Consider the following 115,343-nt stretch of genomic DNA (forward strand, 5'->3'; position numbering starts at 1 on the left):
TCGCGGAGGAGGGCGAACGGCTCGCCGCCGGGGCCCCGGTGCTGCGGGTGCGGACGGCGGACGGCGACCGGGCCGTCCGCGCGGTCGCGGCGGGCCGGATCACCTCGCTGGCCGTGTCCATCGGCGCGGTGGTCACCGCCGGGGCCGAGGTCGCCCTGGTCGAACGGGTCGGGCGGGACGGCGAACCGCTCGTCGCGCTGCTGTACGTACCGGCGGACCGGGCCGCGGCCGTGACGGTCGGGGCGCGGGTGGAGGTGACGGTGGAGTCGGTGCCCGCGCGCAGGTACGGGAAGCTGGGCGGGGTGGTGCGCGAGGTGGGCCGGACCCCGCAGAGCGCCCGCCGGATCGGGGCGTTCCTCGGGGACGCGCGGCTCGGCGCCGAGTTCACCCGGCGGGGGCTGCCCGTCACGGTGGAGGTGCGGCTGGACCGGGACCCCGCGACGAGGTCGGGGTACCGCTGGTCGGCGCCGCCGGGACCCCCGTACCCGCCGGGGTCGATGACCCGCGCGAGCGGCGCCGTACGGCTCCCCGCCCAGCGCCCGATCGATTGGCTGCTGCCATGAGCAGGCACCGGACACGGAGCGGGTCCGGGGAAGCGTCCGCGCGGCACCGGGCCGCGGAGCGGGCGCCCCGGCGGCGGGCGCCGCGCGCGGTGCGCACCCCGACCGTGCTCCAGATGGAGGCGGTGGAGTGCGGCGCGGCGTGTCTGGCGATGGTGCTGGGGCACTTCGGGCGGCATGTGCCGCTGGAGGAGCTGCGGATCGCGTGCGGGGTGTCACGGGACGGGTCGCGGGCGAGCAATCTGCTCAAGGCGGCCCGTGGGCACGGGCTGACGGCCAAGGGCATGCAGATGGACACGGCCGCGCTGACCGGGGTCGCGGCCCCGGCGGTGCTGTTCTGGGAGTTCAACCACTATGTGGTGTACGACGGGACGCGGCGCGGTCCCGGCCGGGCGGGCGTGTACGTCAACGATCCGGCGCGGGGGCGGCGTTTCGTACCGATGGAGGAGTTCGACGCCGCGTTCACCGGGGTCGTGCTGGTGATGGAGCCCGGTCCGGGGTTCCGGCGGGGCGGGCGGCGGGCCGGGTGGGCGGGCGCGCTCCCGGCGCGGCTCGCGGGTACGTCGGCGACGACGACCGCGGTGGTGCTGGCGAGTCTGCTGCTGGTCGCGGTCGGCGCGGCGGTGCCCGCGCTGAGCCGGACGTACCTCGATCTGTTCCTGATCGGCGGGCGGACGGAGTCGCTGGGGGCGCTGCTGAGCGGGCTGGCGCTCGCGGTGCTGCTGACGGGGGTGCTGACGTGGACGCAGCAGGGGAATCTGCTGCGGGGCCGGCTGGTGTCGTCGACGCTGACCAGCGCCCGGTTCCTGCGGCATCTGCTGCGGCTGCCGGTGACGTTCTTCGCGCAGCGCGGACCGGCCGATCTGGTGCAGCGGCTCCAGTCGAACGACGCGGTCGCGGAGACCCTGGCCCGGGATCTGTCGGCGGCCGGGGTCGACGCGGTGGTGGTGCTCCTGTACGCGGCGCTGATGTGGTCGTACGATCCGCAGCTCACCCTGCTCGGGGTGGCGGTGGCCCTGCTGAACGTGGGCGCGCTGCGCTGGGCGGTGGCCGCGCGGGCGGACGGGACGCGCAAACTCCGGGCGGACGCGGCCCGGTTGATCAACACCTCGTACTCGGGGCTCCAGATGATCGAGACGATGAAGGCGACCGGCGGGGAGGACGGCTGGTTCCAGCGGTGGGCGGGGCAGCACGCGGTGACGCTGGAGGAACAGCAGCGGCTCGGGGTGCCCACGGCGTGGCTGGGGGTGGTGGCGCCGACCCTGGCGACGCTGAACAGCGCGCTGATCCTGTGGATCGGAGGGCTGCGGGCGGTCGACGGGCTGCTGACGGTGGGGCTGCTGGTGGCGTTCCAGGCGCTGGTGACCCGGTTCACCGCGCCGCTGGCCCGGCTGGGTTCGGTGGCGGGCCGTATCCAGGACTTCGCGGCGGACGTGGCACGGCTGCGGGACGTGGAGGGCTTCCCCGCCGAGGCGCGGCGTACGGGTGCGGACCGGGACGCGGCGGGGCCCCGGCGGCTGGCGGGCCATGTGGAGCTGAAGGACGTGACGTTCGGGTACAGCCCGCTGGACGCGCCGCTGCTGAAGGGGTTCTCGCTGGAGGTGGGGCCGGGGCGGCAGGTGGCGCTGGTGGGCGGTTCGGGCAGCGGCAAGTCGACGGTGTCACGGCTGATCTCGGGGCTGTACACACCGTGGGAGGGCACGGTCCGGATCGACGGTGAGCCGGTCGGGGAGCTGTCGCGCGGGACGCTCGCCGCCTCGGTGGCGTTCGTGGACCAGGACGTGTTCCTCTTCGAGGGCACGGTCCGCGACAACATCGCGCTGTGGGACCCGTCGGTGCCGGACGAGGCGGTGGTGGAGGCCCTGCGGGACGCGGAGCTGTACGACGTGGTGACGCGGCGGCCGGGCGGGCTGGACGCCCGGGTCGAGCAGGACGGCCGGAACTTCTCCGGCGGGCAGCGCCAGCGGCTGGAACTGGCGCGGGCGCTGGTGCGCCGGCCGAGCGTACTCGTGATGGACGAGGTGACCAGCGCGCTGGACAGCGGGACCGAACGCCTCGTGGTGGACAATCTGCGGCGGCGCGGCTGCGCCCGGGTGGTGATCGCGCACCGGCTGAGCACGGTCCGCGACAGCGACGAGATCCTGGTGCTGCGGCACGGCGAGGTGGTGGAGCGCGGCCGGCACGACGCGCTGCTGGCCGCCGGTGGTCCGTACGCCGAACTCGCCGCGGAGCGCTGAGATGACGGCGCCGCCCGTGACGGGCGCGGGGGCCGGGGACGCGGCCGTGGTGCTGGGCGCGTTCGGCGCGCTGGGAGTGCGGGTGCCGGACGCGGAGCCGCCGGATCTGGCGGCGGCGGGACCGCAGACGCTGTGGCTGGTGGAGGACGGGGCGGTGGACCTCTTCGCGGTGGACACCGCAGGTCCGGGGCACTGGCACTTCCTGGGGCGGCTGGGGCCGGGCACGCTGCTGCTGGGTCCGGCGGGCGGTCCCCGGCACACGCTGGTGGCGCGTCCGCTGCGGGGGTGCGCGCTGCGCCGCGTCGGCCTGCGGGAACTGCCCTGGCCGGTGGGCGGAGGATGGCCGGCGGCGGGGACGGGCACGGAGTACCCCGGGGCGCTGGAGTACGCGTTCGCGCTGGGGGTCGGCCGTGCGCTCGGCACCCTCTTCGCCGGTCCGCTCGGTGACGGCCCCGTGGCGGACGGCGGCGCGGCGGACGGCGGCGTGGCGGACGGCGGCGCCGGGGACGCCGTGCTGTGGCCGGAGGTCCCGCCGGGCGCGGTCGCGTACGGGCCGGACCCGGCCGGTGGCGCCGCGGGCGAACTGCTCGTCGACGCGGGGCTGTGGCGGCGGATGGTGGAGCAGCAGCGGCGGTTGCTGACCGCGCTGGACCGCTGGATCGAGGAGCTGGAGCGCGGCCACGAGGACCGGGCGGCGGCCGGGGTACGGGCGGGTGAGGCGGTCCGCGCGGAGGCGGACCGGACGCTGGTGGACGCGCTCGCCGACGGAGCCGCGCCGACCCGGGAGCGGCGCCGTCCCCGGGCTTCCGGCGGCACGGACGCCGCGTACGCGGCCGTACGGGCGGTGGGCGCGGCGGCCGGGATCGCCGTCGCGCGGCCCCGGCCGGGCACCGGCCCCGACGAGCGGACCGACCCGGTGGAGCGGATCGCGCGCGATTCGGGGGTGCGGACCCGCCGGGTGCGCCTCGACGGCCGGTGGTGGCGCCGTGACATGGGTCCGCTGGTGGGGTTCCGGTCGGCGGGCGGGACGCCGGTGGCGCTGCTGTGGCGGCGCGGCGGCTACGAGGCGGTCGGCGCGGGACCGGGCCGGGGGGTACGGGTCGGTGCGCGGGATGCCGGGGAGTTCGAGGACCGGGCGGTGATGCTGTACCGGCCGCTGCCCGACCGGCCGCTGGGTCCGCTCGGGCTGCTGCGGTTCTGCCTGCGGGGCAGCGGCGCGGATCTGCGGCGGCTGGCGCTGTGCGCGGTGGTGACCGTGGTGCTGGGCGCGCTGGTGCCGATCGCGACGGGCCATGTCCTCGGGGTACTGGTACCGGCCGGGGACCGGGCCGCGATCGGACGGCTGTGTCTCGCGGTGATCACGGGCGGGGTGGTGACTGCGGCGTTCCTGCTGACGCAGAACCTCACCGTGCTGCGGCTGGAGGGCCGGATCGAGAGCGTGCTCCAGCCCGCCGTGTGGGACCGGCTGCTGAGACTGCCCACCGGGTTCTTCACCCGGCGGGCCACCGGCGAACTGGCGGGCGCGGCGCTCGGCGTCGGCACCATCCGGCGGCTGCTGTCGGGGGTGGGCCCGGTACTCGTCCAGGCGGGCACCCTCGGCGCGGCGAACGTCGTACTGCTGTGGGTGTACGGGGGCCCGCTGGCGCCCGTCGCGCTGGGTGCGCTGGTGGTGATCGCGTGCTCGTTCCTCGGGCTGGGGCTGTGGCAACTGCGCTGGCAGCGCAGGCTGGTGACGCTCGGGAACAAGCTGGGCGACCGGGCGTACCAGACCCTCCGGGGGCTGCCCAAGCTGCGGGTCGCGGCGGCGGAGGACTACGCGTACGCGGCGTGGGCGCGGGAGTTCGCCCGCAGCCGGGAGCTCCAGCGGCGGGTGGGACGGATCAGGAATGTGTCGGCGGTGCTCGGGGCGCTGTATCTGCCGGTGTGCACGCTGGTGATGTTCGCGCTGCTCGCGGGTCCGGCCAGGGGGTCGATGCCGGCGGGTGACTTCCTGACGTTCAGCACCGCGCTGACCCTGACGCTGATGTCGGCGACCCAGCTCACCGGGGCGCTGGTGTCGGTGGCCGCCGCGTGGCCGGTGTTCGAGGAGATCCGGCCGGTGCTGGACGCCCGGCCCGAGGTGGGCACGGGCCGGGTCCGGCCGGGGGTGCTGGCGGGGGCGGTCGAGGCCCGGGACCTGTCGTTCCGGTACACCGACGAGGGTCCGCCGGTCCTGGACGGGGTGTCGTTCGCGGTCCGGCCGGGCGAGTTCGTGGCGGTGGTCGGCCCGAGCGGCTGCGGCAAGTCGACGCTGCTGCGGCTGCTCATCGGCTTCGACCGGCCGCTGTCCGGCTCGGTGCTGTACGACGGGCAGGACCTCGCCGCGCTGGACGCGGCGGCGGTGCGGCGGCAGTGCGGGGTGGTGCTCCAGGACGCGCAGCCGTTCACCGGGTCGGTCCTGGACTGTGTCCGGGGCACCGAGGCGTTCAGCGTGGAGGAGGCGTGGGAGGCGGCCACGATGGCGGGACTCGCGGACGACATCCGGCGGATGCCGATGGGTATGCACACGATGGTCGCGGGCCCGGGCACCGTCTCGGGCGGCCAGCGGCAACGGCTGATGATCGCCCGCGCGCTGATCCGCCGCCCCAGGGTGCTGTTCCTGGACGAGGCGACCAGCGCCCTCGACAACGCCACCCAGCGTGTCGTGATCGACAGCACCCGGGCCCTGAACGCCACCCGGCTGGTCATCGCGCACCGGCTGTCCACGGTGCTGGACGCGGACCGGGTGCTGGTGATGGACGGGGGCCGGATCGTGGCCGAGGGCCCGCCGTCGGTACTCCTCGCCGACACCGGCGGGCCGCTGCGGGAGCTGGTACGGGAGCAGTGGGGGGACGGGTGAGGCCCGTCCGGTCCGGGTGGGTCCGGTAGCCCGGCCCCCGTCCGGTCCCCCGATCCCCCGGTTCCGCGGTCCCCCGGTTCCGCGGTCCGTCCTCGGTCGCGCCGGTGTCCCCGCCGATCGCCCGGGGCGGGTCCGGGCCGTTCGGGGGGAGGGTCGCACCGGCCGAAGGCGGGGCAAATCCCTACGACCGGTACGGGTCTGTGTACCGGTCCTGAATCAAGCACAACCCCCGTGCGACCAACGGTGTCTGAACAGGCATCATCGTGAGCGGGCACGCCGGGGGGCGGCACAACACACCTCTTGCCACGTGCCGTTCCGGCGATCATCGCGACAACTGTTCTCACGGGGAGGGCATTTCATGCGCACCATCTCGCACCCCACCGGCCACCGACGGAGCCGCACGGCCCTGGCGGGGGTCGTCCTGGCCGGAGCCCTGACGGGCTCGGTGATGATCGCGGCGCCCGCCGCCGTCGCGGCGCCCGCGCCCAAGGTCGTCTATCTGACCTTCGACGACGGGCCGGGCGTCCACACCCCCAAGGTGCTCGACCTGCTCAAGCAGCACGGCGCCAAGGCGACGTTCTACCAGACCGGCGCGAATGTGACGGCGAACCCCGCGACGGCCAAGCGGGCGTACCGCGAGGGCCACAGCGTCCAGAACCACACCTGGTCGCACGTGGATCTGCGGACGGTCTCCTGGTCGAAGTTCAAGTCGGAGGTGACCCGTACGGACACCGCGATACGTACCCACACGGGCAAGACCCCGACCTGTCTCCGGCCGCCGTACGGCGCGGTGAACCAGACGGTCCGGGACCGGGCCGCGGCACTGCGCAAGGGGGTGCGGCTGTGGTCGGTGGACACCCGTGACTGGGCGCGGCCCGGCCGGGCGGCCATCGAGTCCCGGGTGCTGAACAACGTCCGCAACGGCTCGGTGGTCCTGCTCCACGACGGCGGCGGTGACCGCAGCCAGACGGTGGCGGCCCTGCCGAAGATCCTCAAGACGCTCAAGTCCAAGGGCTACACCTTCGGCAAGCAGACCTGCTGACGGTACGGCGACCCGGGCGGCGCCCCCGGCGCCGCCCACCCACCTGTCCGCCCGCCCGTCCGCCCGTCTGCCGCCGCTGTACGGTGCCGGATCAGCCGACGGGCAGCGGGGGCAGGGCGGCTCCGTGCACCCAGTCCGCGAAGACCTCGTCCAGCGGCCCGTCCGCGTACCGCGCGGCGTGCGCCTCGAACGTGGCGGTGGTGACCGAGCCGCCCCGGTGCTGGGCGGTCCAGCCGCGCAGCATCCGGAAGAACGCGTCGTCACCGAGGGCGCGGCGCAGGGCGTGCACGGCGAGGCCGCCGCGTTCGTAGACCCGGTCGTCGAACATATGGCGGCGGCCCGGGTCCGCGAGCCGCAGATCCAGCGGCAGTCCGGCGAGCATCCGGTGCGCGACGGAGGCCAGTTCGTCCGCGGTGCGCCCGCCGGAGCGTTCCGACCAGATCCACTCGGCGTACTTGGCGAGCCCTTCGTTGAGCCAGATGTGGCGCCAGTCCGCGATGCCGACGCTGTTGCCGAACCACTGGTGGGCCAGCTCATGGGCGATGAGCCGTTCCGAACCCCGGGCGCCGTCCACATGGTTGGTGCCGAACAGGGACATCCCCTGGGCCTCGACGGGGACGTCGAGTTCCTCGTCGGCGACGACCACGGTGTACTCACCGAACGGGTACGGGCCGAACAACTCCCCGAACAGCTCCATCATGCGGGGCTGGCGCGCGAAGTCCCGGGAGAACTCCGGCAGCAGATGCGACGGCAGATGGGCGGACTGCGGCACCCCGCCGAGCCCCGGGTCACCGAGCAGCACCGTCTGGAATTTGCCGATGGCGAGGCCGACGAGATAGCTGGAGGTGGGCGCGGCCTGCTCGTACAGCCAGGTGGTGGTGCTGGCCCGGGTGGTGCGGGTCAGCAGCCGTCCGCCGGCCACCACGCCGTACGCGGACGGGGTGGTGACGGCGAGCTGGTACGAGGCCTTGTCGGCGGGCCGGTCGTTGCAGGGGTACCAGGAGGGCGCGCCGACGGGCTGGCTCGCGACGAGGGCGCCGTCGGTGAGTTCCTCCCAGCCGAGACCGCCCCAGGGGCTGCTCACCGGCTTGGGGTTGCCGGACCAGTGGATCTCCACGGTGAACGCCGCCCCGGCCCGCAGGGGTTTCGTGGGCCACAGCCGCAGTTTGCCGCCCCGGTGGGTCCAGCGCGGCTGGCGGCCCTCGACCCGGACCCGGCCGATCCGGAAGTCGGCCAGGTTGAGCTGGAACTCGGTGAGCGGGGCGCGGCCCGCTATGGCGCCGAGCCGGGCGGTGCCCGCGAGGCGGTTGGGCCCCGGGCGGTAGTCGAGCGAGAGCTCGTAGCGGTGGACCCGGTAGCGGGCGTCGCCGTTCGCCGGGAAGTACGGGTCGGGGGCCGGGGGCCTTGGGCAGTTCACTCGTGTGTCCGCTCCCTGCGCTGTGCTCGGGCGGTGTGCCGCTGGCTCGCACGGCGCCCGGTGTGCTGGTGGCGGGCCGCCGGTCAGGACCGCCACGCCTCGATCGGGTTGCCCAGCCAGCGGGTCTCGGCGGGCACCGATTCCCCGGCCATGACCAGGGACGCGGGGCCCAGTGTGGAGCGGGCCCCGACCGTGCTGCCGGGCAGCACGATCCCGTTCGGGCCCAGGGTGGCGCCTTCGCGGAGGTCCACAGTATCCGTCCGCAAGATCCTGTCGTGGAAGAGGTGGGTCTGGAGGACGGAGCCGCGGTTGACGGTGGCGCCGGTGCCCAGGGTCACCAGGTCCGTCTCGGGCAGCCAGTGGCTCTCGCACCACACGCCGCGGCCGATCCGGGCGCCGAGGGCGCGCAGCCAGAGCGTGAGGAGCGGGGTGCCGGGCACGGACCCGGCGAACCACGGTACGGCCAGGACCTCGACGAAGGTGTCCGCGAGTTCGTTGCGCCAGACGAAGCCGCTCCACAGCGGGTGCTCGCCGGTGCGGTGGCGGCCCACCAGCAGCCATTTGGCGAGGACGGCGACGAGCGCGGCGGTGAGTCCCGCGGTCAGCAGCACCGCGCCGGAGAGCAGGGCGGCGGCCCCGGGTCCGAGGGTGCGCGCCAGGGCACTGAGGGCGAGGGCGGTGAGCACGGCGAGGGCGGTGGAGCAGAAGACGGGCACCAGACGGCACAGTTCCACCAGTCCGCGCGCCCACAGCAGCCGGGCGGGCGGTTCGTAGGTGCGGCTGTGGTCGGCGTCGGCGGCGGCGCGCGGCAGCCGTACGGGGGGCAGTCCGAGGTAGGAGCTGCCCTTCTTGGCCTTCTTCGGGGTGGCGGACAGCACTCCGACGAGACCGCCGTCGGGGACGCTGCGGCCGGGCGCGGTCATCCCGGAGTTGCCGAGGAAGGCGCGGCGGCCGATCTCGGCGCGGCCGATCCGCAGCCAGCCGCCGCCGAGCTCGAACGGCGCGGTGAGGGTGTCGTCGGCGAGGAACGCGCCGTCGCCGACGGTGGTGAGGCTGGGCAGCGCGAGGACGGTCGACACCTCGGCGCCGCGGCCGACGCGCATCCCGAGCAGCCGCAGCCAGACGGGGGTGATGAGTCCGGCGTACAGCGGGAAGAGGGTTTCCCGGGACAGGTCCATCAGCTGGGTGACGGTCCAGGCCTGCCAGCCGGTGCGGCTGTGGGCGGGGTGGGTGCCGGTGCGCAGTCCGAGGCTGAGCAGGCGTACGGCGGTCAGCAGCAGCAGCGCGTAGCCGAACCCGAAGGCGAGGGCCGCCGGGACGACGGCGACGAGGGCGCCGCGCAGCGCGTCGGCCGGTCCGGCGCCGGGGGCGACGAACACGGCGGCGACGAGGAGCGCGGGGACGGCGGCGAGCAGCGGGAGGGCGAGCAGGCCGAGGCCGGTGACCCCGTACATGGCGCGCCAGCCGGCGGAGCGGGGCGGGCGTTCGCCGGGCCAGTCGCGTTTGGCCTTGCCGAGTTTGACGGCGGGGGCGCCCGCCCAGCGCTGTCCGGTGGGGATCTGTCCGGTGACGGCGGAGCCGGGGGCGACCTCGGCGCGCTTGCCGACGCGGGCGCCGGGGAAGAGGAGGCTGCGGGTGCCGACGACGGCCCCGGCGCCGACCCTGACGGCGCCGATGTGCAGCCGGTCGCCGTCGAGCCAGTGGCCGGACAGATCGACCTCGGACTCGACGGCGCAGCCGCGGCCGAGTCTGAGCAGTCCGGTGACGGGCGGCAGCGAGTGGAGGTCGACGTCGGGGCCGATCCGGGCGCCCAGCGCCCGGGCGTAACGTTCCAGCCAGGCGCCGGTGAGGGCGGTCGCGCCGACGAGCTCGGCGAGCCGTTCGGCGGTCCACAGCCGCAGATGGACGGCTCCGCCGCGCGGGTAGCGGCCGGGGCCGACGCCGCGCAGCAGCAGCCGGGCGCCGCCCGCGGCGAGGGCGAGCCGGCCGGGCGGGCTGAAGAACACGGCGGCCCCGGCGGCGACCAGCCACCAGGACGCGGTGGGTGCCCACGGGTAGGCGCCGAAGAGGTGCAGGACGTTGCCGAGGGCGAGCACCCCGACGGTCCAGCGCAGTCCGGCCAGGGTGAACAGCGGGAGCAGCAGCAGGGTCTGGAGGGCCTGGGCGCGCCGGGGGACGGGGGTGACGGTCCGGGTGGTGGTGTCGTCCTGGGTGGACTTCTCCAGCCGTCGGGCGAGCTTGCGCAGCACGGGCTGCTGGTAGATGTCGAGGACGGCGGCGCCGGGGTGGCGGGCGCGCAGCCGGGTGGTGAGCTGGGCGGCGGCGAGGCTGTTGCCGCCGATGGCGAAGAAGTCGTCGTCGGCGCCGGTGACCGGCACGCCGAGGATCTCGCTCCATTGTTCGGCGAGCCATGCCTCGGTGCCGTAGAGCTGTTCGGCGGGGCCGCCGGTGGTGAGGCCGGGCAGGGGCCAGGGCAGGGCGTCGCGGTCGACCTTGCCGGAGGTGCGGGTGGGCAGTTCGGCGACGGGGGCGAGCAGCGGCACCAGGGCGGCGGGCAGCTCGGCGCGCAGCCGGGCGACGGCCGCCGGGTGGTCCCAGCCGTCCTGGGTGACGAGGTAGCCGACGAGGAGCTGGTTGCCGCCGCGTGCGGTGCGGACCGCGGCGGCGGCCCCGGCGACTCCGGGCAGCGCCTGGAGGGCGGCGTCGACCTCGCCGAGTTCGATCCGGCGTCCGCCGAGCTTGATCTGTTCGTCGGCGCGGCCGAGGAAGACCAGCCCTTCGGGTTCGGCCCGGACGAGGTCGCCGCTGCGGTAGGCGCGCGGCCAGCCGAGGGCGTCGAGCGGCGCGTACTTCTCGGCGTCCTTGACGGGGTCGAGGTAGCGGGCGAGTCCGGCGCCGCCGATGACGAGCTGCCCGGTGGCGCCCATCGGGACGGGGAGTCCGGCGTCGTCGACGACGGCGAGGTCCCAGCCGTTCAGCGGCAGGCCGATCCTGATGGGTTCGGCGCCGGTGAGCAGGGACGCGCAGGCGACGACGGTGGCCTCGGTGGGGCCGTAGGTGTTCCAGACCTCGCGTCCCTCGGTGACCAGCCGCTGGGCCAGCTCGGGCGGGCACGCCTCACCACCGAAGATCAGCAGCCGGACATCGGCGAGGGCGTCGGGCTCCCACAGCGCGGCGAGCGTCGGCACGGTCGACACGACGCTGATCTCCTGCTCGACGAGCCAGGGCCCGAGGTCGGCGCCGCTGCGGACCTGGGCACGCGGCACGGGCACCAGACAGGCACCGTGCCGCCAGGCGAGCCACATCTCCTCGCAGGAGGCGTCGAACGCGACGGAGAGCCCGGCCATGACGCGGTCGCCGGGGCCGATGGGGTCGTCGGTGAGGAACAGCGTGGCCTCGGCGTCCACGAAGGCGGCGGCACCACGGTGGGTGACGGCGACGCCCTTGGGGGTGCCGGTGGAGCCGGAGGTGAAGATGATCCAGGCGTCGTCGGCGGGGGTGGGGCGGGTGCCGCCGGGGTTGGGTACGGGACGGGTGCCGGGGGTGGGTGCGTCGGCGTGACCGTCGGGGGTGGCGGGGTTGCCGTGGGTGACGGACGGGCCGCGAGGGGTGGCGGCCCGGTCACCGGGGGTGCCGACCGGGCTGCCGGGGCCGGTGGCCGTGGCGGAGGCGTCGGTGGGGGTTCGCGCGGCCGAGCCGGTCCGGGCGGCGGTGGTGACGGTGGTGGTGGCAGTGGACGTGACAGCCGTGACGGCCGGAGCGGTGGCCGTGCGCGTCGGGGAGGGCTTGGAGGACTTGGCCGTGCGCGCGGCGGGCGGGGGGTCGATCCGGTGTCCGGCGCCGATCACCGCGTGGACGCCCGCCTCCCCGAAGACCAGCTCGGCCCGCTCGTCGGGGTCCTCCGCGTCCACGGGGACGTAGGCGGCTCCGGCGGCGAGGACCGCGAGGATCGCGACGTACAGGTCGTTGGTGCCGGAGGGGACGCGGACCCCGACCCGGGCGCCGGGGCGTACGCCGGAGTGCGCGAGGCGGCGCCGGAGCGTGTCGACCTCGGTGGCGAGCGCCCGGTAGGTCAGCCGGGTGGTGCCGTCGTCGAGGGCGGGCTCGCCGGGGTAGCGGCGTACGGAGGCGTCGAGGATGTCGACCAGGGTGCGGGGCGGGGCGGCGGGACCCGCGGTGAGGACCGCGGGGGCGGGGGGACCGGGGGCGGTGCCGGGCGGGGGCGGGGCGAGATCGTCGCCCTCCGGTGCGGTGGCGGGTGTCGTCGTGGCCATCGGGTCCTCGCGTCTCGTTCCCGGGATGTCCCGGGCGCTGGCGGGCCCTCAGCTCTGCCTGGGGTTGTTCCGGTCCAGCACCAAACAACCAGGCCCATACTAGTCCGGGGCGAATGATCCCTCTCTGTGCAAGGCGTCCGTACAGGGGTGTCGTTCACCACGCGTGATTTCCGTGTTCCGGAAGGCGGCGCGGGGCGCGGCGGGGGGAATACGGCAAGCGGGTGAGGAATCGTCTGCCGGGAAGTCGTGCGGAGTGCACCGGGAATTCGCCCGGATTTCCTCGCGGGCGCGCGTCGGACGGCACGGGAACACACGCGGGGCATAAGGGTGAACACGGAACGCGAGGTCGGACGCGGTGGCCGGACGACGCGTCGGGGCCAGGAACGGGGTGTCCCGGACGGTGCGCGGGTGATCCGTCAGAGATGTTCGGTGATCGCGTCCAGATGCGGCAGATCGTGGTCGAGGCGTTCACGCTTGGCGCGTTGATAGGCCAGGTTCTCCTCGCTCGGCGGGATCAGCAGCGGAACACGTTCGGCGACCTTGATGCCGTGCCGCAGCAGGGCTTCGCCCTTGCGGGGATTGTTGGACAGCAGACGTACGGAGCGCACTCCGAGATCGTGCAGCATGTCCGCCGCGACGGTGTAGTCACGGGCGTCGACGGGAAGTCCGAGGGCGATGTTCGCCTCGACGGTGTCCATTCCGTCGGCCTGGAGCCGCATCGCCTGGAGTTTGGCGAGCAGACCGATCCCGCGCCCCTCATGGCCGCGGAGATAGACGAGGACACCGGAGCCCTCGGAGGTGATCGCGCAGAGAGCCGCGTCGAGTTGTCCGCCGCATTCGCAGTGCCGGGAGCCGAAGGCGTCACCGGTCAGGCATTCCGAATGCAGCCGGGTGAGGACACGTTCCCCTTCGATGTCCCCGTGGACGAGGAGCATCTGTTCCTGGCCGAGGGCGTGGTCCCGGTAGCCGACGGCCAGGAACTCGCCGTGACCGGTGGACAGACGGACCCGCACGACACGCTCGACACCGTTGACCGGCACGACGGACCGGCCGCTCCCCGCGTCCGCCACGTCCCCCGTGAATTCTCCGGCGACGGCACCGCCGACGCCGCCGTTTTCCGTGATGGCTGCTGTCATGGGCAGACCATAGCCGTCAGCACCCCCCTCCTGGGGGCGGAAAACGTCGTAAAAAACATCATCAACCACCCATTTCCGGCTCCTGCCCCGGGAGTTGGGCGCGGCGCGTACGCTGCCCCTGCCGTGGCGCCCGCCGAGTCGCCGGCAAACGCCGTACGCCATGTCACCGCGCACCGCGACCGTCCGTCCGCCACACGGCCGTGCTGTGCGACGGACGGGACCCGAGGGACAGGAGAGAGATGAAAGAACCGGCGCCCGACCGCACCGCCGCCCTGCTCCTGCCGACGGAGACGACCACCGAGGTGTCCGCACGGGACGCGGATGTCGCCGTTCTCCCCATCGGCAGTTTCGAGCAGCACGGACCCTGTCTTCCCCTGGTGACGGACACCGTCGTCGCCTGTGCGCTGTCCCGCCGGATAGCGGCGGCGCATCGTGTGCTGTCACTTCCCCCGATCACCGTCTCGTGTTCCCATGAACACGCCGACTGGGCCGGTACGGTGAGCATTTCCGCCGCTACCCTGTACCACATGGTCCGGGACATCGCGGATTCCCTGCGGAGGTCCGGAATACGTTCCCTGGTACTGGTCAACGGACACGGCGGGAACTACGTCCTGCGCAATGTCGTCCAAGAATCCGCCGGATGGGGAATCCGCATGGCGCTTTTCCCGGAATCCGCCGACTGGAAGGCGGCGCGGGAGACCGCCGGGATATCGACCTCCGCGCACGACGACATGCACGCCGGGGAGATCGAGACCTCGATCCTGCTGCACACCCACCCCGAACTCCTGCGCCCCGGCCATGAATCCACCGACCGGTCCGCCGGGGACCGCAGACATCTGCTGACCCTCGGAATGCGGGAGTACACCACGACCGGTGTGCTGGGCAGACCCTCCCGGGCAACTGCGGAGAAGGGCGCGGCCCTGCTGGACTCACTCACGGAATCCTTCGGCGCGTACCACGCACTGCTCCGCGGACCCGGCGCCCAGGACGGGGACGGCTCATGAACCACCCTCTCTCCCCCACCCCGGGGAACGACCCCGCGGACACTCCCGGAAACGACGCAGGGCCCCTCGCCGACGGCCGTGCGCATTCCCCCTCCGCCGAGGCACCCGACACACGGTCACATACCCCGGAATCCCTTCCACCCGCAGCGGAGTTGTCCGGGGACGAGGCGTGGCGGCGGCTGCTCGGCGTGCGCGCGCCGGCGGACGCCCGTGCCGCCGGGCTCGTCGCCGGACCGGACGGCGGCTGGCGCTGGGCCGGGCCCGCGAGCGCCGAGGCGGCCGACCTCGCCGACCGCTACCTCCCGCTGTGCCTCGCGGGGCCCCGTGTCACGTTCGCCCAGCTGGGGCAGAGCCTCGACGGATTCATCGCGACCCGCACCGGGGACGCCGACTACGTCACCGGTGAGGAGGACCGCCGCCATCTGCACCGGCTGCGGGCGCTCGCCGACGCGGTCCTGGTCGGCGCGGGTACGGCCGTCGCGGACGATCCGCAGCTCACCGTCCGGGCCTGCGCGGGCGCCCATCCCGTCCGGGTGGTTCTGGACCCCCGGGGGCGCGTCCCGGCCGACCGCCGGGTGTTCACCGACGGATCAGCGCCCACCTTGTGGCTGGTGGGCCCCGGCAGCGGCCCCGGGCGGCCCGTCGCCGACGGGGTGACCGTGCTGCGGCTGCCGGACGACGACGCGTTCACGCCCCGCCGGCTGGTGGCCACGCTGGCGCACCGGGGGCTCGGCCGGGTGCTCGTCGAGGGCGGCGGGGTCACCGTCTCCCGCTTCCTGCACGGCGGCGCCCTGCGGCGGCTGTACGTCACGGTCGCGCCGGTGCTGCTCGGGGACGGGGTGCCCGGGCTGCGGTTCGACGGGCCTGACGTGATGCGCGAGGCACGGCGTCCCCCGCTGCGGCGCGCCCGCCTCGGCGAGGACACCCTCTTCGAGCTGGACCTCACGGACGCGTAGCGGGCGGCGCGGGGAGCGGCCCGGCCGTGCGCACCAGCGGGCCGCGAGGACCAGCGCACCGGGCAGGGCCGCGACGACGGCGAGCACCCCGTACAGCACCGAGACCGTGAGGCCCTGGGCGGCGCCGAGCCCGGCGGCGCCGAACGCCCAGGCGGTGACGCCCTCCCGGGGACCCCAGCCGCCGATGTTCAGCGGCACGGACATCGCGAGCAGCGCGAGGACCATCAGCGGCAGCAGCACGGCGAACGGGGCGGTGACCCCGGAGACCCGGGCGGCGAGCCAGAACAGGACGAGGTGCCCGGCGAGCACGGCGGCGGAGACGCCGAGGACGGCGGGGGCGGTACGGCGTCCGTACAGCGCACGGCGGTCCGCCCGGGCGGGGGTGGCGGGGGTAGCGGAGGCGGCCGAGGTGGCTCGGACGGTACCGGCGGGAGCGGCGGGAGCGGCGGGGCGGGCATCGGCCCCTGCGGCGGCACGGGCGCGTAGTGCGACGACGAGTGCCGTCGCCCCGCAGCCGACCGCCAGGACGGCCGCGGTCCACGGGCCGGTGAGCGCCCGCCGGGCGTGGTCGGCGACCGGGGACGGGAACGCGGTCAAAACCACGGCGGCCACCGCCAGGAGGACGAGCTGTCCGGCCGTGCGTTCCAGGACCACGGCCCGCACGCCCCGCCCCAGTTCCCCGTTGCCCCGGCCGTGCCGTACCGCGCGGTCCACGTCCCCGACGATCCCGCCGGGGAGGACCGAGTTCAGGAAGAGGGCCCCGTAATAGTCGGCGACGGCCCTGCCCAGCGGGAGGCCGAGGCCCAGCGCGCGGGCCACCAGGCGCCAGCGCCAGGCGCTGAGCACCGTGGTGAAGGCGCCGAGAGCCAGGGCGGCAAGGACCGCGGCCGGGGTGACGCGAGTCAGCCCTTCGGTGACGGCGGAGGTGCCGAGCCGGGACAGCAGCAGGGCCAGGATCGCCGCCCCGGCGAGCGGCGGCAGCCAGGTCCGGAGCCTGCCCGGCGGATCGCGTTTCGGGGTGTGGCCGGGCAGGGCGGGGTTGGGCGGGGCATTACCGGGTGGGGCGTTGCCGTCGGAGCCTTGTCCGGACTTGGCGTCGCCGTCGGAGCCATGACCGGGCGGGGTGTCCACGGGCGGGGTGCTGCCGCCGTGCGGGGACCGTGCCGTATCCGTACTGGCGTCGTCCGTACCCGTACCCGTACCCGTGTCCGTACCCGTACAGGTGCTCGCCGGACGGGCGGAAAGTGCGGGTGCGGGTGGGGGTGATGCCGGGGTGGTGCGGGGGTCAGGGGGTGGGGGCATGGGGGGTGCGGCTTCCTCGGGGGAGGGCGAGGACGTCGGCGTGGTGGACGGTCACCCGCAGGTCGCCCGTCGCGCAGGCGGCCAGCCGGCGGGCGCGGTAGGCGTCCAGCCGGGCGGCGAGGTCGGGGCGTTGATCCCGGGCGGCGCCGGTCCAGCCGCGCAGCCATTCGGCGGTGAGGGCCGCATGGGCGGGCCCCAGGCGCCAGGGGCTCTCGTGCACCCGGACCGTCATCCCGTGCCGGGTGAAGGCGGTGGTCGCCGCCTCGACGGCGCCGGGTCCGAGCAGCCCGGAGCGGCGCTGGTGGGCGTTGAAGGCACGGGCGACATCCGCGTCGAACGGGTCCGCGGGGGTGAGTTCCACCCGGCCGACGACGGAGAGGGCGAGCAGCGCCGGGCAGCCGGCACCCGCGCAGGCCGCCGCCAGCCTGTCGACGGTGTCCGAAGTAACGATGTCAAGAAAAGCAGACATCGTCATCAGTGAGGCACCGGCGAGGGCGGACGCCGTCAGCCGGGACACGTCCCCCCCGCGGGTGGCCACGGTCACCGGTGAACCGTCGGCGGCGGAGCGGGGTGTCCGCTCGGCGGCGAGCCGGGCCAGGTCCGGGTCGTGGTCGTGCAGCACCCAGTGCTGTGCCATGGGGAGCCGGGGCACCAGCCAGCGGGCCATGGACCCGGTGCCGCACCCCAGGTCGTGGACGACCAATGGAGTTCCGGACCGCGCGTGGGCGACCAGTCCGGGCCGCAGCGGTCCGAGGAGCGCGGCGGAGCGGGCCGCCGCGTCGGCGGGTTCGCGCAGGGCCAGCCAGTCGGGGGTGAACCTCGTGGGGTCGGCGGTCGCCGTCACACCGCGCTCCAGGTGTCGCGGCGGAGCTGTTCGAGGACCCCGGACAGACTGCGGGCGGTGGTGGCCCAGCCGTCGAGGGAGGTGCGGCGTGACCGGGCGGCCGCCTTGAGCCGCTGGCGTTCGTCGTGCTCGTCGAACCAGCGGCGGACGGCCGTGCCGAGGGCGGCCGGGTCGGTGTCCGGCAGCAGGACGCCGGGAACGCTGCCGTCGGGTGCGCGCCCCACCGCTTCGGGCAGCCCGCCGATCTCGGTGACCAGGACGGGGATGCCCCGGGCGAGGGCCTCCGTCACGGCCATGCCGTAGGTCTCGCTGTCCGAGGCCAGGACCATCAGATCGGCGCGGGCGTAGCTGGCGTTCAGCTCGGCGCCCACCTGGGGCCCGGCGATCCGTACCCGGCCGGTGAGCCCCAGTTCGTCGACGAGGGCGCGCAGCCGGGACACATAGCCGGGGTCCTGGTCGAGACCGCCGACCAGGACGCAGCTCCAGGGCAGGTCCGCGACCGTGGCCAGCGCGCGGACCAGCCGGTGCTGTCCCTTGCGCGGGGTGAGCGAGCCCACGCACAGCAGCCGGGAGATCCCGTCGGTGCCGGTCGCCAGGGGTGCGATGTCGGTGCCGGGGGCGGCGACATGGACCCGGCGGCTGGCCAGCCCGTGGTGGCTGACGAGCCGTTGGGCGGCCCAGTCGCTGGTCGCGACGACTGCGGCCGCGGCGCGCAGCGTGGTGCGTTCCAGGGCGTCGAGCTCCGCGGCGGTCGCCTCGTCGAGCCCGCTCTCGTCGGCGAGCGGGAGGTGCACCAGGACCGCCAGTCGCAGGCGTTCGGCCTCGGCGACGACGGTCTCGGGCGCCGGACAGGCCACGATGCCGTCGAGGAGCGCGACCGCGCCGTCCGGCAGTGCGGCGAGGGTGTGGGCGAGGCGGGCCGTGGCGACGGCGTCGGGGCGGGGCCAGTCGCCGTCCACGGTGTGCGCCCGGACGTCCCAGCCGAAGCCGGACAGGTCCAGACTCACCCGCCGGTCATAGGTGTTGCCGCCACTGGGCGCGGCCGGGTCGTCGACACCGCCGGGCATCACGAAGTGCATCGGCCGGGCGTCGGTCGGGACGATGCGGGAGGACGAGGAGACGGAGGTACCGGCGGAAGTCCCGGCGGACGTACGGGTACCCGTACCGGCGGACGAACTGGCGGACCTACCCGTACCCGTACCCGTACCCGTGCTCGTGTGTGCGGGTGTACCGGCCGAGGTGCCGGCAGTCGCACCGGCGCCGGGGCGGGCGGGACCCACGGGCGGGACGGCCTGGGACGTGGCTGCCTGGGATGTGACGGCGGCGGGTGTGTCCGTGCGGGTCACAGGGCACGCTCGTAACTCGCCCAGGCGATGTGCGACTCGTGGAGGGTGACGATGATCCCGGCGAGTCCGCGGGCGCCTTCCCCGAGCGCTCCGGAGGCGACCCGGTCCGCGAGCCGGTCGGCGATCACCTTGGCGAGGAACTCGGTGGAGGTGTTGACGCCGGTGAAGTCGGGCTCGTCGTCCAGGTTGCGGTACGTCAGCGCGGCGACGACCGTACCGAGTTCGCGGGTGGCCAGCCCGATGTCCACCACGATGTTGTCCGCGTCGAGTTCGGCGCGACGGAAGGTGGCGTCCACGAGGAACGTGGCCCCGTGCAGACGTTGCGCGGGCCCGAAGACCTCGCCGCGGAAGCTGTGGGCGACCATCAGATGGTCACGGACGGTGATGCTGAACAACGGTTGACCCTCCAGTACGGCATGTCGGTGCGCTGCCGGGGCTCCTGTCCTATACGGCTGCCGCCGGTGTCTCGTTCAGCGAAGTCACCTCCCGGAACCACGGATGTCGTACGGATGTCGTACGGATGTCGTACGGGTGGGCTACGCGGGTGCGCCGGTCAGCAGGGCTGGAGGTCACGGCCCGGGTCACGGCCCGGCCGCGGCGGCCGGAGTGGGCCGGGGTCACCGACCTGGCCCCGGCGCGGTCACAGCCAGGGGCACGGCCAGGATCGCGGCCCGGACAGCCTCTCCGGGCGCCGCTCCGGTCACGGGGCCCACCGCCCCTCGCTCCCGTAGACGACACGGTGGCAGAGTCCGGGCAGTTCCCCCGCCGCGATACGCGCCATGTCGCGAGGCAGGTCGTCGAAGGCGGACTCGCCGGTGATCAGCGCGTCGAGGGCGGGGTCGGCGAGCAGGTCGAGCGCGAGGGCGAGCCGGTCGCGGAAGTCCCGCCGGGAACGGCGGGCCGGTGACACCGCCCCGACCTGACTGGCGCGCACCACCAGCCGCCCCGAGTGGAACGCCTCCCCCAGCGGCAGCGACACCTTGCGGTCGCCGTACCAGCTCAGTTCCAGCACGGTGCCCTCCGGCGCGAGCAGTTCCAGGGACCGCGCCAGCCCGGCCTCGGTGGCGCTGGCGTGGACGACGAGGTCGCAGCCGCCGAGCGCGTCGTCGGGCGCCGCGAACCGCACCCCGAGCGCGTCGGCGATGGCGGCCTTGGCGGGGTCGGCGTCCACGAGTTGCACCCGTACGCCGGGGAAGCGGACGAGGAGGGCCGCCACACAGGCGCCGACCATTCCGGCCCCGACGACCGCGATCCGGTCACCGACCAGGGGCGCCGCGTCCCAGAGGGCGTTGACGGCGGTCTCCATCGTCCCGGCGAGGATCGCGCGGGCGGCGGGAACGGTGCCGGGGACCGGGGTGACGGCGGTGGCGGGGACGACGTAGCGGGTCTGGTGGGGGTACAGACAGAACACGGTCCGGCCGAGGAGCGCGGCGCAGCCGCCCTCCACCACACCGACGTTGAGATATCCGTACTTCACGGGCGCCGGGAAGTCTCCCTCCTGGAAGGGCGCGCGCATGGCAGTGTGCTGGCTGCGGGGTACCCCTCCGCGCAGCACCAGGGTCTCGGTGCCCCGGCTGACCCCGGAGTACAGGCTCCGCACGACGACATCACCGTCCCCCGGCTCGGGCAGGGGCACTTCGCGGATCTCCCCCTGACCGGGTGCGCGCAACCAGTAGGCACGGGCGGTACGAGCGCCCGCCGGACCGGTACCGGAACCCTGTCCGGTACCTGCGGGGTGAGGTGCGCTGAGGACCAAGGAACAGCTCCTGTCGCGGGCGTGGCGCGGATGGGGCGGGCGGGCCGGGACAGCACTGGTGGTGAACGGTCCCGGTCGGCCCCACGTACTGAGAGCAGAGACCGCGAGTACGGTACGCGGCGGGAATCAGCCCTGTCACCAGGGCGGAAGGTGCGCGATGGCCCTGAACCAGGCATCTGGCGAGGACGGAACGCGGCTGGCGCGGCATGACATCGCGGCGGGCGCGGTGGCGCAGGTGCTGCTGCTCGCGCTGCTGGCCGGGACCGTCGGGCTGGGCCCGGCGGGACGGCTGACGGGGCTCGTCTTCGCGGTGGGGACCTGGCTGCTCCTGATCCGCGCCCTGCGCCGGGCGCGGCCCGGCCCGTTCGGTCCGGCGAACCGGGTGACGCTGGCGCGGGCGACCCTGGTCGGCGGGGTGACGGCCCTGGTGGCGGACTCGCTCGACGGCCCGCCCCGGGTGACCCCGCTGGCGGCGCTGGCGGGGGTGGCCCTGGTCCTGGACGCCGTGGACGGCCTGGTGGCCCGCCGCACGGGGACGGTGTCGGAGTTGGGCGCCCGGTTCGACATGGAGGTGGACGCGTTCCTGATCCTGGTGCTCAGTGTGTACGTCTCCGCCCGGCTGGGGGTGTGGGTCCTGCTGATCGGGCTGATGCGGTACGGGTTCGTGGCCGCCGCGCGGGTACTGCCCTGGCTGAACGCCCCGTTGACGCCGAGCACGGCCCGCAAGGCGGTCGCCGCGTTCCAGGGCGTGGCCCTCCTCGCGGCGGCCACCTACCTCCCCCGGCCGCTGGCCCTGCCCGTGATCCTCCTCGCCCTCACCACCCTGACCTGGTCCTTCGGCCGCGACATCCACACCTTGCACCGAACCCGCCCCCTCCGGGACCCCACGCCCCGGGAGTCGGCGACGGTGGGCTGAGGGCGGGTCGAGACAGGTGCCGACGTGAACGACACGCACGTCAGAGCCGGTTGCTACCGTCAGCCAGGGCCCCAGGCAACGGCCGGAGGCACGGACGCAGCGGTCCGAAGGCGAGAGGGCGTTGTGACGTGGCAGGAATGGGAACAGCTCAAGGCGGATGCGGCGGCGCGCCTGGCCACAGGCACACGTCTCGTGCTGCTCCTGACCGCCGCGCTCCCCGCGTCGCTCAGCTACGTCGGCCTGCGCCGCGGGGCCTTGCCTCGCTGGTGGCTGATCCTGGCGATGGGCCTGCTGGCGATGGCGTGCGTGCGGTGGGGCTGCATTGTCCAGCGTTACCCGCAGTAGCGGGCCCGAGCCGGGTGCGGCAGCGATCCGGAGGTAGAGGTGTGGGCCGGCGAGGGGCTTCCTGGCCCTACGCGACGAGGCGTCCCGGGGTCGCGCCGGTAGGCGCCCACCCGACCCGGCAGAGGTCGCGACCACCGTCGGGAATACAGAAAAACCCCAGATCAACTGGGGTTCCTGCTGGTGTCCGAGGGGGGACTTGAACCCCCACGCCCGTTAAAGGGCACTAGCACCTCAAGCTAGCGCGTCTGCCATTCCGCCACCCGGACCGGTGTGGTGTTCGCGGGGGTGTTCCCCGCGGCGACATGGACAACAATACCAAGGTTTCGGAGTCGCTTTCACCTGTGTATTCGCAGGCCGGGAGGGTGGGTGGCGGAGCGTGCGCGGTTGGTCACCGGAGGTGTCGCGGCGCTCCCGTCCGGCGCCCCCGTGAGGGCAGGGGCGCCGGGCGGGAGGGGTGGGTCAGCAGGCTCGGAGGGCTGCCAGGTTGGTGTAGCCGGTGCGGGCGGAGTCCAGGGACTGGGTGGGGGCCGAGCTGCTGGGGGCGTTGTCCTGTTCGACCATCGGGTTGTGGTAGGTCTTCCGGCCGACGCGGGAGAAGAAGCGTTCGTAGTCGATGTCGCCCGTGCCGAAGGGCACCATGTCGTAGCCGTTGCCGCTGCTCTCGTTGACGGTGCCGTCCTTCGCGTGGAACAGCGGGTAGCGCGTGCCGTTGCGGGCGACGAGCTTCGCCGGGTCGAAGAGGCTGCGGCGCTGGGAGCCGTCGTGCGCGGTGTAGGTGTGGAACTTGTACCGGGCGACATGGGCCCAGAAGATGTCCAGCTCCAGCCAGACGTCGCGGGGGTCGGTCCGCTTCAGGAAGTACTCCAGCTTGCGGACGCCGGAGCTGCGGGTCGGGCGGCCCTGGGCGTCGGGGGGGCCGCCGTCCAGCAGGAAGTCGTACGCGCCGTCGTGGTTGTGGGTGTACAGCTTGATGCCCGCGCGGCGGGCCACGGCGCCGATCGCGTTCCAGTGGTCGGCGGCCTTGTCCCAGTCGGCGCGGTGCGAGGACCAGGTGGGGTCGCCGCCGGTGCCCATGTGGTCCATGCCGAGGATGTTGGCGATCTCCAGGGCCTGCTTGAAACGGTCGAGGTCCGGTGCGGTGAGGGTCGCGGGTATGAAGCCGTGGTTGCCCTGGGCCCGCAGCCCGTAGTCGTCGAGCCAGGAGCGCAGGAGCCGGGCGCCCTGGACGTTGTCGAGGTTCGCGCCGCCGGGGGCGTTCGCGTGCTGGCCGTATCCGGCGAACTCGACCTGCCGGTAGCCGTAGCGGGCGAGCTGCTTGAAGACCTCGCGGAAGCCGGACGGCAGCTCGCTCGCCAGCGGGTCGCGGGCGATCGCGTCCCGGACGGTGTAGAGGATGATGCCGCGCTTGTGGGCGGGGACGAGGGCACGCCGGTCATGGCCGTGGCCGTGCCCATGACCATGGCCGTGGCCCCGGCCGCGGCTGTCCGCGAGGGCCGGGGACGCGCCGAAGACGGGGGCCGCGACCGCGACCGCCCCGACGGCTGAGCAGGTGCTCAGGAAGCGGCGGCGGTCCACGCCCAGGACCCGGCGCAGGGACTCGTCCGGGGTGGCTCCGGAGGCGGGTGCGGAGGCGGGCTCGGAGTGCTGGTTCACGGTCTCTCGCTTTCGCTGGAGGGTTCGCTCGCGGCTTCACCGGAGGGTTCACGGGCGGGGTCGGTGAGACCGGCGAGGGTCAGGAGCAGGGACTTCACCTCGGTGGCCGCTACCCGGTCACCGAACGCGTGGGGGGTGGAGCACAGGAGGAGCGGACCGTCGTCGTCGCTCGCGGGAAGGCGGCCGTGGGTGCCGCGGACGGGTGACGGATCGAGGGGGACGACCGCCATCCGGTAACGCATACCGAGCTTCTTGCGGGCCAGCGCACCCGCCGCCTTGAGCCGTACGTACGGGTCCTCGGGGTCCATGAAGAGTTCCGCCGGGTCGTAGCCGGGTTTGCGGTGGATCTCCACGAGCTGCGCGAAGTCGGGGGCGCGGGCGTCGTCCAGCCAGTAGTAGTACGTGAACCAGGCGCCCGGTTCGGCGAGGGCGACGAGTTCACCCGAGCGCGGATGGTCGAGGCCGTGGGCCTTCTTGCCCTCGTCGTCCAGGAGCTGTTCGAGGCCCGGGAGCCCTTCGAGGGCGGCGCGGGTGGCGTCCAGGTCCTCGGGGCGGCGGACGTAGACATGGGCGATCTGATGGTCGGCGACCGCGAAGGCACGGGACGCCATCGGGTCGAGGTACTCCATACCGTCCTGGGTGTGGACCTCCAGGAGACCCGCGCGACGCAGGGCGCGGTTGATGTCGACGGGCCGGTCGGCGGGGGTGATGCCGTACTCGGAGAGGACGACGACGGTGCGGCCCTCGCGGCGGGCGTCGTCCAGCAGGGGCGCGACCGCCGTGTCGAGCGCGGTGGCGGCGGCATGGGAGCGGGGGTCGTCGGGGCCGAAGCGCTGGAGGTCGTAGTCCAGATGGGGAAGATAGGTGAGGGCGAGGTCGGGGCGGCGGGTGGCGAGGAGGTGCCGGGTCGCGTCGATGATCCACTGGCTGGAGACGAGGTCGGCGCCCGGTCCCCAGAAGTGGAACAGCGGGAACGTGCCCAGCCGGGAGACGAGTTCGTCGTGCAGGGCGGGCGGCCGGGTGTAGCAGTCGGGTTCCTTGCGGCCGTCGGCGTAGTAGACGGGACGCGGGGTGACGGTGAAGTCGGTGTCGGCGCCCATCGCGTACCACCAGCAGATGTTGGCGACGGTGTAGCCGGGGTGGGCGCGGCGGGCGGCGTCCCAGAGCTTGTCGCCCGCGACCAGGCCGTTGTGCTGGCGCCACAGCAGGACGTCGCCCAGTTCGCGGAAGTACCAGCCGTTGGCGACGATGCCGTGCTCGGCGGGCAGGGTGCCGGTGAGGAACGTGGACTGCGCGGCGCAGGTGACCGCGGGCAGTACCGTGCCGAGCGCCGCGCGGGAGCCGGTCCCGGCGAGGGCCCGCAGATGGGGCATACGGGCGAGGAGCCGGGGGGTGAGCCCGACGACGTCGAGCACGAGGAGGGGGGTGGGGGGCGGGGCGTCGGCAACCGCGTCGGCGGGAGCGTCGGCGGCGGGTGCCGTGGACCGGTTGGGCCCGGTGGACTCGTCGGGCGCGGTGGACTCCGGGGGCACGGGGGTCACGGGAGCTCCTTCAGGCCGAGGTCCGTCAGCAGGTCGCGGGCCAGGGTGAGTTCCGCGGCGATCCCGTCGGTGAGCTGGGCCCGGACCCGGGGCCGCAGTTCGGGCGGCAGGGCCTGCCAGGTGTACGTCTCGACCTCCAGGTGCCGGGTCAGCGGCCGGGGTCCGCCGACCAGCCGCCCCAGGGACGCGGTCAGCACGTCGAGCGTCGAGGTCAGCGGCGGGGCGGGCGCGGCGTGCAGCGGTACGTGGAAGTGGGCGCGCCAGGGGGCGCCGTCGGGCAGCGCCGTGCCGGAGACCGCGGGGCCGAGGTCGTCGGTGCCGCGCAGTCCGGCGGCGGTGGCGGTGCGGGTCTGGTGCAGGAACCGGGGTTCGTCGAAGGCGGCGAGGGCTTCGCGTACCTCGGGCAGATGGGGGTTCTCGGCGTGCAGCGCGGCGGAGAGCTGGGCCTTGACGACGGGTACGCCGGCGGCGGTGAGCGCGTCGAGGGCGGGGCCGGGGTCCTCGAAGGAGGTCGCCAGATGACACGTGTCGACACAGATCCCGATCCGCTCGTGTCCGACGGCGGTGAGCGGCGCGATGGCGTCCCGGGTCGTCTCCACGACACAGCCGGGCTCGGGTTCCAGGCCTACACGCACGGAACGGCCGGTGAGGTCGGCGAGTGCGTCGAGCCGGTGGCCGAGCGTGCGCAGGGCGTCGAGGGCGGCCGCGGCGCGCGGCGCGGGATGGTCGGTGCGCCAGGCGAGCGGGAGGGTGGAGATGGTGCCCTCGGTGATGTCGTCCGGGAGGAGCTGGACGAGCAGCCGGGCGAGTTCGGTGGTGTGGCCGAGGCGTTCGGGGTCGGCCCAGTCGGGTTTGTACACCCGGTACTTGACCTCCTCGGCGCCGAATCCCTGGTAGGGGAAGCCGTTGAGGGTGACGACCTCCAGGCCGCGCCGGTCGAGTTCGCCGCGCAGCGACCGGACGGCGGCGGGGTCGGCGGCGAGGGCGCGGGCGGCGTCCCTGGCGAGCCACAGTCCGATGCCGAGGCGGTCCCGGCCGAGGCGTTTGCGGACGGGTTCGCAATGGTCGCGCAGCTGGGCGAGGACCCCGTCGAGGGTTTCGGCGGGGTGGACGTTGGTGCAGTAGGCGAGGTGGACCGTGGAGCCGTCGGGGTGCCGGAAGCGCATCGGTCACGAACCTCCGCGCAGGATGGAGTTGCCCTCATGGGTCGCGCCGGTCCCGGCCCCGGGGACATCGAGGACTAGGCGCCCGCTGAGCCCGTAGAAGGCGACGGGGTTGCGCCACAGCACGAGGTCCACGTCGTCCTCGGTGAATCCGGAGACCAGCATCAGATCGGCGACCTCGCGGGTCTTCAGCGGGTCGCTGCGGCCCCAGTCGGCGGCGGAGTTGACGAGTACCTTCTCCGGCCCGTACTCGTTGAGGACGTCGACCATCCGCGCGGCGTCCATCTTGGTGTCGGGGTAGACGGAGAACCCGAGCCAGCAGCCCGCGTCCTTCGCCTCCTTGACGGTGGTCTCGTTGAGATGGTCGAGCAGGACCCGGTCGGCGGGCAGCGCGGACTCATGGACGGCGTCGAGGGTGCGGCGCAGTCCGGCGAGCTTGTCGCGGTGCGGGGTGTGGACGAGCGCGGGCAGTTCGTGGTCGGCGGCGAGCTGGAGCTGGGCGGCCAGCGCGTGGTCCTCGGCCGGGGTCATCGAGTCGTAGCCGATCTCCCCGACGGCGACGACCCCGTCCTTGTCGAGATAGCGCGGCAGTTCGTCGAGGACGGGCACACAGCGCGGGTCGCCCGCCTCCTTCGGGTTGAGGGCGAGGGCGCAGTGGTGGGCGATGCCGTACTGCGCGGCGCGGAAGGGTTCCCAGCCGAGGAGGGCGTCGAAGTAGTCGATGAACGAGGCGGGTGAGGTGCGGGGCTGGCCGAGCCAGAAGGAGGGTTCGACCACGGCACGGACCCCGGCGGTGTGCATGGCCTGGTAGTCGTCGGTGGTGCGGGAGGTCATATGGATGTGGGGATCGAAGATGCGCATCAGGACTCCTCGCCGGTGGCAGTGGCCGCCCTGGGGGCGGTGAGGGTCAGCGTGTACCGCAGGTCGTCGGGGACGGGGCGGCCCGCCGCGGTCCGTTCCCGGGCCTGGTCGTCGAGCATCCGGGCGAGCTCGGTGTCGCCGCGGGCGCGTTCCGCGAGTGCGGCGACGGCGGTCACCGGGACCCCGGTGAACAGGCACTTGAGCACGGCGTGCCGCCATTCGTGCGCGTCGAGGTGGACGGCCGCGTAGGGGCCGACGGCGGCGGCGACCAGCCGGGTGTCATTGGTGCGCAGCGCGTCCCGGACCAGCGGGAGGGCGGCGGGTCCGGGGACGAGGGCGGGCAGGGCGAGGAGCACCGCGCGGCGTTCGGCGGCGGTGCCCTGGCCGTAGAGCCGGGTGAGGGTGTCGGGACCGGCGTGCGCGGCGCGCAGCAGGAGTACGCGTACGGCGTCGGCGTGCTCGTGCCCGCAGCGGCGTCCGGCCTGCGCGAACAGCGCTTCCCAGCGGGCGGCACCCCGGGCGGCCCCGGACTGCCCGGGGCCGGGTACGGCTCCGGCCCTGTACGCGGACCCGACTCCCGAGACGGCTGCGGCTCCCGAGGCGGGTGCGGATGCGGCTCCCGGTACGGCTGCGGCTCCCGGGACGGGTGCGGCTGCGGCTGCGGCTGCGGCTCCCGAGAGGACGGGTGCGGCTGCGGCTCCGGCCCTGTACGCGGACCCGGCTCCCGGGATGGGTGCGGCTCCCGGGACGGGTGCGGACGCGGCTCCCGAGACGGCTGCGCTCCCACCGTTCACTGCCGCTCCGGCCTCGGCTGCCGGTCCCGCCCCGGCCCCGCTTTCGGCCCCGGACCCGGACCCGGACCCGGCCGCGGTTCCGACCTCCGTCTCCGCCTCGCCCCCCGCCTCGGTGAGGGCCCGGTCGAGCCAGGCGCGGGCGGCCTCGGACAGTGCGGCGCCGAGCTCCTCGCGGGTGGGGAGGTGGACGGGGGCCGTCATGACCGGCCCCCTTCGCCGGGGGTGGTGCGCCCAGTGGCGGGTACGCGGTCGCTTCCGCCGTGGGACGGCCGGGCCGTCGTACGCGGGGAAGCCGGGCGCCGCGCGCGGCGCGCCGTACCGTGTCCGGACGGGGGCGGGGCCACCGAGCGCAGGAACTCCAGCGAGGTGGCGGCGAGCCGGGGGCCCGCGTGGCTGTGCCGGGGCAGTTCCACGCAGGTCAGCCCCTGGTACCCGGTGGCGGCGAGCGCGTCGAGGACGGGCGGGACGTACAGCTCTCCCTCGCCGAAGGGCAGATGGTCGTGGACACCGCGCCGCATGTCCTCGATCTGGACGTGCCGCAGCCAGGGCCCGGCGGCCCGGACGCAGTCGGCGGGCGGCGCGGTCTCCGTCACCAGGCAGTGGCCGATGTCGAGGGTGAGCCCGAGGGCTTCGGGCGAGCCGAGCGCGGTGCGCAGCCGGTGGAACCCGTCGAGGGTGTCCAGCAGATGGCCGGGCTCAGGTTCCACGGCGAGTGGCACCCCGGCGGCAGTCGCGGCGGCGACGACGGGTTCCAGGGTCGCCGCGAGCCGGTCCCACGCCTGATCCTCGTCGACCCCGCCCGGCGCGGGGCCGCTGAAGCAGTGGACGGCGTGCGCGCCCAGTTCGGCGGCGACCCGGACGGCGGTGGTGAGGAGTCCGGTGCGCAGGGCCCGCCGGTCCGGGTCGGGGTCGAGCAGGGTGGGGCCGTGCTTGTGCCGGGGGTCCAGGACATAGCGGGCGCCGGTCTCGACGGTGACGGTGAGTCCGAGCCGGTCGAGCTGCCGGGCCACCGCGCGGGTGCGCTCCGCGAGGTCCGGTGCGCACGGGTCGAGGTGCATATGGTCGAGGGTCAGCCCGACGCCGTCGTACCCGAGGTCGGCGAGCAGGGTGAGGGCGTCGGTGAGCCGCAGATCGGTGAGACCGTTGGTGCCGTAGGCGAAACGGAGGGCGCTCATGTGATGCTCACCCGCCGGGCGAAGGTCCGGGCGGCGGGGACGAGGGCGGCGGTCAGCAGTGCGGTGACGGGCGCTCCGGCGCGGGCGCAGAGCGCGGCCTGGAACGGGATCATCGCCCGGATTCCGGCGCCCACGGCCCGCCGGGTGAGCGGTGGGGACGGGTTGAGTGCCGCGTGCCACAGCGGTACGGCGACGGTGGCGAGGTATCCGGCGGTGAGCGCGCCCTGGAGGCTGGTGCCCGGCAGGCCGAGGGGGGCTGCTCCCCGTCGGCCTGCCGGGGGCGGGTGGGCGCCGGCGGGGGGACGCGGTCCGAGCAGCGTCCGGGCCAGCGCGGTGGTGGTCGCGAGGGCGGTGAGCGGTACGGCGGTGGAGCCGCCGTACGCCTCGTGGCGGGACACGGCGGTCACCGCGAGGGTGTGCGTGCCGAGTGCCGCGGCGGCGGGCAGCGCCCGCCGGGCCCGGCCGCCGTTGGCGGTGGCGCCGAGGACGAGGTCCAGGGCGCGGGCCGTCCCCATGGCCACGGGGCCGAGCGGGGTGTGCTTGAGCCCGAGGTCGTACGCCCACACCGTGGCCGCCAGCGCGGCGGCGGTCGCGAGCGCGGGGCGTCCGGCCAGTGCGGCGCAGCCGATCCCGGCGGCGGTGAGGGCCGCCGCGCCGGTGAGGGCGGCGGCGGGGGCGATCCGCCCGGACGGCAGCGGCCGGTGCGGGCGTTCGACCGCGTCGACCTCCCGGTCGGCCCAGTCGTTGAGCGCCATGCCCGCCTGGTACAGACACACGGAGGCGCCGATGGCCAGCAGGGTACGGCGTCCGGGGCGGGAGGCGACGGTCGAGGCTCCGGCGAGGGCGTCACCGGGGACGGTGAACAGGGCGGGCAGGCGCAGGAGTTCGGCCCAGTCGGCGCGGGTTCCGGCGCGGATCGCGGGGCGTTGGGGGGCGGGGGCCGCCGACACCTGGACCGTGGACGTACCGGGCGCGGACGTACCAGGTACCGACCCACCAGGTACCGACGGACCGGCTACAGCCGGAGCGGGTCCGGGTGCCGTGTCGCGGGGGTCGTTCATCGTTCACCCGCCAGGAGCCTGCCGAACGCCAGCAGTTGCGCGTACTGCTCACCGAGCGCGGCCGGGGCGCCCGGGTCCGGGTCCTTGAAGTAGAAGGCGAGTTCCGGCCGGGGTCCGGCGAGACCGGTCTCGTGGGCGCGGGCCAGCAGCCGGGCCAGGTCGAGGACCAAGGGGGCGGCTAGGGCCGAGTCGCAGCCCTGCCAGGTGGTCTGGAGGGTCATCCGGGAGCCGAGGAAGCCGTCGAAGGCGATGTGGTCCCAGGCCGTCTTCCAGTCGCCGAGCGCGGGGACGTCGTCGATGTGCGTACCGCCTTCGGGGACCGTCCCGAGGGTGTCGGCGAGGACGCGTTCCTTGCCCGCGTTCTTCGCGGCGGCGGCGCGCGGGTCGGCCAGGGCGGCGCCGTCCCCGCCGCCGAGGAGATTCGTCCCGGACCAGGCCCGCACCGTGAGCGCGCGCTGGGCGAACATCGGCCCGAGGACGGACCGCAGCAGGGTCTGCCCGGTCTTGCCGTCGCGGCCCGCGTACGGCAGTCCGCCGCCCTCGGCCTCGGCGGCGAGCGCCGGGTGGTGCAGCCCGGTGGACGGGGTGAAGTTGACGTACGGGCAGTCGGCGCGCAGGGCCGCCGCCGCGTACAGGGAACTGGGCGGCAGGGTGCCGTCGCCGGGGCCGGCCTCCGTGGAGGCGACGTTGACGACGACGGCGCGTGCCAGGCCGTTCACTCGGACGAAGGCACGGATGTCGGCGGCGAACACCTCGATCAGTTCCTCCTCGTCGCGGGAGTCACCGGGCAGCGGGCCACCGGGGCGGATCTCGCGGTCGGCGGCCTCCAGTTCGGCGCGGACCGCGTCGGCGAGGCCGTGCGGGAGGACGCCCTGGTCGGCGAGAGCCTCGGCGCGTTTGGGGAGGGGGCAGTCGAGGGTGTCGTGCCCGCCGAAGACGAGGGTGCCCAGCGGGGGGAGCGCGGCCTCGGTGAACGCGTCGGTCTCGGTGACCATCCCGGTGGCGGGGCGCAGTCCGGCGGCGACGGCCGCGCAGCCCGCGACGGCGGTGGTGGCGACGGAGCCCCTTGCGCCGATCAGCCAGACGCCGGTACGGGCGGGAGCCGCGGCGGGCACACCGCCCGGGGCGGACGTGGCGCGGGCGGACGTGGAGCGGGCGGTGCCGGGCCGGGTGGACGTGGAACCGGTGGGCGTGGACCGGGCGGTGCCGGACGGAGCGGTCGTGGACGGAGTGGTGGGTTCGGCGGACATGGGCAGCCTCCTTGTCGTGCGCGAACCGGGAGCGCGAGGGAACGAGTCGTGAGGGGGCGGGACGTGAGGGGGGGACGTGAGGTGGGGGGCGTGGGTGGCGGGTCGTGGGTGGGGGGAGCGGGTCCCTCCCGCCCAGGGGAGGCGGGAGGGACGACGGCTCCGGGCCGAAGGGCGGCCCGCCCCCGGCGAGGCAAGGGGAAGCGGGCGGGCATCCCTCCGGGAGGGTCCGGAGCGGTGCGGAGTGGTGCGGAGTGGTGCGGAGTGGTGCGGTGCGGTGCCGGATGGTCGGTCCGGGACGGCGGGCGGAGGTCCGGCGTCCTCCGCCCGCCGCCGTTCTAGGCGCCCGGTACGGGCAGTTCCTTCAGCTGGATGTCGCGGAACGCCACCTTGTCGGCGGGTCCGTGGTTCTGGAGCCCGATGTGTCCGTCGGTGAGGCTGCGCCGCGGGTCCTTGTTGGTGAAGTCGTTGACCTTGACTCCGTTGAGGAAGACCTGGAGGCGTTCGCCCTGCACACGGATCTCGTAGCTGTTCCACTGGCCAGGCGGGCGCAGCGCACGGTCACGTGCGTTGATGTTCGCCGATTTGAAGGAGTAGACGGAGCCGGTGGTGCGGTCGGCCCGGTCGGTGGCGTCGATCTGGATCTCGTAGCCCTTGTTCACGGCGGACCAGGGGTCGTCGGAGGCGGGGAAGCCCACGAAGATACCGGAGTTGTCGTCACCGGTCATCTTCCAGTCGAGCGTCAGGGAGTAGGACTTCAGCTCCTTGGCCTGGTACCACAGGAGCCCCATGCCGCCCTCGCTGTTGAGGACGCCGTCCTTGACGGTGAAGCGTCCGGGACCGGCCTGCTTCCAGCCGTCCGTGGTGTGGCCGTTGAAGAGGTCGCGGGCGCCCTGTTCGGGCTTGCAGTCGCCCTTGACCTGGCCGCTGGCGTACTGGAGGCCGCCCAGCAGATGGCTGCGGAAGGCTTCCTCGGCGTACGACTCCTTGGTGTGGCCGAGACCGGTGTAGAAGGACCGGCCGCCCTCGTACGCCTGGCACCAGGCGATCGGGTGGTCGCCCTTCATGGTGCCGCCCTGGTAGGTGGTCTCGTCCAGGGTGGCGAGGACGCGGACGTTGTCCCGCGGGTTGGAGCGGTAGTTGTACCACTCGTCCGTGCGCTCCCAGACGTCCGGGACGGACTTGGTGGCGGGGTGGTCGTGCTCGGTGACCCGGACGGTGGCCTGCTGGGTCGCCGGGTGGGACTCGAAGTACGCGCCGACGAGCTTGCCGTAGTAGGGCCAGTCGTACTCGGTGTCGGCCGCCGCGTGGACGCCCATGAAGCCGCCGCCGTTGGCCATGTAGTTCTGGAACGCCTGCTGCTGGGCCGCGTTCAGCACGTCACCGGTGGTGGACATGAAGACCACGGCGTCGTACCGGGCGAGGTTGGCGGTGGTGAACTGGCCCGCCGCCTCCGTGGAGTCGACGGTGATCTTGTTGTCCTTGCCGAGATCCTTGAGGGTCTGGACGCCGGTCGGGATGGCGTCGTGGCGGAATCCGGCGGTCTTGGAGAAGACGAGGACCCGCCTGGCGTCACGGTCCTTGGGGTCGCTGGAGATGTCGAAGTCGTCCAGGTCGTAGAGCGCTCCGGAGCCGCCCTTGAAGACCAGGTACAGGCTGGTGGTCTTCTTCGGCAGGGCCCGCAGCGGGACGTCGACGTCCTGGAAGGTCTCCCAGCTCCCGGTCACCGGGATCGGCGCGGAGCCGTGCAGGGCGCCCTTCGGGCCACCGCTGCGGACCTCCAGGGAGCCGCCCGCGCCGCCGGAGGATATCCGGGCGGTGAGCTTCTTCGCGCCGGTCAGGTTGTACGGCGTGAAGGAGATCCAGTCGCCGTCGGTGATGTCCCCGACGGTCTTGCCGCCGTTGGCCGCCGGCTTGTCGTAGACGCGGATGCCCTGCTGGGCGCCGAAGTGCTCGGCCTGCCGGTGGCGGGGCTGGAGCTGGACCTGGTCGTGGCTGGTGAGCTTCTCCTGGCCACCGCCGCCGTTGTCGGTGTACTCGGCGTCGAGGACCCCGAAGATATTGGCGTTGGGGTCGTGCTCGGTGTCGGCGGGGGCGGTGATGGTGCCCTCGCAGCCGGTGGCCGAGGTGATCGGGTGGCCGTGGCTGTCATGGCCGAGGATGTAGCGGACGGTGACCTTGGAGCAGTCGACCGCCCCGTCCTCGGGGTCCGTGACCTTCACCTTGAACGGGATCTTGTCACCGAAGCTGAACAGCTTGCCGTCCGGCGGGCTCTCCAAGGTGACGGTCGGCGCGGTGTTGCCGACGACGATCCGGACACTGGCGCGGGCCTTGCGGCCGGTCGGGTCGGTGACGGTGACGGTCGCCGTGTAGGTGCCGTCCTTGCGGTACGTGTACGAGGGTGAGGCGCCGGTGCCGGTCTTCCCGTCACCGAAGTCCCAGGCGTAGGTCAGCGGGTCACCGTCGGGGTCGCTCGCGGTGGCGTCGAGGCGGACCCTGAGCGGGGACTGCCCCGAGGTCTTGGTGGACTTGGCCTCCACGCTCGGGGAGCGGCCTCCGGTGGCGTTCTCGATGCGGTACAGCGCCGAGTGCTCGTTGCCGCCGAACCAGGCGGTGCCGTAGTCGAGGACGTAGAGCGCGCCGTCGGGGCCGAAGCTCATGTCCATGACCTGGGTGCCGGTCCACGGGAACGGATTGATCGACTGGACCGCGCCGTCCCCGCCCTGTTCGATCCGCTTGATCCAGCGGCGGCCGAACTCTCCGGCGAAGAAGTCGCCGTCGTACGCCTCGGGGAACTTGACCGGCGAGTCCAGGTCCGGGTCGTGCCGGTAGACGGGTCCCGCCATCGGGGACTCGGAGCCGGAGCCCAGCTCGGGGACGGAGCCGCCGTCGTAGGGCAGCCACGCCTGCTCGGCGGGCGGCAGGTCCACCAGACCGGTGTTGTTCGGGGAGTTGTTCTTCAGCGCCCCGCAGTCGAACGCGGCACCGGACTCCTTGGTGGCGAAGTCGTAATCCACGTACGGCTCGTTCTTGCCGACGCAGTAGGGCCAGCCGAAGTTGCCCGCCTTGGTGACACGTGCGAACTCGACCTTGCCGGACGGGCCGCGGGTGGCGCTGGCGGCTCCGGCGTCCGGGCCGTACTCACCGACGTAGACGACGCCGGTGGGCTTGTCGACGCTGATCCGGAACGGGTTGCGGAAGCCCATCGCGTAGATCTCGGGACGGGTCCTGTCCGTCCCGGGGGCGAAGAGGTTGCCGTCCGGGACGGTGTACGAGCCGTCCGGCTGGACCTTGATCCGCAGGATCTTGCCGCGCAGGTCGTTGGTGTTGCCGCTGCTGCGCTGCGCGTCGAAGGCCGGGTTGCGGTTCACGCGCTCGTCGATCGGGGTGTAGCCGTCGGAGGCGAAGGGGTTGGTGTCGTCGCCGGTCGACAGATAGAGATTGCCGTCCTTGTCGAAGTCGATGTCGCCGCCCACATGGCAGCAGGTGCCGCGGGTGGCCTTGACCTCAAGGACGTTCTTCTCGCTGGCCGTGTCGAGGGTGCCGTCGGCCTTCAGGACGAACCGGGAGAGCCGGTTGACCCCGTCGAAGCGCGCGAAGTCGGCGGCGGTGCCGGTCTCCGGGGCGTCGCCCGCCGGGGTGTCCATCGGCGGGGCGTAGTACAGATAGACGAAGCGGTTGTCCTTGAAGCCGGGGTCGACCCCGACGCCCTGGAGGCCCTCCTCGTCGTGGGTGTAGACGGGCAGCTTGCCCGAGACTCGGGTGTTGCCGTCGGCGTCGGTGAGGCGGAGCGTGCCGTCGCGGGAGGTGTGCAGGACGCCGCCCTCGGGGAGGACGGCGAGCGACATGGGCTCCCCGACCTCGGGGGCGCCCTTCGCGAGGGTGATCTGCTGGAACTCCTCCGCCGCGGCGGGGGCCCGCGGGGTGTCGGCACCGGCCGGCGGGGCGGCGAGGGCGAGGGAGGCGCCGGCGAACAGTGAGGTGATGAGGAGGGTGAGCGTTCTTCTCGGGGTGTGACGTTTCGTGTGCACGAAATCCCTCCGGGAGGGTCCGGGGAAGAGGGTTGCCGTTCGGCTGTGCGGTGCGGGACCCGGGGTGCGCCGTCACTCCGGTTCGTAGGTGTCCCTTACACCTCAGGGACCGTAGCCTCCTTTATCCGGGGCGGATAGTCCTTGTGCGACAGATAAGTTGAACTTTTTCCCGTGTCAGGACAAAGGGGGGTCCTGGCGGGGCCTCGGCGGTAACCCCCTGCGGGGTCGGTCCCGTTCTGCGGCTGCGGGCTCGCCTCCGGGGGGTCTGTGCCGCTGAGCGCGCTTGTCCCTGTGCGGGTCGTTCGTGGGGTGCGCGGTTCCTCGCGCCCCTGGGTCTGTGCTGCTGGGCGTACTTGTTCCTGTGCGGTACGGACGGGGGTGCGCAGTTCCCCGCGCCCCTGGAGGCTGCCTCCTGCTGTGGCCGGTCGACCGCGGGCCCGCAGGTGTGGTTCCCGCGCGTACCTGACGGACCGGCAGAGGGGGCGCCCCAAAGGGGCGCGGGGAACTGCGCACCCACGAACGACCTGTGCCGGAACACGTACGCCCAGCGGCACGGACCCAGGGGCGCCGAGGCCGTACGGGCACCGGGAACCCGGACCGATTACCCGGCGGAGCCGAACGCCGCGTCGAACGAGGCGGACGGGGGGTCGAAGTCGTAGCGGCGGAGGTGGGCCAGGGCCTCCGGCGCCCCCTGGAGGCGGTCCATCCCCGCGTCCTCCCACTCGACCGACACGGGTCCCTCGTACCCCACGGACCGCAGCATCCGGAACACGTCCTCCCAGGGCACGTCCCCGTGCCCGGCGGAGACGAAGTCCCACCCCCTGCGGGGATCGCCCCAGGGCAGATGCGACCCGAGGCGCCCGTTGCGGCCGTCCAGCCGCCGCCGCGCCTCCTTGCAGTCGACGTGGTAGATCCGGTCCTTGAAGTCCCACAGGAAGCCGACCGGGTCGAGGTCCTGCCACACGAAGTGGCTGGGGTCGAAGTTCAGCCCGAAGGCCGGCCGGTGGCCGACCGCCTCCAGGGCGCGCCGGGTGGTCCAGTAGTCGTAGGCGATCTCCCCGGGATGCACCTCGTGCGCGAACCGGACCCCCTGCGCGTCGAACACGTCGAGGACCGGGTTCCAGCGCTCGGCGAAGTCCTCGTACCCGCGCTCGATCATCCGCTCGGGGACGGGCGGGAACATCGCGACCAGGTGCCAGATGGCGGACCCGGTGAACCCGATGACCGTGTCGACGCCGAACGCGGCGGCGGCCCGTGCCGTGTCCGCGATCTCCGCGGCGGCCCGCCGCCGGACGCCCTCGGGGTCGCCGTCGCCCCAGATCCGGCCGGGCAGGATGCCTTGGTGGCGCTCGTCGATGATGTGGTCGCACACGGCCTGGCCGACCAGATGGTTGGAGATGGCCCAGCACTTGAGCCCGTACCGGTCGAGCAGTTCCCGGCGGGAGGACACGTACGACGGGTCGGCGAGCGCCTTGTCGACCTCGAAGTGGTCGCCCCAGCAGGCGAGTTCCAGTCCGTCGTAGCCGAAGTCACGGGCGAGCCGGCAGACGTCCTCCAGCGGGAGGTCCGCCCACTGGCCGGTGAAGAGGGTGAAGGGGCGGGGCATGGGGAAACGGACCTCCTAGGCCGGGACGGTGGTGTAGACGGAGTTCTTCGCGGCGCTCTCCTCGACGGCGGCCAGCACCCGCTGCACCTGGAGTCCGTCGGCGAAGGAGGGATCGGGTCCGGTCCCGGACGCGATGGCGTGCACGAGGTCGCGGGCCTGGTGGACGAAGGTGTGCTCGTAGCCGAGACCGTGGCCCGGCGGCCACCACGCGTCCAGGTACGGATGGTCGGGCTCGGTGACGAGGATGCGGCGGAAGCCCGCGCTCACGCCCGGTTCGGTGTGGTCGTGGAAGGAGAGTTCGTTGAGGCGTTCCAGGTCGAAGGCGAGCGAGCCGAGTTCACCGTTGAGCTCGATGCGCAGCGCGTTCTTGCGGCCGGAGGCGAACCGGGTCGCCTCGAAGGAGGCCAGCGCCCCGGACGGCAGCCGCGCGGTGAACAGGGCCGCGTCGTCCACGGTGACCTGGCCGCGTGCCGCGCCGCCGGACGGCCCGCCGGCCAGCGGCCGTTCCCGGACGAACGTCTCGGTGAGCGCCGAGACGCCGCTGATCCGTTCGCCCGTGAGGTACTGCGCGAGGTCGATGATGTGGGCGCCCAGATCGCCGAGGGCACCCGATCCGGCGGACTCCTTGCGCAGCCGCCAGGTCAGCGGGGCCTCGGGGTCGACGAGCCAGTCCTGGAGATAGGCGACCCGGACGTGCCGCAGGGTGCCGATCCGGCCCTCCGCGACCATCCGGCGGGCCAGCGCGGTCGCCGGGACGCGGCGGTAGTTGAAGCCGACCATGGCGACCTGTCCCCGGGCGCGGGCCGCCTCGGCGGCGGCGGCCATCGCCTCGGCCTCCTCCACGGTGTTGGCGAGCGGCTTCTCGCACAGGACGTGCTTGCCCGCCTCCAGCGCGGCGATCGCGATCTCCGCATGGCTGTCGCCCGGGGTGCAGATGTCGACCACGTCGACGTCGTCGCGGGCGATCAGCGCCCGCCAGTCGGTCTCGGCGGCGGCCCAGCCGAGCCGGTCGGCCGCGACCCGGACCGCTGCCGGGTCGCGGCCGCAGACCGCCGACAGGACGGGCCGCCGGGGCAGGTCGAAGACCCGGCCCGCGGTGCGCCAGCCCTGGGAATGGGCGGCGCCCATGAAGGCGTAGCCGACCATGCCGATCCCGAGGGGTGGGGCGAGGTGCTCGGTGCGCTGCTCGGGGGTCGCGGCGGCGCTGCCACGGCCGGCCGGGTCGGGCTGTCCCTTGGGGCCCATACGGATGTCCTCCTTCTCGTCGGCGGTCCCGGCACCGCCGGGCCCCGGCCGCTTCACCGGGGCCCGTGCCGCCACCCGGGCCCGTGACGGCGCGGGTGGCGGCCACGGGGATACGGATGCCGCCGTGTTCGCTGTGTGGGGGTGGGCGCGGGCCTCTACTTGAACCCGGTCGCCATGTACTGGTCGACGTTGTCCTTGTCGACGACGGCGGAGTAGAGCGTGACGGACGCCGGGATCTCGAACTCGGCGGTCCCGGATATGCCCTTGCCCTGGCCGAGGGCGCGGGCGAGGTCGATCGCGGACGCGGCCATGGTCGGCGGGTAGAGCACGGTCGCCTTGAGGACGCCCCGGTCCTGCTTGATGGCCTCGAACGCGGCGAGCGCCCCGGCCCCGCCGACCATCAGGAACTCGTCCCGTCCGGCCTGTTCGATGGCGCGCAGCGCGCCGACGCCCTGGTCGTCGTCGTGGTTCCACAGTGCGTCGATCTGCTTCTGCGCCTGGAGGAGCTGGGCCATCTTCGCCTGGCCGGACTCGACGGTGAAGTCGGCGGCCTGCCGGGCGACCTTGCTGATGTTCGGGTAGTTCTTCAGCGCGTCGTCGAAGCCCTGGGTGCGCTGCTTGGTCAGCTCCAGATTGTCGAGGCCCGCGAGTTCGACGACCTTGGCGCCCTTCTTGTCCTTCAGCTTCTCCCCGATGTAGTGCCCGGCGTTCAGCCCCATCCCGTAGTTGTCGCCGCCGATGTAACAGCGGTACGCCTGCGGGGAGTTGAATACCCGGTCGAGGTTGATGACAGGGATGCCCGCACGCATCGCCTTGAGTCCGACCTGGGTGAGCGCCTTGCCGTCGGCGGGCAGGATGACGAGAACGTCGACCTTCTTGTTGATGAGGGTCTCGATCTGCCCGATCTGCGCGGCCGTGTCGTTGGCGCCCTCGGTGATCTCCAGGGTGACGTCGGAGTACTTCTTCGCCCTGCTCTCGGCGTTCTCGTTGATGGCGTTGAGCCAGCCGTGGTCCGCCTGCGGTCCGGCGAAGCCGATGGTGACCGGCTTGCCGGGCTTGTCGCTCGCGGCGGGCTGGTTCTGGTTCGCGGCCGGCTTCTCGTCCTCGGACTCGTTGCTGGTGCACGCCGTGAGCAGGGCGCCCGCGCCGACGGCGGCGGTGCCGAAGAGCAGTCCTCTGCGGCTCGGGATCTGTGGCATGGCGTTGGCCTTCTTCCCTTGAGGGTGCTTCTTGAGGGTGGTGGTGGAGCTGTGGATCCGGGTGCGGGGGGCGGCGGGCAAGGGGGCTCGCCAGGAGCCGGGAGGGGTGCGCGCGGGGCGCTAGGTATGGCTGGAGGTGCGCCGCTGGACGAGGACCGCGGCGACGATGATCGCGCCCTTGGCGATCTGCTGGACATCGCTCTGGAGGTTGTTCAGGGCGAAGATGTTGGTGATCGTGGTGAAGATCAGCACCCCGAGCACGGAGCCCACGATGGTGCCCCGGCCACCGCTGAGCAGGGTTCCGCCGATGATCGCGGCGGCGATGGCGTCCAGTTCGTACAGATTGCCGTTGGTGTTCTGGCCGGAGCCGGACAGGATGATCAGCAGGAACGCGGCGATCCCGCAGCACAGCCCGGACAGCAGATAGAGGTAGAGGCGCTGGCGCCGGACATCGATCCCGGCGAGCCGCGCCGCCTCGGGATTGCCGCCCACCGCGACCGTGCGGCGGCCGAACGTGGTCCGGTTGAGCAGCAGCCAGCCGATGACGGTGACCCCGGCGAAGACGATGACGAGCGGCGGCACCCCGAGGATGTACGCGTCGCGCTCCCCGAGGTCGAGGATGCTGTCGAGGCTGACGACCTGCGTCTTGCCGTCGGTTATCTGGAGGGCGAGCCCGCGGGCGGACGCCAGCATGGCGAGGGTCGCGATGAACGGCACCATCCCGCCGTACGCGATGAGGACGCCGTTGACGAGTCCGCAGCCCAGCCCGACGAGCACCGCCGTGAACAGGATGCCCGCGAAGCCGTACTCCTGGGTGGCGACGGTGGTCGCCCAGACGGAGGCGAGGGCCACGATCGCGCCGACCGACAGATCGATTCCGCCGCTCATGATCACGAAGGTCATCCCGACGGTGACGACACCGATGATGGACGACTGGGTGAGCACCAGTTGCAGATTGGTGGTGTCGAGGAACTCCTCGGGCTTGGTGATCCCGCCGATCAGGACGAGGACGGCGAGGACCCCGACCAGGCTGAGGGTGCGGACGTCCGCACGGGCCAGGGCGACCCGCGCCCCGGACCTCGGGGACCTCCCGCCCGCGCCGCCGGGGTCGGGCGGCTGCCCGGGGGTCTTGCGGAGGTCGGGACCGGCCGGGGACCCGTCGCGCTGCGCGGGGGACACGGGCTGCGTCATGACGCCGGGCTCCCTTCCGTGGACGGGGCCGCCGGCTGCGCGGCTGCCGTGGACGGGGTCTGCGTGGGCACGGGACTTCCTTCCATGACGAGATCGAGTACGCGGTGTTCGTCGAGTTCGGTGGCGGGCGCCTCATGGACGACCCGGCCCTCCCGCAGCACCAGCACCCGGTCGGCGAGTCCGAGCACCTCGGGCACCTCGCTGGAGACCAGCAGCACCGCGAGGCCCTCGTCGGCCAGCCTGCGCACCACCGCGTACAGCTCGGCGCGGGCGCCCACGTCGACACCGCGGGTGGGCTCGTCGAGGAGCAGGACCTTGCAGCCGCGCAGCAGCCAGCGGGCGAGCACCGCCTTCTGCTGGTTGCCGCCGGACAGGGTGCGCACGGGGGCGTCGGGGTTGTCGGGGCGCAGGGACAGTTCGCGGGTCGCCTTCTGCGCCGCGGCGCGTTCGGCGCCCCGGTCGACCCAGCCGCCGCGCGCGAAGCGGGACATGGTGGAGACCGAGACGTTGCGGGTGACGGACTCCAGCATCAGCAGGGCCTGCGCCTTGCGTTCCTCGGGGGCGAGACCGAGCCCGGCGCGCACCGCCGCCCGGACGCTGCCGGGGCGCAGTACCTCGCCGTCGACGGTGACCCGTCCGGCGGTGGGCCGCCGGGCCCCGTAGACGGTCTCCAGGATCTCGGAGCGGCCGGAGCCGACGAGTCCGGCGAGGCCGACGATCTCACCGGGCCGCACCGCCAGGTCCAGCGGCTCGAACTCGCCTGCCCGGCTGAGTCCTTCGACGGTCAGGACGGGTGCGGGCAGGTCCCGGGGGGCGGGGCGCGGCGGGAAGACGTAGGCGACGTCCCGGCCGGTCATCAGGGAGACGACGGCGTCGGTCGGGGTCGAGGCGGCGGGCAGTCCCCCGGCGACGGCACGGCCGTCCTTGAGGACGGTGACCCGGTTGCCGATCCGGCGGATCTCCTCCAGCCGGTGCGAGATGTAGACGACGGCGACACCGTCGGCGGTGAGGTCGGTGACGATCCGGAAGAGGTTGTCGACCTCGTCCGGGTCGAGCGCGGCGGACGGCTCGTCCATCACGATGAGCCGGACGTCGTGGGAGAGCGCGCGGGCCATGGACACGACCTGCTGGTGCGCGGCGGACAGTTCCCCGACGAGCCGCGCGGGGTCGATCTCCGGGTGGCCGAGCCGTCCCAGCAGGGCCGCGGCGGCGGTACGGGCGTCCCGGCCCCGGACGATGAACCCGGCGGTGGTGGGTTCATGGCCGAGGAAGACGTTCTCCGCGACGGAGAGGTGTTCGACCAGGTCGAGTTCCTGGTAGATGGTGGCGATCCCGAGCCGCATGGCGGCGATCGGGGACTTGAGCCGGACCCGGTCGCCCTGCCAGGTGATCTCCCCGTCGTCGGGCTGGTGGACCCCGGCGAGCACCTTGATGAGGGTGGACTTCCCGGCGCCGTTCTGCCCGAGCAGACAGTGGACCTCACCGGCCAGTACCTCCAGGTCGACGCCGTCGAGGGCGCGGACCCCGGGGAACGACTTGGTGATGCCGGACATATGGAGCAGCGGTGGTTGTGGTGCCATGAAGGGTTCCCCTCGGCGGTACGGCCGGAGCGCGGACGCGGTTCGGGACGGGTTCGGGCGGGCTGGGAGGGCGGCTGAGCGGGTGGGAGCGGGCGTGCGGGAGGCGGGTGTGCGGACGGCCAGGGCCGTCGGCGGCGGGGCGTGCGGGCAGCGCGGAGCACGGCTCCGTGCGGGTGGGCCGAGGGTGACGCGCGACGGCGCGCGGGACGGGCGCGGCGGCGACGCGGCGCTGGTACGGGCAGGTGGCGGCGCTGATACGGGCAGGTGCGGTGCGTGGTGGCACGTGCCATCAGGGTGGTGCGCGTGGTGCGTTCCGTGCGGGCGATACGGGTGACGCCGGTGATGTGAGCGGTGCCTGGTACGGGCGGTGCGTTCCGTGCGGTGCTGCGGCTCTGGGACGGTCGGTGCCGAGTACGGGCGGTGCGGGTGGTACGGGCGGTGCTCGGTGCGGGTGCTGCTCGTTTACGGGTGGTGCGGGTGGCGCTGGCGCTGATGGCGCTTGGTTCGGCGGTGCGGCGGTTCGGCGGTGCGCTGACACGGGTGACGCTTGGTGCGGCGGTGCGGCCCTGCTGCGGTGCGGTCCAGCGTTCGTGCGGTCCAACCGGTCCTGCGGCGGTGCGGTGGTGCGTCCGTGCGGGTGGTGCGGTGGTGCGCGCCGGTCAGGCCGGCGAGAACAGGTGGTCGCTGATGAGCCGTGCCGCGCCGATGACTCCGGCGGCGGGTCCCAGCTCGCCCAGGACGATGGGCAGGTTGCCGGTCGCGAGCGGCAGCGACTGGCGGTAGACCTGGGTGCGGATCGCGGCGAGCAGGGTGTGACCGAGCCCGGTCACACCGCCGCCTATCACCACCAGGCCGGGATTGAAGAAGCTGACGAGTCCGGCGATGACCTGACCGGTGCGGTTGCCGCCCGCGCGGATGAGCTCCAGCGCGGTGGCGTCCCCGGCCGACGCGGCGGCGGCCACATCGGCGGCGGTCAGCACCCCGGCGGCGGCGAGACGGGCCGCCAGCTCGTCGGAACGTCCCTGCTGGGCGGCGTCCAGGGCGTCCCGGGCGAGCGCGGCGCCGCTGAAGTACGCCTCCAGACAGCCCCGGTTGCCGCAGGCGCAGGGACGGCCGCCGGGGTCGACCTGGATATGGCCGATGTCCCCCGCGCTGCCGGTCGTCCCCCGGTGGACCTCGCCACCGACGACGATCCCGCAGCCGATACCGGTGCCGATCTTGACGCAGAGGAAGTCGCCCACGGAACGGGCGACGCCCGCGTGCTGCTCCCCCATCGCCATCAGGTTCACGTCGTTGTCGACCATGACGGGGCAGCCCAGCTCCTGGCTGAGCGCCTCGCGCACCGGGAAGCCGTCCCAGCCGGGCATGATCGGCGGGGCGACAGGGACACCCTCGGGGAAGCGGACCGGTCCCGGGACGCCGATCCCGGCACCGTCGAACCCCTCGGCGAGCCCGGAGGCCCGCAACTTGGCCGCCATGGCGAGGACTTGTTCGAAGACCGCCACGGGGCCGTCGCGTACGTCGAGGGGCTGGGTGATGTGGCCCAGCACCTCCAGTTCCGCGTTGGTGACGGCCACGTCGGCCGAGGTGGCGCCGATGTCGACACCGAGGAAGCGGAGCTCGGGAGCGAGCCGGATGTTGTGGGAGCGGCGGCCTCCCCGGGAGGCGGCGAGCCCGTCGGCGGCCACGAGTCCGGTCTCCAGCAGCCGGTCCACCTCGACGGCGAGCTTCGACCGCGAGAGGTCGACCCGGTCGCCGAGCTGGGCCCGCGAGTGGGGGCCTTCGTCGCGCAGCAGCTTGAGCAGTCGCGCCTGATGCGCGTTGGCGGGTCGTGCCGTCATACGTCTCACGTGCCCCTCCCCGCCTGTTCGGCTGTTCCCTTTTTGCTTTCGGGTGGAACGTAGCAGCGGTTGCGCGGGCTGGGAAGAAGTTACGTCGAGATTGGCATCGACTTTTTCCCGACTCAGGACAAAGGTCGGTGCAACCCACACCGGCACGGCCGCCCACCTCGTACCGCGACGGCAGCACACACCGCCGACCGGACGCCCTCCTTGATCTGAATGAACGTCACCATTACTGCAATAAGGGCAATTGGCCGAAATAGTCTTATAAACAGAACGGTAAAGGGGAGTCGTGAGACCGGGATCTTGAGACCGCTGCTCACGGAAGGCGAACCCCGCATGAGAGGCAAACGTCGACGGACCGCGCAGGCGGCCCGCCGGGTCGGCGGGGTGACCGCCGCGTGCTGTGTGCTGGGGGCGGGGTTCTCGATGCTCACCCCGCTGGGCCCGGCGAACGCGGCCGAGGTCGTGCCGTCCCCCGCGGACAGCGCCACCGGAACGGTCACGACCGGCCCCGGTACGGCGACCGGGGACGCGGCGGCCGGAACCGGCCCGGAGGCCGACCGCGCGGCGGCGCCTCCGTCCGGTGCGGAGGGGAACGTACCGGGCGCGGCGGGGGCTACGGGCGGGGCCGGTGCGACTGGGGCTACCAGTGCGGCCGGTGCTGACGGTGCTGACGGTGCTGACGGTGCTGACGGTGCTGACGGCTCACGGACCGGCCTGGTCGGCGCGACCGGGGCAGCCGACGGTACGGGTGGGGCAAGTGGGGGCGGGCCGATCGACGACGCGTCGTCAGACGCGGCGCGGGGCACGGCCCTCGCGGGGACGGAAGCGGGTACGGGGACGACAGCGAGCGCGGGGACCACGGAGTCACCCGCACCTCCCGTGACCGGAGGACCCGGTGCCGGACACCGCGTCATCGCCCAGGACGGGCCCGACGTACGGACCGCACCGGCTCCGGCCCCCGCACCCACCTACGCCGACAGCACCGCACCAGCGCCCGGCGCCACCCCCACGCCGGACGCACGCCCCGCGCCCTCGCGCTCCGGCGCACCCACCACGTCCGCCCCGGCCGCGCCCCCCACGCCCACCCCCGCGCCCCCGACGCTGACACCCACACCGACAGCCACAGCCACAGCGACACCGACGGCACCGGCCTCCCCCACCGCACCACCCACCGGCACCGCCACCCCCACGCCCTCGGAAACCGCCCTGGGGACCCCCGAATCCGGCGCCCCCGGCCCCGGCCCCGCACCCGCGCGCGCCGACCTCGCGCTCAGCTCCGAGTTCGTGCCGCGTGCGGCCACGCACCGGCTGGCCGCCGAGGGCGACGGGCTCACCCACACCTACCGGCTCACGGCGATCAACCACGGACCGGCGCGCGCGGTCGACGTGGTCGTCACCGATGAACTGCCCGCCGCCCTGGAGTACGTCTCCGGGCCGCGCGACTGCGCGGCCCGGGGCCGTACCGTCACCTGCGGGCCGCTCGCCGCGCTCAGGGCGGGCGAGTCGTACTCCTGGCTGATCACCGTCCGGCTGTCCCCCGGGTACACCGGCGACGGCTCCGACATCACCAACATCGCCGCCGTGTCCTCCGGTACACCCGACCCGGACCACGGGAACAACCAGGTGTCGCTGGGCGGTCTGGGCGGTGTCCCGCCGGGCGTGGGCATCGCGGACCTCTCGCTCGGCAAGGCCGCCGTCCTTCCCGAAGGACGGTCCTGGGTGGTGCCCGGCGACACCTTCACGTACCGCGTCGAGGTACGCAACCAGGGCCCGGGGACGGCCCGGGACGTCAAGGTCACCGATCCGCTGCCCCGGGTCCTGAGCTTCGTCTCCTCACCGGACGGCTGCGCGGTGTCCGGCCCCACCCGGCAACTGGTGACATGTCCGTCGCTGGAGCGGCTCCCGGCCGGGGAGCACGCGGTGTACCGGATCGTCGTACGGGCGCTGGACGAGACCACCCTGCGCGGCGGGTCGGGCGGCGGCGGGCACGGCGGCCATCAGCACCAGGGCTGCGAGATCGAGAACCTCGCCACGGTGACCTCCTCCACCCGGGACCCGGACCCGGCCGACAACACCAACCCGCCCGGCACCACCGGCCCCGGCGGCGGCCCCCTGTACCTCAAGCACCCGGGAGGCAAGCCCAGCCCGCACCCGACCCGGCCGCCCACCCCGCGTCCCACTCCGCACCCCACCCGCCCCGGCGACGGGCACGGGCCGGGCCACGGACACGATCACGGGCACGGGAAGCCGGGCGGCGGCCGTCCGCACCTCGCGGACTCCGGCCGGGAGGTTCCCGGCTGGCTGCCCTGGTCCGCGGGCGCGGCGCTGACCACGGGCGGTCTCCTGGTGTTCCTCGCCCGCCGCCGGGACGGCTCGTGATCCACGACGACTCATTGATGCGCGACGGCTCGTGACCCACGACCGCGCCTGACCAGGACGGCGCCCGGCCCCCGCACGGTCCCGGCCGGGCGATCCGGCCGGGCGATCCGGCCGGGCGATCCGGCCGGGCGATCCGGCCGGGCGATCCGGCCGGGCGATCCGGCCGGGCGCCGCCCCACCGGCACCCGGCCACCCCGGCACCCGGCCACCCCGAAGCCCCCCGCGCACCACGAACACCACACACCCGCACCCGCACCCGCACCCGCACCCGCACCCGCACCCGCACCCGCACCCGCACCAGAGAACGAGGCTCCGCGGAAATGAGATCCCCCCTGGGCCCGGTCCGCGCCAGGACCCGCCGCGCCCGTCCGAGGTTCTTGCTCGCCGTACTGTGCGGGCTGCTGCTCTGTCCGGCGCTGACCGCCGCGGCGAGCGGCGACGGCGGGTCGCCCCCGCAGCGTGCCGCGGAGCGCGGCGCACAGCCCCGCGCGCTGAGCTTCCCCGTCCATGAACCGTTCGACGGGGCGGCCGGGAACCTCGGCTCGCTCACCGGTACGGCGAGTTATGTGAGCGACGGCTGGCTGCGGCTCACCAGCGCCGCCGGCAATCAGGCCGGGGGCTGGCAGATGAACGACTCGTTCTCCACGGGTCTCGGGATCGTCGCCGAGTTCACCTACGCCTCCTACGGCGGCACCGCGTTCGACGGCAGACGCGGCGACGGCATCGCGTTCTTCCTCTCGGACGGCGGCGCCGCCAACGGCACCGGCGCCCCGGGCGGCGCGCTGGGCTACGCCTGTTCCGGGAACCCCTGCACCCGGGCCGGGGTGCCCGGCGCGTTCCTCGGCATCGGGATCGACGAGTTCGGCAACTTCTCGTCGGGGCTGGTCGGCAACGGCGGGCCGGGCAGCCAGGCCAACCGGATCGTGCTGCGCGGCGGCGGCAACGGCAACACCGGCTACCGCTTCGGCACCTCCGTGATGGGCCCCGGCAACACCGTGGAGACCACGGGTCGGGGCGACTACCGGACGGTCCGGGTCAGTCTGGTGCCGCGCTCGGGCAGGCTGCTGGTGTCGGTCTGGTCCGACACCGGACCGGGCACCGCCCTGAACCGGATCATCACGGACAGCGACGTGAGCGCCATCGCCAACCAGCCCGCGCTGCCCTCCACCCTGAAGGTCGGGTTCTCGGCGGGGACCGGCGGCGCCACCAACATCCATGAGATCGGCGACCTCAAGATCAATGTCCCGGCGGACCTGTCGGTCACCAAGACCGCGGACCGGACCACCGTCCCCGCGGGCGGCGGCCCGGTGACGTACACGGTCCGGGTCGCCAACAGCGACGCCAACGACGTGACGGGCGCGCAGATCCGCGACACGGTCCCCGGGCTGACCGGCGTGACCTGGACATGCGCGGCGACCACGGGCAGCGCCTGCGGGCAGGCGTCCGGCAGCGGGAACACCCTGGCGACCACCGCCGATCTGCTGCGCGGCGGCTCCGCGACGTACACGATCACCGGAACGGCACCCGCGCAGCCCGCCACGCTCGTCAACACCGTGACGGTGACACCGCCGGGCAACCGCTCCGACACCGACGCGTCCAACAACTCCGCGAGCGTGACCACGACGGTCACCGCGCTCGCCGATGTCTCCGCGGCCAAGTCGGGGGTCGGCTCCGGCCCGGTGACCCCGGGCCAGGAGTTCGACTACCGGGTCACGGCGACGAACAGCGGCCCCTCGGACACGTCGGACGTCGCGATGACCGACACCCTGCCCGCCGGTCTCACCTTCGTCTCGTCCACCGACGGCTGCACCGCGAGCGGGCTGACGGTGACCTGCCCGGCCCGGGCCACGCTGCCCGCCGGGCGGTCCTCCTCCTGGGTGTTCCGGGTGCGGCTCGACCCCGCGTACACCGGTGACGGCTCCGCCCTGCGCAACACCGCGACGCTCACCCACGCCGTGTCCGACCCGAATCCGGCCAACAACACCAGCGCCGCCGCTCTCCCGCCCGGCGGGGTCACCGCCCCCAGGGCCGATCTGCGGACGGTGAAGCGGGCCGTGGGCGCGACGCCCGTGGCACCGGGCCGGACCTTCGATTACGAGGTCACGGTCACCAACGGCGGCCCGTCCGTGGCCCGTCAGGTCACGCTCACCGACCCGCTGCCGGACGCCCTGTCATTCGACTCGTCCACCGGCGCGTGCACGGCGGCCGGCCGGAACGTGACCTGCGGCCCGGTCGCGGCCCTCGCCCCCGGCGCCTCGGTGACCTGGACGTTCCGGGTGCTGCTCGACCCCGGTTACGACGGTGACGGCACCGGGCTCCGCAACACGGCGACCGTCTCGTCCGCCACCGACGACCCCGATCCGTCCAACAACAGCGGCTCCGCCGGTCCGCCGGGCGGCCGGACCGCCCGGCCGACCGCCGATCTGGTCCTCACCAAGCAGGCGAGCTGAGCCCGGCACGGGCCCGCCGCCCGTTTCCGCCGCCCTGCCCGCAGGGCCCGCCCCGACCGCCGCCGCCCGCCCCGTACGGGCCACCCCGGGCACAGCCGCCCTCCCCGCAGGGGCCGCCCAGGCCACCGTGTCCCGTCCGCGGGCCCCGCTCCGGCGCCCGCTCCCCCGATCCGTGCCGCACAGCCCCTGTGAGGCCCGAGCATGAACGGAAACCGATGCGATGAGACCGAAGAGACGTGCCGGGCGCCGCCGTCCCGTGCTGCGCGGCGCGGTCGCCACGCTGGCCTGCGCGGCCGTGCTGTGCGCGGGCGCCGGGCCCGCGAGCGCGCTGGCTCCGCTGACGCCCGCGCAGGTGGTGACACAGCTCGGCCGGGCGCCGGGCCTCCGTGCGGACACCCCGCCCGGCGGCCTGGTCACCTACACGCTGACCGCCCGTAACAACGGCCCTTCGGTGGCCCGTGACGTCATCGCGACGGACACCCTGCCGGAGGGCCTGGAGTTCGTGTCGTCGGCGGACGGCTGCACCGCGTCCGGTGGCACGGTCACCTGCGGCCCGGAGCCGGAACTGCTGGTCGGCGAGACGAAGTCGTGGACGTTCGTGGTCCGGCTCAGCCCGTCCTACCAGGGCGACGGCACGGACCTCGGGAACACGGCGACCGGTACCTCCGAGGCGGAGGACCCGGACCCCGGCAACAACACCACCGACCCGGTCACCCCGGTCGGCCCCTTCGACCCGGTGTCGGACCTGAACACCGTGAAGACGGCGCTCGGGAGCGGACCGGTGGTGCCCGGTGAGGAGTTCGGCTACCGGATCACCACGGAGAACACCGGTCCGTCCGACGCGCGCAATGTCACCGCCACCGACACCCTGCCGCAGGGGATCACCTTCGTCTCCTCGCCCGACCCGTGCGTGGCGGCCGGACAGCGGGTGACCTGCGGGCCGCGGGCCCGGCTCGCGCCCGGCGCGAGCGTGTCATGGGCGTTCCGGGTCAGACTGAGCGACGCGTACAGCGGCGACGGCTCCGATCTGCGGAACACCGCCACCTCCACGTCCGACTCGACGGACCCGAACCCGGAGGACAACACCTCGCCGCCGGTCCTGCCGCCGGGCGGGGTCACCGGTCCGCAGGCCGATCTGTGGACCACCAAACAGCCCTCGACCACGGCACCCGTCTCCCCCGGTGAGACCTTCGGGTACACGGTCACCGTGACCAACGACGGTCCTTCGCGGGCGCTGGACGCCCGGGTCACCGACACGCTGCCGGCCCCGCTGGCGTTCGTGTCGTCGCCCGACGGCTGCACGGCGACCGCGCAGACCGTCTCCTGCGGTCCGCAGCCGGTACTCGCCCCGGGCGCGTCGAAGACCTGGCGGTTCACGGTACGGCTGGACGAGGCGTACCGGGGTGACGGCTCCGACATCGCCAACACCGCCACCGTGTCCTCCGACACCGACGACCCGGTGCCCGGCAACAACACCAGTCCCCCGGCGGGGCTCCCCGGCAGCACGGTCAACCAGCCGTACGCGGATCTCGCGGTGACGAAGGAGGCGGTCGGCACGACGGCACCGGTCCCCGGCCGGACGTTCGACTACCGCATCCGGATCACCAACAACGGCCCGTCGGCCGACGCGTTCAACGTACGGCTCGCCGACGAGCTGCCGACGGGGCTGACGTATGTGTCGTCCTCGCCGAGCGGCTGCACCGTCTCGGGCCAGGCGGTGTCCTGCCGCCGCGCCGGCCCACTGCGGGTCGGTGAGACGGCCGAGTACGTGCTGACCGTCCGGGTGGACCCTGCGTACAAGGGCGACGGCAGCGATCTGCTGAACACCGCGAAGGTCACGGCCGACAACATCGACCCGGCCTCGGAGAACGACACCGACACGGCGACCGTGCCGGGCGGTCAGGTCGCGGCGCCCTCCGCGGACCTCGGGATCGTCAAGCGTCCGGTGACGAGTACGCCGATCGCGCCCGGCGAGATGTTCGACTACGAGGTCACCGTCACCAACAACGGACCGTCGCAGGCCGAGCAGATCACGGTCACCGACGCGCTGCCGACCGCGCTCGGGTTCGTCTCGTCGGAGGACGACTGCGAGTCCGGTGACACGGTGGTCTGCGGTCCGCTCGCGACCCTGGCCCCCGGGGCCTCGGTGACCTGGGTGTTCCGGGTGAAGCTGGATCCGCGGTACACGGGTGACGGCTCCGACATCCGCAACACGGCGCGGGTCGGGGCACTGACCCAGGACCCCGTACCGGGCAACGACTCCAGCACGACCGGTACCCCCGGCGGCTCGGTGAAGAGGCCGACGGCGGACCTGGAGGTGACGAAGGAGACGCCGTAGCGCCACGGCACCAGGAGAACGGGGCGGGCCCGCGGCACACGGGCCCGCCCCGGCACGTTCACCGGGTCACGCCGTGCGGCGGACCGTCGCCGGGATCAGGGGCAGCGCACGACCTGTCCGGCGTAGGACAGATTGCCGCCGAAGCCGAAGAGCAGCACGGGCGCGCCGGAGGTGATCTCCCCGCGCTCGACCAGCTTGGAGAACGCGAGCGGGATGCTGGCGGCGGAGGTGTTGCCGGAGTCGACGACGTCCTTGGCGACGACCGCGTTCACCGCGCCGATCTTCTCGGCGAGCGGCTCGATGATCCGCAGATTGGCCTGGTGGAGCACGACGGCCGCGAGGTCCGCGGGGCTGAGCCCGGCGCGTTCGCAGGCCTCCCGGGCGAGCGGGGGCAGCCGGGTGGTGGCCCAGCGGTAGACGCTCTGGCCCTCCTGCGCGAAGACCGGCGGGGTCCCCTCGATACGCACCGCGTGCCCCATCTCGGGCACCGAACCCCACAGCACGGGGCCGATCCCGGCCTCCTGGCCCGGCTCGCACGCCTCGACCACGGCCGCGCCCGCGCCGTCACCGAGCAGCACACAGGTGGTGCGGTCGGTCCAGTCGGCGATCTGGGTCATCTTGTCGGCGCCGATGACCAGCGCCCGGGTGGCGGCGCCCGCGCGGACGGTGTGATCGGCGGTGGCCAGGGCGTGGGTGAACCCCGCGCACACGACGTTCAGGTCGAGGGTCGCCGGGCTGGGCATCCCGAGCCGGGCGGCGACCCGGGCGGCCATGTTCGGGGACCGGTCGATCGCGGTGGAGGTCGCGACGACGACCAGGTCTATCGCGGCCGGGTCGAGTCCGGCCGCGGCGAGGGCCTTGGCGGCGGCGTGCGAGGCGAGGTCCTCCACCGGCTCGTCGTCCCCGGCGATGTGCCGGGTACGGATACCGACGCGGGACCTGATCCACTCGTCGCTGGTGTCGACCATCCCCGCCAGGTCCTCGTTGGTGAGGACTCCGGCGGGCTGGTAGTGGCCTAGCGCGGTGATGCGCGTGCCGGACATGGGGGTCCCCCTTGGTACCGGGTGAGATCACGGATCTGCCAGTCTGCTCAGCGACCCGCCAGTACGAGGGAGTGTAAAGCGACAGGATTCGGGCGCGGGCGTTGTTGGCTCCGCCCATGATCGCAGGCCGACCGCCGGCCGCCGCACGCGCCCCCGCCGTCCCACCGGTCGTCCACGGTGTTCCCGGGCACCGCACAATGGGCCCGTGCGGGTGCCCTCGGGCCCTCGCCGGACACCACACGCACAGAACCGGGACGGACGACCATGGGACGTGTCACCGAGCGCCGCCGGATCGTCCGGATCAGGGACGGCAGGGCGGAGACCCGCGCGGACACGCTGGTCGCGGAGGAGCCGCTGGAGATCCGGCTGAACGGCAAACCGCTGGCGATCACCATGCGCACCCCGGGCGACGACTTCGCGCTCGCGGCGGGCTTCCTGGTCAGCGAGGGGGTCGTCGGGGCGGCGGAGGAGGTCGCCGGGATCGCGTACTGCGCGGGCGCGACGGCGGACGGCGGCAACACGTACAACGTCGTGGACGTGCGGCTGGCCCCCGGGGTCGAGGTGCCGGACATCACACTGGAGCGGAACGTCTACACCACGTCGTCCTGCGGGCTGTGCGGCAAGGCGAGCCTGGACGCGGTGCGGACCACCACCCGGTGGCCGGTCGCGGACGAGCCGCCGCTGCGGCTGGCGCCGGAGCTGCTGTCGGCGCTGCCCGACCGGCTGCGGGCCGCGCAGCAGGTGTTCGACCGGACGGGCGGACTGCACGCGGCGGCGCTGTTCGACGAGCACGGGGAGCTGCTGGACGTCCGCGAGGACGTGGGACGGCACAACGCGGTCGACAAGGTGGTGGGCCGTGCCCTGCGGTCCGGGCGGCTGCCGCTGTCCCGGGGCGTGCTGCTGGTGTCGGGGCGGGCCTCGTTCGAGCTGGTGCAGAAGTGTGCGATGGCGGGGGTGCCGGTGCTGGCGGCCGTGTCGGCGCCGTCGTCGCTGGCGGTGGACCTCGCGGCCGAGACGGGCATCACCCTCGTAGGCTTCCTCCGCGGCCCGAACATGAACATCTACGCGAACCCCGACCGAGTCGCCCTCCCCTCCCCCTGAACGCGAGGAACAGCCGAAGGGGCGCCCCGAAAGGGGCGCGGGGAACTGCGCAAAAGACGAGAACCGGCCCGCACCCGACGAACAACCCGAAGGGGCAGCATCCAGGGGCGCGAGGAACCGCGCACCCACCGAGCGACCCGCACGGGAGCAGGTACGCCCAGCCGTGGAACCCCAGGGGCGCGGGGAACTGCGCACCCCACGAGCGACCCGCACAGAAACACGTACGGCCAGCCGGACAGACCCAGGGGCGCGAGGAACCGCGCACCCACGAACGACCCGCACGGGGACAGGTACGCCCAGCCGTGGAACCCCAGGGCCGCGGGGAACCGCGCACCCCACGAGCGACCCGCACAGGAACAGGTACGCCCAGCCGGGACGAAACGGTGGACCGAGGCCGGCCAAGGCCACTAGCGTCGCGTCGGTGGCCGCCGACCTCCCCCCACGACGCACCTTCCCCTCACGACGCGTCCTCCTCCCCCGACGCCCCCGCCTCGCCGGTGCCCTGGCACTCGCCCTCGCCCTCCTGACCGCCCTCGCGGTCGCCACCCTCCCCGGCGGGGACACCTCCCCCGACCGCACCGGACGGACCTGCACCCCCCGCACCGTCGCGTCCTGGGAGCCGGACCCCGCCGTGACCGGGGAGTTCGCCCGCTACGGCGACGACGGAATCCTGCACGACGACTGGACCGGCGGCGACGGCACGCACTCCGTGCGGCTGCCCGACGGCCGGGTCCTGTGGCTGTTCTCGGACACCTTCCTCGGCCGGGTGCACCAGCCGCCCAATCCGTCCGGCCAGCCCCACACCTGGCGGGAGATGTCGGCACCGGCCGTCCGCAACTCGGGTGTGCTGATGTCCGCGTCGGGCGTGCTGGAGCGGACCCTGCCCGCGCCCCTGTTCCCCGACCCGGCCCCGGACCGCTGGCGCTGGCCGGTCGCGGCCCGGGTGGAACCCCGTACCCCGGGCTCGGACGAGCGCGTCGTACGGGTCCTGCTGTGGACGCGGGAGACGGGCCGGGCGCCGTGGATCTACGGGGTGCCCGCGGCGACCGAGGTGGCCACGCTGTCGCTGCCGGACCTGCGGGTCGAGGGGATCACGACGGTGCTGGACCAGTCGTCGGTGGCCGACCCGGCCGAGCGGGTGCTGTTCGGGACGGCGGCGGTGGCCGACGGCGGCTGGACGTACGTCTTCGGCGGCGACGACGGCCGTTCCGCGCTCGGGAGGCACGCGTACGCCTATGTGGCGCGGGTCCCGGACGGCAGGCTCGCGGAGTCCGGCGCGTGGCGGTACTGGGACGGCCGGGGCTGGTCGCGGCGGGCCGAGCCCCGCCCGGTGCTCGGGGACGGCGACGCCAAGGGGGTCGGCAGCGCGTTCACGGTGGTCCGGGACGGGGACACGTACACGCTGTTCACGATGGCGGCGGGGACACGGGGGCTGACGACCGTCACCGCGTACTGGGCGTGTTCGCCGAGCGGGCCCTGGCAGGGACCGGTGAAGGAGTTCGCGCCCCCGCTGCCGGAGGACTCCGGCGGCGGCGGGGGCCTCGCCGCGTACAACCCGCGGACGCACCCGGCGCTCGGCACCGACGGCGGACTGCTGCTCAGCTACGACGTGAACTGGCTGGACGCGGCGCCCGGTGTCGCGCACACGGAGGTCAACCGGAACGTGTCGCTGTACCGGCCGCGATTCCTGCGGCTGCGTCTGACGCCCGGGGACTGACGGGCTCCGGCCCGTCCGCACCGGCGACCGGACCGGGCGGGGACACCGGCTCATGGCCGTCCGCGCCGGTCACCGGGTCGCGGGAGCGGCGGCGGGCGATGACCGCGCAGACCATGAGCTGCATCTGGTGGAACAGCATCAGCGGCAGCACCGCCAGCGACGCCTCCGCGCCGAACAGCACCCCGGCCATCGGGAGCCCGGCGGCGAGGGACTTCTTCGACCCGGCGAACTGGACGGCGATCCGGTCCTCGCGGGCGAACCCGAGCCGCTTCGCCCCGAACCAGCTCACCGTGAGCATCAGCGCGAGCAGGACGGCCTCGGCGCCGAGCAGGGCGAGCAGTCGCGGCGGGGTGACCTGCTGCCAGATCCCCTGGACCATGCCCGCGCTGAACGCGGTGTAGACGACGAGGAGTATGGAACCCCGGTCGACCAGCCCGAGCGCCTTGCGGTGCCGGGTGAGGAATCCGCCGACCCAGCGGCGCAGCAGCTGGCCCGCGAGGAACGGGGCGAGGAGTTGGAGCACGATGCGCAGCACGGAGTCGGCGGAGAAGCCGCCTCCGGCGCCGTCGATCAGCAGGGCGACCAGCAGCGGGGTCAGCACGATCCCGGCGAGCGAGGAGAAGGAGCCCGCGCAGATCGCGGCGGAGACGTTGCCGCGTGCGACGGAGGTGAAGGCGATGGACGACTGGACCGTCGAGGGCACCAGGGTCAGGAACAGGAACCCGCCGTACAGGGCGGGGGTCAGCACATACGGGACGAGGCCCTGGGCGGCGAGGCCGAGCAGCGGGTAGAGCAGGAACGTGCAGCCGAGGACGGTGAGGTGGAGCCGCCAGTGGCGCAGCCCGTCCAGGGTCTCGCGGGTGGACAACCGGGCCCCGTAGAGGAAGAACAGCAGGGCGATCGCGGCGGTCGACGCCCCGGAGACGGCGTCGGCGGCGGACCCCCGGGCGGGCAGCAGCGCGGCGAGTCCGACCGTGCCGAGCAGCAGGGCGATGAACGGGTCGACGGGCAGCCGCAGGCGTCGTGGGCGCCGGGCGCGCGGCGCGGCCGGACCGGGGGTGCCATGGGGGCGGGGGGTCCGCGGCCCGGGGGTGCGCTGCATCGCTTCCTTCACTCGCTCGGTCCGGCGTGGTCCGGGGTCGTCGGTTGAAATTCGGTGCGGTTCGGCGCGGTTCACGTGGTGCGGCGGTCGTACGCGACGAGTGCGTACAGGTGCGTGACGGCACCGGCCGCACCCGCGCACCGCCCTCCCCATCGTCCTCCCCGGGGGCGTGATCGGGAATCCCGTACAAGCGACTCACTGTGATCGCGATTCGCGATGACCCCGGTACCGTGGAGGTGTGTACGACCCCACGCAGTTGCGGACCTTCCTCGCGGTGGCGCAGACGCTGAGCTTCACCCGGGCGGCGCGGCGGCTCGGGCTGCGGCAGTCGACGGTGAGCCAGCATGTGCGGCGCCTGGAGGACGCGGCGGGCCGTCAGCTCTTCCTGCGGGACACCCACTCGGTGGAGCTGACGGAGGACGGCGAGGCCATGCTGGGGTTCGCGCGGCGGCTGCTGGAGGTCCATGAGCAGGCGGCGGCCTTCTTCACGGGGACGCGGCTGCGCGGTCGGCTGCGGTTCGGCGCGTCGGAGGACTTCGTGCTGACCCGGCTGCCCGACATCCTGGAGGCGTTCCGGCACGACCATCCGGAGGTCGACCTGGAGCTGACCGTGGAGCTGTCGGGCACCCTGCACGAGCAGCTCGCGGCGGGGAAGCTCGATCTCGTCCTGGCGAAGCGCCGTCCCGAGGACACGGCCGGTGAGCCGGTGTGGCACGACCGGCTGGTGTGGATCGGCGCGGAGCGGCTGCGGCTGGACCCGGAGCGGCCGGTGCCGCTGATCCTGTACCCGCCGCCGGGGATCACCCGGGCGCGGGCCCTCGAAGCGCTGGAGCGGCAGGGCCGCCCCTGGCGGATCGCGTGCACCAGCGGCAGCCTCAGCGCGCTGATCGCGGCGGCCCGCGCGGGGCTCGGGGTGATGGCCCACTCCCGGGGGCTGATGCCGCCGGGTCTGACCCGGGTGCCGGAGCGGGCGGGGCTGCCGGAGCTGGGCGAGGTCGACTTCGTCCTGCTGCACGGCCGGGGCAGGCGCCCGGGGACGGCCGCGGACACGGCGGACGCCCTGGCGGCGGCGATCCTGGCGGGCGGCGACCGACTGCACCGCTCACGCTGAAGCGCTGGAGCGCGGGCACGCCGGCCCGGGAGCACGCCAGCCCGGGGGCACGGGAGCCCGGGGGCACGGGAGCACGCCAGCCCGGGGGCACGGGGGCACGGGGGCGCCCCCGCGTCGGTCGCACGCCCGGCGCTCGCTCCCGCCTCCCGCCCCCCGCACCCGCGCCGCACCCCACCCGGCGCGCTCGGGCAGATCCCGTAGGGATTCCGTGGAGATGACGGGACCGGAACCTACCGGCGGGTAAGCAGAAGGTGGACGTAGCGGGAGGGATCTGTCCGGGGGCTCCCGAGGTGGCCGGTTCCTCCCCCGGGAGCGCGGTCCGCGACAGACCGGAGGCCCTCTCCCACGGCACGGACGAGTGGGGTACGGTCGCCGCGCCGTGGGAGCCGCCACAAGGAGCACACACTTGCGCGAGTTCACCAGCCCGCCGCTGCCGACGGTGACACCACCGCTCGTCGGCGGCCTCGCCGACACCGTGTACGAGCATGCCCGCACCGATCCCCGGCACATCGTCCTCGGCCACAAGGACGGGACGGGCCGCTGGCGGGACGTGACGGCCGCCCAGTTCCGCGACGAGGTCCTGGCGCTCGCCAAGGGGCTGCTCGCGGAGGGCATCCGCGCCGGTGACCGGGTCGCGATCATGTCCCGGACCCGCTACGAGTGGACCCTGTTCGACTTCGCGCTGTGGACCGTCGGGGCGGAGGTCGTCCCCGTCTACCCGACCTCGTCGGCCGAACAGGTCCTGTGGATGCTGCACGACGCGCGGGTGACCGCGGCGATGGTGGAGCACGAGGACCACGCGATGACGATCGCCACCGTCATCGACCGGCTCCCCGCGCTGCGCCGGCTGTGGCAGCTCGACGCGGACGCGGTCCGGGAGCTGTACGAGGCGGGGGCGCATCTGGAGGACGACATGGTCCACCGCCACCGCAGGGCGGTGACCCCCGACTCGGTCGCGACGATCGTGTACACCTCCGGCACCACCGGCCGCCCCAAGGGCTGTGTGATCAGCCACGGGAACCTGATGTTCGAGGCCGACACCGTCTACCGCCGCTGGGAGCCCCTGTTCCGCTCGGCGCGCGGGGAGGAGCCCGCGACGCTGCTGTTCCTGCCGCTGGCGCATGTCTTCGGCCGGATGGTGCAGGTCACGGCGGTCCGCTGGCGGGTGAAGCTCGGCCATCAGCCGCAGCTCGACGCGGCCTCGCTGCTCCCCGATCTCGCCGCGTTCCGGCCGACGTTCGTCCTGGCGGTCCCGTACATCTTCGAGCGCCTTCTCCAGACGGCCCGCCGCACCGCCGAACGGGAGGGCAGGGCGGCGCCGTTCGAGAAGGCCGTGGAGACGGCGGTGCGCTACGCGGGCGCGCTGGAGGACCGGGCGTTCGGCACGGGTCCCGGGCCGTCGGCGGCGCTGCGGATGCAGCACCGGCTGTACGACCGGCCGGTGTACGCGAGGCTGCGCGAGGCCCTGGGCGGACGGGCGCGGTTCGCGATGTCCGGCGGCTCCGGGATGGACCGCTCGCTGGGGCTGTTCCTCGCGGGCGCCGGGATCACCGTGTTCGAGGGCTACGGCCTCACGGAGACCTCGGGCGCCTCGACGGCGAACCCGCCCGAGCGCACCCGCTTCGGCACGGTCGGGCAGCCGCTGCCCGGCACGTCCGCGCATATCGCCGACGACGGCGAGGTGTGGCTGCGCGGCCCGCATGTCTTCCAGGGGTATCTCGGCGCTCCGGGCGCGACCGGCGCGGACCGCGCCGGCGACAGCTGGTTCGCCACCGGTGACCTGGGGGCGCTGGACGCGGACGGCTATCTGACGCTCACCGGCCGCAAGAAGGAGATCCTGGTGACCTCGGGCGGCAAGAGCGTCTCGCCCGCCCCGCTGGAGGACCGGGTCCGGGACCATCCGCTGGTCGCGCAGTGCATCGTCGTGGGCGACAACCGTCCGTACATCGCCGCCCTCGTCACCCTGGACGCCGAGGCGGTGGCCCACTGGCTGGAGATGCGGGGCAAGGCGCGGCCCGCCACGGCGGAGCTGGTGCGCGATCCGGAGCTGGAGAGCGAGGTGCGGCGCGCGGTGGTCACGGCCAACACCCTGGTGTCCCAGGCGGAGTCGATCCGCACCTTCCGGATTCTCGCCCACCGGTTCACCGAGGAGCACGGGCTGCTCACCCCGTCGCTGAAGCTGAAGCGCGCGGCGATCGAACGGGTGTACGCGTCCGAGGTGGAAGCCCTGTACCGGGTCTGATTGCGCGCCCCTGCGCCGGGTCCGGTCCACGGGCCGGGGAAGTCCGTACCGGGGAACGGAATGCGTGACCGGGCGCGATCGATGACGATGGGAGGGTACGCGGGGCCGTCGCACCATCCCCGCACCGCTCGACCGAGCGACCGATCAGGCGACACACCGACGACTCGAAGGATCGAGAACCCGTGAGCAGCAAGGTCCCCCCGATCATCCTGAACAACGGCGTCGAGATGCCGCAGCTCGGTTTCGGCGTCTGGCAGGTCCCGGACGACGAGGCGGAGCAGGCCGTGGGCACCGCCCTGGCGGCCGGGTACCGCAGCGTCGACACCGCCGCGATCTACGGGAACGAGGAGGGCACGGGCCGGGCGCTCGCCGCCTCCGGCATCCCCCGCGAGGACCTCTTCGTCACCACGAAGCTCTGGAACACCGACCAGGGGTACGACGCCGCGCTGCGCGCGTTCGACGCGTCGCTGGCGAAGCTCGGCCTCGACCATGTGGACCTGTATCTGATCCACTGGCCGGCCCCTGCCCTGGGCAAGGCGGCCGACACCTACAAGGCGTTCGAGAAGATCCACGCCGACGGTCGCGCCCGCGCCATCGGTGTGTCGAACTTCCTCCCCGAGCATCTGGAGCGGCTGCTGGACGCCACCTCGGTGATCCCGTCCGTCAACCAGATCGAGCTGCACCCGAGACTCCAGCAGCGCGCGGCCCGGGAGTTCCACGCCGAGCAGGGCATCGCCACGGAGGCATGGTCCCCGCTCGGCCAGGGCAAGGGGCTGCTGGAGGTCCCGGCGATCGTCGCGATCGCGCAGAAGCACGGGCGCACCCCCGCGCAGGTGGTGCTGCGCTGGCACATCCAGCTGGGGAACGTGGTCATCCCCAAGTCGGTGACGCCCACCCGGATCACCGAGAACATCGACGTGTACGGCTTCGAGCTGGACACGGAGGACATGGCCGCGATCCGCGCGCTGAACGAGGACCGCAGGCTGGGCCCCGATCCGGCGGACTTCAACGCGGCCTGACCCCGTCGTCCGCCGGTCCGTCAGCTCTCGCGGGGCGCCGCGACCGCGGTGTGGACCGTCTGGGCGGTGAGGAGATGGAGGTCCGGCCGGTTGCGCAGTCCGGCCGGGTCACCGGCGTCGACCAGCCGGTCCAGGGTCGCGAGGTCGGCCGCGTCCAGCGAGTCGCCCATGGCCTCGCGGCGCCGCTCGAACGACGCGACGACGAAGTCCCGCTCCTGGGCGGTCAGCGGCGCGGGACGGTCCAGCAGGAACGTCCGGGTCCCGGCCGGGCGCAGACCGGCCGACTCCAGCAGGGCGGGCCAGTCCTCCGTCTCGGACCTCGAACCGGGCAGCGCGTCCCGCATCGCGGAGAACCAGTCCTGCTCCACCGCGTCCATGCGGCTCTCCAGCGCCGGGCGCCCGAAGCCGAGGTCCCGGGGCAGCGAACGGGACGGGAGCCCGCCCTCCAGCAGGGCGAGGACCCCGCCCGGTGCCAGCCGTCGCGCGGCCGAGGCGAGCGCGGCCCGCTGGTCGCCCACATGGTGCAGCGACCGGCCGAGCCACAGCAGATCGGCGGGCGGCAGCCCGTCGAGCCCGTCGGGCAGTTCGGCGCGGACGGTCCGGACCCGGTCCGCGAGCCCTTCACGCGCGGCGCGCTCCCGGGCGAGTTCCAGCAGCGCCTCCTCCGGGTCCACCGCGATCACCTCGGCGTCCTCGAAGACCTCCGCGAGCAGACAGGCGACCACTCCGGGCCCGCTGCCCACGTCCAGCACCCGGCCCGGCCGGGGCAGCGACCCGGCGATCCAGCGCGCGGCCTCCCGGTACACCGGCGCGGACACCTCACCGCCCCGCTCGATGTAGGGCCCCATGACACTCCAGTCCATGGTGGAGTGATCGTGCCCGCCACGGCCCGGGTGGCCCTGGTGCCCCTCGTGCCCGCCATGGCCCGGGTGACCCTGGTGCGCTCCACCGGCGTGGCCCTGGTGCGCTCCCTGATCCGGACCGCCGTGCCGATGCGGGTGCTTGCCGTGTTCCTGCGCCATGGTTCGTGGAACCGCCTTCCGTACGGACGGGGAGGCGGCGGACCCCGGTCGGGCCCGCCGCGTACCGCTGCGCCCAGGGTGCGGCCCGGGGTCCGCCACTGACCAGCCGCCTTGCCGTTCCGGCAAATTCGTTCCCGGGGATGCCGTGCGTCAGCCGACCGGGACGGGCTCCCAGAGCTCGGCGGAGCGGGCCCCGACCCGCTCCGCCACCCGTTCCAGCAACTCGTCCACCGGCAGCGGACCCGGGCGGCGGCCGTCCCGCAGCCGCAGCGACGCGAGCCCGTCGGCGGCCTCCCGTCCACCGATCACCAGCTGGTAGGGGACGAGCCGGGCGGCCCTGATCCGCGCCCCGAGGGTGCCCCGGTCGGTCCCGGCCGACCGGGCGCGCAGCCCCAGCGCGGCACAGCGCCGCACCAGCCGCTCGGCGTACTCCGCCTCGGCGTCGGTGACCGGCAGGACCATGATCTGGACGGGGGCGAGCCAGCCGGGGAAGGCGCCGCCATGGGTCTCCAGCAGCTGGGCGACCAGGCGTTCCATGCTGCCGACGACACTGCGGTGAACCATCACGGGCCGGTGCGGGGCGCCGTCGGGACCGGTGTAGCGCAGCCCGAAACGGGCGGGCTGGTGGAGATCGATCTGGACGGTCGACAAGGTCGACTCCCGCCCGGCCGGGTCCGCGATCTGGATGTCGACCTTGGGTCCGTAGAACGCGGCCTCGCCCGCCGCCCGTTCGTAGGGCACCCCGGAGTCGTCGAGCACCCCGGTCAGCAGGGTCGAGGCGCGTTCCCACATCGCGGGGTCGCTGACGTACTTGCCGCCGGGGCCGGGCAGCGACAGCCGGTAACGCACGGCGCTGATGCCGAGGTCGGCGTAGGCGCGGCGGATCAGTTCCAGGGCCGCGGCGCTCTCCCCGGCGGCCTGGTCGAGGGAGCAGAAGATATGCGCGTCGTTGAGCTGGATCGCCCGGACCCGGGTCAGTCCGCCGAGCACCCCGGACAGCTCGGAGCGGTACATACCGCCCAGTTCGGCGATCCGCAGCGGGAGTTCCCGGTGGCTGCGGGACCTTGAGCGGTAGATCAGCGCGTGGTGGGGGCACAGGCTCGGGCGCAGTACGAACTGCTCCCCGCCGACGTCCATCGGCGGGAACATGTCGTCGGCGTAGTGGGCCCAGTGGCCGGACAGTTCGTACAGTTCCCGTTTGCCGAGGACGGGTGAGTACACATGCTGGTACCCGGCGCGGCGCTCCGCGTCGCGGATGTACTCCTCCAGGGTGTGGCGCAGGGTGGCGCCGTCGGGGAGCCAGTAGGGCAGTCCGGCGCCGATCAGCGGATCGGTGCCGAACAGGCCGAGCTCACGGCCGAGTTCGCGGTGGTCGTGCATGGTGGTCTCCTCGGGAGGCGAGGCGGGTGACCACACGGCGAAGCCCCGGGGCACTCGCCCCGGGGCTTCGGACTCTCGTTCAGCAGTCAGCGCGCCGGGACACTCTCCGGCGTCGTCGTCATTGCGGCACGCTTCATACGCCTCACGCTAACAGAACGGCTCGCGCCGCGGCCGGGACCCGTCGCGCCCTGGCGTGATCGCGCCTGGCTCCCAGCCCCCTACACACCCGTCGTGACCTGCGATTTCCCGCCGAGCGACACGTCATGGGAACCGCCCGGGGCGCGGCGGTGGCGGGCCGCCGTTCCCGCGTTCACCGCGCGCGTCGATTACCGTCGGGGCATGACTACCGCTCTGCCCGCAGGACCCAGGCCCCACCGCGCCGGCGCGACCCCCGGCCCGGCCGGCCGCGGCGTGGGCCCGCTGCTGCGGGACTGGCGGGAGCGGCGGCGGCTCAGCCAGCTCGAACTGGCGCTGCGCGCCGGGTCGTCGGCGCGGCACATCAGCTTCGTGGAGACGGGCCGTTCCCGGCCCAGCGAGGAGCTGATCCTGCGGCTCGCCGACCATCTGGACGTTCCCATGCGGGAGCGCAACGCGCTGCTGCTCGCGGCCGGGTACGCGCCCCGGTTCCCGGAGACCTCGATGGACGATCCGGCGATGGAGGGGCTGCGGGCGGGACTTGACCGGCTGCTCCAGGGCTACGACCCGTATCCGGCGCTGGTGGTCGACGCGACGTACCAGGTGGTCGCCGTGAACCGGGGGATCACCATGCTGATGGAGGGCGTGTCCGAGGAACTGCTGGCGCCGCCGCTGAACGCGATGCGGGTGGTCCTGCATCCGGAGGGCATGGCGCCGCGCATCCGCAATCTGGCCGAGTGGCGCGGGCATCTGCTGGAGCAGATGGAGCGCCAGATCGCCCTGGACCGCTCGGCGGTCCTGCGCGAGCTGTACGAGGAGGTGGCCGCGTATCCGGTGGCCGACGGGGGCGAGTCGGCGGCGGCCGGCGCCTCGGCCCCTTACTTCGCGCTGCCGATGCGGATCGAGCACGACGGACGTGTCCTGTCCTTCGTGTCGTCCATCTCGACGTTCAACACCCCGATGGATGTGACGGTGGCGGAGCTCGCCGTCGAGACGTTCCTCCCGGCCGACCGGGAGACCGCCGACCACCTCCGTGCGCTGGGCGGCTGACGCCGTGTGACATCCACCACGAGGAGGGCTCGTCACTCGCCTGATCTCTTCCCGTACGCCCGGTTACCACCCCCCGCCGGGGCCGTGACCGGAACGTAACTTTCCATGTGAAACCCCGAGTCGCCCCGCCGCGTAGCCGACGCATGACAGACTGCTCACATGTTCGGCACGTGGGGAGGCGTGACGTGAGCGAACGGCGTGCCGCGCCGACCGTCGGGCAGGTCGTACTCGGGAAGCGATTGCAGGAGTTGCGGGAGGCCAAGGGCCTGACCCGCGAACAAGCAGCCGCACAGCTCCGGGTCACCGCCGCCACGGTCCGCCGCATGGAGATGGCGGAGGTCTCGCTGAAGATCCCCTACGTGCATGTGCTGCTCACGGCTTACGGGGCGGCCCAGGAGGAGGTCGACGGCTTTCTGTCACTCGTCGAGGAAGCCAATCAACCGGGCTGGTGGCAGCGGTACCACGACGTCCTGCCGGACTGGTTCAGCCTCTACGTCAGTCTGGAGGCCGAGGCCCGGCTCATCAGGTCCTACGAGCCGCATTTCGTCCCGGGACTGCTCCAGACCGAGCGCTACGCCCGCGAGGTGATGGCGGCGGGCACCATCGGGCACACCCGTCCCGAGGACGTGGAGCGCTATGTGGAGCTGCGGCTCGACCGCCAGAAGCTCCTCGCCAAGCCCGACGCCCCGCATCTGTGGATCGTGATGGACGAGACGGTGCTGCGCCGCCCGGTCGCCGGCCCCGAGGTGATGGCCGAGCAGCTGGACCGGCTGCTGGCCGCCGCGCAGACACCCGGACTGACGCTCCAGATCGCCGAGTTCCACAAGGGACCGCATCCGGGGACGTACGGCCCGTTCGCCCTGTTCCGGTTCGCGCAGGCGGAGTTGCAGGACATGGTCTACTGCGAGTTCCTCACCGGGGCGATCTATCTGGACGGACGTCCCGAGGTGGCCACCCATCTGGAGGTCCTGGACCATATGTCGGCCCAGGCCGCCTCCACCGACCGGACGAAGGAGCTCCTGCGGGAGGTCCGCGACGCCTACCAGGCGGAGGCGGACGCCGCTCCCGGCGCGGAACCCGTCCGGCACGACCTCGCGTAGGAGAGCACGATGCCCGGCCGAGACCGGACCGCCCGCCCGACCGGGCCACCGAGGACGGCCCACCCCGCGCGGGTGTACGACTGGTGGCTCGGCGGCCGGGACAACTACGTCGCCGACGAGGAGCTGGGACGCGGTGTCCTGGACCTGGACCCCTCCGCCCGGCGCGGAGCCCTCGCCAACCGCGCCTTCATGCGCCGGGCGACCCGCTACGCGGCCCGCCGGGGCGTCCGCCAGTTCCTCGACATCGGTACGGGCATCCCGGCCGCGCCCAATCTCCATGAGGTCGCGCAGGGCGAGGCGGCGGACGCGCGGATCGTGTACACCGACAACGACCCGGTGATCCTGCGGTACGCGCAGGCCCTGCTGCACGGCACCCCTGAAGGCGTCGTGGACTGTGCGCACGGCGATGTCCGCGACCCGGACGGCGTCCTCGGACAGGCGGCGAAGTCCCTGGACCTGTCCCGGCCGGTCGCGCTGTCGCTGTTCGGGCTGCTGCACTACCTCGACGATGCCGGGGACGACGACGTGTACGCGCTCGTCGCCCGGTACACGGCGGCGCTGGCGCCGGGGAGCACCCTGGCGATCTCCCAGGTCACCGCCGATACCGCGCCCGGGGTGATGGCGCAGGTGTCGCTGCGCTTCCGGGCGGGCGGGATGCCCTTCCACCCGCGTTCCCGGGAGCAGGTGACCCGGTTCTTCGACGGCCTCGACGTGGTGGAGCCGGGAGTACTGACCGCCCCCGACTGGCACCCCGGCCTGGACGAGGACCCGTCGTCGTACCCGCCGCCCCCGCCCGGCCCGTCGGCCGCCGCGCCCGAACCCACGGACCCGGGCCCCGTCCCCGTACTCGCGGGCCTGGCCGTCAAGCCCTGACCTGTCCGCGCTCCCGGCCCGCAAGCGGTCGGCAGGACCGTCGGGGCATACGGATCACGCCACCCTCAAGGGCTGCTTCGCGCCTCTCCTGCCTGTCGGGTGGCGGAGGGGCGCCGGGTCGGCGGATGATCGAATCTGCGGAGTGGCGGCTCCGGGATGACCGCTGCCGTCAGGAGAGCCGTGATGTCCCAGAGTGTCCCAAGTGCCCCGCAGGTCGACGCCGTGATCGTCGGCGCCGGGGCGGCCGGTCTCTATCAGCTCCACCGGTTCCGGCAACTGGGTCTGAGCACCCGGGTGTTCGAGGCGGGTGACGACATCGGCGGCACCTGGTACTGGAACCGCTACCCGGGCGCGCGCTGCGACATCGAGTCCATGACGTACTCGTACACCTTCTGCCCGGAGCTGGACCAGGAGTGGGTGTGGAGCGAGAAGTACGCGACCCAGCCGGAGATCCTGCGCTATCTGCACCATGTCGCCGACCGGTTCGGACTGCGGCCGCACATCACCCTCTCGACCCGGGTGCTGCGGGCCGTGCACCAGGAGGACGACGGGCTGTGGGAGATCACCACCGACACCGGGGAGCGCGTCACCGCGCGCTTCCTCGTGATGGCGTCCGGGTGCGCGACCGTCCCGAAGGAACCGGAGGTGCCAGGGCTCGCGGAGTTCGCGGGCCCGGTGCACCACACCTCGCGCTGGCCGCGTGACGGGGTCGAACTGGCCGGACGGCGGGTCGCCGTGATCGGGACCGGGGCCTCCGGGGTCCAGTGCGTCCCGCTGATCGCCCGGCAGGCCGCCGCGCTGACGGTCTTCCAGCGCACCCCCGTGTACGCGCTGCCCGCCCTGAACCGCCCCCTGACCGGGGCGGAGGTCACCGCGCGCAAGGACGACTATCCGGCGTTCCGGGCCGCCCAGCGGGCGTCCAAGGGCGGCTCCGTGTTCACGATGCCGACCCGTTCGGCGCTGGAGACCGACGAGCGGGAGCGGACGGCCGCCTACGAGCACGCGTGGAACCAGGGGGTGCTGAGCGCCCTGCTGCGCTCGTACACCGATCTCCTCGTGGACGTGGACGCCAACGAGACCGCGGCCGAGTTCGTCCGGGGCAAGATCCGCGCGACGGTCAGCGATCCCGTCGTCGCGGAGGCGCTGTCACCCCGGAGCTATCCCTTCGGGACGAAGCGGCCCTGCCTGGACAGCGGGTACTACGAGACGTTCAACGAGCCGCATGTGACGCTGGTGGACCTGCGGCGGGACCCGATCGAGGAGATCACCGCGAAGGGCGTACGGACCGCCGGGCAGGAGTATCCCGCGGACGTGCTGGTCCTGGCCACCGGCTTCGACTCCATGACCGGCGCGCTGACCGGTGTCGACATCGTCGGCAGGGGAGGTGTCACCCTGCGGGAGAGATGGGGCGCCGGTCCGCTGACGTATCTGGGGCTGCTGTCGGCCGGGTTCCCCAACCTCTTCACGGTCACCGGTCCGCTGAGCCCCTCGGTCCTCACCAACATGATGGTCTCCATCGAGCAGCATGTGGAGTGGATCACCGACTGCGTCGCGTATCTGCGTGAGCGGGGGCTGACCTCGATCGAGGCGACACCGGAGGCGGAACGCGACTGGGTGGAGCACACGGCCGGGACGGCCGCGCGGACGCTCTACCCGGCGACGGACTCCTGGTACACGGGCGCCAACGTGCCCGGCAAACCCCGGGGGTTCCTCGCCTACACCGGCGGGGCGGATGTCTACCGCGCGCGGTGCGACGCGGTCGCCGCGGGCGGCTACGAGGGCTGCGTCCTGCGGTAGGCGGGCGCACCGGCCGCGGTGGCGGGCACACCGGTGCCGCGGCCGGGCCGGGGCCGCGGTACCGGTGCGGGGATCAGGCCAGCTTGGCCGTGAGGGTGATCGTCGTGCCGGTGAGGGCCTGGCTCACCGGGCAGTTCTTCTTGGCGTCCTCGGCGGCGGCGGCGAACGCCTCCGCGTCGAGACCCTCGACGGTGCCCTCCACCGTGAGGTGGATACCGGTGATGCCCTCACCCGGCTGGAACGTCACGTCGGCGGACGTGACCAGCTTGGTGGGCGGGTTGCCCGCACCGGCGAGCCCGTGCGACAGCGCCATCGAGAAGCAGCTGGAGTGCGCCGCGGCGATGAGCTCCTCGGGGCTGGTCTTGCCGTTCGCGGCCTCGGCCCGGGACGGCCACGACACCGGCTGCTCGCCGATACCGGAGGAGTCGAAGGTGACGACGCCGTTGCCCTGGAGGAGGTTGCCTTCCCACACGGTGTGTGCGGAGCGCGTGGTTGCCACGTCAGTGCCCTTTCCGAGAGGTTCCTGGAGTCCCGTTGCCGGGGTCCGTGCCCCCATCCGATCACACTCCCGGGCGCGCCGGGCACTTCCCCTCTCAGCGGACCCGGAACACCGGCCCGCGCGGGGTGAACGGCAAGGCCCCGCCGGGCGGCAGCAGATACGCGTGCTCACGGCGCACGGTCAGCACATCGCACCAGCCGTCGGTGATGATCAGCAGGGGCGCGCTCGCCGGGAAGTCGTCGGCCCGGCGCAGCAGATCGACCGCCGGTTGCAGGACTGTGCCGCCGCGGCCCCTGACCCGGACCCGGCCGGCGATGTCCTCGACGGGGACGTACCCCGCGTCGTGCGGGGCCGCGTCGCAGAACACCACCCGCGCGGCGGGGACGTCCCGGGCGGCGGCGTACGAGGCGATCGCGCCGAGCGCCTTGCCGAGCAGGACCCGGTCCATCGAACCCGAGGTGTCGAGGACCACACCGAAGGTGCAGCGGGCGATCTCCTCGGGCGGGAACCGGCGCCCCGCGCGCGGGATGTCCGGGGTGGACGCCTGGCGGCGGGCCGGGCGGGCGAAGGTGCGCAGCGGCTCGGGCCGGGGCACGAACTCGTCGAACCAGCGGGCCAGCCGGGCGTCCCAGGGCAGCGGTGGATGGCTGAGCGCCCGGATCTCCTCCACGAGTCCGGCGGGCAGGGTGCCGCGTTCCTGGTACCCGTGCAGGTCGAAGCCCTGGACCAGACCGCGCCGGTAGAACTCGTCGAGGTCGACGTAGTCGGCGGGGCCGCGGGCCAGTGGTTCGCCGAGGATGTCGCCGCGTCCCTTGCCGCGCAGGGTGGACAGCCGCCGCATCCGCCGCAGATCGCCCGCGATCCGGTCGTAGACCTCCTCCGCCGACAGCCCGGCCAGCTCGGGATCGTGGAGCAGCCCGTCCGGCATCAGTCCGACGTCCATCTCCCGCAGCCAGCCGTTGATGACGTAGTCGGCGGCGACGTTGAACAGGTACGGGTCGCGTCCGCCGAGCCGGTCGCCGTGGCGCAGGGCGGCGTGCAGCATCTCGTGGGCGAGGACGAACCGCCACTCCTCCGTGGTGAGCCGCACCAGCGGATTGATGTAGATCTCGCCCGCCGTGGCGTTGACGGCGGCGATGGCGATGTCATGGGCGCGGGCCAGTTCCGCGTCGGCGACGATCCTCATCCCGGCGGCGATCCCGCCGAGCAGCGGGTACGAGGACACGAACCAGTTGAGCGCGTGGTGCCACTCCCTGACGTGGGGCGCCTCGTCCGAGAAGGACATCCGGCGTCCGCCCGCCACGTCCATGGCCACGGAGACACTGCGGGTCAGGGCCCTGGCGAACGCCTCCTGCCAGTCGGTGGGCGGCGGGGTGAACTGGTCGTCGGGCCAGGAGGTCAGCACCTGGTCGGGGGCGTCGCCGCCGGTGCCGCAGCGCTCGTAGGCGACCGGGACGCCGTCCCGGCGCCAGCCCGCGGCGATCTGCTCCTCGTCGCCGCCCGGCCAGCTCGCCGGGAGGTCGTCGGGGGGCTGTCCGCAGGGGAAGGTCTCCTGGAACCGGTTCACGACGGCGCAGCGGGCGGCGAGGTCGGCGCGGTCGGGCTGGACGCGCTCGCCGGTCGCGGCGGGGACATGGCCGAAGCCGAGATGGATGACGCAGTGGGCGATCGCCCAGGCCCACTCGGCGGGTTCGGCGCGGCGGGTGGGGTGCGCGTGGAGCGCGCCGCCGGAGTCGATCCGGCACAGCCCCCGCTCGGGGTACTGACGGCATTCCTTGCCCCGGCACACGGTGGGTTCCAGGGCGGCGAGCGCGGGGTTGCGCATCGCCAGCTTCAGCCCTTCGGCGAACGCCTCGGCCGCCGGGTCCGGCTTGGCCTTGCCCTTGCCGCCCCGGCCGGGGCCCCGGCTCACCGCCGGCCCCCGCGGGTACGGCCGGTCACCGGCGGGCCTCCACCAGGCGCGGCATGTCGCGGGCCGCCTCCACCAGGAACCAGGCGGGCAGCACCGGCTGTCCGTCGGCGTCGTCCGCGATGACGGCCTGGGCGACCTCGACGGAGATCTCCGCGAGCTGCACCAGCAGGGCCTTGGCCCGGTACGCCGTCTGACGGCCCGTCGCCGACACATGCTGCTTGTCGGCGGGCAGTTCCTTGACGAGCCTGCCCCGGAACGCCTCGGCGAGGTAGTACAGCAGATCCCGGTCCCCGAGGCCGCGCGGCCAGGAGGCGTCGCCCTTGAGGATCGCGTCGATGCCGTACGCGTGCCGGACGATCTTCACATAGCCGCAGAACGCGACGGCGTGCGCCGGGCTGAGGGTGCCGTGCGCGACGACCTTCAGGGTGTCCTCGTCCAGGCCGGGCCCGAAGGAGTGCAGCGCGTCGGACAGCATGTGCCAGGACCGGGGGGTGGAGAACGGTTCCTCGGTCTTCGGGGGCTTGGACCACAGATGGTCGGGCCGGTCCGTGAGGTGGTCGAGTATCCAGGGGTGGATGCCGTTCGAGGCCGCCCACAGGAGCCAGTCCTTCGCGGACGCCTGGAGATGGACATGGGTGAGCCGGTTGATCAGGGCGGAGGCCATCGGGCGGGCGAGCGCGTTGTCGGTGGCGCGGTTGCCCGCGCCGATCACGATGGAGCCCTGGGGCAGTTCGTAGCTGCCGATCCGGCGGTCGAGGATCAGCGAGTAGAACGCCTTCTGCACATCCGGTGTCGACGCGTTCAGCTCGTCCAGGAACAGGCAGTACGGCTCGTCGCGGGCGATGGCCTCCGGCGGGCAGAACACCGAGCGCCCGTCGCGGATCTGCGGGACCCCGATCAGGTCCTCGGGGGCGAGCTGGGTCCCCAGCAGGCTCACGCACTCCAGCCCCAGCGACTCCGCGAAGTCCCGCACCAGCGACGACTTGCCGATCCCCGGCGCGCCCCACAGGAACACCGGCCGCACGGTCGCCAGACCGAGCAGCAGCTCGGGTATCCGGGCGGGGGTGACGGTGACGGCCGGCTGCACGTGAGGACTCCTGGTGGGGGGTGGGGCGCTGCGACGGCCCGTGCGGGAACGGGTACGGCGGCCGGCGCCGGGCGGCGGGACCACGCCGCGGCCGGCCGGTGCGGCGCCGGTGACGACGGGAACAGTCTGGACGGGACGGTGGCGTGGCGCAGCCGAATTTACCGGCGGCCGGGCGGGGCCGCGGGTGGCCGGTCGGCCCGGGACACGGGTGAGGCCGCTCCCGTTCCGCCGCCGCGCAGCGATGTGGCCCGGGTCGTACCGGGCCGGGCCGCGGGACGCTTCTTACGGGTGCCGTCGCGCAGCACCCGTACGCCGTCCAGGACGGCGGCTCCCGGGTGCGGCCGGTCCGGGTGCGCGAGGGAGACCGGTACCTGGGGTCCCTCCTCGACGCCGAGCCAGTGCCGGAACAGTCCGTGGAGCTGTTCCGCGCCGACGAGTTCGGCGCGGTCGGCCAGCGGGTCCGGCAGGTCCAGCGGGGAGAGCAGGAACGGCTTGCCCTGACAGCCGCCGAGGCCGCCGTGCGAGCCGATCTGCTCCTCGAAGGCGTGGACCTCGCCCTCCCCGGGGTCGTACATGGAGTTGATCATGATGTCCGCGGTGTGCGGGAAGCCGTGGGTGCGGCGGACCGCGTCGGCCGCGCCCGGACCGAAGTCGGTGAGCGGACCCGGGTGTTCGTCCAGGTCGGCGAGCGGTATCTCGGCGCCGCGTGCCCCGAGCACGACCCCGCCGTGCTCCTCGCTGGCGACCAGCAGGAACCCGATCCCGGGATGGTTGGCGAGGGTCTGGAGCAGCGCCGGGTGGCGCAGGTCGATCTCCTCCTTGGTCATCCGGTGCGGTACGTCGGGGAAGGACACCAGTCCGAGGTTGCCGGAGGCGAGTACGACGGGTTCCGTGCGGCGGGCGTGCCGCTCGGGGCCCTCCTTCTCGGCGGGCCGGTGCAGGGCGGCGCGGACGGCGGCGCGGGCCTCGGCGCCGCTGCGGGTACGGCTCGCGCGCCGGGGCACGGGCAGTCCGCAGCCCGCGCGGACCAGATTGCCGAGGGTCAGTCCGTAGCGGCCCAGGAACGTCTCCCCGGGGCTCTGGCCGTGGTCGGACAGCACCACGATCCGGTACGGGCGGGGCGCGTGCTCGGCGACCTTCGCGAGCAGGGCGAGGGAGCGGTCGAGGCGGACGAGGACCCGGTCCGTGTCGTGGCCGCGGGGGCCCGAGTGGTGGGCGACCTCGTCGTAGGCGACGAGGTCGGCGTAGACGGCGCCCCGGCCCGCGAGCATGTCGCCGAGCACGGCCGCGACGACGACATCGCGCTCCACGACCGTCGCGAAGGCCCGCACCAGCGGGTAGAGCCCGCCGCGGGACACCCGGGGGCGGCGGCGCTGGATACGGGCGTACGTGGACTGGCCCATCTCGCGGACGACCTCCGCGACGAAGGACAGGGCGGTGCGGACGGCGTTCGCCGGGTCGCTGAAGTACGCGAAGTAGCCCGCGCGGGAGCGGTTCTCCCGGCCCCGGCGGGCGGACACCGACAGCACCAGGGCGAGCTGGTCGGCGCCACCGCTGAAGAGGTTGCCGCGGCTGGCGCCGTCCACGGTGAGCAGTCCGCCGTCGCCGGTGTACTCGATGGCACGGCGTTGCAGCTCGGCGGCGCTGGTGGGCCGGTTGCAGACCATCAGCTCGTCGGTGTCCTTCTCGTACCAGCGGAAGGCGGGGATGTCGTGGTTGCTGCCGTGCATGATGCCGAGCTGGCTGGCGCCGGTCTGGCTCGACCAGTCGGTGCGCCAGGGGGTGAGCCGGTGGCTGGCGTGCCGCCCGTCGGCGTCGACGGGCCGGCCGAGCCAGCCCCCCACGGTGGGCATCAGGCCCTTGCCCACCGCGTCGAGCAGGATGTCGTGGCCGACGCCGTCGAGCTGGATGAACACGGTGCCCGGGGTCGGCGGGCAGTCCCCGTCGGGGGCGCGGCGGCGGCGCCGGTCGGCCAGCCGGTACAGACGGCGGCGGTAGGCGTCGTCGTCCCGTACGGCGAGGGCGGCGCCCGTCGCGGAGGCGACGGCGGACATCACCGCGGCGACGACGACCGCGGTCTCGGGGGCGACCTCGCCGCGGCCGGCCGGGTTGAGCCGCATCGCGAGGAGCAGCAGGAAGCCGTTGAGGAAGAACACGAGCAGGCCCAGGACCAGGGCGGGCACCAGGAGCAGCGCGCGGACCAGCAGGGGCCAGACCAGTGCGCTGAGCAGGCCGAACGCACCGGCGCCGAGGGCGGCGGTGATCGCGATACGGGTGGCGCTGTCGCCGTCCGGCGATTGGAGGCGGAAGTCCGGGAGGGCGCCGGCGAGGGCGAGCATCGTCAGGGTGCTGACCGCCCAGACGGTGACCGAGCGCCATGCGGCGCTGCCGAGTCTTCGCCATCGCCTGACCGGCACGTGGCCTCCCGCCTCGCCTGTTGGTACGGGTCCCCAGCGTAGCCCCGTCCGGGGAGGCCCGAGTTTCCCCCCGCACCCCGCACGCCGGTCCGCGCGCTCCCCCGCGCCCCCGGGGTCCCCCACCTGATCCGACCTCGTCCGGTGCGGGCCGTCCGGGGGTGCACAGTTCCTCGCGCCCCTGGGTTCCCCACCTGGACGTACCTGTTCCTGTGCGGGTCGCTCGGTGGGTGCGCGGTTCCTCGCGCCCCTGGGTTCCCCACCTGGGCCGACTCTGTTCCTGTGCGGGTTCGACGGGGGGCGCAGTTCCCCGCGCCCCCGGGGTCCCCCACCTGATCCGACCTCGTCCGGTGCGGGCCGTCCGGGGGTGCGCGGTTCCTCGCGCCCCTGGGGGTGCGCTTCCTGGCGTAGCTGGTCGGGTGCGGGTCGCGCGTTGTATGCGCGGTAGCCCGCGCCCCTGGGGTACTCGTTCCTGGGCGTACTTGTTCCCTGTGCGGGTTCGACGGGGGGCGCAGTTCCCCGCGCCCCTGAGGTTCCCCACCTGAGCGAATCTTGTCCGGTGCGGGGCGTTCGGGGGTGCGCAGTTCCCCGCGCCCTTTTGGGGCGTTCCGCACGTTCCGCTGTTCGGTGCGGGCCGCGGGGAGAAATCGACAGCGGGTATGTGCGCCCCGCAAGGGGCGCGGGGAACTGCGCAACACCACGTGCGACCCGCACCCGACCAGGTACGCCCACGAACGAGTACCCAGGGGCGCGAGGAACCGCGCACCCCCCGGACAGCCTGCACAGGAACGGAGTCGGCCCAGGTGGGGAACCCTAGGGGCGCGGGGAACTGCGCACCCCCGGACGACCCGCACAGGAACGGAGCACGCCCAAGTGGGGAACCCCAAGGGCGCGGGCCACCGCGCATGCAACGCGCGTCCCCGCACCCGACCGGCTACGCCACGGAGCGCAGCCCCAGGGGCGCGGGGAACTGCGCACCCCCGGACAGCCCGCACAGGAACAAGTACGTCCAGGTGGGGAACCCCAGGGGCGCGGGGAACTGCGCGTCCGCGGACGGCCCGCAGCGGGGTGGGTGGGGGCGGGGGTGGAACCCCGGGGCGCGAGGTCCGAGGGGACCGGAGGGCTGGGGCCGCCCCGGTGTCAGGGGTCAGCGGCCGTCGTACCCCGCCGTAGGCATCGACAACCGACGATGCACCCGCGCCTTCATCTCCGCGTCGTAACGGGGCTCCTCCGTACCGACCGTCTCGACCCGCACCCCGCGCCGCCCGCACTCCGCGGTGAAGTCGTCCACCGACCGCAGCGCCCGCTCCAGCACCCGGCGGCTCGGCGCGACGAACAGATCGACCTGGCCGTCGTCCACGTCCGACCACAGCGCGCAGTGGTCGTACCGCAGCGCGTGCACGAGGAGTTCCCTGGTGATGACATAGCCCTGCGCCGCGGCCCAGCGGGCACACATCGCGTACTGGCTGCGCGAGTCGACCAGGAAGGGGTCCGCGTCCAGCTCCTCCAGCGGGGTCAGGCTCGCGATCGCGGCGACCCGCACCGTGCCCGGAATCCCGTCGGCCCCATCGCCGCTGTCCATGGTCGCCCCTCACCTCATTGTCGGGGCGTCGACCCTATCGCTGCCCGTAGGCTCGGGGGGAGCCGACGGAGGAGGAAAAGCGGTGCCGGTGGAGATCACCTGGTGGGGTCACGCCACCTGCACGGTCGAGGACTCGGGGGCCCGGGTGCTGACCGACCCGCTGTTCGCCCGGCGGCTGGCGCATCTGCGCAGGCGACGGGGCGCGCTGCCGCCGGAGCGCGCGCGGGCGGCCGATCTGGTGCTGGTCTCGCATCTGCACGCCGACCATCTGCACGTACCGTCGCTGGCCGCCCTCCCGGCGGGGACCCGGGTGGTGGTGCCGCGCGGCGCGCTGCGGGCCGTCCCGGCGCTGCGCAGGCTCGGCGGGCTGCGGCTCACGGAGATCGGTCCGGGCGAGGAGGCGGCGCACGGGGACCTGACGGTCCGGGCGGTGTCCGCCGCGCACGACGGGCGGCGGCTGCCGATGGGCCCGAGACGTTCGCCCGCGCTGGGCTATGTGGTGAACGGGGAGGCGCGGACGTACTTCGCGGGGGACACCGGGCTGTTCGACGGGATGGCCGAGGAGGTGGGCACCGTGGACGTGGCGCTGCTGCCGGTCGGGGGCTGGGGCCCGTTCCTCGGACACGGTCATCTGGACGCGGGACGCGCCGCCGAGGCACTGGCGCGGCTGGCCCCGCGCAGCGCGGTCCCCGTGCACTTCGGCACGTACTGGCCGATCGGGATGGACGGGGTGCGCCCGCACGAGTTCCACTCCCCCGGTGACGAGTTCGTGCGGCTGGCCGCCGTACGCGCCCCGCGGGTCGCGGTGCATCTGCTGACGCACGGCGAGAGCGTCCGGCCGGAGGTCGCGCGGTGAACCCGCTCGCCGTTTCGGTGCTGCCGCCCGAGGCGACCCAGCTGGCCCTCGGCTATCCGTCGTTGTTCCTGCTGGTGATGATCGGCGCGCTGGTGCCGGTGGTGCCGACCGGCGCGCTGGTGAGTTCGGCGGCGGTGGTCGCGTTCCACTCGTCGGCGCCGCTCGCCCTGCTGCTGGTGTTCGCGGTGGCGGCGCTGGCCGCGTTCCTCGGTGATGTCGCCCTGTACTGGCTGGGCAGCCGGGGCACCCGCTCACGCAACGGGTCCCGCTGGCTGGAGTCGATACGCTCGCACGCGCCGGAGGACCGGCTCGCGCAGGCCCAGGACAAGCTCCAGCGGCACGGGGTGACCGTCCTGGTGCTGTCCCGGCTCGTTCCGGCGGGCCGGGTCCCGGTCATGCTGGCGTGTCTGATGGCCGACTGGCCGCTGCGGCGTTTCGCACGGGGCGACGTACCGGCGTGTCTGGCGTGGGCGGTGACGTACCAGCTCATCGGGATCCTGGGCGGTTCGCTGTTCACGGAGCCGTGGGAGGGCGTCGCCACGGCGGTCGGGCTGACGCTGTTCCTGAGCGTGGTGCCCGCGATGTGGCGCCGGGTACGGCGTCCGAGCACCTCGGGCTGAGCCGTCCCCGGCCGACCGACCGGGGGTCCGCAGGCGGGGGCGGCTATCCGGCGAGCACACGGGACGCGCCGATGGGCAGGTCCCAGAGGTTCTCGCGGGGCAGTCCCGCCCGGCGCCAGGCGGCCCGGACCCGGGTGAGGGGTTCGAGTACGGGTTCCGCCGAGAGCACGAAGGTGGCCCAGTGCATGGGTGCCATCCGGCGGGCCCCGAGGTCCTGGGCGGCCCGGACCGCCTCCTCCGGATCGCAGTGGACGTCCCGCAGCCACCAGCGCGGGTCGTAGGCCCCGATCGGCAGCAGCGCCAGATCGATCCCGGGGTAGCGGCGGCCGATCCGCGAGAACCAGTGGCCGTACCCGGTGTCCCCGGCGAAGTACAGCCGTCGGCCGTCGGCGTCGGTGAGCACCCAGCCGCCCCAGAGACTGCGGCAGGTGTCGAACAGCGTCCGCTTGGACCAGTGGTGGGCGGGGACGAAGTCGAAGCGGACACCGCCGATCGCGGTGGCCTCCCACCAGTCGAGTTCGCTGACCCGGGTGAAGCGCCGGGCCCGGAACCAGCGTCCGAGTCCGGCCGGTACGAGGACGGGGGTGTGCCGGGGCAGTCTGCGCAGGGTGGCGGCGTCCAGGTGGTCGTAGTGGTTGTGGCTGATGACGACGGCGTCGACGGGCGGCAGCGCGTCCCACGCCACCCCGACGGGGGTCACCCGCGCGGGCGTGCCGAGGATGCGCCGGGACCACACCGGGTCGGTGAGGACGGTGAGGCCGCCGATCCGCACGACCCAGCTCGCGTGCCCCGCCCAGGTGACGGCGACGGTCCCGGCGTCGGCGCGGGGCAGCGGTCCGGGGGCGAACGGCAGCAGCGGGATGTCCCGCAGCCCTTCGGGCCGGGGCCGCACCGCCCCCTCCCGGGCGAACCGGGCCAGTCCCCGCAGCCCGGGGAGCGGGGCGGTGAGCCGGTCGGCGAAGGACCGGGGCCAGATCCGACGCGGGGCGGGCCCGGTGGGAGTGCCGGGCCCGCTGGGCAGCGGCGGGGCGGGGGCCGGGGCCGGCGGCGTGTCGGTGGGCAGGGGCGGCGCTACGGGTACGGGCGTGGCTACGGGCAGAGGCGGGGCCGTGGGTGCGGGCGGGGCCGTGGGTGCGTCGGCGAAGGCCGGGGCTCCGGACGCGGTGGGCGTGGCCAGGGCGGTGGGCACGGTGAGGGCGACGAACGGGTTGACGGGCGTGGTGGGCGTGGTGGGCGTGGCCGGGGCGATGGGCGCAGCGGTGGCGGAGGCAGGGGTGCGGGACGGCGGGCCGTCGGGAGCCGCGACCTTGAACCGGGCGGGAGCTGTGGGCGGGTCACCGGGGACGGTCGACGGAGCCGGGTCACCGGGGCCGGGAGCCGTGGCCGCGTCATCGGGGCCGGGAGCCGTGGCCGCGTCATCGGGGCCGGGAGCCGTGGCCGGGGCGATGGGCGCAGCGATGGCGGTGACCGGGGTGCGGGACAGCGGGCTGTCGGGAGCCGTGGCCGTGAACCGGGCGGCGGGAGCCGTGGGCGGGTCGCCCGGGACGGTCGGCGGGGCCACGGTGTCGGGGACGGTCGGCAGGGTCACGGCGTCGGGGACGGGGACGGTCGGCGGGGCCGGGGCGTCGGGGACCGGAGCGGGGGCCGGTGCCTCGGGGGCGGTCGGCGGGGCCGGGGGCGTACGGGGGTCGTGGCCCGGGGGCGGTGCGGGGTGCGACCGGCCCGGCTGGGTCCTCATGACGTGGGCTCCCTTCGCCGGGCGTCGGCACGCAGACCGTCGAGTGCCGTTGCGCACCTCGTCAAGGCGCGTTTCACCTGTGGCATTTCGAGCGGGTCCGGGACGGTGAGGGCCTGCGCCCGCAGCCGTGGGTCGGTCCCGAGGAACGCGGCGGTGTCCAGCCGTACCCGCAGCGAGGTCAGCGCGTCGCCGAAGCGGTGGCCGCCCGGTGCGGGCATCCCGAGCAGCGTGCCGAGGTGGTCCTCCAGTTCCTGGGCGTCGGTGACGCCACGGGCGGCGAGCGCGGCGCGCAGCGGTCCCAGGTCCGCGTACAGGTGCCGTCCGGCGGTGGGCGGCAGCGCGAGGACGCCCGCCCGCCGGAGCGTGTCGTGGACGGCTGCGGCGATCCGGCCATGGACCCGGGCCGAGGCGGTCGTCCGGGCGGTTGCCTCGGCAGGTTCGGTGAGGACATGCCGGGCAGCCGCGGCGACCGGCGCGGCGATCCGGGCACCGGTGCCCGCGAGGACGTCCAGGACGGCGTCGTGGAGCGCGCCGCCCCCGGCGGTCGCGGGGAACCGGGCCACGGCGGCCGGCCAGTCCCCGGGCAGCAGCGCCCCCGCGAGGTCGACGAGGACGGTCACCCGGTCGGGCGCCATCCCGGCGGGCCGGGCGGGCTCCGGTTCCCGGCCGTGGGACGCCGGGTGCGTGGTGTCCCGCCAGGTCTCGTCGCTCACGATGTGCAGCCCGGCCCCCGCCGCCGCCTCGACGGCCTCGTGGACGAGCTCCGGCGGGGCGACGGTCCCGGTGGGGTCGTCGGCGACGGCGATCACCAGCAGCCGCGGGTCGCCGCCTTCGGCACGGACCCGGCGGACCGTCTCCAGCAGCGCGTACGGGTCGGGGACGCCGCCGCACTCGGCGGGGGTGGGCACGGTGTACGTGGTGCGGCCCAGCAGCCGGGCCTGCGGCAGCCACCAGGCGGGACACGGGCGGGGCGTGAGCACGTCCCCGCCCAGCGCGGCGGCCACGGCGAGCAGCAGGGGCGCGCCGCCGGGCGCGGCGGCGATCCGGTCCGGCCGGGCACGCGCTCCCCGCCGCTCCCAGTACCCGGCGGCGGCGCGGAGGAGGTCCGGGCCGCCCCCGACGGGCGCCGCCTCCTCGGTCCCGGCGGCGGCGAGGGCCGCCCGGACGATCCCGGGCGGCACGGACAGTCCGCTGCCGGGCAGCGCGGGACCGTACCGCAGGGGGCCGTGCCCGAGCCGCTGCGTCCAGGGGTCCGCGGCGGGGGTCCCGGGAACGGGGGCGGGGGTCCCGGGAGCCGGGGCTGCGGCGGGGGTCCCGGAGGGCGCACGAACAGGGTCCCCGGCGGGGGTGCCGGAGGCGGGCGCAGGGGCGGGGTCCGCCGCAGGAGAGCCCGAGGCGGCATGTCCCGGGTCCGGCGCCGGAGTGCCGGAGGGCGCGCGGGCGGGGTCACCGTCCTCCTCGTGCGTGCGCCGCATCCCTGCCTCCGTGGCCCGTGCACCGGTCGGTGCGTCCGCCGTGCTCCCAGGGTTCCGCCGGGGCCCGGCACGCGCTACCCGGCGGGAGCGGCGGATCGGGCACGGGGCCGGGGACGGCCCTGGCCCCGGGCGCCCCGGCCCCGGGTCGGGGCGCCCGGGTACGGGGGCGGAGCGGTCCAGGGGGCGGCGCGTCCGGGCGGGTGACCCGGGAGGGCGGCCGACCCGGATCACCGGCGAACGCGCCGGGTCCGGCGAACGGGGGCACGGCCGGTGCGCAAGCGGCCGAACGAGGGCGGTGAACGTGGCGGGACGACCGGAACAGGGTGACCGGGACGGGACGACCGGAACAGGGTGACCGGGACAGGGTGGCGGAAGGACGGGGGACGGTGAACGTGACGGCTCCGGCGGACGTACTCCTGTGTGCCGGCGGAGGCCGGCCGCCGACGCGGACCGGACGTACTCACCCCGCCGCGCCGGCGCCCCCCACCCGGCGGGCCGCACCCACGAGTCGCCGTGGCGCGTGCGGCCCGCCGAACGGGCGGCGCCGTCCGGCGGGAACGGGAGTCAACCCGTGGGCGCCGTGCGCGGTCATTTCCTGCGACACCGGCTCGACCAGGCCGGTCGAAGCGAGGAGCGGGCTTATGGCAACGAGGAGTTGGGCGCGTACGGGCGCGGTGGGGATCGCCGCGGCGGCGGTCGCGGCGAGCGCGTTCACCGCCCCGGCGGCGGCGCACGGCGACGGCCGGGGGCACGAGGGGACCCAGCGGGCCCTGGACGGGATCGTGCGTGCGGGCATCCCCGGGGTGACCGGTCAGGTCAGCGACAAGCACGGGGTGTGGAAGGGCGCGTCGGGCGTCGGGAACCTGCGGACGGGCGCGCCGCGTGGCAAGGACGACCGGTTCCGGATCGCGAGCATCACCAAGACGTTCGTCGCCACCGTGCTGCTCCAGCAGGAGAACGAGGGCCTGCTGCGACTCGACGACAAGGTGGAGCGGTGGCTGCCGGGTCTGGTGCGGGGCAACGGCCACGACGGGCGGGACATCACCGTGCGCCAGCTGCTGAACCACACGAGCGGGGTGTTCGACTACCTGGGCGACCCGGACTACCAGCGGGACTACATGTTCGCGCCGAACTACATGAAGAACCGGCTGAAGGACCGGACCCCGCGGGCGGCCGTGGCGGTCGCGATGAAGCACGCGCCGACGTTCCGGCCGGGCACCGGCTACAGCTACTCCAACACCAACTACGTGCTGGCCGCGCTGGTGATGGAGAAGGCGGGCGGCCGTTCCTACGAGCGGGAGGTGCGGACGCGGATCATCAAGCCGCTGGGGCTGCGCGGGACGGTCATGCCGGGCACCACCTCCCGTCTGCCGGACCCGAGCAGCCGCTCGTACTCGAAGCTGTCACCGGAGCCGACCGCGACCAAGGTCTACGACGTCACCCTCCAGAACGGCTCGCAGTCCTGGGCCGACGGGGACATGATCTCCAGCGCGGCGGATCTGAATCGCTTCCTCAAGGCGCTGCTGGGCGGCGAGGTGCTGCCCGCGAAGCAGCTCAAGGCGATGAAGACGCTGGTCCCCGATCCGGACGACCCGTCCACGGGGTACGGTCTCGGGCTCGCGAAGTTCAACACGACCTGCGGGGTGGAGCTGTGGGGCCACAGCGGCGGCTGGCTCGGCTCGCTGTCACTGGCGGTGACCACGGAGGACGGCGGGCACGCGCTGTCGTACAACCTCAACGGCGACTGGACGGGCGAGGGCATGGCCGAGGTCGTGGAGGCGGAGTTCTGCGGACAGCGGCCCCCCGCCCGGGGCACCGGGAAGCAGTCGTACGCCGATCCCCGGGGCGCGGCGCTCCGCTGAGCGGCCGAGCGGGGCTGACGGCGAGGGTCAGTCCGGGGCGGCGGGGGTGAACCGGATGTGCTGCCCGCCGTCGCCGACGGTGATCCGGTAGCTGCCGAACCCCGTGGCGGGGCCGCAGGGTTCGGGACGGCAGGCGATACCGGGGACGGGTCCGCCCTCCGCGTGGCCGTGTCCGTCGCCGACGAGCCGCAGACAGGCGGACCGGCCGAACGGGGTGACGAGCGGGGCGACGATCACCCCGCCCGGTGCCAGCTGGTCGACCCAGCTCTGCGGCACCCGTCCGACGGCCACGGTCGAGAGGATGCGGTCGTACGGGGCGCGGGGCGCGTACCCGTGGGCGCCGTCACCGGTGACGACCTTGGGGCGGATGCCCAGTTCATGGAGACGGCCGCCCGCGCGGACGGCGAGCTGCGCGTCGATCTCCATGGTGACGAGCCGGTCGGCGCCGACCCGTCCGGCGAGGAGCGCGGCGTCGTAGCCGGAGCCGGTGCCGATCTCCAGGACCCGGTCGTCGACCTGCGGGTCGAGGTGGTGGATCATCCCGGCGACGGTGAGCGGCGCGGACATCCCGGAGTCGAAGTCCTCCTCGCGCACCCCGTCGCCGGGCCGGTCGGTGCCCGGGGCGACCCGGGTCACCAGCCCCGCGGCGGCGGTGTACACGGCGTTCAGCCACACCCCGGGGGCCTTGGCCCGGTCCAGCGCCGGGCACCGTCCGTCCTCCGGACGCGGATAGGGCCACCAGACCCGCTCCGGGACGAAGTGCTCACGGGGCACGGCGAGGAACACCCGGCGCAGCCAGGCCCGCTCGTGGAACGCGCCCCGCGGGTCGAGCCGGTCGATCTCGGCGGCACAGCGCTGCCGCAGCGTCCCGGCGCTCACCGGTGCGGTGGGCTCCGCGGCGGTCACCGGCCGGCCCCGGTCGCCGCCCGGTGCGGTGGAGGTGCCGCCGGGGCGCGGGCGTCCCGGCGGACGGTCGGCGGCTGCGCTCCGGCGTCCATGGGCCCAGTCTGGCCATCCGGCTGCCGGGCCGCCAGCGGGAGGGGACACGGGTCTGTTCGTGCCGCCCGGGCCCGGTGACGTACCCGATGTCGACACCGGTAGGGGTTGCGACGTAGATTCCGCACCCCTCCTGTACACACCGCCCCCGCTCCGCACCCCGGGGTCCGGACCTGTGCCCGCACTTGTCCCTGCGCGGGCCTTTCGGGGGTGCGCGGTTCCCCGCGCCCCTTTCGGGGCACCCCTGACGCGGCGTGCGTCCTCCCGCAGCCGGGCACCCGGAGAAGCGGGAGCCCCAAAGGGGCGCGGGGAACTGCGCGAAGACGAGGGCCGACCCGCACCCGAAGAACAGCGGACGGGGCAGCGTCCAGGGGCGCGGGGAACCGCGCACCCACGAACGACCCGCACGGGAACAAGTACGGGCGCAGGTCCGAACCCAGGGCCGCGACGAGCAAGTACGGCACCAGGAACAAGTACCGGCACCGGAGGACCTGCGAAGCGCGAGCGAAGGCGACTAGCTCAGAGCCACGTCGCGCTCCCGCGCCCCCTCCCGCGTACGCCCCCGCGCGACCGGCCGCCGGGGATGCCTGCGCAGATACTCCCCCTCCAGCTGAGCCATCCGCAGATTGTGCGCCCGCAGCGCGTCGTTGGAACCGTGCAGGAGGGTGTCATGACGGGTCCGGTGAATGGTGTCCAGCTCCCGCATCAGCTGCTGGTCATCCAGACGCGCGGGATCGACTCCGGCCATGGCGGCACCCCACTCCTGTCGTGTCGCGTTCTCCTCCCACTGTCCCCGCTGGACCGCCCCGCCGCCTGTCGGAGCCCGGCAGGCACGGACGCGCACGGGCCGCGCACAGCAGACACCCCGGAGCACACGGGTGCACAGGTGTGCACGGGAGACACCCGGGGAGCCCGCAGGAAGATCCCCGGACGGGCCCGGGGTCAGCGGGCCCGGGTCACCCTGCGTTCGTCCCACACGGGCTCCTGGCTCTCCCGGACCCGGCCGTCGCTGCCGAACACCAGGAACCGGTCGAACGCACGCGCGAACCACCGGTCGTGCGTGACCGCCAGCACCGTGCCGTCGAATGCCTCCAGCCCTTCCTGAAGGGCCTCGGCCGACTCCAGGTCGAGGTTGTCCGTGGGCTCGTCGAGGAGCAGCGCGGTGGCGCCCGCCAGTTCCAGCAGCAGGATCTGGAAGCGGGCCTGCTGGCCGCCGGACAGCCGGTCGAAGGACTGCTCGGCCTGGGCGGTCAGCTCGTAGCGCCGCAGCAGCGACATCGCCGCGCCCCGGTCCCTGGCGTGCTCGCGCCACAGGATGTCGAGCAGGGGGCGGCCCTCCAGCTCGGGATGGGCGTGGGTCTGGGCGAAGTGGCCGGGCACCACCCGGGCACCGAGCTTCCAGTCGCCGGTGTGGGCGACGTCGCCCCCGGCGAGCAGCCGCAGGAAGTGGGACTTGCCGGAGCCGTTGGAGCCGAGGACGGCGACCCGTTCCCCGTAGAAGACCTCCAGGTCGAAGGGCTGCATCAGCCCGGTCAGCTCCAGGCCCTCGACGGTGACCGCGCGCAGCCCGGTGCGCCCGCCGCGCAGCCGCATCCGGATGTCCTGCTCACGGGGCGGCTCCGGCGGGGGTCCGGCCTCCTCGAACTTGCGGAGCCGGGTCTGGGCGGCCTTGTAGCGGGAGGCCAGCTCATGGCTGATCTCGGCGGCCTGCCGGAGGCTGAGGACGAGCTTCTTGAGCTGGGCGTGCTTCTCGTCCCAGCGGCGGCGCAGCTCCTCGAACCGGGCGAACCGGTCGCGGCGGGCCTCGTGGAAGGTGGCGAAGCCGCCGCCGTGGACCCAGGCGTCGGCCCCGGCCGGGCCGGGTTCCACGCTGACGATGCGCTCGGCGGAGCGGGCGAGCAGTTCACGGTCGTGGGAGACGAACAGGACCGTCTTGCGGGTCTCCCGCAGGCGCTCCTCCAGCCAGCGCTTGCCGGGGACGTCGAGGTAGTTGTCCGGCTCGTCGAGGAGCAGTACCTCGTCGGTGCCGCGCAGCAGCGCTTCGAGGACGAGACGCTTCTGTTCGCCGCCGCTGAGGGTCCGTACCTCGCGCCACTGGGCGCGCTCGTAGGGGACGCCGAGCGCGGCCATGGTGCACATGTCCCACAGGGTCTCGGCCTCGTAGCCGCGGGCCTCGGCCCAGTCGGACAGGGCCTGCGCGTACTTGAGCTGGGCGGCCTCGTCGTCCACGGTCAGGATGCCGTGCTCGGCGCGGTCGACGGCCTGGGCGGCGGCGCGGATGCGGGGGGTGGCGACGGAGACCAGGAGGTCCCGGACGGTCGTCTCGTCGCGTACCGAGCCGACGAACTGGCGCATCACCCCGAGGCCGCCGCTGACGCTCACGGTCCCGCCGTGCGGTTTCAGCTCGCCGGAGATCAGCTTGAGCAGGGTGGTCTTGCCCGCGCCGTTGGGGCCGACCAGTGCGACGGTGGCGCCCTCGCCCACCCGGAACGAGACATCGCCGAGCAGGGTCCTCCCGTCGGGGAGGTGGTATTCGAGATGCGCGGCTTCCAGATGACCCATGTCCCGCATTCTGGCGGGCACCCGGGGGACGTGTCCAAGCGGTTTTCCCTGGTGCGGGATCTTCGGAGCGGGAGTGGGTAGGCGACAGCAATGCGTTCTGATCAGAGGTTGAGCGGTCCCGGAGCGGGCCCCGGGGGTCCGGCGCGCCGCGCCGGCCGTGCGGTGTACGAGCGGCTGCGCGGTGGGCCCGGGGTGCTCGGGGCCGGTGGGGGGCGCGCGGCGGTGCCGGTGGCGGTGGCCGGGCTGCCCCTGGCCCCTGAGGTGGTCCAGGGGCTGCGGGAGCTGCCGCGCACGCTGCGTGGCCTGCCGGACGGGCTGCGTGGGCTGCCGGAGGGGTTGCGTGGGCTGCCGGACGGGCTGCGCGAGGTACCCGGCGGGCTGCGGGGCCTGGCGGCGCGGATGTCGGGCGCCTCGGGAGGGCCGGTCACGGACGCGGGCGGCACGGGCCGTTTGTCGGCCGTGGACACCAAGCTGTTCCAGGCGGTGGCCACGCATCACTGGCCGTACGGCGACCGGGTGCTGCCGGTGCTGAGCCGCTGCGCCAACCACGGGGTGCTGTGGGGCGCGGTCGCGGCGGGGCTGGCGCTGACCAGCTCGCCCCGGGCGCGCCGGGGCGCGGTGCGGGGCATGGCGTCGCTCGCCGTGGCGTCGGCGACGATCAACACCCTCGGCAAGCGGTCGGTGCGGCGGGCCCGGCCGATACTGGACGCGGTCCCGGTGGTGCGGCAGCTGAAGCGCCAGCCGATCACCACGTCGTTCCCGTCGGGGCACGCGGCGTCGGCCGCGGCCTTCGCGACGGGGGTCGCGCTGGAGTCCCGGGGCTGGGGCGCGGTGGTCGCCCCGATCGCGTTCTCGGTGGCGTTCTCGCGGGTGTACACCGGGGTGCACTACCCCGGTGACGTACTGGCGGGCGCGGCGCTCGGGGTGGGTGCCGCGTTCGCGGTGCGGGGTCTGGTGCCGACCCGGGACCAGATGCCGTCGCCGGGCCGTCCGATGGTGGACGCGCCGTCGCTGCCCGGCGGGCGGGGGCTGGTGATGGTGGTGAACACCGGGGCCGGGACCCCGGACCGGGTGCGGGTGCTGCGGGACGCGCTGCCGCTGGTGGAGATCGTGGAGACGACCGGTCCCGACCTGGAGCAGGAGCTGGAGAAGGCTGCGGCGCGCGCGGTGGCGCTCGGGGTGTGCGGCGGCGACGGCACGGTGAACGCGGCGGCGACGACCGCGCTGAAGCACGGGCTGCCGCTGGCGGTGCTGCCCGGTGGCACCCTGAACCACTTCTCGTACGACCTGGGGGTCGAGGACCCGCGGGACCTGGTGCGGGCGGTGGAGCGCGGTGACGCGGTCGCCGTGGACGTGGGCCGGTTCCGGTCCTCCGGGGCGGACGGCACCTCGGGGATCTTCCTGAACACCTTCAGTCTCGGTGTGTACCCGGAGCTGGTGCACGAGCGGGAGCGCTGGTCGGGCCGGATCGGCGGCCGTCTCGCGGACGTGGTCGCCGCCTTCCATGTACGGCGTCGCGGACGGCCGCTGCGCGCGGTCGTGGACGGCAAGCAGCGGGCGCTGTGGCTGCTGTTCGCGGGCAACTGCACCTATCGCCGGATGGGGCTGACCGCGGGCCGGCGGGCCGATCTGGCGGACGGAGTGCTGGACGTACGGGCGGTGCACGGTGGCCGGTGGCCCGGGGTGCGGCTGCTGGGCGCGGCGCTGTCGGGGCCGCTGTCCCGGTCGCCGTTCCACGCGGCGGTGCGGCGCGTGCGGCTGCGGGTCGACGGCGTCGCGCCGGGGACCCAGCTGGCGTACGACGGGGAGATCGGTCCGTGCGGTCCGGTGCTGCGACTCGACAAGCTGCACGAGGCGCTGACGGTGTACCGGCCGCTGAGCCTGTGAGACGCCCCCTCCCCCTCGTCCCGAATATCAAGACGGTTCGTCTCAGCATCTGACCTGAGGCGTACGGTGACGGAACGGTCCGCAGTGTCGCGCCGCGGGCCTTTTCCGTGTGGTGCGCGGATCACCGGCGCGGGTGGGCGGAGCGGTCCGCGTACCGGCCGGCCGCGGCCGTGGGACAGCCGAGGGACAGGGGATCCACCATGCCGAAGGACACCGCCGTCTACACGCACGGCCATCACGAGTCCGTGCTCCGCTCGCACACCTGGCGGACCGCGGCGAACTCGGCGGCCTATCTGATCGGGTCGCTCACCCCCGGGGCGGCCGTCCTGGACATCGGCTGCGGCCCCGGCACCATCACCGCCGATCTGGCCGCCCTGGTGCCCGGGGGCCGGGTCACCGGGATCGACCGGGCCCCGGAGATCCTGGACCAGGCCCGCGCCACCGCCGCCGGGCGCGGCCTGGACAACACGGACTTCGCCGTCGGTGACGTCCAGGAGCTCGCCTACCCGGACGACTCGTTCGACGTCGTGCACGCCCACCAGGTGCTCCAGCATGTGGGCGACCCGGTGCGCGCGCTGCGCGAGATGCGGCGCGTCACCCGGCCCGGCGGGCTGGTGGCGGTCCGGGACGCCGACTACGCGGCCATGACCTGGTACCCGGCGTCCCCGGGGCTGGACATCTGGCTGGACCTGTACGAGAGGGTGGCGCGCGCGGGCGGCGGCGAACCGGACGCGGGACGGCGGCTCAAGTCCTGGGCGCTGGCCGCCGGATTCACCCGGATCACCGCGACGACCAGCACCTGGTGCTTCGCCACCGACGAGGAACGCGCCTGGTGGGGCGGGCTGTGGGCGGACCGCACGGTCGCCTCGGGGTACGCCCGACTGGCCGTCGAGGGCGGCCACACCGACCGCGCGGGCCTGGACGCGGCGGCCGGGGCGTGGCGGGAGTGGACTGCCGCGCCCGACGGCTGGTTCTCCGTACTGCACGGCGAGATCCTGTGCCGGGTGTGAGGGGCGGCACCTTCGCGAACCGAAGGGGTGTAGGTCCGGGGTTCGGGGACAAACGGAGCTCAGGAGGTACACACTGATGGTTCCCATCCTGGTGGTTCTGCTGCTGGCCCTGTTGCTCTTCGGACTCGGCTTCGCGGTGAAGGTGCTCTGGTACATCGCCGTGGCGGTCCTGGTGATCTGGCTGCTCGGCTTCCTGCTCCGCAGCACGGGCGCGGGCGGCGCCCGTTCGCGCTGGTACCGCTGGTAGCGCCCCCGGCAAGATTCAAGGCAGCACCCCGGCCCGGGGACCGTACGCGGTCCCCGGGCCGTGCCGTGCGCGCCCCGGGACGCGCGGGCCCGGTCAGCCGGAACCGTAGGGGGCGGGGGTGAACGAGTACGGCGCCCAGGGTCCGCTCAGCGACACCACCGCCCCCGGACACCGCTCCCTGAACCGCTCCACCCGTTCCACGAACTCCTCGGACAGCGAACGATGCACCAGATACGCCGCGTTCAGCAGCACCGGTTCCCCACGGCGGGACGGTTCCCCACCGCCGAACGGTTCCCCGCCACCGGAAGGCAGCCCGGTTCCGGAGGGTTCCCCGCCGCGAGTGGCCGGGGCGGCGCGCGGCACCTCGCTGTCACCGGGCGCGAGCGACCGGGACCGGGCGGCCATGGCCGAGAGATCCGTGTGCAGCCGCCGCCCGAGGCCCTCCCCGCTCTCCCCCGCGCTCCCGGAAGGGGTCGCGCCGGTGACCGTGACCCCCCATTCCACATGCCCGTCAAGGGCGGTGAGCGCCTCCTGGAGCAGTTCGCCCCCCTCCTCCAGCATCACGCGGACCGCGCTGTCGTCCGGGAACACCGTCGCCGGGCGCAGCGGGAGCGGGGTGGTGACCGTGGTGAGGGCGGCCACCACCGCCTCATGGGCCCGGGTCAGGGCGTCCCGCCACGCCGGGTCGGCGAGCCGGTCGCGCAGCGGCCCCGGGGCGAAGTCCCGGGCGGGGACGACGCTGACGACCGCGACGAGGGGGCCGTGCCGCAGCCGCTTGGGCGGGGCGCCCGCGACACCCCCCAGTTCGGCCTGGAGCGGGGTGTCCCAGGGACGGCACACGGCGTACACGTAGCGCGGATCGGTCATGGTTCCCAGCCTTCCCCGGACTTCGGTGCGGGCCGGTGCTTCCCGGCCCGGCGGCGCGTTCCCCGGTCCGAGGACCAGCCGATCGGGTTACTCCGCCCCGCCGACCGGTCCCGCCGGGCGCCGCCTCCCCCGGCTACCCCGTCGGCGGCGGCTCTACCTGCGGGTGCCGGCCGGGTCGGTGCGAAAGCCCGCCAGGTCGGTGCGGGGCCGGGACGGGGGTGCTCCGGGAGGCGGGTTCCGCGTGCCCGGGGGAATCGCCTCCCGACGTCCCCCGGCGTCCCGTCGTAGGCGGCGGGGGCTTCGTGGTGAAACGATCACCTGCGGGGAACGGCCCGACTACGCTCGTCGGTATGGAGATCCTCGGAACCACTCTTCGCGTCTGTGTCACCGACCTGGAGTCCTCCGTGCCGTTCTACGAGCGGCTGACGGGGAGTCAGGCCCTCCGTTTCGAACGGGGTGGGGTGTCCGTCGCCGCCGTCGGCTGTTTCCTGCTGATGAGCGGGCCGGAGGAGGAACTGGAGGTGCTGCGGCGGATCGCGGCGACCATCGCCGTCAAGGACGTCGGCGCGACGGCCGGGGTGCTGGACGCGTCCGGCGCGAAGATCCTCGTCGGTCCGGTGGGGACCCCGGCCGGACGCAACCTCATCGCGATGCACCCGGACGGGGCCGTGTTCGAGTACGTGGACCAGGGCGCCCCGGCCTGACCGGCGCGCGGGGCCGCGCGCCGGTCGAAGGTCGGGGGTCGGTGGTCGGTGGTCGGTGGTCGCTACGGAGTCGGCGGGCGCATCCGGAAGTCGTACGCGGCGGGCAGCGGTTCGTCGCTGACCTCGGCCCACAGCTCCCCGATGGTCTCGGCGCCCTCCCGCAGATCGGCCACCTCGAACCCGTCCGCGAACAGTGCCCGGACGGCGTCGCGGTCGCCCTCGGCGAGCAGCAGCCCCGCCTCCACCAGCCGGAAGCGGCCCCGCGCGCGGGTGCCGGGGTCGAGCCGGTCCCAGACCGCGCGTGCGGGCGCTGTGCGGTCCACGGCGAGCAGCGCGGCGACGGCCTCCCGGCCGAGCGCGGCGATCGCCGCCGTCCGGTCGGGGCCGTCGTCCCAGGGTTCCGCGCAGAGTTCGTCGAACGCCTTGGCGTATCCGTCGGCGGCCCGTTCCCGGAAGCCGTCCACCTGGTCCGCGACCGCGAGGGCCCGCAGCAGCGCCCAGCGGGACGGGGCGTGCGGAAGGGCGCGCTCCCAGCTCCGTACCGCCTGGGCACGGTCGTCGGCGTGCCATTGGGCGATGCCGAGGTGGTACTCGGTGAGGGGTTCGGCGGGCGCGGTCTCCAGCATGTCGCGCCAGTGCCGTGCGACGAGGGTCGGGCCGGGCGCGCCGGGTCCGCCGCTCTCCGGGAACACCCCGGTGTGCAGGAGTTCGGCCCAGGGCCGCTGTTCGGGGCCGATGAGCGACTCGTCGAAGGGGGTGCCGGGCAGCTTGTACCGGGCACGCAGCACTTCGAGGGCGCCCCAGCCGGAACCGGTGGCGAGGACCGTACCGGGTTCGGCGTCGGCGTAGGGCAGCCAGGCGTCGTACGCGGCGTCCACGTCGGCGCGGGGCAGCGCGGCGGCCAGCCGTTCCTCGGTGGCGGCGCGGGCGGCGGCCCAGTCGCCGCCGTGCACGGCGGCGGGGTCGGCGTGCAGCGGACCGTACGCCTCCAGCCAGCTGAACTCCGACTCGGCGTCGAGGCGGACGTGTTCGAGCTGGGTGCGGGCGAGTCCGGCCTGGATCTCGGCGTAGCCGCCGGTGCCCGGTTCGGTCAGCCACTCCTGCCAGCGGCGCCCGCCGGTGCCGGAGCCCCACTGGAAGAGCTTGCGGCCGCGCAGGGTGTCGGTGGAGGTCTGGACGAGGCCGTGGCCCTGTTCGTCGAGCGCGGCTATCCAGCGGCGCTGTCCGTCGGGGACCTCGTAGAAGTAGTCGGCGGGGTACTCGCCGCGCAGCGGGTAGGTCCGGTCGGTGCCGTCGGCGCCGGGGACGGGGACCCTGCGCAGGGCGCTGGTGTACCCGAAGTGCCAGGCCTCGTCGGCGGGTGCGAGGACCCGGCGTTCCTCGGGGACGGCGATGTTGGACCACCAGTAGACGGGGACCGCCGTCTCATGGGGGTTGCGCACCCGCACGCCCACGTACAGGAACTCGGAGTCGGCGGGCAGCCACAGGTCGACCTGGAACGGGATGTCGCGCAGCGGCTCCCATTCCCACAGCCGCAGCATCGACCCGCCGTCGGGGGCGGGGACGACGGCGGCGTGGACGGGCGCGCAGGACAGCACACCGTGGCCGGTCGCGCCGGTGTTCCACTCGATGCCGCCGGAGAACCAGGCGCCGTTGAGGGCGAAGTCGGCGGGCTGGAGCACCGGGTTGGTGTACAGCAGTTCACGGCCGGTGGGCTTGTGGTGCAGGGAGTGGACCCGGCCCCCGAGGCCGGGCAGCACGGTGACCCGCAGCGACGCGTTCTCGATGACGAGGGTGTCGACGGTGGTGTCGGTGCGGTCGCGGCCGTAGTCGTCGCGGACCCGGGCGGGCAGGATGCCGCGCAGCCGCCCGTAGCCGAGCTGGCGGGCCATGTCCCGCGGCAGGCCCTCGCGGGACCGTTCGTCCAGTTCATGGAGCTCGTCGCGCGGCCGTAGCGGCGGCAGCGGGTTGTACGGGCCCGGTGCCGCGGCCGGCAGTGTCAAGGTGTCCCGGCGGATCGTCGTGGCCGTCGGCGTCAAGGCAGCCTCCCCATCCCTGTGGCGCCCGGGGCCGTGCGGGCCCCTGGTGTCGCCGTTCGCTTGCCCTTCGTCACGATGACCATCGAACCGTGTGACGTCCCCGCTGACCAGGGGTTCCCGGTGTCACTTTCGCCTCATACCACCGGGGGTACGGTCGGCCGTGGGACGGGAAGGCGTCGGCGACCAGGACGGTGGGGGCGGGCGGGCGCGGGCCCGGGGTGAAGGCATGGACGACCGCGATCCGTCGCATCACATCGTCCTCGCCGGTGCCGGACCGGATGACAACTGCGGTACGGGGGCGGGCCGTAGGCCGGGGGCCGGGGGCAGCGGCGAGCGCGGCAGGGGCCCGGAGCCAGGGGTCGGCCGCGGGTGTGCGGCTGCCGGGATCAGCGGCGGGCGCGGCGGCGCATCACGTACGCCCCGCACACCGCGCCGATCACCCACATCGCGAGCAGCGCCAGCCACAGCGGCATGACGACCTCGGGGATGATCAGCCGGATCTTGGTGTCGTGGGTGTTCTCGACGATGAAGATCAGGGTGAGGACGGCCAGGACGATGACGACGATCCGGCCGGGGGTCGTGTAGTCGCTGACGGAGCGTTTCCCGCTGCTGCTCGTGGTGGTCCTCGGGCTCATGCCGTCACCCTTCCCGCGCGGTAGGTCCGGTCCTCCCCCCACCAGCATGGGCACCGTCCCGGCCGATCGCACGGCGAGCCCGGCCCCGCTCACCCATGGCCCCGGCGGGTGCACCCTGGGTCACGGGCGCGCGAAGGGCGAGGGTGTCAGGAAAGGGCGGGACGGGTGAGGGTCAGGGTCCCCGCGTCGGCGTCCAGTACGGCGTGGGCGCCCAGCGGCACGGTGAGCGCGCCGGTGTTGTGCCCGAAGCCCGCCTCTTCGAGGACCGGGACCCGCAGTCCGGCCAGCCGCTCGGCCAGTACCTCGCGGACCTGCGGATAGGGCCCGCAGTCCCGCCAGGAGCCGAGAAGGACGCCCGTGACCCCGTCGAACCGGCCGGAGCGCAGCAGCTGGGTGAGATACCGGTCGAGCCGGTACGGCTCCTCCCCCACGTCCTCCAGGCACAGCAGCGCGCCCCGCGCGGCGGGGCGGGCGCCGGGGGTGCCGACCTCGGCGGCGAGGACGGAGAGACAGCCGCCGAAGGTGATTCCCTCGGCCCGGCCGGGGAAGAGGGGACGTCCGACGGTGAGCGTGCGGACGCTGCCGGGGTCGAAGAGCGTGGCACGCAGATGGTCCCGGGCGCGGGTGCGGGTGCGCTGCCCGGCGCCCACGGCCGGGGCGGCGGCGGTGGACGCGGAGGCGGCGGGGGCGGGGGCGGAGTCGGTCGCGGCGCCCGGGACCACCCGGCCGGGGCCGTACGCGCCGTCGGGGGCATCCGTACCGGTGGGGGCATCCGGGCCGTCGGGGGATTCCGGACCGTCGGGGGTGTCCGGGCCGAGGAAGTCGGCGGTCGCGATCATCGGGCCGTGCAGGGTGGCGAACCCCGCGCGGACGGCGAACGCCTCGTGCAGCGCGGTGATGTCGCTGAACCCGACGAACACCTTGGGCCCGGCGGCCCGTACCGCGTCCCAGTCCACGAGGTCGGCCATCCGCTGGGCGCCGTATCCGCCCCGGGCGCAGAACACCGCGGCGACGGACGGGTCGCACCACGCGTCCTGGAGGTCGGCGGCCCGCTGGGCGTCGGTGGCCGCGAGATGGCCGAACCGGGGGTGCCCGGCGAGGACATGGTCCGCGACGACCGGTTCGAGTCCCCAGCCGCGCAGGACCCCGAGCCCCGCCCGGAGCCGGTCGGCGGGTACCGGCCCGCTGGGCGCGACGACCGCGACCCGGGCACCGGGCCGCAGCCGGGGCGGCCGGGCCAGCGGCACCAGGGCGCGGTCCCGGGCAGGTGAGGATGCGGCGTCGGGCACGGGATCAGACCGTACGCAGGAAGCGGTCGAGGACGCGCACCCCGAAGTGGAGGGCGTCCACGGGGACCCGTTCGTCCACTCCGTGGAACATCTCCCCGTAGTCGATGCCCTCGGGCAGCCGCAGCGGGGTGAAGCCGTAGCCGGTGACACCGAGCCGGGAGAAGTGCTTCGCGTCGGTGCCGCCGGACATGGAGAACGGCACGATCCGGCCCTCGGGGGCGAACTCCGCGAGGGAGGCGCACATCCGGTCCCAGGTCGGGGTGGCGAGCGGGGACTCCAGCGGGATCTCCCGGTGCTCGAACTCCCAGTCGACATCGGGGCCGGTGAGCCGGTCGAGGGTTTCGCGGAACTCGTCCTCGCCGCCGGGCAGACAGCGCCCGTCGACCAGGGCGGTGGCCTCGCCGGGGATGACGTTGACCTTGTAACCAGCCTTCAGGACGGTGGGGTTGGCGCTGTTGCGGACGGTCGGCGCGACGAGGGCGGCGGCGGGTCCCAGTCCGTCCAGGTAGGCGTCCACGTCGAACCCGGGGGCGTACGGGTCGGCGGTGAGACCGTAGAGCCGGCCGAGAGCGGCGAGGGACGCCTGGACGGTGGGGGTGAGCCGGACCGGCCAGCGGTGGTCACCGATCCGGGCGATCGCGGCGGCGAGCCGGGTCACGGCGTTGGTGTGGTTGATCTTGGAGCCGTGCCCCGCCCGGCCGCGCGCGGTGAGTCTGATCCAGGCGGTGCCGCGCTCCCCGGCGGCGATCGGGTAGATCCGGGTGCCGCGTCCGTCGTGGAAGGTGTATCCGCCGCATTCGCCGATGCCCTCGGTGCAGCCCTCGAAGAGCGCCGCGTGCCGGTCGGCGAGGAACGCGGCACCGTCGGCGGCGCTGGCCTCCTCGTCGGCGGTGAACGCGACGACGATGTCCCGGCGGGGCCGCAGACCGGTGCGCGCCCAGTACCGCACGGTCGCGAGGATCATCGCGTCCATGTCCTTCATGTCGACCGCGCCCCTGCCCCACACCAGTCCGTCGCGGATCTCCCCGGAGAAGGGGTGCACGCTCCATTCGCCGGGCTGCGCGGGGACGACGTCGAGATGGCCGTGGAGCAGCAGGGCGGGGGCGGCGGGGTCGGAGCCGGGGCAGCGGGCGACGACGTTGGTGCGGCCGGGGGTGCGTTCCAGCAGGGCGGGTTCGAGTCCGGCTTCGGCGAGGAGCGCGGCGGCGTACTCGGCGGCGGGCCGTTCCCGGCACTCGCCGTCGCCCCTGTTGCTGGTGTCGATACGGATCAGGTCGGACGTGAACCGCACCACCTCGTCCAGGGCCTGACCGTCGACACCGGACCGGTCGCCGGTGCCGGACGGGTCCCCGGTGCCGGTGCGGTCGTCGCCCGGTGCGGCGTCGTACCGGGGGCGGGGGTCGTGGCTGTCGCGGGTCCGTGTGCTGTCACCCATACTGTTCCTCCACCGCGGACGAGACGATCGTGGTGACCGCCTTGAAGGTGCGGATGCCGTCGTACATGGTGCCGCTGGTGTAGGCGGCACGGCGTTCACCGGTGCGGGCCACCCCGGGCACGACGGTGCACGCCAGGACGAGATGTTCCGCGTCGAACTCCATCTCGACCGTGAACGGGCCGTCGGACACCGGGGCGTGGCGCTCCGCGAGGGCCGTCGCCTCCTTCGCCGCGGACCGGATGGCGGAGGCGGTGCGGGCGGGGGTGCGGCAGGTAGCCGCGTACCGCGAGACATGGTCCTTGACGGCGACCTTGACCGCGCCGGGAGCGTAGCCGAGGGCGTCCTCGCAGGTGAGGTCGTCCCCGGTGACGAGGACGACGGGCACGCCGTACTCGGCGACGACCGTCGCGTTGAGCAGTCCCTCGCTGGCGCGGGCGCCGTTGAGCCAGACGCCGGTGAGGGAGTTGGCGAGATAGGTGTGCGCGAGGACGCCTTCCATCCCGGCTCCGGTGTGGTAGCCCACGAAGGCGATGCCGTCGACGTCACCGTGCTGGACGCCCTCGACCATCGACAGGGTCTTGTGCCGCCCCGTGATCATCTCGACGCGTTCGTCGAGCTGTTCGAGGAGCAGGTTGCGCATGGTCCAGTGGGCCTCGTTGACGAGGACGGAGTCGGCTCCGCCGTCGAGGAAGCCGAGCGCGGCGGCGTTCACGTCGGAGGTGAACATCGAGCGGCAGCGCTGCCACTCGGGGGTGCCGGGCAGCACGTCGGCGGGCCAGGTCACTCCGGTGGCGCCCTCCATGTCGGCGCTGATGAGGATCTTCAAGCCCGGCTCCTCCCTGCTCGCCACTGGCTGTCACGGTACGCGCCGGGGCGCGGGCGGGCCAGGAGCCGACTGCCGGGTGCGGCCGGTCGGGCCCGGCGGGCGCGCCCTGATGGCTCTGCGGGACAAGTGCGGCAACCCATGACAACCCGCGCGCGAGAGCGGAGGCGACCCGCTCAGGAATAAATACGACAACACATGCTGACCAGGCAGGGAACCACCCGAAACCCCCGCGCACTTCACACGAACGAGTGACTGCGCCTCATCCACCCGCCACGCCAAGATCGAACACATGAATCCTTCCTTATTCCGCCGCGCGTGCGCCGCCGCCCTCGCACTGGCCACGACGATGACCCCCGCGGTGGCGGCCCAGTCTGGCGACACGGCCGCCCGCGCCCCCATCGGCGCCAAGGCCCGGCTGCTGGGCGAGGCGACCGTCCCCCACAAACTCGCCTTCCGTGACACGACGGTCGGCGGACTGTCCGGCATCGACCGCGACCCGTGCACGGGCGAGTACGTCATGGTCAGCGACGACCGCTCGAACCTCCAGCCCGCGCGCTTCTACACCGCCCGGATCAAGGTGGACGGCACCGGTGTGCGCTCCGTCGACTTCACAGGCACCCGTCCGTTCCGTCAGCCGGACGGGACGGTCTACCCGGCGCCGAGCGCGGGCGACGGCAAGGCCGTGGACCCGGAGGAGGTGCGTGTCGACCCGCTGACCTGCCGCTACTGGTGGGCACAGGAGGGCGACCGGCCGAGTGCGGCGGGCGCCCCGCTGGTCCAGCCGTCGGTGCAGTTCGCCAACCGCTCCGGTGCCCACCGCGGCCGGTTGGCCCTGCCGTCCAACTACGCGTTCACCACGGGTGAGCGGGGCCCGCGGCGGAACAAGGCGGTGGAGGCGATCACGTTCGGCGCGGGAAGCACCGTGCTGACCAGCGCCGTCGAGGGTCCGCTGCTCCAGGACGGCCCGGAGCCCACCCTGGACACCGGCGCCCTGATCCGCGTCACCCAGCAGAGCCGACGGGGCGCGGTGCTGGGCCAGTTCGCCTATCCGCTGGAGAAGATCTTCGCCGAGTCCGACCCGTCGAGCCCGTGGGCCCCGGACACCGGCGTGCCCGCGATCCTCGCGTTCCCCGGGGACCCCGGCCGCTATCTCGTCCTCGAACGCACCTGGGTGGCGGGGTCGGGCTACAAGATCCGTGTCTTCGACGCCACCACGCGGGGCGCGACCGATGTGCGGAGCGTGGACTCCCTCGCCGGGCGGCCCGTCGTACCGATGCGCAAGAAGCTGGTCGCGGACTTCCATGACCTGGGCGTGTCCACCATCGAGAACACCGAGGGCATGACCTGGGGTCCGAACCTGCCGAACGGCGAACGCACCCTGCTCCTGGTCAGCGACGACAACTTCTCCCAGGAGGAGGTCACCCGGTTCGTCGCACTCGCCGTCCGATGAGCGGCCGGTAGCGGCCACCCCACTGAGAACGGGGTGAACGGGCCCCGGCCACGCGCCGCGGCCCGTTCGCCCCGAGCCACGCACACCCCAACACGGACGAGTGCGGCAGCGTGACGACCCCGGGGCGCGGGGAACCCCGTACACCCGCGCGAGGACCGGCACAGGGACGGGCCCGGAGCCCGGCGCGGTCACCCCGTGACCACCGTGAACCTCTCCCGCCGGTACCTCCCCGCCTCGGCCTCGTCGACCAGCGCCACCGCGAGATCCTCCATGGAGATCATCGACGTCCCGTCGGCCCCGACGAGCAACTCGTCCCGGCCGAGCCGGTACCGCCCGGTCCGTGTCCCGGGCTCCAGGACCGCGGGCGGACTCACATACGCCCAGTCGACCTCCTCCTCCGCCCGGAAGACGTCCAGCTGCCCGACGCCGCCGAGCGCGATGTCACGCCACCCGGCGGGGACATAGGCCGGGTCGTCCACCAGCAGCCTGCCGCCGGAGCCCGGCACGGTCAGACTGCCCGCCCCGCCGACGACGAGCAGCCGCACCCCGCTGCCCGCGAGTCCCGCGAGCAACCCGCGGGCCGCCGAGGCGAGTTCATGTTCCCGTCCCCGGGGCGGACGTGTCGCGGTGATCACGACGTCCTGCCCCGCCGCGAGGCGCCGCACGTCCTCCGGGTCGGCCGCGTCCCCGACCCGGTGACCGGCCAGGGCGGGCAGTCCCGCGAACCTCGCCGCGTCCCGCACCACGGCGGTGACCTCGTGCCCCCGGCCCAGCGCCTCGTTGACGATCCGGCTCCCCGCGTTGCCCGCGGCCCCGAAGACGGTGATGCGCATGGCGTTCCCCTCCCCTGTCCGGGCTCCCCGCCCGGAATTGCTTCACGTTGAACTGTTCGACGCAAAGGAGACTACGACCCTGCTACCTTCACGTCAAACAGTTCAACGTAAAGCAATCAAGGGAAGGGGTGGCGTATGGGCGACAACGTGGACCGGGTACTGGAGCAGTGGCGGACCGAGAAGCCCGGCCTCGACGCCTCACCGATGGGCGTCGTGGGGCGCGTCCAACGCGCGGCCCGGCTGCTCGAACGCGAGCTGGCCGACTACTTCGCCACGCACGGGCTGCAACTGTGGGAGTTCGACATCCTGGCGACCCTGCTGCGCTCGGGGTCCCCGTACCGCCTCACCGCGGGTGCGCTCAGCGCGGCGTCGATGATCACGTCGGGGGCGATGACCAACCGTCTCAACCGGCTGGTCGCCAGGGAGCTGGTCACCCGGGAGACCGACCCGGACAACCGCCGGAGTCTGCTGATCACCCTCACCGAGGAGGGCCATCGGACCGTCGAGGCCGCCCTGGAAGGGCATGTCGCCAACGAGGCCCGGCTGCTCACCGGCCTCTCCGGACCTGACCAGGGGCGGCTGGCGGATCTGCTGCGGGAGCTGCTGACCGGCCTCGGGGACGTACCCCGCTGAGACGACCGCCGGGACCACCCCTCCCGCTCCGGGTGACGGACACGGGTGGGCACGACGAACGGCCGCCGCCCGCCCGGAACGGGCGAGGCCGGCGGCCGGAGGATCGTCACGGGCAGCGGGGCGGACGGGCGCGGCCACCCGGAGCGGTCAGCGCGGCGCTCACCGCCGTCGGAGCGGTGGCGGTGCCTCCTTGCTACGCCTTGTTCTCCATCTCCGTGGCGAGCCGGTCGAGCACCAGGTCGTAGATCCGGGCGAGGCCCTTGGGAGCGAAGGTCCGCTCGAAGAAGCCGCCGATACCCGTCGCGCCCTGCCAGGTGGAGGTGACGGTGACCCTGGCCTTGCCCTCCTCGTCGGGCCTGACCCGCCAGGTGGTGACCATGGAGGAGTTGCGGTCCTTCTCGACGAGTTCGCCGTTGCTCAGCTCCCCGCTGTTGGGCTCGGTGACCTCCAGCAGACAGTCACGGACCCGCTTGCTGGTGGCCTGGAGCCGCCAGTGGACGAGCGTGCCCTCGCCGTCGCCGCCCTCGCGCACCTCGTACTCGCTGAAGTGCTCGGGCAGCAGCTTCGCGCGGGTGCCGGAGTAATCCGCCAGCGCGTCGAAGACGTCGTCGGGGTTCGCCGCGATGATCCGCTCCGTGGTGGCCTCGACCTGCGCCATTGCACTTCCTCCAAGGCTTGTTCTTACAACGGTCCGCGGAAAGCCAACCACCCCGGTGCTCGGCCCCCCAAATCGGGGTCATGGTTCACGTCACACCGTTACCCGGCCCCCGGTCCGCCCGGCCCGGCCGCCGGGGACTCGCCGGGTCCGGTTCGCACGATCAAGGGAACATGTGTTCTATTCTGTGCCCAGTGCTACCGAGGAGACGTCATGCGCTGGGAGAACCTCACCACCGGGCCCGGTGACCGACCGGATCCCGCCCCCGCCCTGTTCGACGCGGACTCGGTCACCACCAGGACGTTCGACTCCCCGGAGTTCCGCGGGGTCACCTTCCACGAGATACACGCCCGGTCGATCCTGAACCGGGTGCCGGGTGCCTCCCGGCTGCCGTTCGAGTGGACGGTGAACCCGTACCGCGGGTGCACCCACGCCTGCGTCTACTGTTTCGCCCGCAAGTCGCACAGCTATCTGGACCTCGACACCGGTCTCGGCTTCGACAGCCAGATCGTCGTGAAGGTGAACGCGCCGGAGCTGCTGCGGCGCCAGCTCGGCTCGCGCCGCTGGCAGGGCGAGCATGTGGCGATGGGCACCAATGTGGATTGCTATCAGCGCGCCGAGGGCCGGTACAGGTTGATGCCGGGCATCCTCGCGGCGCTGCGCGACCACGCGAACCCCTTCTCGATCCTCACCAAGGGCACCCTGATCCTGCGCGACCTCGATCTGCTGCGCCAGGCCGCCGAGGTGACCCGGGTCGGCGTCTCGGTGTCCGTCGGCTTCACCGACCCCGCCCTGTGGCGGACCCTGGAACCGGGCACACCCGCCCCGCACCGGCGGCTGGACGTGGTCCGCGCCCTCGGCTCGCACGGCATCGGCTGCGGGGTGCTGATGGCCCCGGTGGTGCCCTTCCTCGGAGACCGCCCCGAGCAACTGCGGGAGACGGTCCGGGCAGTCGCCGAGGCCGGGGCGACCTCCGTGACCCCGCTGGTACTGCATCTGCGGCCGGGCGCGCGCGAGTGGTTCATGGCCTGGCTCGCCCATCACCACCCGGGGCTGGTGGGACGCTACGAACGGCTCTACGCGGAGGGCTCGTACGCCCCGAAGTGGTACCAGCGGCGGATCACCCGCCAGGTCCATGAACTGGCCGAGGAGTTCGGCATCGGCCCGAGCGGCGCGGGCACCGGTCACCGTGCCGGGCCGCCGCCCGGGCCCGCCGCCCGACCGGAACCCGGCCCGACCCAGCTCACCCTGCTCTGAGCACCGGCCGCGCGGCGGCCTCCTGACTCCGTCCCCGGTGGACGGCCCCACCCGATCGGGTCGGATACGTCAACACGGGTGCCGAACCGGCCCTCGTGGACGGCCCTTCGGCGACGATGCCGCGCGGGGGTCGTGGGCCCACGGCCCCGTACCCGTTCCTGACGGAGGCCCCATGAAGAAACGCGCAGCGGCGCTGTGCGGTGCCGCCGCGGCGGTGGCCGGGATGATCACGGCCGTGCCGCGGCCCGCGACCGCCGACGCCGTACCCGTGGACACCGCGCGCCCGGCGGCGGCGCCGGTGTGGAAGCTGTGCGCCACCGAGGCCCGGCCGACCCTCCAGTGCGCCTCGCTCAAGGTGCCGCTGGACCACGACCGCCCCGACGGCAGACGGATCACCCTCGCCCTGAACCGCGTCCCGCACACCGCCCGGATCTCCCAGGGACCGCTCCTGGTGAATCCGGGCGGCCCCGGCGGCAGCGGTCTCGGGCTCGCCCGGTTCGTCGCGGGGGCGCTGCCGAAGGAGGTGGCCGCGCAGTACGACGTGATCGGCTTCGATCCGCGCGGGGTCGGCCGGAGCACCCCCGCGCTGGACTGTCTGCCGGGCCACGCCGACCCGGTGCGCCCGCCCAGCGTGCCCACCACCGACGCGATCGAGCGGGACAACACCGAGCGGGCGCGCGACTTCGCACGGGCCTGCGGTGAGAAGTACGCGGACGTGCTCCCGTACATCGACACCGTGAGCACGGTCCGGGACATGGACGCGATCCGCGCCGCGCTCGGCGCCCGGCAGATCAATTTCCTCGGCTACTCGTACGGCACCTACCTCGGCGCGGTGTACGGCAAGCTGTATCCGCACCGGGTGCGCCGGATGGTCCTCGACTCGGTCGTCGACCCGAACGGCGTCTGGTACGAGTCCAATCTGCGCCAGGACCACGCCTTCCACTCCCGGCACCAGGCGTTCCTGGCCTGGGTCGCACGTCATGACGAGGCGTACGGCCTCGGCACCGACCCCGCCCGGGTCGAGGAGCGGTGGTACGCGATGCGCGCGGCCGTGACCCGGGACCCGGCGGGCGGCACGGTCGGCGGGGCGGAGCTGGAGGACACATTCCTGCCCGGCGCCTACGCCGACGGCTACTGGCCGCATCTGGCCGAGGCGTTCGCCGCGTACGCCACCGAGCGGGACGAGCAGGCGCTGGTCAGCGCGTACGAGACGTTCGGCGCCTCCGACGACGGCAACGGCTACAGCGTCTACACGGCGGTGCAGTGCCGGGACTCCTGGTGGCCGCGCGATCTGGACGACTGGCGAGCCGACAACCGGCGCGTCCACGCGAAGGCACCGTTCTCCACCTGGAACAACGCCTGGTTCAACGCCCCCTGCGCGTTCTGGCCCACCGCGCCGCTGACCCCGCCCAATGTCTCGAACGGCAAGCTGCCGCCGGTGCTGCTGTTCCAGGCGACGGAGGACGCCGCGACCCCCTACGAGGGCGCGGTGGCCACCCGGGACAAGCTGCGCGGCTCCCGGCTGGTGGTGGAGCGGGGCGGCGGGAACCACGGGGTGACGCTGAGCGGGAACGACTGTCTCGACCGGTATCTGACCGACTATCTCGCGACGGGCCAGGTGCCGAGCGGTACGGGTCCAGGTCCCGACGCGGTGTGCGACCGGCTCCCCGAGCCCCGGCCGTTCCCCCGCGGCCGGGTCGCCACCGGCCGGAGCGTGTCCCCGCACGGCACGCTCGCCTTCGGCGGCTGACCGGAGCGGGCGGGCGGCCGCGGGGGCCGGGTTCCCTGAGGAGCCCGGCCCCCGCGGCCACCGGTGAGGCCGTGAGGGGTGGGGAAGGTGCCCTGGGCGAAGGCGGAGCCGTGGGCGAGGATGGGTGCCATGAGCAGCCATCTCACCCATGTTCCCGCGCCCGACGGGGTCTTCCCCGCCACCGCCTACACCCATGTGGTCCTCGGCACCGGCCGCTTCGTCGCGATCTCCGGGCAGCTCGCCCTGGACGAGGACGGGAAGCTCGTCGGCGCCGGTGACCCGGCGGCCCAGGCCCGGCAAGTCTTCACCAACCTCGGCCGCTGTCTCGCGGCTGCGGGCGCGGGCTTCGACGACGTGGTCAAGCTGACGTACTTCGTCACGGACATCAGGAATCTGGCCGCCGTACGGGAGGTACGCGGCGACTTCCTCGACCCGGCCCGGCTGCCCGCGAGTTCGGCCGTCCAGGTCGGCGCGCTGGTGGGTCCGGAGTTCCTGATGGAGATCGAGGCGTACGCGATCGTTCCGGAGGACGGCCGCTGACGGGTGCTGACGGCCCGTCCCCCGTCCCGCGCGACCCGGCCGCTACGCCAGCCGGGAGAGCGCGCGCCCTGCCGCTTCCGCCAGCCCCGGGTGGGCACCGGCCGCCCGCAGCACCGGGCGGGCCCGGGGGTCGCCCAGCTCGCCCAGCCCCTCCACGCAGGCCAGGGCGAGCCGGTGATACGGATCGTGGGTGGTCAGACGGCGTTCCAGCGCGGTGATCAGCGCGGGCACGGACTCGGGGGCGCGCAACTCGACCAGCAGGCGTACGGGGTGGAGCGCGTACGCGGCGCGCAGCTCGTTGGTGGCGAGCGCGGCGGCGGCGCGGGCCGTGCGGGGGTCGGCGAGCCGGGCCAGCGCGGTCGCGGCGGCGGCGCCGCGGGCCGGGTCACGGTGGTTGAGGAGCAGCACCAGGGCCTCGAAGGCGCGGCGGTCCCCCGCGGTGCCGAGCCGGAAGGCGGCCAGTTCACGGGCCCAGAGCGGGTGGCCCGCGGCGGTCAGTACGTCGGCGAGCGCCTCCGGGTCCCGGGTGTCCGCGATCCGCTGGAACTCGTCGGACGCGCCGGACTCCTTCCGTAAGCGGTCCGTCACGGTGCGCAACTGTTCGTCCATGCGTCAGAGCGTAGACGCCGGCGCTGGGCCTTTGGCTGTCCGGGTCCCCCCGCCTCTCCGCGATCCGGCGGGCCGCCCGTGGGTGCGCGGTTCCTCGCGCTCCTGGGGTTCCACCTCTGGGCGCACTTGTTCCCGTGCGGGTTGCCCGTGGGTGCGCAGTTCCCCGCGCCCCTTTGGGGCACACTCCTGGGCGTACCTGTTCCTGCGCGGGCACTCACGGGGTGCGCGGTTCCTCGCGCCCCTGGGGTTCCATTCCTGGGCGTACCTGTTCCCGTGCGGGTACGGACGTGGGTGCGCAGTTCCCCGCGCCCCTTTGGGGCACACCTCTGGGCGTACCTGTTCCTATGCGGGTATTCACGGGGTGCGCGGTTCCCCGCGCCCCTGGGGTTCCATTCCTGGGCGTACCTGTTCCTGTGCAGGTTGCCCGTGGGTGCGCAGTTCCTCGCGCCCCTGGGGTTCCATTCCTGGACGTACCTGTTCCCGTGCGGGTACGGACGTGGGTGCGCGGTTCCTCGCGCCCCTGGGGTTCCATTCCTGGACGTACCTGTTCCTGTGCGGGTACTCACGGGGTGCGCGGTTTCTCGCGCTCCTTTGGGCTCTCGCCTCCCGCAGCCGCTCTGCTGCCGGAGGCAACAGGGGGTGCCCTGAAGGGGCGCGGGGAACTGCGCACCCACGGGCAACGCGCACCGGAACACGTACGGGCAGGACCGCAGGCCCAGGGGCGCGGGGAACTGCGCGAGGGCGTGAACCGGGCCGCAGTCGAGGAGCGGCAGCGGAAGGCAGCACCCGGAGGCGCAAGCGAAGGCGACCTGTGGGGCGGGGGGCTGGCGCGGTTGTTACTGGCCGGTTAAGCTCGGGCGAGCGGGACAACCTCCCGCGGTACTCCTCCCGACGGCCTGGTGACGCAGCCGCAGGGAGCGCAGTTCGGTCCGGTGGCGACACCGGGTACCGGGGCATCTTCGTACGACGCGGCTCGGGACAGGGCGCGTCGCTTCCCCACCGGGTCCGCTGCACGCGGCCCGCGCGGGCCGCCGAGCGCGGCGGCCCGGCCACCCCAGCAACTCCCGCGCGCACCGCGCCCGTACCAGGTACGGCGACCCCGCGCCCGTCAGCCGTCACTCGTACCCTTGGAGTCCCGCGATGGCCGCTCCCCTGTCCCCGCCGTCCCTCTCCCCCTCCGCACCGTCGCCCAAGCCTCTGCGTACCGTCGCCGTGATCGGCCTCGGCACGATGGGCACCGGTATCGCCGAGGTGCTGACCCGCGCCGGCCGTGAGGTCATCGGTGTGGACCTCACCGAACCGGCCGCCGCGCGCGCCGTCAGCGCCCTGGAGGCGGCCACCGCCCACGCGGTGCGCCGCGGGCGGCTCACCGAGGCCGAACGCGCCGGGGCGCTGGCCCGGTTCCGCGCCACCACCGATCTGCGGGCGGTGGCCGACGCGGATCTCGTGATCGAGGTGGTCCCCGAGTCCTATGCGGCCAAGCAGCGGGTGATACAGGAGCTCGACGCGATCGTGCGCCCCGACACCATCCTCGCGACCGGCACCAACGCGTTGTCCGTGACCCGGCTGGCCGCCGAGTCCGCCCGCCCCGAACGCGTCCTCGGGCTGCACTTCTTCAACCCGGCGCCCGCGATGAGACTGGTCGAGGTGGTGTCCTCGGTGCTCACGTCACCGGAGGCGGTCGCCGCCGTCACGGACCTCGCCGTCGAACTCGGCAAGGAGCCCGTCGCCGTGGGCGACCGGCCCGGGTTCGTCGCGGACGGGCTGCTGTTCGGCTATCTCAACCAGGCCGCGGCGATGTACGAGGCGAAGTACGCGAGCCGTGAGGACATCGACGCGGCGATGCGGCTGGGGTGCGGACTGCCGATGGGGCCGCTCGCCCTGCTCGACATGATCGGGATCGACACCGCCCGCACCGTGCTCGACGCGATGTACGCGGCCTCCCACGACCGGCTGCACGCCCCCGCGCCGATCCTGGGGCATCTCGCCGCGGCGGGACTGACCGGCCGCAAGGCGGGCCGCGGTTTCTACACGTACGAGGAGCCGGACAGCGCCACGGTGGTGCCCGACGCGCTCACCCCCGGCCGGGGCGGGGCGTCCGCCGTCCCCGGGCGCGAGGTGCGTTCGGTGGGGGTCGCCGGGTCCGGGACGATGGCCTCGGGGATCGCGGAGGTCTTCGCGAAGGCCGGGTACCAGGTGGTGCTCGCGGCCCGGGGCCAGGAGAAGGCCGACCTCGCGAAGGCGCGGATCGGCAAGTCGCTGGCCCGGTCGGTGGACCGGGGCCGGATGAGCGCCGGGGCCGCCGCCGGGGCGCTGGACCGGATCACGCCCGCCGGGACGTACGACGCGTTCGCCGGGGTCGATCTGGCGATCGAGGCCGTCGCCGAGGACCTGGAGGTCAAGCGGCGGTTGTTCGCCGCGCTGGACGAGGTGTGCAAGCCGGGCGCGGTCCTCGCCACCACCACCTCGTCGCTGCCCGTCGTCGCCTGCGCCCGTGCCACCTCCCGCCCGCAGGACGTGGTGGGGATGCACTTCTTCAACCCGGCGCCCGCGATGAAACTGGTCGAGGTCGTGCGGACCGTGCTCACCTCCGACGAGGTCCACGCGACGGTCCGCGAGGTCTGCGCGACGATCCGCAAGCACCCCGTCGACTGCGGCGACCGCGCCGGGTTCATCGTGAACGCGCTGCTGTTCCCGTACCTCAACAACGCCGTCAAGATGGTCCAGGAGCACTACGCGACGCTCGACGACATCGACGCCGCGATGCGGCTCGGCGGCGGCTACCCGATGGGCCCCTTCGAACTCCTCGACGTGGTCGGGCTGGATGTGTCACTGGCCATCGAGAAGGTGCTGCACCGCGAGTTCCGTGACCCCGGGCTCGCGCCCGCGCCGCTGCTGGAGCATCTGGTCGCCGCCGGATGCCTCGGCCGCAAGACGGGCCGCGGCTTCCGCGAACATGCCCGCCGCTGACCCGCCGGGCGCGGCCACGGGCCGGGGCGGGCCGCCCGGCCCGGTACCCGTCGCCGCGCCCCCGGGGAGGAGCCCGGCGGATCGTCCCGCGGGGCGGGGACGTGCGCGTTCCCCCGGTCCGATGGAGTACGTTCGTGGCATGTCCCAGTCCGCGGATCCAGGCCGCCGTCCGCCCCGTACCGCAGTGTCCGAAGTGCCCGAGAGCGCGGCCGGGACCCGGGCCGCCGCCCAGCGGCTGAAGATGCGCCGGGAGCTGGCGACGGCCGCGATGGAGCTCTTCGCGACCAAGGGGTACGAGGCGACCACGGTCGACGAGATCGCCGCGACGGCCGGGGTCGCGCGGCGGACGTTCTTCCGGCACTTCCGGTCCAAGGAAGAGGCGATCTTCCCGGACCACGACGACACCCTGATCCGCGCCGAGGCCGTCCTCAACGCCGCCCCGCCGCACGAGCATCCGCTCGACACGGTGTGCCGGGGCATCAAAGAGGTCATGAAGATGTACGCGGCGTCCCCCGCCGTGTCCGTGGAGCGCTACCGGCTCACCCGTGAGGTACCGACCCTGCGGGAGCGGGAGATCGCCTCGGTCGCCCGGTACGAGCGGCTCTTCACCCGCTATCTGCTCGCCCACTTCGACGAGCAGGCCCACCACGACGGCAACGACGACCCGCTGCTCGCGGAGGTCGCGGCGTCCGCCGTGGTCACGGCGCACAACCATGTGCTGCGGCGCTGGCTGCGGGCCGGCGGCGAAGGGGACGTGGAGACCCAGCTCGACCGCGCCTTCGCGATCGTCCGCAGGACGTTCGGGACGGGGATCGGGGCGGGACGGCCCGTGGAGGTCTCGTCGGCGCAGTCCGCGCGGGGCGAGGTCCTGGTGGCCGTCGCCCGGACGGACGCGCCCCTGGACGAGGTCATGCGGACGATCGAGTCCGCGCTGCGCGGTCGCTGACCGGTCCGGGTCCCACGCGGCGGGCCACCGTCCGCCGCCACCCGTGAAGCGGTTCCGGGAACAGCCCCGGAGTACTCAAAAGACAGTGAAGGCAGCGACGAGGCGTCCCCGAGGGGGCGCCTCTCGCCTTGCGCGCCCCCTCGCGGAGCCCTTCACGCACCCCCCGAAACGCCCGAACGGCCACGTCAGAGGCCCGAACGATCGATCATCGCTCATTTGTGGGACGCGTAACCCAAATGAGAGAAAGTCTTGGCACGCAGTGTCTTGCGACTTGGCACGGCGTGCCATTACGTTGAAATGGTCCGGGCGGCCGGCGTGCGGAGCACCTTCGTAAGGCCGGCTGTCCCCGTGAGCACCCGCCCACGCGCCCGGACGCCTGCGTCACAGGCAACCTCCGCGCCACCAGCGCCCCGCACCTCCGCCGGACCGACGGCAGACCATCCATACGCTGCACCCCTGTCACAGGGGCCCCACGCGATCCCTTCTGTCCCCCTTCGAGGGGGCACCGCTTCGCCGGAGGCAACACCGTGAAGGAAATCCTGGACGCGATCCAGTCGCAGGACAGTACGGCCGCCGACTTCGCGGCCCTGCGCATCCCGGAGTCGTACCGCGCGATCACCGTCCACAAGGACGAGACGGAGATGTTCGCGGGCCTCACCACCAGCGAGAAGGACCCCCGCAGGTCGCTCCATCTGGACGAGGTCCCCGTGCCCGAGCTCGGGCCGGGTGAGGCCCTGGTGGCCGTCATGGCCTCCTCGGTGAACTACAACTCGGTGTGGACCTCGATCTTCGAACCGCTCTCCACCTTCGGATTCCTGGAGCGCTACGGACGGCTCAGCGACCTCAGCCGGCGCCATGACCTGCCCTACCACGTCATCGGCTCGGATCTCGCGGGCGTGGTGCTGCGCACCGGACCCGGGGTCAACGCCTGGCGGCCCGGGGACGAGGTCGTCGCGCACTGTCTGTCGGTCGAGCTGGAGAGCTCCGACGGGCACAACGACACCATGCTGGACCCCGAGCAGCGCATCTGGGGCTTCGAGACCAACTTCGGCGGCCTCGCCGAGATCGCGCTCGTCAAGTCCAACCAGCTGATGCCGAAGCCCGACCATCTGAGCTGGGAGGAGGCGGCGGCCCCCGGGCTCGTCAATTCCACCGCGTACCGGCAGCTCGTGTCGGGCAACGGCGCCGGGATGAAGCAGGGCGACAACGTCCTGATCTGGGGCGCGAGCGGCGGACTCGGCTCGTACGCGACACAGTTCGCGCTCGCCGGGGGCGCCAACCCGATCTGTGTCGTCAGCAGCCCGGAGAAGGCGGATCTGTGCCGGGCGATGGGCGCCGAGGCGATCATCGACCGCGCCGCAGAGGACTACCGCTTCTGGCGGGACGAGCACGAGCAGGACCCGCGTGAGTGGAAGCGGTTCGGCGGACGCATCCGGGAGCTGACCGGCGGCGAGGACGTGGACATCGTCTTCGAGCACCCGGGCCGGGAGACGTTCGGCGCGTCCGTGTACGTGACCCGCAAGGGCGGCACGATCGTGACCTGCGCGTCCACGTCCGGATACCGGCACGAGTACGACAACCGCTATCTGTGGATGTCGCTCAAGCGGATCATCGGCTCGCACTTCGCCAACTACCGCGAGGCGTGGGAGGCCAACCGGCTGGTCGCGAAGGGAAAGATCCATCCGACGCTGTCGCGGGTGTACTCCCTGGAGGAGACCGGGCAGGCCGCGTACGACGTGCACCGCAACCGCCACCAGGGCAAGGTCGGCGTCCTCGCGCTGGCGCCCGCCGAGGGACTCGGGGTGCGGGACGAACGGATGCGCGCCGAGCACCTCGACGCCATCAACCGCTTCCGGAACGTCTGACGGAACCTGAGGGGCGGAACTCCACCATGACCGAACGACACAAGGACCGGCCGTGGCTCATGCGGACCTACGCGGGGCACTCCACCGCCGAGGCGTCCAACGAGCTGTACCGCCGCAACCTCGCCAAGGGCCAGACGGGCCTGTCCGTCGCGTTCGACCTGCCGACCCAGACCGGCTACGACCCCGACCATGTGCTGGCGCGCGGTGAGGTCGGCCGGGTGGGTGTGCCGGTGTCCCACCTCGGCGACATGCGGCGGCTGTTCCAGGACATCCCGCTGGAGCGGATGAACACCTCGATGACGATCAACGCCACCGCGATGTGGCTGCTGGCGCTGTACCAGGTGGTCGCCGAGGAGCAGGGCGCCGATGTCACCCGGCTCCAGGGCACCACCCAGAACGACATCGTCAAGGAGTACCTGTCCCGCGGCACCCATGTCTTCCCGCCGGGCCCGTCGCTGCGGCTGACGACCGACATGATCGCGTACACCGTCCATCAGCTGCCCCGGTGGAACCCGATCAACATCTGCTCGTACCACCTCCAGGAGGCGGGCGCGACACCCGTCCAGGAGGTCGCGTACGCGATGAGCACGGCGATCGCGGTGCTCGACGCGGTGCGCGCGAGCGGTCAGGTGCCGGAGGAGAGGTTCGGCGATGTCGTCGCGCGGATCTCGTTCTTCGTGAACGCGGGTGTCCGGTTCATCGAGGAGATGTGCAAGATGCGCGCGTTCGGGCGTATCTGGGACCGGGTGACCCGGGAGCGGTACGGGGTCGGGGACGCCAAGCAGCGCCGGTTCCGCTACGGGGTGCAGGTCAACTCGCTGGGGCTGACCGAGGCGCAGCCCGAGAACAACGTCCAGCGGATCGTGCTGGAGATGCTGGCGGTGACGCTGTCGAAGGACGCCCGCGCGCGGGCCGTGCAGCTTCCCGCGTGGAACGAGGCGCTGGGGCTGCCCCGGCCCTGGGACCAGCAGTGGAGTCTGCGTATCCAGCAGGTGCTGGCGCACGAGTCGGATCTGCTGGAGTACGAGGACATCTTCGCCGGGTCGCACGTGGTGGAGGAGAAGGTGGCCGCGCTGGTCACCGACTCGCTCGCGGAGATGGCGCGGATCGAGGAGATGGGCGGGGCGATGGCCGCCGTCGAGTCGGGGTACCTGAAGTCGCGGCTGGTGGCGTCGCACGCCGAGCGGCGGGCCCGGATCGAGTCCGGTGACGAGAAGATCATCGGCGTCAACATCTTCGAGACCACCGAGCCGAACCCGCTGACCGCCGATCTGGGCGCGGCGATCCAGTCGGTGGACCCTGCGGTGGAGGCCCGGGTCGTCTCGGCGCTCGGCGCCTGGCGGGACACCCGCTATCAGCCGCCGTTCAACCATCCGCGTCCGTGCAAGGCGCTGGAGCGGCTGAAGGAGGCGGCGGCGGGCACCGCCAATCTGATGGAGGCGACCCTGGAGTGCGCCCGGGCCGGGGTGACGACCGGTGAGTGGGCCGGGGCGCTGCGGGAGGTGTTCGGTGAGTTCCGGGCCCCCACCGGGGTGTCGTCGGCCCCGGTGGCCGTGACCGCCGAGGCGGGCACCCCGATGGCCCTGGTCCGGGAGAAGGTGGAGCGGACCGCCGCGGAGCTGGGTTCGGGCAGGCTGCGGCTGCTGGTCGGCAAGCCAGGTCTGGACGGGCACTCCAACGGCGCCGAGCAGATCGCCGTCCGGGCGCGGGACGCCGGGTTCGAGGTGGTCTACCAGGGCATCCGGCTGACCCCGGAGCAGATCGTGGCCGCGGCGCTGGCGGAGGACGTGCACTGTGTGGGGCTGTCGATCCTGTCGGGGTCGCACACCGCTCTCGTCCCGGACGTGCTGGAACGGATGCGCGCGGCCGGTGCCGCGGATGTACCGGTGATCGTCGGCGGGATCATCCCGGGCGGCGACGCCGGGGAACTGCGGCGGGCCGGAGTGGCCGCCGTGTTCACCCCGAAGGACTTCGGTATCACGGAGATCATCGGCCGTATCGTCGACGAGATCCGCAAAGCGAACAAGCTCGACCCTCTGGAGGTCCCCGCATGACCGCCCCCGTCAACCGACTGCGTCCGCGCCGCTCCTGCCTCGCGGTGCCGGGTTCCAATCCGCGTTTCCTGGAGAAGGCCCAGGGTCTTCCCGCCGACCAGGTGTTCCTGGACCTGGAGGACGCCTGCGCGCCGCTGGCGAAGCCGGAGGCCCGGCACACCATCGTCAAGTTCCTCAACGAGGGCGACTGGACCGGCAAGACCCGGGTGGTGCGGGTCAACGACTGGACGACCGAGTGGACGTACCGCGATGTCGTGACCGTGGTCGAGGGCGCCGGGCAGAACCTGGACTGCGTGATGCTGCCGAAGGTGCAGGACGCCCAGCAGATCGTGGCGCTGGACCTGCTGCTGACGCAGATCGAGAAGACGATGGGCTTCGAGGTCGGGCGGATCGGTATCGAGGCGCAGATCGAGAACGCCAAGGGCCTGGTGAACGTCGACGCGATCGCCGCCGCCTCGCCGCGCACCGAGACCATCATCTTCGGCCCGGCGGACTTCATGGCGTCCATCAACATGCGGACGTTGGTCGTCGGTGAGCAGCCGCCCGGGTATCCGGCAGACGCGTACCACTACATCCTGATGCGCATCCTGATGGCCGCCCGTACCCATGGGCTCCAGGCGATCGACGGCCCGTACCTCCAGATCAGGAATGTCGACGGCTTCCGTGAGGTGGCCGGCCGGGCCGCCGCGCTCGGTTTCGACGGCAAGTGGGTGCTGCACCCCGGTCAGGTCGACGCGGCCAACGAGGTGTTCTCACCCGCGCAGGAGGACTACGACCACGCCGAGCTGATCCTGGACGCGTACGCCTGGTACACGTCGGAGGCGGGCGGGCGGAAGGGCTCGGCGATGCTGGGTGACGAGATGATCGACGAGGCGTCCCGGAAGATGGCCCTGGTCGTGGCGGGCAAGGGCCGGGCCGCGGGGCTGCGGCGCACCAGCGTCTTCGAAGCCCCGGAGGTGTGAGCGCGATGCAGTTCGGCCGCACCTACGAGGAGTTCGAGATCGGCGCCGTGTACAAGCACTGGCCCGGCAAGACGGTCACCGAGTACGACGACCATCTGTTCTGTCTGCTCACCATGAACCACCATCCGCTGCATCTGGACAGCAACTACGCGCGGGAGGCGTCCGACTTCGGGAGGAACGTCGTCGTCGGGAACTACGTGTACTCGCTGCTGCTGGGCATGTCCGTGCCGGATGTGTCGGGCAAGGCGATCGCGAATCTGGAGGTCGAGTCGCTGCGGCATGTGGCGCCGACGTTCCACGGGGACACGATCTACGGCGAGTCGACCGTGCTCGGCAAGACCCCGTCGCGCTCGAAGAGCGACCGGGGTGTCGTGCAGGTCGAGACCCGGGGCCACAAGCAGGACGGGACGCTGGTGTGTGTGTTCCGGCGCAAGGTGATGGTGCCGACCGAGAGCTATGTCAGGGAGCGCGGGGGCGAGCAGCCGGGCCGCCCCGTTCCGCTCGACACGCCCAAGAAGCCGCAGGAGAAGTGACGCCATGAGCCGACTCGCGCAGACCCACGGCCTCAGCGAGGTGCAGCGGGAGATCCTGTCCACCGTCCGTGACTTCGTCGACAAGGAGATCATCCCGGTCGCCACGGAGCTGGAGCACCGTGACGAGTACCCGCAGGCGATCGTGGACGGGCTCCGGGAGTTGGGCCTGTTCGGGCTGATGATCCCCGAGGAGTACGGGGGGCTGGGCGAGTCGCTGCTGACGTACGCGCTGTGCGTGGAGGAGATCGCCCGGGGCTGGATGTCCGTCTCGGGCATCGTCAACACGCACTTCATCGTCGCGTACATGTTGAAGCAGCACGGCACGGCGGAGCAGAAGGAGTACTTCCTGCCCCGGATGGCGGCCGGTGAGGTGCGTGGCGCGTTCTCGATGTCGGAGCCCGCGCTCGGCTCCGATGTCTCGGCGATCACGTCGAAGGCGGTGCGGGACGGCGACGAGTACGTGCTGACCGGTCAGAAGATGTGGCTCACCAACGGCGGGACGTCGAGCCTGGTCGCCGTGCTCGTGCGAAGTGACGAAGGACACCCGGAGGGAACCGCTCCGCACAAGTCGATGACGACGTTCCTGATCGAGAAGGAACCCGGCTTCGGCCAGGTGCGGCCAGGTCTCACCATCCCGGGAAAGATCGACAAAATGGGATACAAGGGCGTCGACACCACCGAGCTCATCATGGATGGCCTACGCATTCCAGCCAATCGCGTACTGGGGGGCGCCACCGGTCGCGGTTTCTACCAGATGATGGACGGGGTGGAGGTCGGGCGGGTGAATGTCGCCGCGCGTGGTTGCGGGGTCGCGCACCGTGCGTTCGAGCTGGGCGTTTCTTACGCACAGCAACGGCACACCTTCGGAAAGCAGATCGCCCAGCACCAGGCCATCCAGTTCAAGCTGGCCGAGATGGCTACCAAGGTCGAGGCCGCCCATGCGATGATGGTGAACGCAGCGCGCAAAAAGGACTCCGGGGAACGAAACGACCTTGAGGCAGGGATGGCGAAGTACCTCGCCTCCGAGTACTGCAAAGAGGTCGTGGAGGACGCCTTCCGGATTCACGGCGGCTACGGCTTCTCCAAGGAGTACGAGATCGAGCGCCTCTACCGCGAGGCGCCGATGCTGCTGATCGGCGAAGGAACCGCGGAGATCCAGAAGATGATCATCGGGCGCAGACTGCTCGAAGAGTATCGGCTTCAGGGCTGACCTCCGGGTCGGTTGCCCCGATAAGGGTGGTTTCTTCGAGAAGAACGTCACACCCTGTCCACCCTGTTCCGACCTCGACTCGGCTTCCTGGCTTGCCCAGTTGCGGCCGGTAACCGATACGATCGCCGGACAGCCGCCGTCCCCCGTCAAGCGCGGCATCATCCGCTACGAAGGTCATCCATGCCCGACAGCCAAACCTCTGCACCTCGCGGCCGGGTCCGCCTCGCCCGCGGAGCGTCGCCGTGGCTCCTGCCGACCGTCGCCACCGCCGCCCTCAGCCTGGCCCGGTCGCGCCGTTCCTCGAAGGCGGCGGTCGTCGCCGTACCCGCCACCGCGCTCGCGGCGGGCATGCTGTGGTTCTTCCGCGACCCCGAGCGTGAGATCGCGCAGGGCCGGGTCATCTCCCCCGCCGACGGTGTGGTGCAGAGCATCATGCCGTGGCAGGACGGACGGACCCGGGTCGCGATC

At 73.6% G+C, this 115,343-nt stretch carries 86 protein-coding genes, 1 tRNA gene and 1 pseudogene (2 of these 88 only partly in view); 41 read left to right on the forward strand and 47 right to left on the reverse strand.

All coding sequences use genetic code 11. From position 1 onward, the window contains the following. From OG711_RS06860 to OG711_RS06875, 4 genes are all read left to right on the forward strand, one after another. Positions 1–563, forward strand: the 3' portion of a protein-coding gene (locus OG711_RS06860) for an HlyD family efflux transporter periplasmic adaptor subunit (protein WP_329558746.1). It extends 244 nt beyond the left edge of the window; the window shows 563 of its 807 coding nt (coding positions 245–807); its start codon lies beyond the left edge, outside the window; the stop codon is at positions 561–563. Next, entirely contained in the window at positions 560–2,797 is a 2,238-nt protein-coding gene (locus OG711_RS06865; protein WP_329558747.1) for an NHLP family bacteriocin export ABC transporter peptidase/permease/ATPase subunit, read from the forward strand. Before OG711_RS06860 ends, OG711_RS06865 begins: the two co-directional genes overlap by 4 nt. Position 2,798: 1 nt before the next feature. Then, complete coding sequence (locus tag OG711_RS06870; RefSeq protein WP_329558748.1) at positions 2,799–5,675, forward strand: NHLP bacteriocin export ABC transporter permease/ATPase subunit; 2,877 nt, start codon at positions 2,799–2,801, stop codon at positions 5,673–5,675. Between the two features lie 358 nt (positions 5,676–6,033). Beyond that, positions 6,034–6,717, forward strand: a complete 684-nt coding sequence (locus tag OG711_RS06875; protein ID WP_266506429.1) for a polysaccharide deacetylase family protein — start codon at positions 6,034–6,036, stop codon at positions 6,715–6,717. A gap of 91 nt (positions 6,718–6,808) precedes the next feature. On the opposite strand, the gene OG711_RS06880 is transcribed toward OG711_RS06875, so the two are convergent. From OG711_RS06880 to ribA, 3 genes are all read right to left on the reverse strand, one after another. Further along, positions 6,809–8,134 (reverse strand): M1 family metallopeptidase, encoded by a 1,326-nt coding sequence (locus OG711_RS06880; RefSeq protein WP_329558749.1) that lies wholly within the window; start codon positions 8,132–8,134, stop codon positions 6,809–6,811. An 83-nt stretch (positions 8,135–8,217) separates the two neighbouring features. Beyond that, entirely contained in the window at positions 8,218–12,408 is a 4,191-nt protein-coding gene (locus tag OG711_RS06885; RefSeq protein WP_329558750.1) for a Pls/PosA family non-ribosomal peptide synthetase, read from the reverse strand. A gap of 416 nt (positions 12,409–12,824) precedes the next feature. Next, positions 12,825–13,544 carry a GTP cyclohydrolase II gene (gene ribA, locus OG711_RS06890; protein ID WP_329558751.1) on the reverse strand — a complete coding sequence of 240 codons (720 nt, stop codon included), beginning with the start codon at positions 13,542–13,544 and terminating at the stop codon, positions 12,825–12,827. A gap of 239 nt (positions 13,545–13,783) precedes the next feature. On the opposite strand from ribA, the gene OG711_RS06895 reads away from it, so the two are divergent. Further along, complete coding sequence (locus tag OG711_RS06895; RefSeq protein ID WP_329558752.1) at positions 13,784–14,548, forward strand: creatininase family protein; 765 nt, start codon at positions 13,784–13,786, stop codon at positions 14,546–14,548. After that, positions 14,545–15,504 (forward strand): RibD family protein, encoded by a 960-nt coding sequence (locus OG711_RS06900; protein WP_329558753.1) that lies wholly within the window; start codon positions 14,545–14,547, stop codon positions 15,502–15,504. The genes OG711_RS06895 and OG711_RS06900 overlap by 4 nt, the downstream gene beginning before the upstream one ends. A gap of 120 nt (positions 15,505–15,624) precedes the next feature. Here OG711_RS06900 and OG711_RS06905 read toward each other — a convergent pair. The 5 genes and pseudogenes from OG711_RS06905 to OG711_RS06925 all read right to left on the reverse strand — a co-directional run. Beyond that, positions 15,625–16,806, reverse strand: a pseudogene (locus OG711_RS06905) (lysylphosphatidylglycerol synthase transmembrane domain-containing protein); the annotation flags it as partial. After that, complete coding sequence (locus OG711_RS06910) at positions 16,790–17,650, reverse strand: class I SAM-dependent methyltransferase (protein WP_329558754.1); 861 nt, start codon at positions 17,648–17,650, stop codon at positions 16,790–16,792. The gene OG711_RS06910 and the pseudogene OG711_RS06905, both read right to left, overlap by 17 nt. Continuing rightward, entirely contained in the window at positions 17,647–18,729 is a 1,083-nt protein-coding gene (locus OG711_RS06915; protein ID WP_329558755.1) for a glycosyltransferase family 4 protein, read from the reverse strand. The genes OG711_RS06910 and OG711_RS06915 overlap by 4 nt, the downstream gene beginning before the upstream one ends. A gap of 263 nt (positions 18,730–18,992) precedes the next feature. Further along, positions 18,993–19,391: a 6-pyruvoyl trahydropterin synthase family protein gene (locus tag OG711_RS06920; RefSeq protein ID WP_329558756.1), complete on the reverse strand. Its 399-nt coding sequence runs from the start codon at positions 19,389–19,391 to the stop codon at positions 18,993–18,995. A 305-nt stretch (positions 19,392–19,696) separates the two neighbouring features. Further along, positions 19,697–20,632 (reverse strand): zinc-dependent alcohol dehydrogenase, encoded by a 936-nt coding sequence (locus tag OG711_RS06925; RefSeq protein WP_329558757.1) that lies wholly within the window; start codon positions 20,630–20,632, stop codon positions 19,697–19,699. A 277-nt stretch (positions 20,633–20,909) separates the two neighbouring features. Here OG711_RS06925 and OG711_RS06930 point away from each other — a divergent pair, with 277 nt between their 5' ends. Both OG711_RS06930 and OG711_RS06935 read left to right on the forward strand, forming a co-directional pair. Continuing rightward, a complete protein-coding gene (locus OG711_RS06930) occupies positions 20,910–21,668 on the forward strand; it encodes a CDP-alcohol phosphatidyltransferase family protein (RefSeq protein ID WP_329558758.1) in 759 nt (252 codons plus the stop codon). 123 nt (positions 21,669–21,791) lie between these two features. Continuing rightward, positions 21,792–22,013, forward strand: coding sequence for a hypothetical protein (locus OG711_RS06935; protein WP_329558759.1), 222 nt, complete (start codon positions 21,792–21,794; stop codon positions 22,011–22,013). A gap of 178 nt (positions 22,014–22,191) precedes the next feature. On the opposite strand, the gene OG711_RS06940 is transcribed toward OG711_RS06935, so the two are convergent. From OG711_RS06940 to OG711_RS07015, 16 genes are all read right to left on the reverse strand, one after another. Beyond that, positions 22,192–22,279 (reverse strand) — tRNA-Leu (locus OG711_RS06940). A gap of 193 nt (positions 22,280–22,472) precedes the next feature. Continuing rightward, complete coding sequence (locus tag OG711_RS06945) at positions 22,473–23,666, reverse strand: sugar phosphate isomerase/epimerase family protein (protein ID WP_329558760.1); 1,194 nt, start codon at positions 23,664–23,666, stop codon at positions 22,473–22,475. Next, complete coding sequence (locus OG711_RS06950) at positions 23,663–25,081, reverse strand: nucleotide pyrophosphatase/phosphodiesterase family protein (protein ID WP_329563656.1); 1,419 nt, start codon at positions 25,079–25,081, stop codon at positions 23,663–23,665. The genes OG711_RS06945 and OG711_RS06950 overlap by 4 nt, the downstream gene beginning before the upstream one ends. A gap of 122 nt (positions 25,082–25,203) precedes the next feature. After that, positions 25,204–26,373: a metabolite traffic protein EboE gene (eboE, locus tag OG711_RS06955; protein ID WP_329558761.1), complete on the reverse strand. Its 1,170-nt coding sequence runs from the start codon at positions 26,371–26,373 to the stop codon at positions 25,204–25,206. A gap of 3 nt (positions 26,374–26,376) precedes the next feature. Next, positions 26,377–27,231 (reverse strand): TatD family hydrolase, encoded by an 855-nt coding sequence (locus OG711_RS06960; RefSeq protein ID WP_329558762.1) that lies wholly within the window; start codon positions 27,229–27,231, stop codon positions 26,377–26,379. After that, entirely contained in the window at positions 27,231–27,962 is a 732-nt protein-coding gene (locus tag OG711_RS06965; protein ID WP_329563658.1) for an EboA domain-containing protein, read from the reverse strand. The genes OG711_RS06960 and OG711_RS06965 overlap by 1 nt, the downstream gene beginning before the upstream one ends. A gap of 260 nt (positions 27,963–28,222) precedes the next feature. After that, positions 28,223–29,200, reverse strand: coding sequence for a sugar phosphate isomerase/epimerase family protein (locus OG711_RS06970; protein WP_329558763.1), 978 nt, complete (start codon positions 29,198–29,200; stop codon positions 28,223–28,225). Beyond that, a complete protein-coding gene (locus OG711_RS06975) occupies positions 29,197–30,150 on the reverse strand; it encodes an SCO3242 family prenyltransferase (protein ID WP_329558764.1) in 954 nt (317 codons plus the stop codon). The genes OG711_RS06970 and OG711_RS06975 overlap by 4 nt, the downstream gene beginning before the upstream one ends. 107 nt (positions 30,151–30,257) lie before the next feature. Further along, on the reverse strand, positions 30,258–31,511 hold the full coding sequence (locus OG711_RS06980; protein WP_329558765.1) for an inositol-3-phosphate synthase: 1,254 nt from the start codon (positions 31,509–31,511) through the stop codon (positions 30,258–30,260). Between the two features lie 335 nt (positions 31,512–31,846). Continuing rightward, entirely contained in the window at positions 31,847–35,539 is a 3,693-nt protein-coding gene (locus OG711_RS06985; protein WP_329558766.1) for a ThuA domain-containing protein, read from the reverse strand. A gap of 601 nt (positions 35,540–36,140) precedes the next feature. Further along, positions 36,141–37,145, reverse strand: a complete 1,005-nt coding sequence (locus OG711_RS06990; RefSeq protein ID WP_073790346.1) for a sugar phosphate isomerase/epimerase family protein — start codon at positions 37,143–37,145, stop codon at positions 36,141–36,143. Positions 37,146–37,160: 15 nt separating this feature from the next. Next, positions 37,161–38,390 (reverse strand): Gfo/Idh/MocA family protein, encoded by a 1,230-nt coding sequence (locus tag OG711_RS06995; RefSeq protein ID WP_405672898.1) that lies wholly within the window; start codon positions 38,388–38,390, stop codon positions 37,161–37,163. 155 nt (positions 38,391–38,545) lie between these two features. Further along, complete coding sequence (locus tag OG711_RS07000) at positions 38,546–39,589, reverse strand: substrate-binding domain-containing protein (protein WP_073790560.1); 1,044 nt, start codon at positions 39,587–39,589, stop codon at positions 38,546–38,548. A 120-nt stretch (positions 39,590–39,709) separates the two neighbouring features. Then, the gene (locus tag OG711_RS07005) at positions 39,710–40,780 is read right to left on the reverse strand and encodes an ABC transporter permease (protein WP_266506465.1); all 1,071 of its coding nucleotides are present in this window, start codon (positions 40,778–40,780) and stop codon (positions 39,710–39,712) included. Continuing rightward, entirely contained in the window at positions 40,777–42,360 is a 1,584-nt protein-coding gene (locus tag OG711_RS07010) for a sugar ABC transporter ATP-binding protein (RefSeq protein ID WP_329558767.1), read from the reverse strand. Before OG711_RS07010 ends, OG711_RS07005 begins: the two co-directional genes overlap by 4 nt. Before the next feature lie 659 nt (positions 42,361–43,019). Then, on the reverse strand, positions 43,020–44,201 hold the full coding sequence (locus OG711_RS07015; protein WP_266506469.1) for an ROK family transcriptional regulator: 1,182 nt from the start codon (positions 44,199–44,201) through the stop codon (positions 43,020–43,022). A gap of 339 nt (positions 44,202–44,540) precedes the next feature. On the opposite strand from OG711_RS07015, the gene OG711_RS07020 reads away from it, so the two are divergent. From OG711_RS07020 to OG711_RS07030, 3 genes are all read left to right on the forward strand, one after another. Beyond that, on the forward strand, positions 44,541–46,586 hold the full coding sequence (locus tag OG711_RS07020; RefSeq protein ID WP_329558768.1) for a DUF11 domain-containing protein: 2,046 nt from the start codon (positions 44,541–44,543) through the stop codon (positions 46,584–46,586). Positions 46,587–46,906: 320 nt separating this feature from the next. Then, on the forward strand, positions 46,907–49,036 hold the full coding sequence (locus OG711_RS07025; RefSeq protein ID WP_329558769.1) for a hypothetical protein: 2,130 nt from the start codon (positions 46,907–46,909) through the stop codon (positions 49,034–49,036). Between the two features lie 220 nt (positions 49,037–49,256). Then, positions 49,257–51,374: a COG1361 S-layer family protein gene (locus OG711_RS07030; RefSeq protein WP_329558770.1), complete on the forward strand. Its 2,118-nt coding sequence runs from the start codon at positions 49,257–49,259 to the stop codon at positions 51,372–51,374. A 95-nt stretch (positions 51,375–51,469) separates the two neighbouring features. Here OG711_RS07030 and OG711_RS07035 read toward each other — a convergent pair whose 3' ends face one another. Then, positions 51,470–52,417: a beta-ketoacyl-ACP synthase III gene (locus OG711_RS07035; RefSeq protein WP_073790331.1), complete on the reverse strand. Its 948-nt coding sequence runs from the start codon at positions 52,415–52,417 to the stop codon at positions 51,470–51,472. Between the two features lie 264 nt (positions 52,418–52,681). Here OG711_RS07035 and fdhD point away from each other — a divergent pair, with 264 nt between their 5' ends. Next, a complete protein-coding gene (gene fdhD / locus OG711_RS07040; protein ID WP_329558771.1) occupies positions 52,682–53,518 on the forward strand; it encodes a formate dehydrogenase accessory sulfurtransferase FdhD in 837 nt (278 codons plus the stop codon). A gap of 421 nt (positions 53,519–53,939) precedes the next feature. Next, positions 53,940–55,235, forward strand: coding sequence for a DUF4185 domain-containing protein (locus OG711_RS07045; protein ID WP_405672905.1), 1,296 nt, complete (start codon positions 53,940–53,942; stop codon positions 55,233–55,235). Here OG711_RS07045 and OG711_RS07050 read toward each other — a convergent pair. Continuing rightward, entirely contained in the window at positions 55,171–56,247 is a 1,077-nt protein-coding gene (locus tag OG711_RS07050; RefSeq protein WP_329563664.1) for a bile acid:sodium symporter family protein, read from the reverse strand. The two genes, OG711_RS07045 and OG711_RS07050, sit on opposite strands and share 65 nt — an antisense overlap. A 328-nt stretch (positions 56,248–56,575) precedes the next feature. Here OG711_RS07050 and OG711_RS07055 point away from each other — a divergent pair, with 328 nt between their 5' ends. The 3 genes from OG711_RS07055 (at position 56,576) to OG711_RS07065 (ending at position 60,709) form a co-directional block, all read left to right on the forward strand. Further along, the gene (locus OG711_RS07055) at positions 56,576–57,448 is read left to right on the forward strand and encodes a LysR substrate-binding domain-containing protein (protein ID WP_266506483.1); all 873 of its coding nucleotides are present in this window, start codon (positions 56,576–56,578) and stop codon (positions 57,446–57,448) included. Between the two features lie 406 nt (positions 57,449–57,854). Continuing rightward, complete coding sequence (locus tag OG711_RS07060) at positions 57,855–59,690, forward strand: AMP-dependent synthetase/ligase (RefSeq protein WP_266506485.1); 1,836 nt, start codon at positions 57,855–57,857, stop codon at positions 59,688–59,690. Between the two features lie 182 nt (positions 59,691–59,872). After that, entirely contained in the window at positions 59,873–60,709 is an 837-nt protein-coding gene (locus tag OG711_RS07065; protein ID WP_099279958.1) for an aldo/keto reductase, read from the forward strand. Between the two features lie 20 nt (positions 60,710–60,729). On the opposite strand, the gene OG711_RS07070 is transcribed toward OG711_RS07065, so the two are convergent. Further along, complete coding sequence (locus OG711_RS07070) at positions 60,730–61,572, reverse strand: class I SAM-dependent methyltransferase (protein WP_245876843.1); 843 nt, start codon at positions 61,570–61,572, stop codon at positions 60,730–60,732. A 12-nt stretch (positions 61,573–61,584) separates the two neighbouring features. On the opposite strand from OG711_RS07070, the gene OG711_RS07075 reads away from it, so the two are divergent. Then, complete coding sequence (locus tag OG711_RS07075) at positions 61,585–61,833, forward strand: hypothetical protein (protein WP_329558772.1); 249 nt, start codon at positions 61,585–61,587, stop codon at positions 61,831–61,833. A 48-nt stretch (positions 61,834–61,881) separates the two neighbouring features. On the opposite strand, the gene thrS is transcribed toward OG711_RS07075, so the two are convergent. Next, positions 61,882–63,111 carry a threonine--tRNA ligase gene (thrS, locus tag OG711_RS07080; protein WP_329558773.1) on the reverse strand — a complete coding sequence of 410 codons (1,230 nt, stop codon included), beginning with the start codon at positions 63,109–63,111 and terminating at the stop codon, positions 61,882–61,884. 339 nt (positions 63,112–63,450) lie between these two features. Here thrS and OG711_RS07085 point away from each other — a divergent pair, with 339 nt between their 5' ends. The 4 genes from OG711_RS07085 (at position 63,451) to OG711_RS07100 (ending at position 68,066) form a co-directional block, all read left to right on the forward strand. Beyond that, positions 63,451–64,296, forward strand: coding sequence for a helix-turn-helix domain-containing protein (locus tag OG711_RS07085; RefSeq protein ID WP_329558774.1), 846 nt, complete (start codon positions 63,451–63,453; stop codon positions 64,294–64,296). Between the two features lie 185 nt (positions 64,297–64,481). Further along, positions 64,482–65,396 (forward strand): helix-turn-helix domain-containing protein, encoded by a 915-nt coding sequence (locus OG711_RS07090; protein ID WP_329558775.1) that lies wholly within the window; start codon positions 64,482–64,484, stop codon positions 65,394–65,396. Between the two features lie 9 nt (positions 65,397–65,405). Beyond that, positions 65,406–66,269: an SAM-dependent methyltransferase gene (locus tag OG711_RS07095; protein ID WP_329558776.1), complete on the forward strand. Its 864-nt coding sequence runs from the start codon at positions 65,406–65,408 to the stop codon at positions 66,267–66,269. Positions 66,270–66,452: 183 nt separating this feature from the next. Continuing rightward, positions 66,453–68,066 carry a flavin-containing monooxygenase gene (locus OG711_RS07100; protein ID WP_329558777.1) on the forward strand — a complete coding sequence of 538 codons (1,614 nt, stop codon included), beginning with the start codon at positions 66,453–66,455 and terminating at the stop codon, positions 68,064–68,066. 73 nt (positions 68,067–68,139) lie between these two features. Here OG711_RS07100 and OG711_RS07105 read toward each other — a convergent pair whose 3' ends face one another. From OG711_RS07105 to OG711_RS07125, 5 genes are all read right to left on the reverse strand, one after another. Further along, positions 68,140–68,565 carry an OsmC family peroxiredoxin gene (locus OG711_RS07105; protein ID WP_073790301.1) on the reverse strand — a complete coding sequence of 142 codons (426 nt, stop codon included), beginning with the start codon at positions 68,563–68,565 and terminating at the stop codon, positions 68,140–68,142. 94 nt (positions 68,566–68,659) lie between these two features. Continuing rightward, complete coding sequence (locus OG711_RS07110) at positions 68,660–70,477, reverse strand: vWA domain-containing protein (RefSeq protein WP_329558778.1); 1,818 nt, start codon at positions 70,475–70,477, stop codon at positions 68,660–68,662. A gap of 25 nt (positions 70,478–70,502) precedes the next feature. Beyond that, positions 70,503–71,564, reverse strand: coding sequence for an ATP-binding protein (locus tag OG711_RS07115; protein WP_073790296.1), 1,062 nt, complete (start codon positions 71,562–71,564; stop codon positions 70,503–70,505). A 158-nt stretch (positions 71,565–71,722) separates the two neighbouring features. Next, the gene (locus OG711_RS07120; RefSeq protein WP_329563665.1) at positions 71,723–73,903 is read right to left on the reverse strand and encodes an alkaline phosphatase family protein; all 2,181 of its coding nucleotides are present in this window, start codon (positions 73,901–73,903) and stop codon (positions 71,723–71,725) included. 1,222 nt (positions 73,904–75,125) lie between these two features. Next, positions 75,126–75,560 (reverse strand): hypothetical protein, encoded by a 435-nt coding sequence (locus OG711_RS07125; RefSeq protein ID WP_073790294.1) that lies wholly within the window; start codon positions 75,558–75,560, stop codon positions 75,126–75,128. Between the two features lie 82 nt (positions 75,561–75,642). On the opposite strand from OG711_RS07125, the gene OG711_RS07130 reads away from it, so the two are divergent. Continuing rightward, complete coding sequence (locus OG711_RS07130) at positions 75,643–76,416, forward strand: MBL fold metallo-hydrolase (RefSeq protein ID WP_099279966.1); 774 nt, start codon at positions 75,643–75,645, stop codon at positions 76,414–76,416. Further along, positions 76,413–77,036 carry a DedA family protein gene (locus tag OG711_RS07135; protein ID WP_073790289.1) on the forward strand — a complete coding sequence of 208 codons (624 nt, stop codon included), beginning with the start codon at positions 76,413–76,415 and terminating at the stop codon, positions 77,034–77,036. Before OG711_RS07130 ends, OG711_RS07135 begins: the two co-directional genes overlap by 4 nt. A 43-nt stretch (positions 77,037–77,079) precedes the next feature. On the opposite strand, the gene OG711_RS07140 is transcribed toward OG711_RS07135, so the two are convergent. Then, positions 77,080–78,135 carry an MBL fold metallo-hydrolase gene (locus OG711_RS07140; RefSeq protein WP_329563667.1) on the reverse strand — a complete coding sequence of 352 codons (1,056 nt, stop codon included), beginning with the start codon at positions 78,133–78,135 and terminating at the stop codon, positions 77,080–77,082. 635 nt (positions 78,136–78,770) lie between these two features. Next, positions 78,771–80,249, reverse strand: coding sequence for an aminotransferase class I/II-fold pyridoxal phosphate-dependent enzyme (locus OG711_RS07145; RefSeq protein ID WP_329558779.1), 1,479 nt, complete (start codon positions 80,247–80,249; stop codon positions 78,771–78,773). 641 nt (positions 80,250–80,890) lie between these two features. Here OG711_RS07145 and OG711_RS07150 point away from each other — a divergent pair. Further along, entirely contained in the window at positions 80,891–82,111 is a 1,221-nt protein-coding gene (locus OG711_RS07150) for a serine hydrolase domain-containing protein (protein ID WP_329558780.1), read from the forward strand. A gap of 27 nt (positions 82,112–82,138) precedes the next feature. Here the strand turns inward: OG711_RS07150 and OG711_RS07155 are convergent, their stop codons facing one another. From OG711_RS07155 to OG711_RS07165, 3 genes are all read right to left on the reverse strand, one after another. Beyond that, positions 82,139–83,017, reverse strand: coding sequence for a protein-L-isoaspartate O-methyltransferase family protein (locus OG711_RS07155; protein ID WP_329558781.1), 879 nt, complete (start codon positions 83,015–83,017; stop codon positions 82,139–82,141). Between the two features lie 604 nt (positions 83,018–83,621). Next, complete coding sequence (locus OG711_RS07160; protein WP_073790286.1) at positions 83,622–83,855, reverse strand: DUF6158 family protein; 234 nt, start codon at positions 83,853–83,855, stop codon at positions 83,622–83,624. Between the two features lie 194 nt (positions 83,856–84,049). Further along, positions 84,050–85,669 (reverse strand): ABC-F family ATP-binding cassette domain-containing protein, encoded by a 1,620-nt coding sequence (locus tag OG711_RS07165; RefSeq protein ID WP_073790546.1) that lies wholly within the window; start codon positions 85,667–85,669, stop codon positions 84,050–84,052. A gap of 399 nt (positions 85,670–86,068) precedes the next feature. Between OG711_RS07165 and OG711_RS07170 the strand changes: the two genes are divergently transcribed. The 3 genes from OG711_RS07170 (at position 86,069) to OG711_RS07180 (ending at position 88,813) form a co-directional block, all read left to right on the forward strand. After that, positions 86,069–87,556 carry a bifunctional phosphatase PAP2/diacylglycerol kinase family protein gene (locus tag OG711_RS07170; protein WP_329563669.1) on the forward strand — a complete coding sequence of 496 codons (1,488 nt, stop codon included), beginning with the start codon at positions 86,069–86,071 and terminating at the stop codon, positions 87,554–87,556. A gap of 200 nt (positions 87,557–87,756) precedes the next feature. Beyond that, entirely contained in the window at positions 87,757–88,566 is an 810-nt protein-coding gene (locus tag OG711_RS07175; protein WP_329558782.1) for a methyltransferase domain-containing protein, read from the forward strand. A 76-nt stretch (positions 88,567–88,642) separates the two neighbouring features. After that, positions 88,643–88,813, forward strand: a complete 171-nt coding sequence (locus OG711_RS07180) for a hydrophobic protein (RefSeq protein WP_073790282.1) — start codon at positions 88,643–88,645, stop codon at positions 88,811–88,813. Between the two features lie 93 nt (positions 88,814–88,906). Here the strand turns inward: OG711_RS07180 and OG711_RS07185 are convergent, their stop codons facing one another. Then, a complete protein-coding gene (locus OG711_RS07185) occupies positions 88,907–89,680 on the reverse strand; it encodes a GvpL/GvpF family gas vesicle protein (RefSeq protein ID WP_329558783.1) in 774 nt (257 codons plus the stop codon). A 350-nt stretch (positions 89,681–90,030) separates the two neighbouring features. Here OG711_RS07185 and OG711_RS07190 point away from each other — a divergent pair, with 350 nt between their 5' ends. Next, positions 90,031–90,384, forward strand: a complete 354-nt coding sequence (locus OG711_RS07190; RefSeq protein ID WP_073790276.1) for a VOC family protein — start codon at positions 90,031–90,033, stop codon at positions 90,382–90,384. A gap of 62 nt (positions 90,385–90,446) precedes the next feature. Here OG711_RS07190 and OG711_RS07195 read toward each other — a convergent pair whose 3' ends face one another. The 5 genes from OG711_RS07195 to OG711_RS07215 form a co-directional block, all read right to left on the reverse strand. Further along, positions 90,447–92,423, reverse strand: coding sequence for a DUF5107 domain-containing protein (locus OG711_RS07195; protein ID WP_329558784.1), 1,977 nt, complete (start codon positions 92,421–92,423; stop codon positions 90,447–90,449). Positions 92,424–92,809: 386 nt separating this feature from the next. Continuing rightward, positions 92,810–93,058, reverse strand: coding sequence for a LapA family protein (locus tag OG711_RS07200; protein ID WP_073790271.1), 249 nt, complete (start codon positions 93,056–93,058; stop codon positions 92,810–92,812). A gap of 146 nt (positions 93,059–93,204) precedes the next feature. Next, positions 93,205–94,347, reverse strand: coding sequence for a S66 peptidase family protein (locus tag OG711_RS07205; RefSeq protein ID WP_329558785.1), 1,143 nt, complete (start codon positions 94,345–94,347; stop codon positions 93,205–93,207). Positions 94,348–94,351: 4 nt separating this feature from the next. Then, complete coding sequence (locus OG711_RS07210; protein WP_329558786.1) at positions 94,352–95,782, reverse strand: M20/M25/M40 family metallo-hydrolase; 1,431 nt, start codon at positions 95,780–95,782, stop codon at positions 94,352–94,354. Then, entirely contained in the window at positions 95,775–96,608 is an 834-nt protein-coding gene (locus OG711_RS07215) for a M55 family metallopeptidase (protein ID WP_329558787.1), read from the reverse strand. The genes OG711_RS07210 and OG711_RS07215 overlap by 8 nt, the downstream gene beginning before the upstream one ends. Positions 96,609–96,897: 289 nt before the next feature. Here OG711_RS07215 and OG711_RS07220 point away from each other — a divergent pair, with 289 nt between their 5' ends. After that, complete coding sequence (locus OG711_RS07220; protein ID WP_329558788.1) at positions 96,898–98,058, forward strand: esterase-like activity of phytase family protein; 1,161 nt, start codon at positions 96,898–96,900, stop codon at positions 98,056–98,058. Between the two features lie 188 nt (positions 98,059–98,246). Here OG711_RS07220 and OG711_RS07225 read toward each other — a convergent pair whose 3' ends face one another. Further along, the gene (locus OG711_RS07225; protein WP_329558789.1) at positions 98,247–98,891 is read right to left on the reverse strand and encodes an NAD(P)-dependent oxidoreductase; all 645 of its coding nucleotides are present in this window, start codon (positions 98,889–98,891) and stop codon (positions 98,247–98,249) included. A gap of 135 nt (positions 98,892–99,026) precedes the next feature. Here OG711_RS07225 and OG711_RS07230 point away from each other — a divergent pair, with 135 nt between their 5' ends. Beyond that, complete coding sequence (locus OG711_RS07230; RefSeq protein ID WP_073790262.1) at positions 99,027–99,524, forward strand: MarR family winged helix-turn-helix transcriptional regulator; 498 nt, start codon at positions 99,027–99,029, stop codon at positions 99,522–99,524. Between the two features lie 193 nt (positions 99,525–99,717). Here OG711_RS07230 and OG711_RS07235 read toward each other — a convergent pair whose 3' ends face one another. Next, positions 99,718–100,182 (reverse strand): SRPBCC family protein, encoded by a 465-nt coding sequence (locus OG711_RS07235; protein ID WP_073790260.1) that lies wholly within the window; start codon positions 100,180–100,182, stop codon positions 99,718–99,720. Positions 100,183–100,392: 210 nt separating this feature from the next. Between OG711_RS07235 and OG711_RS07240 the strand changes: the two genes are divergently transcribed. From OG711_RS07240 to OG711_RS07250, 3 genes are all read left to right on the forward strand, one after another. Further along, positions 100,393–101,436, forward strand: coding sequence for an Rv2578c family radical SAM protein (locus tag OG711_RS07240; protein WP_073790257.1), 1,044 nt, complete (start codon positions 100,393–100,395; stop codon positions 101,434–101,436). Positions 101,437–101,608: 172 nt separating this feature from the next. Continuing rightward, positions 101,609–103,186, forward strand: coding sequence for an alpha/beta hydrolase (locus OG711_RS07245; protein WP_329558790.1), 1,578 nt, complete (start codon positions 101,609–101,611; stop codon positions 103,184–103,186). Between the two features lie 129 nt (positions 103,187–103,315). Next, on the forward strand, positions 103,316–103,726 hold the full coding sequence (locus OG711_RS07250) for a RidA family protein (RefSeq protein WP_073790252.1): 411 nt from the start codon (positions 103,316–103,318) through the stop codon (positions 103,724–103,726). A gap of 42 nt (positions 103,727–103,768) precedes the next feature. Here OG711_RS07250 and OG711_RS07255 read toward each other — a convergent pair whose 3' ends face one another. Next, positions 103,769–104,335, reverse strand: a complete 567-nt coding sequence (locus tag OG711_RS07255; RefSeq protein ID WP_329558791.1) for a HEAT repeat domain-containing protein — start codon at positions 104,333–104,335, stop codon at positions 103,769–103,771. A 1,140-nt stretch (positions 104,336–105,475) separates the two neighbouring features. Between OG711_RS07255 and OG711_RS07260 the strand changes: the two genes are divergently transcribed. From OG711_RS07260 to OG711_RS07295, 8 genes are all read left to right on the forward strand, one after another. After that, positions 105,476–107,305, forward strand: coding sequence for a 3-hydroxyacyl-CoA dehydrogenase family protein (locus OG711_RS07260; RefSeq protein ID WP_329558792.1), 1,830 nt, complete (start codon positions 105,476–105,478; stop codon positions 107,303–107,305). A gap of 139 nt (positions 107,306–107,444) precedes the next feature. Then, the gene (locus OG711_RS07265; RefSeq protein ID WP_073790246.1) at positions 107,445–108,251 is read left to right on the forward strand and encodes a TetR family transcriptional regulator; all 807 of its coding nucleotides are present in this window, start codon (positions 107,445–107,447) and stop codon (positions 108,249–108,251) included. A 527-nt stretch (positions 108,252–108,778) separates the two neighbouring features. Then, positions 108,779–110,116: a crotonyl-CoA carboxylase/reductase gene (gene ccrA / locus OG711_RS07270; protein ID WP_073790244.1), complete on the forward strand. Its 1,338-nt coding sequence runs from the start codon at positions 108,779–108,781 to the stop codon at positions 110,114–110,116. A gap of 26 nt (positions 110,117–110,142) precedes the next feature. Further along, a complete protein-coding gene (locus tag OG711_RS07275) occupies positions 110,143–112,170 on the forward strand; it encodes a protein meaA (protein WP_329558793.1) in 2,028 nt (675 codons plus the stop codon). Further along, complete coding sequence (locus tag OG711_RS07280; RefSeq protein WP_073790239.1) at positions 112,167–113,132, forward strand: HpcH/HpaI aldolase/citrate lyase family protein; 966 nt, start codon at positions 112,167–112,169, stop codon at positions 113,130–113,132. The genes OG711_RS07275 and OG711_RS07280 overlap by 4 nt, the downstream gene beginning before the upstream one ends. Before the next feature lie 5 nt (positions 113,133–113,137). Continuing rightward, a complete protein-coding gene (locus tag OG711_RS07285; RefSeq protein WP_329563671.1) occupies positions 113,138–113,665 on the forward strand; it encodes a MaoC family dehydratase in 528 nt (175 codons plus the stop codon). 4 nt (positions 113,666–113,669) lie between these two features. After that, positions 113,670–114,875, forward strand: coding sequence for an acyl-CoA dehydrogenase family protein (locus OG711_RS07290; RefSeq protein WP_073790234.1), 1,206 nt, complete (start codon positions 113,670–113,672; stop codon positions 114,873–114,875). 180 nt (positions 114,876–115,055) lie between these two features. Further along, positions 115,056–115,343: the beginning of a phosphatidylserine decarboxylase gene (locus OG711_RS07295; RefSeq protein ID WP_266506537.1), read on the forward strand. It continues 360 nt past the right edge of the window; the window shows 288 of its 648 coding nt (coding positions 1–288); it begins with the start codon at positions 115,056–115,058; the stop codon falls past the right edge of the window.

This window comes from Streptomyces uncialis (assembly GCF_036250755.1).
In the GTDB taxonomy this organism is placed as follows: Bacteria; Actinomycetota; Actinomycetes; order Streptomycetales; family Streptomycetaceae; genus Streptomyces; species Streptomyces uncialis.

Excerpts from the sequence above, each read along its gene's own strand:
- OG711_RS06865 (WP_329558747.1), top strand. The coding sequence starts at position 560 with ATGAGCAGGCACCGGACACGGAGCGGGTCCGGGGAAGCGTCCGCGCGG.
- OG711_RS06870 (WP_329558748.1), top strand. The coding sequence starts at position 2,799 with ATGACGGCGCCGCCCGTGACGGGCGCGGGGGCCGGGGACGCGGCCGTG.
- OG711_RS06875 (WP_266506429.1), top strand. The coding sequence starts at position 6,034 with ATGCGCACCATCTCGCACCCCACCGGCCACCGACGGAGCCGCACGGCC.
- OG711_RS06885 (WP_329558750.1), bottom strand. The coding sequence starts at position 12,408 with ATGGCCACGACGACACCCGCCACCGCACCGGAGGGCGACGATCTCGCC.
- ribA (WP_329558751.1), bottom strand. The coding sequence starts at position 13,544 with ATGACAGCAGCCATCACGGAAAACGGCGGCGTCGGCGGTGCCGTCGCC.
- OG711_RS06895 (WP_329558752.1), top strand. The coding sequence starts at position 13,784 with ATGAAAGAACCGGCGCCCGACCGCACCGCCGCCCTGCTCCTGCCGACG.
- OG711_RS06900 (WP_329558753.1), top strand. The coding sequence starts at position 14,545 with ATGAACCACCCTCTCTCCCCCACCCCGGGGAACGACCCCGCGGACACT.
- OG711_RS06915 (WP_329558755.1), bottom strand. The coding sequence starts at position 18,729 with ATGCACTTCGTGATGCCCGGCGGTGTCGACGACCCGGCCGCGCCCAGT.
- OG711_RS06930 (WP_329558758.1), top strand. The coding sequence starts at position 20,910 with ATGGCCCTGAACCAGGCATCTGGCGAGGACGGAACGCGGCTGGCGCGG.
- eboE (WP_329558761.1), bottom strand. The coding sequence starts at position 26,373 with ATGCGCTTCCGGCACCCCGACGGCTCCACGGTCCACCTCGCCTACTGC.
- OG711_RS06960 (WP_329558762.1), bottom strand. The coding sequence starts at position 27,231 with ATGCGCATCTTCGATCCCCACATCCATATGACCTCCCGCACCACCGAC.
- OG711_RS06970 (WP_329558763.1), bottom strand. The coding sequence starts at position 29,200 with ATGAGCGCCCTCCGTTTCGCCTACGGCACCAACGGTCTCACCGATCTG.
- OG711_RS06980 (WP_329558765.1), bottom strand. The coding sequence starts at position 31,511 with ATGTCCGCCGAACCCACCACTCCGTCCACGACCGCTCCGTCCGGCACC.
- OG711_RS06990 (WP_073790346.1), bottom strand. The coding sequence starts at position 37,145 with ATGCCCCGCCCCTTCACCCTCTTCACCGGCCAGTGGGCGGACCTCCCG.
- OG711_RS06995 (WP_405672898.1), bottom strand. The coding sequence starts at position 38,390 with ATGGGCCCCAAGGGACAGCCCGACCCGGCCGGCCGTGGCAGCGCCGCC.
- OG711_RS07000 (WP_073790560.1), bottom strand. The coding sequence starts at position 39,589 with ATGCCACAGATCCCGAGCCGCAGAGGACTGCTCTTCGGCACCGCCGCC.
- OG711_RS07005 (WP_266506465.1), bottom strand. The coding sequence starts at position 40,780 with ATGACGCAGCCCGTGTCCCCCGCGCAGCGCGACGGGTCCCCGGCCGGT.
- OG711_RS07010 (WP_329558767.1), bottom strand. The coding sequence starts at position 42,360 with ATGGCACCACAACCACCGCTGCTCCATATGTCCGGCATCACCAAGTCG.
- OG711_RS07015 (WP_266506469.1), bottom strand. The coding sequence starts at position 44,201 with ATGACGGCACGACCCGCCAACGCGCATCAGGCGCGACTGCTCAAGCTG.
- OG711_RS07020 (WP_329558768.1), top strand. The coding sequence starts at position 44,541 with ATGAGAGGCAAACGTCGACGGACCGCGCAGGCGGCCCGCCGGGTCGGC.
- OG711_RS07025 (WP_329558769.1), top strand. The coding sequence starts at position 46,907 with ATGAGATCCCCCCTGGGCCCGGTCCGCGCCAGGACCCGCCGCGCCCGT.
- OG711_RS07030 (WP_329558770.1), top strand. The coding sequence starts at position 49,257 with ATGAGACCGAAGAGACGTGCCGGGCGCCGCCGTCCCGTGCTGCGCGGC.
- OG711_RS07035 (WP_073790331.1), bottom strand. The coding sequence starts at position 52,417 with ATGTCCGGCACGCGCATCACCGCGCTAGGCCACTACCAGCCCGCCGGA.
- fdhD (WP_329558771.1), top strand. The coding sequence starts at position 52,682 with ATGGGACGTGTCACCGAGCGCCGCCGGATCGTCCGGATCAGGGACGGC.
- OG711_RS07070 (WP_245876843.1), bottom strand. The coding sequence starts at position 61,572 with ATGGACTGGAGTGTCATGGGGCCCTACATCGAGCGGGGCGGTGAGGTG.
- thrS (WP_329558773.1), bottom strand. The coding sequence starts at position 63,111 with ATGCACGACCACCGCGAACTCGGCCGTGAGCTCGGCCTGTTCGGCACC.
- OG711_RS07085 (WP_329558774.1), top strand. The coding sequence starts at position 63,451 with ATGACTACCGCTCTGCCCGCAGGACCCAGGCCCCACCGCGCCGGCGCG.
- OG711_RS07095 (WP_329558776.1), top strand. The coding sequence starts at position 65,406 with ATGCCCGGCCGAGACCGGACCGCCCGCCCGACCGGGCCACCGAGGACG.
- OG711_RS07100 (WP_329558777.1), top strand. The coding sequence starts at position 66,453 with ATGTCCCAGAGTGTCCCAAGTGCCCCGCAGGTCGACGCCGTGATCGTC.
- OG711_RS07120 (WP_329563665.1), bottom strand. The coding sequence starts at position 73,903 with ATGCTCGCCCTCGCCGGCGCCCTCCCGGACTTCCGCCTCCAATCGCCG.
- OG711_RS07125 (WP_073790294.1), bottom strand. The coding sequence starts at position 75,560 with ATGGACAGCGGCGATGGGGCCGACGGGATTCCGGGCACGGTGCGGGTC.
- OG711_RS07145 (WP_329558779.1), bottom strand. The coding sequence starts at position 80,249 with ATGCGGCGCACGCACGAGGAGGACGGTGACCCCGCCCGCGCGCCCTCC.
- OG711_RS07150 (WP_329558780.1), top strand. The coding sequence starts at position 80,891 with ATGGCAACGAGGAGTTGGGCGCGTACGGGCGCGGTGGGGATCGCCGCG.
- OG711_RS07160 (WP_073790286.1), bottom strand. The coding sequence starts at position 83,855 with ATGGCCGGAGTCGATCCCGCGCGTCTGGATGACCAGCAGCTGATGCGG.
- OG711_RS07165 (WP_073790546.1), bottom strand. The coding sequence starts at position 85,669 with ATGGGTCATCTGGAAGCCGCGCATCTCGAATACCACCTCCCCGACGGG.
- OG711_RS07170 (WP_329563669.1), top strand. The coding sequence starts at position 86,069 with ATGTCGGGCGCCTCGGGAGGGCCGGTCACGGACGCGGGCGGCACGGGC.
- OG711_RS07175 (WP_329558782.1), top strand. The coding sequence starts at position 87,757 with ATGCCGAAGGACACCGCCGTCTACACGCACGGCCATCACGAGTCCGTG.
- OG711_RS07180 (WP_073790282.1), top strand. The coding sequence starts at position 88,643 with ATGGTTCCCATCCTGGTGGTTCTGCTGCTGGCCCTGTTGCTCTTCGGA.
- OG711_RS07185 (WP_329558783.1), bottom strand. The coding sequence starts at position 89,680 with ATGACCGATCCGCGCTACGTGTACGCCGTGTGCCGTCCCTGGGACACC.
- OG711_RS07190 (WP_073790276.1), top strand. The coding sequence starts at position 90,031 with ATGGAGATCCTCGGAACCACTCTTCGCGTCTGTGTCACCGACCTGGAG.
- OG711_RS07200 (WP_073790271.1), bottom strand. The coding sequence starts at position 93,058 with ATGAGCCCGAGGACCACCACGAGCAGCAGCGGGAAACGCTCCGTCAGC.
- OG711_RS07210 (WP_329558786.1), bottom strand. The coding sequence starts at position 95,782 with ATGGGTGACAGCACACGGACCCGCGACAGCCACGACCCCCGCCCCCGG.
- OG711_RS07220 (WP_329558788.1), top strand. The coding sequence starts at position 96,898 with ATGAATCCTTCCTTATTCCGCCGCGCGTGCGCCGCCGCCCTCGCACTG.
- OG711_RS07225 (WP_329558789.1), bottom strand. The coding sequence starts at position 98,891 with ATGCGCATCACCGTCTTCGGGGCCGCGGGCAACGCGGGGAGCCGGATC.
- OG711_RS07230 (WP_073790262.1), top strand. The coding sequence starts at position 99,027 with ATGGGCGACAACGTGGACCGGGTACTGGAGCAGTGGCGGACCGAGAAG.
- OG711_RS07235 (WP_073790260.1), bottom strand. The coding sequence starts at position 100,182 with ATGGCGCAGGTCGAGGCCACCACGGAGCGGATCATCGCGGCGAACCCC.
- OG711_RS07240 (WP_073790257.1), top strand. The coding sequence starts at position 100,393 with ATGCGCTGGGAGAACCTCACCACCGGGCCCGGTGACCGACCGGATCCC.
- OG711_RS07245 (WP_329558790.1), top strand. The coding sequence starts at position 101,609 with ATGAAGAAACGCGCAGCGGCGCTGTGCGGTGCCGCCGCGGCGGTGGCC.
- OG711_RS07250 (WP_073790252.1), top strand. The coding sequence starts at position 103,316 with ATGAGCAGCCATCTCACCCATGTTCCCGCGCCCGACGGGGTCTTCCCC.
- OG711_RS07255 (WP_329558791.1), bottom strand. The coding sequence starts at position 104,335 with ATGGACGAACAGTTGCGCACCGTGACGGACCGCTTACGGAAGGAGTCC.
- OG711_RS07260 (WP_329558792.1), top strand. The coding sequence starts at position 105,476 with ATGGCCGCTCCCCTGTCCCCGCCGTCCCTCTCCCCCTCCGCACCGTCG.
- OG711_RS07265 (WP_073790246.1), top strand. The coding sequence starts at position 107,445 with ATGTCCCAGTCCGCGGATCCAGGCCGCCGTCCGCCCCGTACCGCAGTG.
- OG711_RS07275 (WP_329558793.1), top strand. The coding sequence starts at position 110,143 with ATGACCGAACGACACAAGGACCGGCCGTGGCTCATGCGGACCTACGCG.
- OG711_RS07280 (WP_073790239.1), top strand. The coding sequence starts at position 112,167 with ATGACCGCCCCCGTCAACCGACTGCGTCCGCGCCGCTCCTGCCTCGCG.
- OG711_RS07285 (WP_329563671.1), top strand. The coding sequence starts at position 113,138 with ATGCAGTTCGGCCGCACCTACGAGGAGTTCGAGATCGGCGCCGTGTAC.
- OG711_RS07290 (WP_073790234.1), top strand. The coding sequence starts at position 113,670 with ATGAGCCGACTCGCGCAGACCCACGGCCTCAGCGAGGTGCAGCGGGAG.